At 43.7% G+C, this 115,343-nt stretch carries 102 protein-coding genes and 1 tRNA gene (2 of these 103 cut by a window edge); 56 read left to right on the top strand and 47 right to left on the bottom strand.

Annotation, left to right across the window (positions count from 1 at the left end):
* The 5 genes from hemL to lspA form a co-directional block, all read right to left on the bottom strand.
* Positions 1-1,107, bottom strand: the 5' portion of a protein-coding gene (gene hemL, locus B5X60_RS15935; RefSeq protein WP_170878478.1) for a glutamate-1-semialdehyde 2,1-aminomutase. Its footprint begins 276 nt before the window's first position; only the first 1,107 of its 1,383 coding nucleotides appear in the window; it begins with the start codon at positions 1,105-1,107; its stop codon lies beyond the left edge, outside the window.
* Between the two features lie 188 nt (positions 1,108-1,295).
* Positions 1,296-2,264 (bottom strand): porphobilinogen synthase, encoded by a 969-nt coding sequence (gene hemB / locus B5X60_RS15930; RefSeq protein WP_079703723.1) that lies wholly within the window; start codon positions 2,262-2,264, stop codon positions 1,296-1,298.
* A 1-nt stretch (position 2,265) separates the two neighbouring features.
* Complete coding sequence (gene hemC, locus B5X60_RS15925) at positions 2,266-3,918, bottom strand: hydroxymethylbilane synthase (protein ID WP_245803547.1); 1,653 nt, start codon at positions 3,916-3,918, stop codon at positions 2,266-2,268.
* Positions 3,919-3,983: 65 nt separating this feature from the next.
* Positions 3,984-5,210 carry a glutamyl-tRNA reductase gene (gene hemA, locus B5X60_RS15920; protein WP_079703722.1) on the bottom strand — a complete coding sequence of 409 codons (1,227 nt, stop codon included), beginning with the start codon at positions 5,208-5,210 and terminating at the stop codon, positions 3,984-3,986.
* A gap of 347 nt (positions 5,211-5,557) precedes the next feature.
* Complete coding sequence (gene lspA, locus B5X60_RS15915; RefSeq protein ID WP_079703721.1) at positions 5,558-6,058, bottom strand: signal peptidase II; 501 nt, start codon at positions 6,056-6,058, stop codon at positions 5,558-5,560.
* A 264-nt stretch (positions 6,059-6,322) separates the two neighbouring features.
* Between lspA and B5X60_RS15910 the strand changes: the two genes are divergently transcribed.
* Positions 6,323-7,165 carry an alpha/beta hydrolase family protein gene (locus B5X60_RS15910; RefSeq protein ID WP_079703720.1) on the top strand — a complete coding sequence of 281 codons (843 nt, stop codon included), beginning with the start codon at positions 6,323-6,325 and terminating at the stop codon, positions 7,163-7,165.
* 266 nt (positions 7,166-7,431) lie between these two features.
* Here the strand turns inward: B5X60_RS15910 and ispG are convergent, their stop codons facing one another.
* Positions 7,432-9,576 carry a (E)-4-hydroxy-3-methylbut-2-enyl-diphosphate synthase gene (gene ispG, locus B5X60_RS15905; protein ID WP_079703719.1) on the bottom strand — a complete coding sequence of 715 codons (2,145 nt, stop codon included), beginning with the start codon at positions 9,574-9,576 and terminating at the stop codon, positions 7,432-7,434.
* Between the two features lie 305 nt (positions 9,577-9,881).
* Positions 9,882-10,502, bottom strand: coding sequence for a DUF4159 domain-containing protein (locus tag B5X60_RS15900; RefSeq protein ID WP_079703718.1), 621 nt, complete (start codon positions 10,500-10,502; stop codon positions 9,882-9,884).
* A gap of 189 nt (positions 10,503-10,691) precedes the next feature.
* On the opposite strand from B5X60_RS15900, the gene B5X60_RS15895 reads away from it, so the two are divergent.
* The 5 genes from B5X60_RS15895 to B5X60_RS15875 are packed head-to-tail and all read left to right on the top strand — an operon-like array spanning position 10,692 to position 17,991.
* The gene (locus tag B5X60_RS15895; protein WP_079703717.1) at positions 10,692-11,690 is read left to right on the top strand and encodes an AAA family ATPase; all 999 of its coding nucleotides are present in this window, start codon (positions 10,692-10,694) and stop codon (positions 11,688-11,690) included.
* 53 nt (positions 11,691-11,743) lie between these two features.
* Positions 11,744-12,628 (top strand): DUF58 domain-containing protein, encoded by an 885-nt coding sequence (locus B5X60_RS15890; protein ID WP_245803546.1) that lies wholly within the window; start codon positions 11,744-11,746, stop codon positions 12,626-12,628.
* Between the two features lies 1 nt (position 12,629).
* Positions 12,630-14,102, top strand: a complete 1,473-nt coding sequence (locus B5X60_RS15885; RefSeq protein ID WP_079703716.1) for a BatA domain-containing protein — start codon at positions 12,630-12,632, stop codon at positions 14,100-14,102.
* Complete coding sequence (locus B5X60_RS15880; RefSeq protein WP_079703715.1) at positions 14,102-16,219, top strand: DUF4175 family protein; 2,118 nt, start codon at positions 14,102-14,104, stop codon at positions 16,217-16,219. The genes B5X60_RS15885 and B5X60_RS15880 overlap by 1 nt, the downstream gene beginning before the upstream one ends.
* Positions 16,219-17,991, top strand: coding sequence for a hypothetical protein (locus tag B5X60_RS15875; RefSeq protein WP_079703714.1), 1,773 nt, complete (start codon positions 16,219-16,221; stop codon positions 17,989-17,991). Before B5X60_RS15880 ends, B5X60_RS15875 begins: the two co-directional genes overlap by 1 nt.
* A 209-nt stretch (positions 17,992-18,200) precedes the next feature.
* Here the strand turns inward: B5X60_RS15875 and B5X60_RS15870 are convergent, their stop codons facing one another.
* The gene (locus B5X60_RS15870) at positions 18,201-18,563 is read right to left on the bottom strand and encodes an endonuclease domain-containing protein (RefSeq protein WP_079703713.1); all 363 of its coding nucleotides are present in this window, start codon (positions 18,561-18,563) and stop codon (positions 18,201-18,203) included.
* A 298-nt stretch (positions 18,564-18,861) separates the two neighbouring features.
* Between B5X60_RS15870 and B5X60_RS15865 the strand changes: the two genes are divergently transcribed.
* The 9 genes from B5X60_RS15865 (at position 18,862) to B5X60_RS15825 (ending at position 31,925) form a co-directional block, all read left to right on the top strand.
* Positions 18,862-20,496, top strand: a complete 1,635-nt coding sequence (locus B5X60_RS15865) for a TldD/PmbA family protein (RefSeq protein WP_079703712.1) — start codon at positions 18,862-18,864, stop codon at positions 20,494-20,496.
* Between the two features lie 2 nt (positions 20,497-20,498).
* Complete coding sequence (locus tag B5X60_RS15860) at positions 20,499-21,815, top strand: TldD/PmbA family protein (protein WP_079703711.1); 1,317 nt, start codon at positions 20,499-20,501, stop codon at positions 21,813-21,815.
* A gap of 475 nt (positions 21,816-22,290) precedes the next feature.
* Positions 22,291-23,925, top strand: a complete 1,635-nt coding sequence (locus tag B5X60_RS15855; protein ID WP_079703710.1) for a TldD/PmbA family protein — start codon at positions 22,291-22,293, stop codon at positions 23,923-23,925.
* 493 nt (positions 23,926-24,418) lie between these two features.
* Entirely contained in the window at positions 24,419-26,050 is a 1,632-nt protein-coding gene (locus tag B5X60_RS15850) for a TldD/PmbA family protein (RefSeq protein WP_079703709.1), read from the top strand.
* Positions 26,051-26,061: 11 nt separating this feature from the next.
* Entirely contained in the window at positions 26,062-27,396 is a 1,335-nt protein-coding gene (locus tag B5X60_RS15845) for a TldD/PmbA family protein (protein WP_079703708.1), read from the top strand.
* Positions 27,397-27,889: 493 nt separating this feature from the next.
* A complete protein-coding gene (locus B5X60_RS15840) occupies positions 27,890-28,501 on the top strand; it encodes a DUF6266 family protein (protein WP_079703707.1) in 612 nt (203 codons plus the stop codon).
* Positions 28,502-28,732: 231 nt separating this feature from the next.
* Positions 28,733-29,209 (top strand): YdeI/OmpD-associated family protein, encoded by a 477-nt coding sequence (locus tag B5X60_RS15835; protein ID WP_079703706.1) that lies wholly within the window; start codon positions 28,733-28,735, stop codon positions 29,207-29,209.
* Positions 29,210-29,579: 370 nt separating this feature from the next.
* A complete protein-coding gene (locus B5X60_RS15830) occupies positions 29,580-29,978 on the top strand; it encodes an SRPBCC domain-containing protein (protein ID WP_170878477.1) in 399 nt (132 codons plus the stop codon).
* 285 nt (positions 29,979-30,263) lie between these two features.
* Positions 30,264-31,925 carry an FMN-binding glutamate synthase family protein gene (locus tag B5X60_RS15825; RefSeq protein WP_079703704.1) on the top strand — a complete coding sequence of 554 codons (1,662 nt, stop codon included), beginning with the start codon at positions 30,264-30,266 and terminating at the stop codon, positions 31,923-31,925.
* A 51-nt stretch (positions 31,926-31,976) separates the two neighbouring features.
* On the opposite strand, the gene B5X60_RS15820 is transcribed toward B5X60_RS15825, so the two are convergent.
* From B5X60_RS15820 to B5X60_RS15810, 3 genes are read right to left on the bottom strand one after another with little or no spacing between them, the layout of a single operon-like run.
* Positions 31,977-33,086, bottom strand: coding sequence for an ankyrin repeat domain-containing protein (locus B5X60_RS15820; protein WP_079703703.1), 1,110 nt, complete (start codon positions 33,084-33,086; stop codon positions 31,977-31,979).
* A 19-nt stretch (positions 33,087-33,105) separates the two neighbouring features.
* Positions 33,106-34,269: a hypothetical protein gene (locus B5X60_RS15815; RefSeq protein WP_079703702.1), complete on the bottom strand. Its 1,164-nt coding sequence runs from the start codon at positions 34,267-34,269 to the stop codon at positions 33,106-33,108.
* A 33-nt stretch (positions 34,270-34,302) separates the two neighbouring features.
* Positions 34,303-34,491 (bottom strand): hypothetical protein, encoded by a 189-nt coding sequence (locus B5X60_RS15810; protein WP_079703701.1) that lies wholly within the window; start codon positions 34,489-34,491, stop codon positions 34,303-34,305.
* A 12-nt stretch (positions 34,492-34,503) separates the two neighbouring features.
* Here B5X60_RS15810 and B5X60_RS15805 point away from each other — a divergent pair, with 12 nt between their 5' ends.
* The 9 genes from B5X60_RS15805 (at position 34,504) to B5X60_RS15760 (ending at position 43,801) form a co-directional block, all read left to right on the top strand.
* Positions 34,504-35,400, top strand: a complete 897-nt coding sequence (locus B5X60_RS15805) for a DUF6624 domain-containing protein (protein ID WP_079703700.1) — start codon at positions 34,504-34,506, stop codon at positions 35,398-35,400.
* Positions 35,401-35,754: 354 nt separating this feature from the next.
* Complete coding sequence (locus B5X60_RS15800; RefSeq protein WP_079703699.1) at positions 35,755-36,093, top strand: potassium transporter KefB; 339 nt, start codon at positions 35,755-35,757, stop codon at positions 36,091-36,093.
* Between the two features lie 46 nt (positions 36,094-36,139).
* On the top strand, positions 36,140-37,381 hold the full coding sequence (locus B5X60_RS15795) for a hypothetical protein (RefSeq protein ID WP_079703698.1): 1,242 nt from the start codon (positions 36,140-36,142) through the stop codon (positions 37,379-37,381).
* Between the two features lie 256 nt (positions 37,382-37,637).
* Positions 37,638-38,225: a class I SAM-dependent methyltransferase gene (locus tag B5X60_RS15790; RefSeq protein WP_079703697.1), complete on the top strand. Its 588-nt coding sequence runs from the start codon at positions 37,638-37,640 to the stop codon at positions 38,223-38,225.
* Complete coding sequence (locus tag B5X60_RS15785) at positions 38,222-38,725, top strand: hypothetical protein (protein WP_079703696.1); 504 nt, start codon at positions 38,222-38,224, stop codon at positions 38,723-38,725. Before B5X60_RS15790 ends, B5X60_RS15785 begins: the two co-directional genes overlap by 4 nt.
* A gap of 81 nt (positions 38,726-38,806) precedes the next feature.
* A complete protein-coding gene (locus B5X60_RS15780) occupies positions 38,807-40,240 on the top strand; it encodes an SDR family oxidoreductase (RefSeq protein WP_079703695.1) in 1,434 nt (477 codons plus the stop codon).
* A 160-nt stretch (positions 40,241-40,400) separates the two neighbouring features.
* Positions 40,401-41,045, top strand: coding sequence for a YdcF family protein (locus B5X60_RS15775; protein WP_079703694.1), 645 nt, complete (start codon positions 40,401-40,403; stop codon positions 41,043-41,045).
* A gap of 338 nt (positions 41,046-41,383) precedes the next feature.
* Positions 41,384-43,120, top strand: a complete 1,737-nt coding sequence (locus B5X60_RS15765) for a DUF885 domain-containing protein (protein WP_079703692.1) — start codon at positions 41,384-41,386, stop codon at positions 43,118-43,120.
* A gap of 126 nt (positions 43,121-43,246) precedes the next feature.
* The gene (locus B5X60_RS15760; RefSeq protein ID WP_079703691.1) at positions 43,247-43,801 is read left to right on the top strand and encodes a hypothetical protein; all 555 of its coding nucleotides are present in this window, start codon (positions 43,247-43,249) and stop codon (positions 43,799-43,801) included.
* A 196-nt stretch (positions 43,802-43,997) separates the two neighbouring features.
* Here the strand turns inward: B5X60_RS15760 and B5X60_RS15755 are convergent, their stop codons facing one another.
* The 4 genes from B5X60_RS15755 to B5X60_RS15740 form a co-directional block, all read right to left on the bottom strand.
* A complete protein-coding gene (locus B5X60_RS15755) occupies positions 43,998-45,593 on the bottom strand; it encodes a SusD/RagB family nutrient-binding outer membrane lipoprotein (RefSeq protein ID WP_079703690.1) in 1,596 nt (531 codons plus the stop codon).
* A 27-nt stretch (positions 45,594-45,620) separates the two neighbouring features.
* A complete protein-coding gene (locus B5X60_RS15750; protein WP_079703689.1) occupies positions 45,621-48,995 on the bottom strand; it encodes a SusC/RagA family TonB-linked outer membrane protein in 3,375 nt (1,124 codons plus the stop codon).
* A 111-nt stretch (positions 48,996-49,106) separates the two neighbouring features.
* On the bottom strand, positions 49,107-50,294 hold the full coding sequence (locus B5X60_RS15745) for a FecR family protein (protein WP_079703688.1): 1,188 nt from the start codon (positions 50,292-50,294) through the stop codon (positions 49,107-49,109).
* Positions 50,295-50,494: 200 nt separating this feature from the next.
* Positions 50,495-51,070, bottom strand: a complete 576-nt coding sequence (locus B5X60_RS15740) for an RNA polymerase sigma factor (RefSeq protein WP_079703687.1) — start codon at positions 51,068-51,070, stop codon at positions 50,495-50,497.
* 373 nt (positions 51,071-51,443) lie between these two features.
* Between B5X60_RS15740 and B5X60_RS15735 the strand changes: the two genes are divergently transcribed.
* The 3 genes from B5X60_RS15735 (at position 51,444) to B5X60_RS15725 (ending at position 54,284) form a co-directional block, all read left to right on the top strand.
* Positions 51,444-51,815, top strand: coding sequence for a BlaI/MecI/CopY family transcriptional regulator (locus tag B5X60_RS15735; protein WP_079703686.1), 372 nt, complete (start codon positions 51,444-51,446; stop codon positions 51,813-51,815).
* Positions 51,816-51,817: 2 nt separating this feature from the next.
* Positions 51,818-53,590 carry a M56 family metallopeptidase gene (locus tag B5X60_RS15730; RefSeq protein WP_079703685.1) on the top strand — a complete coding sequence of 591 codons (1,773 nt, stop codon included), beginning with the start codon at positions 51,818-51,820 and terminating at the stop codon, positions 53,588-53,590.
* A 253-nt stretch (positions 53,591-53,843) separates the two neighbouring features.
* Entirely contained in the window at positions 53,844-54,284 is a 441-nt protein-coding gene (locus B5X60_RS15725; protein ID WP_079703684.1) for an energy transducer TonB, read from the top strand.
* 29 nt (positions 54,285-54,313) lie between these two features.
* Here B5X60_RS15725 and B5X60_RS15720 read toward each other — a convergent pair whose 3' ends face one another.
* The 5 genes from B5X60_RS15720 to B5X60_RS15700 all read right to left on the bottom strand — a co-directional run bounded on the left by B5X60_RS15720 (position 54,314) and on the right by B5X60_RS15700 (position 58,084).
* Positions 54,314-54,709 carry a hypothetical protein gene (locus B5X60_RS15720; protein WP_079703683.1) on the bottom strand — a complete coding sequence of 132 codons (396 nt, stop codon included), beginning with the start codon at positions 54,707-54,709 and terminating at the stop codon, positions 54,314-54,316.
* A gap of 155 nt (positions 54,710-54,864) precedes the next feature.
* Positions 54,865-55,470, bottom strand: a complete 606-nt coding sequence (locus B5X60_RS15715; protein ID WP_079703682.1) for an RDD family protein — start codon at positions 55,468-55,470, stop codon at positions 54,865-54,867.
* 70 nt (positions 55,471-55,540) lie between these two features.
* On the bottom strand, positions 55,541-56,482 hold the full coding sequence (locus B5X60_RS15710) for a LiaF transmembrane domain-containing protein (RefSeq protein WP_079703681.1): 942 nt from the start codon (positions 56,480-56,482) through the stop codon (positions 55,541-55,543).
* 55 nt (positions 56,483-56,537) lie between these two features.
* Positions 56,538-57,137 carry a PspC domain-containing protein gene (locus tag B5X60_RS15705; protein ID WP_079703680.1) on the bottom strand — a complete coding sequence of 200 codons (600 nt, stop codon included), beginning with the start codon at positions 57,135-57,137 and terminating at the stop codon, positions 56,538-56,540.
* A gap of 245 nt (positions 57,138-57,382) precedes the next feature.
* Positions 57,383-58,084 (bottom strand): SDR family NAD(P)-dependent oxidoreductase, encoded by a 702-nt coding sequence (locus B5X60_RS15700; protein ID WP_079703679.1) that lies wholly within the window; start codon positions 58,082-58,084, stop codon positions 57,383-57,385.
* 188 nt (positions 58,085-58,272) lie between these two features.
* Between B5X60_RS15700 and B5X60_RS15695 the strand changes: the two genes are divergently transcribed.
* The 5 genes from B5X60_RS15695 to msrA all read left to right on the top strand — a co-directional run bounded on the left by B5X60_RS15695 (position 58,273) and on the right by msrA (position 62,734).
* The gene (locus tag B5X60_RS15695) at positions 58,273-59,007 is read left to right on the top strand and encodes an MlaE family ABC transporter permease (RefSeq protein WP_079703678.1); all 735 of its coding nucleotides are present in this window, start codon (positions 58,273-58,275) and stop codon (positions 59,005-59,007) included.
* Positions 59,004-59,759, top strand: a complete 756-nt coding sequence (locus tag B5X60_RS15690; protein WP_079703677.1) for an ABC transporter ATP-binding protein — start codon at positions 59,004-59,006, stop codon at positions 59,757-59,759. The genes B5X60_RS15695 and B5X60_RS15690 overlap by 4 nt, the downstream gene beginning before the upstream one ends.
* A gap of 49 nt (positions 59,760-59,808) precedes the next feature.
* Complete coding sequence (locus B5X60_RS15685) at positions 59,809-60,693, top strand: class I SAM-dependent methyltransferase (RefSeq protein ID WP_079703676.1); 885 nt, start codon at positions 59,809-59,811, stop codon at positions 60,691-60,693.
* A 193-nt stretch (positions 60,694-60,886) separates the two neighbouring features.
* On the top strand, positions 60,887-61,939 hold the full coding sequence (locus B5X60_RS15680) for a hypothetical protein (RefSeq protein WP_079703740.1): 1,053 nt from the start codon (positions 60,887-60,889) through the stop codon (positions 61,937-61,939).
* Positions 61,940-62,206: 267 nt separating this feature from the next.
* Positions 62,207-62,734, top strand: a complete 528-nt coding sequence (gene msrA / locus B5X60_RS15675) for a peptide-methionine (S)-S-oxide reductase MsrA (RefSeq protein ID WP_079703675.1) — start codon at positions 62,207-62,209, stop codon at positions 62,732-62,734.
* A gap of 75 nt (positions 62,735-62,809) precedes the next feature.
* On the opposite strand, the gene B5X60_RS15670 is transcribed toward msrA, so the two are convergent.
* Positions 62,810-65,689 carry a DNA gyrase/topoisomerase IV subunit A gene (locus tag B5X60_RS15670; protein WP_079703674.1) on the bottom strand — a complete coding sequence of 960 codons (2,880 nt, stop codon included), beginning with the start codon at positions 65,687-65,689 and terminating at the stop codon, positions 62,810-62,812.
* 260 nt (positions 65,690-65,949) lie between these two features.
* Between B5X60_RS15670 and B5X60_RS15665 the strand changes: the two genes are divergently transcribed.
* Together B5X60_RS15665 and B5X60_RS15660 are read left to right on the top strand one after the other, a co-directional pair.
* Complete coding sequence (locus B5X60_RS15665; protein WP_079703673.1) at positions 65,950-66,585, top strand: RNA polymerase sigma factor; 636 nt, start codon at positions 65,950-65,952, stop codon at positions 66,583-66,585.
* Entirely contained in the window at positions 66,533-67,792 is a 1,260-nt protein-coding gene (locus B5X60_RS15660; RefSeq protein ID WP_079703672.1) for a hypothetical protein, read from the top strand. Before B5X60_RS15665 ends, B5X60_RS15660 begins: the two co-directional genes overlap by 53 nt.
* A gap of 92 nt (positions 67,793-67,884) precedes the next feature.
* On the opposite strand, the gene B5X60_RS15655 is transcribed toward B5X60_RS15660, so the two are convergent.
* From B5X60_RS15655 to B5X60_RS15645, 3 genes are all read right to left on the bottom strand, one after another.
* Positions 67,885-69,408: a choice-of-anchor L domain-containing protein gene (locus tag B5X60_RS15655; RefSeq protein ID WP_079703671.1), complete on the bottom strand. Its 1,524-nt coding sequence runs from the start codon at positions 69,406-69,408 to the stop codon at positions 67,885-67,887.
* A gap of 48 nt (positions 69,409-69,456) precedes the next feature.
* A complete protein-coding gene (locus B5X60_RS15650) occupies positions 69,457-69,945 on the bottom strand; it encodes a cytidine deaminase (protein WP_079703670.1) in 489 nt (162 codons plus the stop codon).
* Between the two features lie 67 nt (positions 69,946-70,012).
* Positions 70,013-71,902, bottom strand: coding sequence for a DNA topoisomerase IV subunit B (locus B5X60_RS15645; RefSeq protein ID WP_079703669.1), 1,890 nt, complete (start codon positions 71,900-71,902; stop codon positions 70,013-70,015).
* A gap of 430 nt (positions 71,903-72,332) precedes the next feature.
* Between B5X60_RS15645 and B5X60_RS15640 the strand changes: the two genes are divergently transcribed.
* The 3 genes from B5X60_RS15640 to B5X60_RS15635 all read left to right on the top strand — a co-directional run bounded on the left by B5X60_RS15640 (position 72,333) and on the right by B5X60_RS15635 (position 73,444).
* A complete protein-coding gene (locus B5X60_RS15640) occupies positions 72,333-72,689 on the top strand; it encodes a hypothetical protein (protein WP_139377509.1) in 357 nt (118 codons plus the stop codon).
* A 42-nt stretch (positions 72,690-72,731) separates the two neighbouring features.
* A complete protein-coding gene (locus B5X60_RS18335) occupies positions 72,732-72,899 on the top strand; it encodes a hypothetical protein (protein WP_170878476.1) in 168 nt (55 codons plus the stop codon).
* Between the two features lie 188 nt (positions 72,900-73,087).
* Positions 73,088-73,444, top strand: coding sequence for a four helix bundle protein (locus B5X60_RS15635; protein WP_079703667.1), 357 nt, complete (start codon positions 73,088-73,090; stop codon positions 73,442-73,444).
* A gap of 88 nt (positions 73,445-73,532) precedes the next feature.
* Here the strand turns inward: B5X60_RS15635 and B5X60_RS15630 are convergent, their stop codons facing one another.
* The 8 genes from B5X60_RS15630 to B5X60_RS15595 all read right to left on the bottom strand — a co-directional run bounded on the left by B5X60_RS15630 (position 73,533) and on the right by B5X60_RS15595 (position 78,548).
* Entirely contained in the window at positions 73,533-74,261 is a 729-nt protein-coding gene (locus B5X60_RS15630) for an acyl-CoA desaturase (protein WP_079703666.1), read from the bottom strand.
* 83 nt (positions 74,262-74,344) lie between these two features.
* Positions 74,345-74,848, bottom strand: coding sequence for a cupin domain-containing protein (locus tag B5X60_RS15625; protein WP_079703665.1), 504 nt, complete (start codon positions 74,846-74,848; stop codon positions 74,345-74,347).
* A 67-nt stretch (positions 74,849-74,915) separates the two neighbouring features.
* Positions 74,916-75,377: a hypothetical protein gene (locus B5X60_RS15620; RefSeq protein WP_139377508.1), complete on the bottom strand. Its 462-nt coding sequence runs from the start codon at positions 75,375-75,377 to the stop codon at positions 74,916-74,918.
* Positions 75,378-75,399: 22 nt separating this feature from the next.
* On the bottom strand, positions 75,400-75,885 hold the full coding sequence (locus B5X60_RS15615; RefSeq protein ID WP_139377507.1) for a hypothetical protein: 486 nt from the start codon (positions 75,883-75,885) through the stop codon (positions 75,400-75,402).
* Positions 75,886-75,980: 95 nt separating this feature from the next.
* The gene (locus B5X60_RS15610; protein ID WP_079703662.1) at positions 75,981-76,406 is read right to left on the bottom strand and encodes a hypothetical protein; all 426 of its coding nucleotides are present in this window, start codon (positions 76,404-76,406) and stop codon (positions 75,981-75,983) included.
* A 162-nt stretch (positions 76,407-76,568) separates the two neighbouring features.
* The gene (locus B5X60_RS15605; RefSeq protein WP_079703661.1) at positions 76,569-77,129 is read right to left on the bottom strand and encodes a hypothetical protein; all 561 of its coding nucleotides are present in this window, start codon (positions 77,127-77,129) and stop codon (positions 76,569-76,571) included.
* A gap of 515 nt (positions 77,130-77,644) precedes the next feature.
* Complete coding sequence (locus B5X60_RS18165; RefSeq protein ID WP_139377506.1) at positions 77,645-77,851, bottom strand: hypothetical protein; 207 nt, start codon at positions 77,849-77,851, stop codon at positions 77,645-77,647.
* A gap of 623 nt (positions 77,852-78,474) precedes the next feature.
* Positions 78,475-78,548 (bottom strand) — tRNA-Ala (locus B5X60_RS15595).
* A 103-nt stretch (positions 78,549-78,651) separates the two neighbouring features.
* Between B5X60_RS15595 and B5X60_RS15590 the strand changes: the two genes are divergently transcribed.
* Positions 78,652-79,992 carry a thioredoxin family protein gene (locus B5X60_RS15590; RefSeq protein WP_079703659.1) on the top strand — a complete coding sequence of 447 codons (1,341 nt, stop codon included), beginning with the start codon at positions 78,652-78,654 and terminating at the stop codon, positions 79,990-79,992.
* 63 nt (positions 79,993-80,055) lie between these two features.
* On the top strand, positions 80,056-80,553 hold the full coding sequence (locus tag B5X60_RS15585; RefSeq protein ID WP_079703658.1) for a DUF2911 domain-containing protein: 498 nt from the start codon (positions 80,056-80,058) through the stop codon (positions 80,551-80,553).
* 102 nt (positions 80,554-80,655) lie between these two features.
* On the opposite strand, the gene B5X60_RS15580 is transcribed toward B5X60_RS15585, so the two are convergent.
* On the bottom strand, positions 80,656-81,228 hold the full coding sequence (locus B5X60_RS15580; protein WP_139377505.1) for a hypothetical protein: 573 nt from the start codon (positions 81,226-81,228) through the stop codon (positions 80,656-80,658).
* A gap of 102 nt (positions 81,229-81,330) precedes the next feature.
* Entirely contained in the window at positions 81,331-83,064 is a 1,734-nt protein-coding gene (locus tag B5X60_RS15575; RefSeq protein ID WP_079703656.1) for a gliding motility-associated C-terminal domain-containing protein, read from the bottom strand.
* A 48-nt stretch (positions 83,065-83,112) separates the two neighbouring features.
* Between B5X60_RS15575 and B5X60_RS15570 the strand changes: the two genes are divergently transcribed.
* Positions 83,113-83,418 (top strand): hypothetical protein, encoded by a 306-nt coding sequence (locus tag B5X60_RS15570; protein WP_079703655.1) that lies wholly within the window; start codon positions 83,113-83,115, stop codon positions 83,416-83,418.
* Here the strand turns inward: B5X60_RS15570 and lpxB are convergent, their stop codons facing one another.
* The 4 genes from lpxB to acs form a co-directional block, all read right to left on the bottom strand.
* On the bottom strand, positions 83,419-84,549 hold the full coding sequence (gene lpxB / locus B5X60_RS15565) for a lipid-A-disaccharide synthase (protein WP_079703654.1): 1,131 nt from the start codon (positions 84,547-84,549) through the stop codon (positions 83,419-83,421).
* Between the two features lie 114 nt (positions 84,550-84,663).
* On the bottom strand, positions 84,664-85,443 hold the full coding sequence (gene surE, locus B5X60_RS15560) for a 5'/3'-nucleotidase SurE (RefSeq protein ID WP_079703653.1): 780 nt from the start codon (positions 85,441-85,443) through the stop codon (positions 84,664-84,666).
* A gap of 268 nt (positions 85,444-85,711) precedes the next feature.
* The gene (locus B5X60_RS15555; protein ID WP_079703652.1) at positions 85,712-85,897 is read right to left on the bottom strand and encodes a CsbD family protein; all 186 of its coding nucleotides are present in this window, start codon (positions 85,895-85,897) and stop codon (positions 85,712-85,714) included.
* Between the two features lie 76 nt (positions 85,898-85,973).
* Positions 85,974-87,881, bottom strand: coding sequence for an acetate--CoA ligase (gene acs, locus B5X60_RS15550; RefSeq protein ID WP_079703651.1), 1,908 nt, complete (start codon positions 87,879-87,881; stop codon positions 85,974-85,976).
* A 760-nt stretch (positions 87,882-88,641) separates the two neighbouring features.
* Here acs and rpmB point away from each other — a divergent pair.
* The 8 genes from rpmB (at position 88,642) to B5X60_RS15510 (ending at position 97,500) form a co-directional block, all read left to right on the top strand.
* Positions 88,642-88,875: a 50S ribosomal protein L28 gene (gene rpmB / locus B5X60_RS15545; protein ID WP_079703650.1), complete on the top strand. Its 234-nt coding sequence runs from the start codon at positions 88,642-88,644 to the stop codon at positions 88,873-88,875.
* Between the two features lie 85 nt (positions 88,876-88,960).
* Entirely contained in the window at positions 88,961-89,143 is a 183-nt protein-coding gene (gene rpmG / locus B5X60_RS15540) for a 50S ribosomal protein L33 (RefSeq protein WP_079703649.1), read from the top strand.
* 83 nt (positions 89,144-89,226) lie between these two features.
* Positions 89,227-89,391 (top strand): DUF4295 domain-containing protein, encoded by a 165-nt coding sequence (locus B5X60_RS15535; protein ID WP_079703648.1) that lies wholly within the window; start codon positions 89,227-89,229, stop codon positions 89,389-89,391.
* A gap of 212 nt (positions 89,392-89,603) precedes the next feature.
* Positions 89,604-90,566 (top strand): signal recognition particle-docking protein FtsY, encoded by a 963-nt coding sequence (ftsY, locus tag B5X60_RS15530; RefSeq protein WP_079703647.1) that lies wholly within the window; start codon positions 89,604-89,606, stop codon positions 90,564-90,566.
* Between the two features lie 14 nt (positions 90,567-90,580).
* On the top strand, positions 90,581-91,909 hold the full coding sequence (rimO, locus tag B5X60_RS15525; protein WP_079703646.1) for a 30S ribosomal protein S12 methylthiotransferase RimO: 1,329 nt from the start codon (positions 90,581-90,583) through the stop codon (positions 91,907-91,909).
* A gap of 48 nt (positions 91,910-91,957) precedes the next feature.
* Positions 91,958-93,550, top strand: coding sequence for a bacillithiol biosynthesis cysteine-adding enzyme BshC (bshC, locus tag B5X60_RS15520; protein WP_079703645.1), 1,593 nt, complete (start codon positions 91,958-91,960; stop codon positions 93,548-93,550).
* Positions 93,551-93,555: 5 nt separating this feature from the next.
* Positions 93,556-94,650 (top strand): Ldh family oxidoreductase, encoded by a 1,095-nt coding sequence (locus tag B5X60_RS15515; RefSeq protein ID WP_079703644.1) that lies wholly within the window; start codon positions 93,556-93,558, stop codon positions 94,648-94,650.
* A gap of 135 nt (positions 94,651-94,785) precedes the next feature.
* Positions 94,786-97,500, top strand: a complete 2,715-nt coding sequence (locus B5X60_RS15510; RefSeq protein ID WP_079703643.1) for a hypothetical protein — start codon at positions 94,786-94,788, stop codon at positions 97,498-97,500.
* Between the two features lie 100 nt (positions 97,501-97,600).
* Here B5X60_RS15510 and lepB read toward each other — a convergent pair whose 3' ends face one another.
* The 5 genes from lepB to B5X60_RS15485 all read right to left on the bottom strand — a co-directional run bounded on the left by lepB (position 97,601) and on the right by B5X60_RS15485 (position 101,917).
* Positions 97,601-98,704, bottom strand: a complete 1,104-nt coding sequence (lepB, locus tag B5X60_RS15505) for a signal peptidase I (protein WP_079703642.1) — start codon at positions 98,702-98,704, stop codon at positions 97,601-97,603.
* A 21-nt stretch (positions 98,705-98,725) separates the two neighbouring features.
* The gene (dapB, locus tag B5X60_RS15500) at positions 98,726-99,469 is read right to left on the bottom strand and encodes a 4-hydroxy-tetrahydrodipicolinate reductase (protein WP_079703641.1); all 744 of its coding nucleotides are present in this window, start codon (positions 99,467-99,469) and stop codon (positions 98,726-98,728) included.
* Positions 99,470-99,583: 114 nt separating this feature from the next.
* Positions 99,584-100,204, bottom strand: coding sequence for a DUF5683 domain-containing protein (locus B5X60_RS15495; RefSeq protein WP_079703640.1), 621 nt, complete (start codon positions 100,202-100,204; stop codon positions 99,584-99,586).
* Positions 100,204-101,106 (bottom strand): ParB/RepB/Spo0J family partition protein, encoded by a 903-nt coding sequence (locus B5X60_RS15490; RefSeq protein WP_079703639.1) that lies wholly within the window; start codon positions 101,104-101,106, stop codon positions 100,204-100,206. The genes B5X60_RS15495 and B5X60_RS15490 overlap by 1 nt, the downstream gene beginning before the upstream one ends.
* 7 nt (positions 101,107-101,113) lie before the next feature.
* Positions 101,114-101,917: a ParA family protein gene (locus B5X60_RS15485; protein ID WP_079703638.1), complete on the bottom strand. Its 804-nt coding sequence runs from the start codon at positions 101,915-101,917 to the stop codon at positions 101,114-101,116.
* Positions 101,918-102,093: 176 nt separating this feature from the next.
* Between B5X60_RS15485 and B5X60_RS15480 the strand changes: the two genes are divergently transcribed.
* Positions 102,094-102,615, top strand: a complete 522-nt coding sequence (locus B5X60_RS15480; protein ID WP_079703637.1) for an NADPH-dependent FMN reductase — start codon at positions 102,094-102,096, stop codon at positions 102,613-102,615.
* A gap of 18 nt (positions 102,616-102,633) precedes the next feature.
* On the opposite strand, the gene B5X60_RS15475 is transcribed toward B5X60_RS15480, so the two are convergent.
* The 3 genes from B5X60_RS15475 to leuS all read right to left on the bottom strand — a co-directional run bounded on the left by B5X60_RS15475 (position 102,634) and on the right by leuS (position 109,176).
* Entirely contained in the window at positions 102,634-103,551 is a 918-nt protein-coding gene (locus tag B5X60_RS15475; RefSeq protein ID WP_079703636.1) for a cobalamin-binding protein, read from the bottom strand.
* A gap of 110 nt (positions 103,552-103,661) precedes the next feature.
* Positions 103,662-106,148, bottom strand: a complete 2,487-nt coding sequence (locus tag B5X60_RS15470) for a TonB-dependent receptor domain-containing protein (protein ID WP_079703635.1) — start codon at positions 106,146-106,148, stop codon at positions 103,662-103,664.
* Between the two features lie 241 nt (positions 106,149-106,389).
* Complete coding sequence (leuS, locus tag B5X60_RS15465; protein ID WP_079703634.1) at positions 106,390-109,176, bottom strand: leucine--tRNA ligase; 2,787 nt, start codon at positions 109,174-109,176, stop codon at positions 106,390-106,392.
* Positions 109,177-109,415: 239 nt separating this feature from the next.
* Here leuS and B5X60_RS15460 point away from each other — a divergent pair, with 239 nt between their 5' ends.
* The 7 genes from B5X60_RS15460 (at position 109,416) to B5X60_RS15430 (ending at position 115,019) form a co-directional block, all read left to right on the top strand.
* On the top strand, positions 109,416-110,294 hold the full coding sequence (locus tag B5X60_RS15460; RefSeq protein WP_079703739.1) for a cell division protein FtsX: 879 nt from the start codon (positions 109,416-109,418) through the stop codon (positions 110,292-110,294).
* Entirely contained in the window at positions 110,294-110,530 is a 237-nt protein-coding gene (locus B5X60_RS15455) for a DUF3098 domain-containing protein (RefSeq protein ID WP_079703633.1), read from the top strand. Before B5X60_RS15460 ends, B5X60_RS15455 begins: the two co-directional genes overlap by 1 nt.
* Positions 110,530-111,324, top strand: coding sequence for an undecaprenyl-diphosphate phosphatase (locus tag B5X60_RS15450; RefSeq protein ID WP_079703632.1), 795 nt, complete (start codon positions 110,530-110,532; stop codon positions 111,322-111,324). Before B5X60_RS15455 ends, B5X60_RS15450 begins: the two co-directional genes overlap by 1 nt.
* Complete coding sequence (truB, locus tag B5X60_RS15445; protein ID WP_079703631.1) at positions 111,324-112,049, top strand: tRNA pseudouridine(55) synthase TruB; 726 nt, start codon at positions 111,324-111,326, stop codon at positions 112,047-112,049. The genes B5X60_RS15450 and truB overlap by 1 nt, the downstream gene beginning before the upstream one ends.
* A 35-nt stretch (positions 112,050-112,084) precedes the next feature.
* Complete coding sequence (locus B5X60_RS15440; protein WP_079703630.1) at positions 112,085-113,026, top strand: bifunctional riboflavin kinase/FAD synthetase; 942 nt, start codon at positions 112,085-112,087, stop codon at positions 113,024-113,026.
* 35 nt (positions 113,027-113,061) lie between these two features.
* Entirely contained in the window at positions 113,062-114,105 is a 1,044-nt protein-coding gene (locus B5X60_RS15435; RefSeq protein ID WP_079703629.1) for a DUF2157 domain-containing protein, read from the top strand.
* 74 nt (positions 114,106-114,179) lie between these two features.
* Positions 114,180-115,019: a sugar phosphate isomerase/epimerase family protein gene (locus B5X60_RS15430; protein ID WP_079703738.1), complete on the top strand. Its 840-nt coding sequence runs from the start codon at positions 114,180-114,182 to the stop codon at positions 115,017-115,019.
* A 98-nt stretch (positions 115,020-115,117) separates the two neighbouring features.
* Here B5X60_RS15430 and B5X60_RS15425 read toward each other — a convergent pair whose 3' ends face one another.
* On the bottom strand, positions 115,118-115,343 hold the 3' end of the coding sequence (locus B5X60_RS15425) for a LysE family transporter (RefSeq protein WP_079703628.1). 386 nt of this gene lie beyond the right edge of the window; only the last 226 of its 612 coding nucleotides appear in the window; its start codon lies beyond the right edge, outside the window — the gene reads right to left on this strand; the stop codon is at positions 115,118-115,120.

Genomic DNA, 115,343 nt, shown 5'->3' with positions numbered 1-115,343 from the left:
CCGTGCAGTAGCAAAACGCTGTATAGATTCTGTAAATTCCTGAGCTTTATTATTCAGGTCTTTGTAGAAACTCGATTTTGATAATTCAGTAAGCTGGGCAATACCAGCAGCCATAGCAACCGGGTTTCCCGATAAGGTACCGGCCTGGTATACCGGTCCGTCAGGGGAAATCATTTCCATGATCTCGACAGAAGATCCGTACATACCCACAGGCAGACCGCCGCCGATAATTTTACCGTATGTAATGATATCTGGTTTTATCTGGTAGAACCCGGCAGCGCCTTCGAAACCAACCCTGAAGCCTGAGATGACTTCATCAAAGATTAGCAGGGTATTATTTTTTGTACAAATAGCACGCAGAAACTCCAGGAATTCTTTTGTTTGAAGCAGTAAGCCATTGTTTGCCGGAACCGGCTCAATAATCACGGCAGCGATCTGATCACTGAATTGTTCAAATGCAGCTTTAACTGCTTCATCGCTATTTAACGGAACAACTATAGTTTCATCTGCGAAAGCTTTTGGAATACCGGCAGAGGAAGTTTCGCCAAAGGTGACCAGACCAGAACCAGCCTTCACCAGTAATGAATCCGAATGACCATGATAACATCCTTCAAATTTAATGATCTTATCGCGCTTCGTATAACCGCGTGCAAGGCGGATCGCAGACATGACAGCCTCTGTCCCGGAACTGGTAAAGCGTAGTTTCTGTATGTATTTATTATTCTTTAAGATCAGTTCTGCTAGCTGGTTTTCAAGCGCTGTCGGTGCCCCAAAGCTCATTCCATTCTGCATAACTTCAACAACCTTCTCCCGAACCCCTGCGTGATTGTGACCCAGGATCAACGGACCCCACGACGCACAGAAATCAATGAATTTGTTCCCATCAGCATCCCACACAAAACAGCCATCTCCTTTTTGGATAAATAAAGGTGTGCCGTGTACAGACTTAAAAGCCCTAACCGGAGAATTTACCCCACCCGGGAAATAACCTTTAGATTTATCATACAATTCGGCAGATTTCTCTCTCGAAATATCAGGCTTCCCAGTATAATTCACCGGCACTTCAGCTTCTGATCCTGAAAATATTTTTTTAAGCGACTCTAACATAACTTGAGTTATACGTTATACGTAATACGTAATACGTTATACGTTTTAAACTTTTCTAACTGATAAAAAACCGGCCTCCAAACTCATTTCTAATTTGGGGAGTTCACTCTTTGCTCTTTATTCCTTGCTCTCCGACATACTTCTCCGCCCAGCCACTGTCAACTCTCAACTGTCAACTGTCAACCAATTTACATCCAACCCTTCTCCAGAATCTCCCTCGCATGATACGTAATAATAATATTCGCGCCCGCTCTGCTAAAAGCATACATATTTTCCATCACCACTTTCTGTTCATCGATCCAACCTTTTTCTGCAGCAGCCTTGACCATAGAGTATTCACCGGATACATTATAACAAGCAACCGGAAGATCGGTATTTTCTTTCAAACGATGAATTATATCTAAATAAGCTAATGCTGGTTTTACCATGAGGATATCTGCTCCCTCCTGCTCGTCCAGAACAGCCTCACGCATGGTTTCATTTGGATTTCGGAAATCCATCTGGTACGCCTTACGGTCGCCTTTATTGGGCGCCGAATCTGCTGCTTCACGAAAGGGCCCATAATATGCCGAAGCAAACTTAATGCTATAACTCATGATGGAGGTATTCTCCAGATTGTTCTGATCTAAAACTTTCCTTATGCCTAATACGCGGCCATCCATCATATCTGAGGGGGCAATCATATCAGCGCCCGCCTGAGCATGGGTCAGAGCCATCTTTGCAAGGACATCCACAGTCTGATCGTTATGAACTGTATCATCATGCATAATGCCACAATGCCCATGGGTAGTATAAGCGCAGGTGCAAACATCAGTAACCACGAACAGATCATTTCCAAAGGCCGACTTAAGCTCCCTCACCGCATTCGCTACTACAGAATTACGATCGTATGCCGAACTCGCATCATCTGTTTTTTGTTCGCCTACCCCAAAAAGGAGCACTTTGTTAAGGCCAAGTTTTAATGATTTTTCTACGTCCCTGACCAGCATGTCGGAACTAAAATGGCTAACACCCGGCATGGCATCAATGCCGTTTTCTGCACCTTTGCCGGGAATAACAAAATAAGGATAAATGAACATATCCTTGGATAGTCTGGTTTCAGCAACCATTTCCCGCACAATAGGCGATTTCCTTAATCTTCTCGGACGTATCAGCATATTAATATGAACTATCTCTTCTACCCTTGTAATCCAGTGCGAACACTGCTTCTGACAATCCAACTTCATCCGGAGAATAGGGCAAGGTGTATTTCACGCCCATCTCATCGAACTTTTTACCAGTTGACTTGCCAATGCAGATAACCTGCTGATCTGGCTCCAGTAAGTTATTTACGAAGTATGATTCAACGTTTGACGGACTGGTGAATATTAACACATCGGCAAACGACTGAGCTACATCTTCTTCCGGAACTGTTTCATACACAGTAAGCTCAACGATCTTTGTTTGTGGTGATAAGGCTTTCTGGATCGTTCTCAGGGAACCTTTCGCGCTAGGGAACAACACATTTGACCCATTTGCTATTTTGGCAAATTCTCTGGCGATATCTTTTGTATCAATACCCTCTTCTTCACCGTTAAAGTCGGCAGTTTTGCCAAGATAGCGCAGCGCATCTTCAGATCCGCGACCCAATACACCAAACTTGGCTTTTTTAGGAAGCTGCGGATCCAGACGGAAGAAATATTCAATTGCATTCCGGCTGCTAAAAAATACCCAGTCTATATTTCTCAGGATATAGGAATCAAGTTTATTTATAGATGGGAAGGTTTTTATCAGAGAACGACCTTCAAGCTCAATGCCGTGCTTATCCAACGCGGTTCTCAAATAACTTGACTCCGGCAATTCCCGTGTAATAAAAACATTCTTTGGGAACTTGCGCTCCGGATCGAATTTAGCTACGATCTTCTCGGCAAGCCCGTTAAGTGTCTTTGATTGTGTAAAAAGCCGGTCAGGAAAATCTTCACCTTCATCAGCTTTTGAAGTCCATACCTGGTATTGTGTTCCGTCTTTCCTGCAATAACATCCGAGTGGCATATGGCAACCGCCGTCAAAAAGGTTTAGCACCTTACGTTCCAGGCCAATCTGTTCAGCAACATCCTTATGGTTCAGGGGCTGCAGCTTTTGAAAAAGCTCCTTATCATTTTCACGGATCTGGATTGCCAGAACTCCCTGAGCAGGTGCAGGAATAAATTCGATAGGATCCAGCTCTTCCACATAAAACTCGCTGAGGTCGATGCCGAGACGATGAACACCAGCTTTTGCAATCATGATCGCATCATAGTCTTCATCGCGAAGTTTCTGAATCCTAGTTGGCACATTGCCCCTCAACTCTTCTACTTCAAGATCTGGCCGAATTGCTAATAGCTGAGCCTTGCGGCGATTTGATGAAGTACCGACCATTCCACTGAACTTTACGGACATCTTTTGCTGAATGTCCACACAATCTTTCAGAATAATCAATAATTCAGAGGGATCTTCCCGCTCGGATACTGCGGCAATAATTAATCCTGCAGGATGATTTGTTGGCAGATCTTTGTGAGAATGTACCGCAAGATCAATTGACCCGGCTAATAATTCGTCTTCAAGCTCCTTTGTAAAAAACCCTTTGCCTTCCAGCTTGTCGAAACTCAGGTTGATTATTTTGTCGCCCTGGGTCTTGATGATCTTTAATTCAGAATCGAGTCCAAGTTTAGCAAGTTCATCTTTAACAAAATTAGCCTGCCATAATGCAAGCTCGCTACCTCGTGTTCCAATTACTATCCGATCGCTATCGGACTTAGAATTTCCGGTTATTCCGGGCATATTATCAGACATGGCAATTTATTGTCGGCTTTTAACGAAGGGTAAAATTAACCAAAATGATTGGCATCAGATTGGTGTCAGCTATTATTTATCAGGATATCCTTCGCCATGATCATGGGTACACTAATGTACTTTTTCTCCATATAGTTCATCACTTTGGCCAAAACCTCGCGTGAGTTCTCGTCCATGCTCTCTATATCCTGTGCAAAAATGCGATTGATGGCTGTTTCCTTAATTTCCTTGATCTTTTCAGGAACATCCCGCATAGCAATCTCAATCCTTCGTTGTTTTAGAACAGGTTTGAACTCCTGAATGTTTTGATCAATAATGCGTTCTGCAAAAATCAGCTCTTCATACCTTTCCTGAAGATTACTGTTTGCAATTTCCTGTAAGCTATGTACTTCGATGAACGTAAGCGGGTTTTTCTCGATAACGGTGCAGCATGTATCGTTTGGTACAGCCAGATCGACAATTACTTTTTTGGAAGTATCTCCGTTCAAAAGCGATTGATAAATTTCGTTAGTGATGACAGGCTCAGTTGCACTGGTGCACGTGATGATAACGTCAAAGCCTTCTTTATAATTTTTAAGCTCTTCCAGATTGAATGCTCTTCCACCAAGCTCTTCAGCTAAAACTTCAGCTTTGGATAAGGTGCGGTTAAAAATAGCAAAATTGGAATATTTATGTTTCTGAAGATACTTGGATAAGTTTTTATTTGTCTCTCCGGCGCCGATAATCAGCACACGTGCATTTGTACACATTTTCAGTTCGCGCAGCTTACGATAAGCTAACGAAACCACAGAAATAGGTTTACGAGCGATCCCGGTATGGGTATAAACTTCTTTTGCAGTTTTAACAACGCGATTCATTATAAGCCTCAGATAGTCGCCGGTGAATCCTGCTACCCTGCATGTTTCGTATGCTTTGCGTATCTGTGCAAGGATCTCCTTCTCACCTACCACCAGGCTTTCGAGTGAACATGAGATGCGAAGCAGGTGATTAAGTGCTTCAATATCTTCGTAAACCGAGACCTGGCTCACGAAATTATCGATCTGCTCCTGAGGGATACACAAATTGAGGGTTTGAATAAATTCTCTCACAAACTCGCTGTCAAGGCTCTGCTCTGCTGTAAAAACAAATTCAACCCGATTGCAAGTACCCACATAGAATATCTCAGGAATATCGAAATGCTGTTTTACACGGTCGAGACTGCTTTCCAGCGTCTCGTTACAAATCACAAATTTCCCCAAATCCTTAAGGTCTATGTGCTTGTGTGTAAAGGCAATAACTTTTAAAAACTTCAATTCCCGTTATCCTAATTAAAAAACCGCCACAAATGTAATGAATAAGCGATTTCGTCTGTGTCACCTGTTTGTCAACACCTGTGTTTAGATTGATTTTAAATAGAAAGGAAGTTGTACGTTGTACGTGATACGTTCTACGTCTCTTGAGCTACGTACCTAACGCATCTAAACGTGAAATCAAAGTCTAACACAACGTTTGGTCAAAACGTACAACGCCTGCCTGACGGTAGGCAGGTAAACCGTATGACTTATCGTCTCTTTCGCCCACAAGAAATCGTGTATAATGTTAACTTATCCGATGTACAAACGTATAACGTACGACGTATAACGTAAAACTCTTTCGCGTCTCAGAAAGCTATGATCAACTTTTTAAGATAGATATCAATAAAAATCAGTCCCATCCCCACCATAATCGAAACATCCGCCATATTAAATATCCCGGTTTCAAATATCCCGAAATTCAAGTGGAGGAAATCTGTTACCGATCCATACCGCATCCGGTCGTATAGGTTACCAGTACCACCTCCGATCACAAAGCATAGGCCTACCACCAGCAGCCTCGACATATTGGTTTTCTCGACGACCAGATAAAGCCCCCAAAGCATAACCATTATAGGTAAGACATTCAAAACCAATACCTTTATAAAATCGGGCAAATTGCTCCCCAGACTGAGAAATGCGCCGCTGTTTTCAACTTTCGTGAGGGTCAGGAAGTTATCTATAACCGGAATGATTTCATGGTATTCAATCTGATTTCTTGCGATATTTTTAGTCACCTGATCACAGCCGATGTTGAGAAATATCGCTGTTATGATAAGGGTATTACGGAGAACGGGTTTAATTTTCATTTTGCTATTTTTGGGTATCGGGGATCGGGTATCAGGTATCGGGTATCAGGTATCAAGTATCAAGTATCAGGTATCAAGACTGGGTGCATAGACGCGATTGTAAATGTGGACTAGGCTTTTCCAATAGTGCAAACTGTCAACTGCCACTTGTCACCTATTATCAAACTTACAACCTATAACTTATAACTTACAACTTAACCGAGCGTCTAGTCCACGTAAAACGTACAACGTAAAACGTATTACATCTTAAAACGTTATAAGTTCATGATCATCAACCAAACTTTCACAATCCCCGGCGCGGAAGGCAAGCCGATTTTAATCGATCTTACTTATAAGACAGGCAATGAACGTGCTCCGCTGGTACTTTTCGTACATGGATTTAAAGGGTTCAAAGATTGGGGGACGCATAATATGGTGGCAGAATATTTTGCAGACCACGGCTTGCGTTACCTGAAATTTAACTTTTCACATAACGGTACAACGCCTGAAAGCCCGCAAGACTTTGTGGACCTGGGTGCCTTTGGCGACAATACATTCACCAAAGAATTTGAAGATCTGGACCATGTGATCACTTTCGTAAAGAGTGGTCGGGAATTCCCGGCTCCCATGGCCTTGACCCTTATCGGACATAGCCGCGGCGGGGGAACATCCATTATCCAGACTGCCAAAGATGATCGGGTAGACAAGCTTATCACATGGGCGTCTATCGCCCGATTTAACAGTCTCTGGAAAGCAGAAGACGAAGATGAATGGCGTCAAAAAGGTGTGATTTACAACTTCAATACACGGACAAAGCAATATACACCCTTAAAAATCGACTTACTCCACGACCTGGAAAAACATGCTAAATCCTATGATATTCTCGCTGCTGCAGGTCGTATAAGTAAACCCTGGCTTATTATCCATGGCGACGAAGATATCAACGTAGATCTCGCCCAGGCAAAAGAATTGGAAGAGCGCTCAAATAAGGCCGAATTATTTGTCGTTACACACGCGAATCATGTTTTCGGATCTGAGCACCCTTACACAAAAGATGATTTACCGCTTGAACTGCAGCTGGTATGTGAAAAGAGTATTGAGTTTATTAATGGCGGCGGTGCGGTGTAATTGTTCCCCGACTAGATCGGGGATCTCCTGCAGACGCGGCGTAGCTCGCGTTCTCTAGGAATTTCAAACTACCCCGGTTCTAAACCTCCAGCGTAGCTGTATTTAGTTTGCAGGATTTGTAGCAGAGACGAAGGTCGATCGACACTTGCGGCTTTGACCGCGTGTCATTGACGAGATCCCCGATCTAGTCGGGGAAGAGCCACTCCCCACCTAGCACCTTGCTACTTGATACTTGATACTTGATACTTGATACTTGATACTGAAAACTAAGCAACCACTTCCGGTTCAACCCAATTCCCATCCTCCCTGATAATTCCGATCAACTCATCCAGCGCATTTTCGGTGTTCACATTTTTCTTGACCACTTCTTTACCGCGGTATAGGGTAATCTTCCCCGGACCGGTACCAACATATCCATAATCGGCATCTGCCATTTCCCCGGGGCCGTTCACAATACAACCCATGATGCCAATCTTCAGACCTTTTAAGTGATCAGTTCTGCTGCGAATCATTTGTGTGGTGATCTGCAGATCAAATAGGGTTCTTCCGCAGCTCGGACAGGAGATATACTCTGTTTTCGAGATTCTTGAACGCGTTGCCTGCAGGATACCAAACGAGGTGGTCAAAATAGTTTTCGGCCAGATCTCCGGCGCATCCAGCCAAACCCCATCACCAAAACCGTCCAGCATCAAACCACCAATATCTGTCGCAGAATAAAGTTGAAATTTGTCAGCTTCTGAAACTGTGCTTTGCCGAGTTCCAACTGTCAACTGTCCACTGTCAACCGTCAACTCATAGCTCCTCTTAATAATCACCGGCACTTCAATGCCCATACTAAGAAAAGTCATAAACGCTTCCCGCTGATCCTGTAATCCGCAGATTTCATTCGTTTCTAGTACGAAAACCAGCGTATTGTCAAGCGGGATCCGGTCAAAAAGCTCCGTTCCAATATCAGCACGAGTAATCGATACCAGGTTTAATGACAGGTCCTTCTCTCCAGCTTCAACGTACTCCTGCACATTATACAGCGGGTGGCAATTCGTTTTATCCTGAAGCTTTTTCCAGGTAGCGTAGTTATATAGCTGCTTTAAATTTCCCGGGAAACTAAAGGATGGCAGCTCATCAGCCAGGTAAACAAAATCTGTCGACTGCTCGCCCATATTGTATTTATCGAGGATAGGGGAATAGATATAACCCACATCGCCGAGTATCGCAGGGTCTTTCAGGTTTTTAGTCGAGAGATCAATAACAACTCTTGGAACCTGGTGCCCGCCGATGAAGGTGTTTAGTTCGGTAGTTTTGCGTTTTTCGTAAGAGTAGGGACTGTGATCAGTTGAAAGTGGAAAGTTGAAAGTTGAAAGTTGACCAGACGCCGAATCTGTCGGTTGATCAATTACTCCCTTGCCTTTGGATACGTCCGCTCCTGAAACCTGATACCTGACACCTGATACCTCATCCGTATATCCGTCTCCCCTTAATTCGTAATTCTTAATTCGTAATTCCCTCTCCCCATACCGGCTACCGAGGGCTATCGCCACCGGTGCTTCCGCCTCCGGCTCTTCGGTTAACGATACTCTGATTGTATCTCCCAGCCCGTCTTCAAGTAAGGCCCCGATTCCGACAGCTGATTTAATTCTGCCGTCTTCTCCATCCCCCGCTTCGGTAACGCCAAGATGTAAAGGATAATTCATACCCTCCTTGACCATCGTTGCAACAAGTAATCTATACGCCTGCACCATAACCTGCGGATTGCTCGATTTCATTGAGATCACCAGGTTGTAGTAGTTCAAGTCCTCACACATCCGCATAAACTCCATGGCCGACTCAACCATTCCCTGCGGAGTATCACCGTAGTGACTCATGATCCTGTCGGATAAAGAACCGTGGTTGGTTCCGATCCGCATTGCCGTTCCGTACTCCTTACAAACCTTAACTAACGGGGTAAACTTCTGGTAAATCCTGTCGAGCTCAGCTTTGTATTCCAGATCGGTGTACTCGAAATTCTCAAACTTCTTTTTGTCGGCGTAATTACCGGGATTAATTCTCACCTTTTCCACTATCCGCGCTGCTTCTTCGGCCGCATTGGGAGTGAAATGTATATCGGCAATAAGAGGAACATTATATCCCCGGTGCTGTAATTCCTTTTTTATAACCGCCAGATTCTTTGCCTCCTTAATGCTTGGCGCTGTGATGCGCACGTATTCACATCCCGCTTCCACCATCCTGATCGATTGCTCCACCGTTCCGATCGTATCCATCGTATCGGTAGTTGTCATACTCTGGATCCGGATTGGATTTGTTCCGCCCATGGCTATTTCACCAATCTTGACTTCTCTCGTTGAAAAACGGGAATATGAGGTTTGAGAGTTACAGTAAACGCCAGGCAGGGGTGTTATAATTGGGTTCGTCATCGAAGAATATGATTCTGGCAAAAATACGGAGAAAAGTTGGAATAGGATTCATAGGATGATAGGATTCATAAGATCTGGGCGGAAAATTGTCTTGAATAAGATTAGTAGGATGATAGGATTGTAGGATTACGGCCTATTCCCATGCAACAGAAAAGCAGTGGATAGGATTTCGCGAAGCGTCGCTGTGCATGTCCCCCGCTGGCGGGGGTTAGGGGGTGGATTTATAGTTGACAATTAACCGGGTGGAATAGACGCTGTGCCGCTGTCAACCGTCCACTGTCAACTGTCAACTGTCAACTGTCAACTCAAGAAAGAGCGTACATCACAATATTAACCCCAAACTTCGTGTTGTCCTCTGCTAAAAACCTTTTGTTCCTGAAATCATAATCCCACTCACAACCGTAGTCTTTATTGCTGTAGAGGACAGCTATCCTTCCATTAATCTCTATTGCTTTCAGATAATCATGCACCAGGTCGTCACCCCAACCGTTAAGTTCAAAAGATGTTGTAGGCGGACCTTTTTCGAACTTGAAGAAGGAACTATAAATCTCATGGTTGTTAGGGATCTTTTTCAAGGCTGATGGGCCGAACAATGCGCTCATCTGCGCTTCAAAGGATTTCGCAAAAAGGCCGTCGATGTCATGATTGCAGTCGTCAACAAACACAAAGCCCCCGTTTTGAATATATTTTTTAAAATTCGCTTTCTCCTGATTGTCGAACTGTACGAGCTTGTGGCCACTGAGGTAAGTGAAGGGGTAGAGAAAAAGCTCGTTGCCGCCAAGGTCAACCACCTTCTCATCCAGATTCACGGGGACCGTAGTATATTCAACCAGCGAGTTCAGGATATTCGACGGCATGCGCTGATCGGTATCCCAATCGCCGGAACGGTATCTTAATCTCGCAAAAGTGAACCGGGAAGCAAACATTCGCCTAAATTATTGCTATAATTATTCCGCAAAGAGTTTTTCAGGAGATTTATTTTTAATTTTCATCCGTCTATCTTTGTTTTTAACGGAGATGAAGTGATCATGGTTTGATAATTATACCCCTTGCGGGTGTAGGCAAAACCATGATGATTCAACTTTCAACATTACCAAACCAATTAAAATAACATCTTGGAAATTTCAGAAAGCAAGCTAACAGCTATTATAGCTAAGCTTCCTCATTTAAAAAATGAGATACAAAAAGTGATCGTGGGGCAGGATGAAGTCCTGGATGAACTGGTAATAGCTCTTATGGCAGGTGGTCACTGTCTGCTGGAAGGCGTTCCAGGATTGGCAAAAACACTGATGGTGCGCACCTTGTCGCAGGCTCTCGACCTGTCATTCCGCAGAATTCAATTTACTCCAGATTTGATGCCAACCGATATTGTCGGAACGGAAATATTGGAAGAAGACCACACCACGGGGAAACGATTTTTCAAATTCAATAAAGGGCCTCTTTTCGCCAATATCATACTGGCAGACGAAATTAACCGCACGCCGCCTAAAACCCAGTCCGCCTTGCTTGAAGCGATGCAGGAGTTCGAAGTTACTTATGGCGGGCAAACCTACCCGCTTGATCGGCCCTTCTTCATCCTGGCAACACAGAACCCAATCGAGCAGGCAGGAACCTATCCCCTGCCTGAAGCACAACTCGACCGTTTCCTGCTTTTTGTTAAGATCGGCTACCCTTCAGAACAGGAAGAATTTGGCATTCTGAGCAGTACCACCGGATCAGCTAAACCTAAGATCGATCCTATCCTAACCGCGAAAGAGATCATCCAGATCCAGTCGCTGGTACGTGATGTATCGATAAGCGACGATCTTATAAATTACACCGGCAAACTTATCCGCGCCACCAGACCTGATACTACTCAAACCGACTACGTAAAAGAGTGGGTGCGATGGGGAGCAGGACCCCGCGCCGGACAAGCTCTCATTTTAACCGCGAAAGCCCGGGCTCTGCTCAAAGGGCGGTACGCCGTCATCATGGAAGACCTTCATGCCATGGCCTACCCTGTCCTGCGTCACCGCATCCTCGTAAACTTCAAAGCCGAAGCTGAAAACGTAACATCCGATAACGTAACAACCGAACTATTGAAGAGCATCGAACGCCCTAAAGTCAAAATCTAGAGGTTTTCCGCTATGCCCACTTTCAACTTTCCACTTTCAACTATCAACTTATTGTGAATCTCTCCGATCCCAAAACCTTCCTCGCCATCAAAGACCTCTCCCTTGCGGCCAGGACGATCGTCGACGGTTTTATGACGGGGTTAAATAAAAGTTCTATCAAAGGCCCGGGCCTCGAATTCAGCCAGTACCGAAGTTACCAGCCCGGCGATGATCTGCGCTGGCTTGATTGGAAGATGTACGGCCGGTCTGATCGCTACTATATCCGCGAATCGGAAGTGGAAACGAATATCTCGGTACGGCTTCTAATTGATGCAAGCGGTTCCATGGCCCACCAGGACGGGGAATATAAAAAGATTGATTATGCTCGCTATCTCGCGGCAGCTCTTGCATACCTGGCAAACTCACAGGGCGATGCGACCGGGTTATATGTATTCCAGGAAGGCGGCTTATTTAATCTGGCTTCCCGGCAGGACTTTCAGCACCTTAACCGGCTGTTCTTTCATCTTGAAAGCATAAAGGTAAAAGGTGAATTTACTAAGCCTGTTAACTACAAAGATATTTACACCGGTTCCCGAAAGAAAGAACTTCTCATATTCATCACCGACCTCTATCAAAAAAAATCGGAGATCATCGACCTGCTTGACACACTGACAGCCTTGAAGAATGAGGTCATTGTTTTTCATCTGATGGGCCGGAATGAACTTGAGCTGGACTTTAAAGGGTATTCCGTTCTTGAGGATCTTGAAACAGGCGAAACCGTGAAGATAGATGCTGCATCATCGCGCAAGCAATACCAGGAAGCTCTTTCGGCTCATCTCAGCTCGCTCCGCACCGAAATGCTGGACAGGCATGTCCATTACCGAATGATCTCCATGGATGAATCCCCGGACCAGGCTTTGCGCGATTTCCTGAATCAGCGGAATAAACTAAGGGCGTAAAATGCTGCAGCTTTTAAATCCCATATGGCTTTTCGGAATCGCTGGAATTTTAGTCCCGCTGATCATCCATCTATGGAATGTAAAAACGGGGAAAACCCTGAAGGTTGGTAGCATTATGCTGATGGGAGAAAGTTCACGGCAGAATTCCAGGAGCCTGAAACTGATGGACCTGCTGCTGCTTTTTCTGAGATGTCTGCTGATAATTGTCTTGTCGCTTATACTCGCTGAGCCTGTATGGAGAAGCCTTTCAAAACAGCAAGAAAGCAAGGCCTGGATACTCCTCGAAAAGGATGCTTTCCCGGAGACTTACAATACTTTTAAAAATCAGATAGATTCCCTGATAAAGGCCGGGAATGAGTTGCGCCTTTTTGAACCCGGGTTTGTGAGAGCAGATGTCGAAGAACTCAAAAGCGATACTGGTTCCGTGAAAAGTCCCGGGAAGCTCCCCTACTGGTCTCTGCTAAAGCTTATGCAGCAACAAATACCAAACGGTGTAAATGCTTACATTTTTACCGGAGACAAGCTGAGTCGTTTCCAGGGTGAGCGCCCCGCAATTAATACCGCTGTCACTTGGAAAACATACACCTCATCAGACTCATCTGCAAAATGGATTGAACATGCCTACTTCACTCCGACTGGTGATGTACAGGCGATCGTGTCAGAAAGCAGTCCGCGCGGTACGCTGACTAAAACTGTTTCCCTCTCCCCCGGAACAAGCATTGGCGATATCAAGAGTACGATAGCCGGAGGACAGGCGCAGGTGCAGCTGAACGATCAAACTATTCCCGCGGATACCAGCACCCTTAAAATCGCTATTAATTCCGATGGCTTTGCACACGATGGTGAATATCTTGTGGCAGCTTTGCAGGCCATCCAGAAGTATACCTCACGGAAAATTCGTTTTGTTAAGCCTTCCTCAAAGCCCGATATTCTATTCTGGCTGACAGCCAAAGATCTCCCTGCGGATATCGAAGGAACAGTATTTCGATACGTGGCAGGAAAGACCAATGTTATCGATACATGGATAACTTCCACCGAATCCGGCGCTCTTCAAAAAGAAAATATCGCCCTCCACAAACGGATAGTGTATCCTGAGGACAAAGCAGCATTTTCGATATGGAAGGACGGTTTCGGCAAACCGGTGCTTGATCTCACACAAAAAAACAATGCCGCTCTATACAGCTTCTACTCCCGCCTTGATCCTGAATGGACCGACCTGGTATGGAGTCCGCAATTCGTGAAATTGCTGTTACCCATAATAATCCCCGGAGCCGATCCCCTCCAAAATAATAGCCTCGACAAAAGATCTATAGCAAGATCTCAGATAACACCCCTCTCAGACCTCCTTGCCCGCCGTAGCTTCAGCGAAGGAGGGCCCGTAAATAACACAGACCTCACATTATATTTCTGGTCGTTTTTAATAGCTCTCCTCCTCCTCGAACGCTTCCTCTCATTCCGTAATAACCCCAACTGATGAAAGAGCGCGACGGACATATTGAACTGAAGAGATTTCATAAACAATGGCGGGCCTATGCGCTAATCTCCCACCTTTTCATCGCATTAGCGATATCGGTCCTTTGTGTTGCGATATTTAGAAGATTTGAACAGGTTTCTTTTCTGTGGACCATTCCGGTATGCCTGGTCATTCTGGGGATAATGGCCTGGTGGACGGGACTCATGAAGACCAGCACCCGCGATATTGGCCGCTTTCTTAACCAATCATTTCCTGAACTGGAAGAGAGCGCCGACTTGCTTGTAAAGCCGGCAGAGTCTCTCAATGTTCTCGAGAAGCTGCAGGTAATAAAAATTGAAGATAAATTATCGAATATCTCTGCATCCCGATTATTTTCGAAGCGGTTGAGGTCATCTGCATTGGTACTGCTGGCGGGGCTTGTACTAGCGTTTGGGATAAGTACCCTGACATTTAGCAGGAATACTGTCAATGCTAACTCTGCTAATAAAACAATTATCCCGACCGTCCCCGATAAGATACTTCCTGGGATAAGCTCCGTTAAGCTAAGAATCACACCCCCAGCCTACACGCGACGCTCGCCGAAAACTCAATCTCAGTTTTCTGTATCGGCAGAAGAGGGGTCGTCGCTTAACTGGCAGATCCGAACCACGCAGCGGGCAAAGAACATTAAGCTGATTTTTAACGATAAAGAAGCTATTCCTTTAGTTTCGGCAAATGAGCTCGGAACCCTGTGGTCTTTGCATAAAACCGTCACGAAGTCGGGTTTTTACCAGGTAGACCTGGGCGGCACTTTATCCGATCTATACAAACTGGAAGTCATTAAAGATCAACCTGCATCAGTCCGTATCATCAGGCCTGCTCAATATTCAAGTATTGATTTTGGTGAGCCGCAGCGTACCAGTCTGCAGGTGCAGATCGACGACGACTATGGGATAAACGACGCATTTATAGCAGCCATAATTAGCAGCGGCAAGGGCGAAGGTGTAAAATTCAGGGAACAGAAGCTGTCTTTCCAGCAGAATTTTTCCGGGGCCGCATCCTATAAACTGAACAAAACCATCGACCTCAAAGGACTCGGAATGGTGCCTGGAGATGAGCTCTATTTTTATGTTCAAGCGCGCGACAGCCGCCTGCAGGAAAGCCGGTCTGACATATATAAAGTTACTATTCAGGATACAGCCCAGCTGATGAACATGGATGGGATGCTTGGAGGAGTAAACCTGGTACCAGAATATTTCAGGAGCCAGCGGCAGATAATTATTGATACAGAAAAACTCCTGAAAGAAAGGACCTCCATAAGTACAGAGGCATTTAACAGCCGAAGCAACGAGATCGGCGTAGACCAGAAACTGTTGCGCCTGCGTTACGGGAAATTCCTGGGTGAAGAAGACGAGTCGGAAATCGGCGGGCACCAGGAAGAAACCAGCGACCCCGCGGATTTTGGGAACCCAGAAGCTATATTAGATGCGGTCTCACATAAACACGACCAGGCCGAGGATGCTACCTTCTTTGAACCTGAGCTGAAAGCACAGCTTAAGGCTACTCTTTCGGAAATGTGGAAATCTGAACTGCAACTGCGCCTTTACAAACCTGCGGAGGCGCTTCCATTTGAGTACAAGGCACTGCGACTGCTTAAAGATCTGCAGCAAAAGTCGCGTGTGTACGTTGCTAAAACCTCTTTCAAGCCGCCGGTAATTAAGGCGGATAAGCGGCTGAGCGGTGAGCTGGATAAAATAGTTCAGCCCCAGAACAACCGCATCATTGACCCGAAAGACAATTCTCAAAATTCACTTAAGCTCACCGCAGGAATACTTGCCGCGAAAAAACCTGGGCGAACCCTGACAGCTTCTGAGATTGTCACCCTGAATGATGCAAGCCGGCTCATCGCATCCCGTGCAGCATCACAACCTGCAAGCTTCCTCGGATCTTTGGGTATTTTGAGAGGCATTATCCGATCAGGCAGTGCTGCAAAAGTACCGCAAAGAGACGTGGCAGAACTCGAAGCCGTCCTGCAGAAGATTATTAAGCAGGAAAGCCGGTCGCCCCAGGCGCAGTCTGGCACACCAGCGAACGACCTTGCAAAAGAGTATTTCAACAACTTAAAAAGGAACCGTTGATGGAGAATTGGGTAATCATCATATTGTGTTTCCTAGTCCTCGCATTTATTTGCTGGAAGGAGCTCCTGCGAAAGAATAAAGCCAATCTTGCATTTCGACTGATTGCATCTTTAGTTACGGTTTTAGCTCTCTACTTTATCGCGCGTCCTCTTAGCTTCCAGCGAAAACTGGATCCCTCGAAAGAAAATACCGCAGTTTTACTAACGGAAGGGTATGACAAAGACAGTCTCGCGGGATTAAAAAACATTCCGATATACAGCGCTGAGCATTCTATCGCAAGCGCCAGCAAAAACGTAAAATTCATCCCTGACTTACAATATTTCAGTCGATCTCAGGCAGACATAAACAAGATCCATATCCTTGGCCAGGGGCTGGAGCGGCATGAAATGGAGAGCTTAAAAAACCGGCAGCTGATCTTTCATCCTGGCCGGGTCGCTGGGTTTCACTCTGTGAGTTGGAATACAACTGTGCGTTCGGGGGAAAGACTCATCGTGCAGGGCAGTTTTAAAAGCGAGTCAAAAAGAGCGGTGAGAATCCTGCTGCGCGGACTGAGCACCACGCTCGACTCAACTGAGGTCACCGGCAACCAAACTTTTGAGCTGAGGACAAACCCGAAAATGCTTGACCAAGCTGTTTATTCCTTGCTGGCCCTTTCGGGAAAAGATACCCTTGCCAACGAAAAAATTCCGGTAGTGATAGAAGCAAAAACACCACTCCGCATCTTAATGCTTTCTTCATCCCCGGATTTTGAAAACAAGTTCCTTAAAAACTGGCTCGCATCTGAACAGTATGCATTGGCTGTTCGCAGCGCCATCAGCAAAGACAAATTCAGCACTGAGTTTCTAAACATGGAAAGGACGGGCATAAGCCGCCTTAGCCCAGCGCTGCTTAAAAACTTCGATATCCTGATCGGGGATCTCGCAGAATTGTCCCGGCTAAGCCCGTCGGAAAATGCTGTTCTTCAGACTGAGGTAAGCAATGGGTTGGGTTTAGTGATTCGAGCTGATAGTGCTGGTGGAGGAGGCTTCTACCGCCGGGCCTTTAATCTCCGTCAGACCCGGGCGATAGATCAGAAAAATCACTCCCTTATCTGGCCCGGCCAAATGGCAAAAAAGACTTCCGCACCTACACCATGGGCAATGGAAATCCTCCCACTTCCCGGGGATCAGCCTCTTGTCCGTGACAATAAAAACCACATACTGGTCAGCAGTAAGCTAAACGGTTCCGGGCGAATGATTGCGACAACCGTAAATGATACGTATAGCTGGATGCTGAACAATAACAGCGCTGATTACACAGCCTATTGGTCTCATATCCTCGGAAAGGCTGCACGAAGAACTCAGGCAGCAGAAAACTGGGAGGTACTCAGCCAATTCCCTGTCGTGAATTCTGCTTCTGAACTCCGTCTGGAAAGTCCGGCAGGCACCCTCCCATTGGCAACTGCAAATAACATCCCTCTGCACTTTGCACAGGATCCTATTCAATCCTACCGCTGGACAGCAAAGTACTGGCCAACAGAACCTGGCTGGCAGTCCATCAGGTCTGGGAAAAATGAATACAGCTGGTATGTATTTGGTGAAGACGATTGGCAGGAGGCAAGGGCGGCAGAGAAGATCGAACATACCAGGAAATTTATTGATGAGCATAAAACGCTTGTTCAGAACCCGGAAGGTATTGCAAAAACCTATATGTATGTTATTCCGGCGGTCTGGTTTTATATTTTGTTTTTGGTGGGGATGGGATATTTGTGGTGGGAAGGGAAGATGAATTAGAGGCAGGGATAAAGAATCAGGAATTAGGAACCAGGAATCAAGAACCAGGAATCAGGAACCAAGAATCAAGACTTTCCACAGGGCGACGATTTAGTGCTCATGTTAGTGTCGTTGTGCATGATCCGTGGGTTATGTACGCTATGTGCGTTGTGTACGTATCCCGCTCCCCAGCCAAGGGGAGCTGTCAGCCCCTTCGGCTGACTGAGGGGTCAATCAAACCTCTCCACAATCAATCGAACAACCTCGGGCAGATTTAAATACACCAACTCATTCTTAACTCTTAATATTTTGAACCCCAATTTTTTCAAAAACTCATCCCGACAAATATCATATGTCATTTGTTCTGGCTGGCTATGAACGTCCCCATCAAGTTCTATGACTAGTCTTTCTGAAGCGCAATAGAAATCAACAATGTAATTTCCAATGCTTTGCTGCCTTCTAAATTTTCTCCCAAGAAGTTGCTTCCCTTTAAGGTAGTTCCAGAGATATTTTTCAGTGGGTGTAGGATTATTTCTTAAAGTGCTGCGACGATTTCTGAGGTAAGGGACACTATGTATTTTTGGAGGTGCCATTTTGTTGTTAATTCAAATGTGACAATGGTTGATTAAAATTTTCCAGATCCTTAACAACGGGTGTATATTAATCAACAAATGGTTTGAACCATGACCCCTCAGTCCGCCTTGGGCGGACAGCTCCCCTTGCAAAAAGGGGAGCTGGATACGCACCCACCGCACCACTCACATCGCTACCATCTCCACCAACTATTTAAACTTTTCTTGTTCACTTTTTCCCCTTCCCCAAAAAATATCATATCTTCAAAAAACCAATTACCTTTCCCGCCTTTGCGGGAGAACCTAAACCAATCTATAAATGAAAAGAAGTGAATTTCTCTACCTGAGCGGGATGGGTGCCGGGGCGCTTATGCTACCCAATCTGGATGCCTTCGCCCGACACATCGATCCGCTGGAAGCGTTAGATGGGATGGACGTAAAACTTAAAAAAGCTCTCGCCGATGTTGCCCTCAATACGGCAAAATCGAAAGGTGCCTCTTATGCAGACGTTCGCATTGGCCGTTACCTCAACCAATTCGTTGCAACCCGCGAAACCCGGGTGCAGGGCGTTGCCAATACAGAATCCTTTGGCGTTGGGATCCGCGTAATCGCTAACGGCTGCTGGGGATTTGCATCCTCAAACCTGGTAACGAAAGAAGACATAGCTAAAACTGCCGAGCGTGCTGTTGCTGTTGCAAAGGCAAATGCTAAAATTCAGGGATCACCGGTTCAACTGGCTCCCCAGAAAGGGCTCGGCGAGGTTAGCTGGAAATCACCCATTGAGCGCAATGCATTTGAAGTTCCCGTAAAGGAGAAAGTAGAATTATTACTTCAAACCAATGGCATCGCCATGGCCGGGGGAGCGAGCTTTATTAATTCGGCAATTTTCGCAGTTAATGAGCAGAAATACTTTGCCTCAACAGATGGCTCATATATCGATCAGGATATCCACCGCATCTATCCGCAATTCAACATCACTAAAATAGACCGCGCAACAGGGAAGTTCGATACGATAAAATCGTCGAGCACACCGATGGGAATGAGCTACGACTATCTTGAACCAAAAGCTGAAAGTAAAGTTGGCGGTATAGTAACCCGGTATAAAGACCGCTACGATATCCTTGCGGATGTTAAGGAAGTCACAGCCAAAGTTGACGAGAAGATGAAAGCTAAGTCGGTTGAACCGGGTAAATGGGATGTAGTGTTAGACCCATCACATTTATGGTTAACCATCCACGAATCTGTAGGCCACCCTACTGAGCTTGACCGGGTGCTGGGATACGAAGCGAACTATGCCGGTACCAGCTTCCTGACCCTCGACCGGATGAACTCTAAAAAGTTCAATTTCGGAAATAAGCATGTGAACATTGTAGCAGATAAACTTCAAAAGAATTCACTCGGTGCTGTCGGATATGATGATGAAGGTGTACCATGTAAAAAATGGGACCTTGTCAAAGAAGGAATATTGGTGAACTTCCAGGCTACCCGCGACCAGGCACACATGATCGGCCTGAACGAATCACAAGGCTGCTCCTATGCACAAAGCTGGGCAGATGTGCAGTTCCAGCGTATGCCGAATGTTTCGCTTCAACCGGGCAAGGAAAAGATGAGTGTAGACGATATGATCAAAAATGTCGAGAAAGGCATATATATCATTGGGGATGGTTCATTCTCTATTGATCAGCAGCGGTATAACTTCCAGTTCGGCGGACAAATGTTCTATGAGATCAAAGAAGGTAAGATCGTTGGCATGCTCCGCGATGTTGCGTACCAATCGAATACCCAGGAATTCTGGAATGCCTGCGGCGGTGTATGCGACGAAAGCGACTATCGTTTAGGTGGGGCTTTCAATGATGGCAAGGGTCAGCCTAGCCAGTCAAACGCTGTTTCGCACGGAAGTTCAACAGCACGATTTAATGGAGTTAATGTTATAAACACAGCAAGAAAAATATAGATATGGCCATATTAACAAAAGAACAAGCACAGGCGATACTGAAAAAAGCGCTTAGCTATTCAAAGGCAGAAGAGTGTGAGGTTAGTTTACAAGGGTCTGAAGGCGGAAATATCCGTTATGCAAGGAATGCAGTTTCTACTGCCGGCGATATCAGCACCATGAGCCTGGGTGTCAGCTCGACCTTTGCCAAGAAAACCGGCACTGCAACGATCAACGAATTTGATGATGCTTCACTTGAAAAAGTTATCCGCCGCTCAGAAGAACTTGCTCAGCTCGCACCAGCCAACCCTGAGTATGTTTCTCTTGAAGGACCAAAAACATTTCAGGAAGCAAAAACCTACAACGCCACAACAGCAGCTGTTAATCCTGACATCCGCGCAGACGCGGTGTTAAAGAGCTTAAACGTTGCAAAAGAAGCAAAACTTGAGGCTGCCGGATTCCTGGAAAACACGACTGGTTTCCGGGCGATCATGAACTCTAAAGGATTGTTTGCTTACAATACCAATACGGATGTCTCTTTTTCAGTAACAACCCGTAACCAGGCCGGAACAGGTTCAGGCTACGTGGAGCAAAGTTATAATGATGTCAGCAAGCTCGATACTTTAGCGCTGACCAAGATCGCTGCAGGAAAGGCCAACGGTTCCGCGGGTGCAAGAGCTATTGAGCCCGGAAAATATACTGTGATCCTTGAACCTCTCGCTGTCAGCGGCATGCTTTCGTACATGTTCAATGGCTTCGATGCACGGAGTGCGGAAGAAGGCAGGAACTTCATGAGCAAGAAAGGCGGGGGCACACGCCTGAATGAACAACTATTTGGAGAGAACATTAATATTTATTCCGATCCTTTCAATCCTGACCTGCCGGGCAATACCTGGAGCGGTGATGGACTGCCGCTGGAAAGAACTCAATGGGTTGAAAAAGGAGTGGTCAAAAATCTTGCTTATTCCAGGTACTGGGCAGGTCAAAAAGGCGTCAAGCCACTACCGGGAACCAACAGGCCAATTTTTACGGGTGGTACAGCATCATTAGAAGACCTTATAAAGAGTACTGAAAAAGGAATTCTTGTTACCCGTTTCTGGTATATACGGATGGTCGACCCTCAAACTGTATTACTAACAGGCCTTACCCGGGACGGTACTTTCTATATCGAGAATGGCAAGATCGCCTTCCCTGTGAAAAATTTCCGTTTCAACGAAAGCCCGATTATCATGCTCAATAACGTGGAAGCAATGGGCAAACCGCAGCGCAGCGAGAACATGATGGTGCCGCCAATGAAAATAAGAGACTTTACGTTTTCTTCACTTTCGGATGCCGTATAGGATTAAGATGCTGGGCCGAGATTTTGTCTGGACTAGGATTAGTAGGATGATTGGATTGTAGGATTACTTTTTATGATGCATAGGATAATAGGATTTATAGGATCTGGTCGGAGAATTGAGGTTCCAGCTTTCGCTGGAATGACAAGCATATGCGTTATAAAAGGGAGATTTCGGCTTCCGCCGGAATCTGAGGAAACAACTACACACTTAAGTAGAAATAGTTAGAAAGGTGCGATTTAGCTACTCCGATCCCAGCGAAGGCTGGGATCTCCCAATTCCCACCAGATAATTTGTCATCCCGGCGAAGGCCGGGACCTCAAAAAACTATAATATGAACGATGCGGGAGATGCGGTGTGTACGTATACCCAGGCGGATCCGATAAATATCGGATGAGGGGTCCTTAGCACCAACCACACAAAATTACCAGGAACCAAGTCTTGATACTTGATACCTGATACTTGATACTATTTTAACATGAGAAGAAGAGACTTTTTATACCTCACAGGAATCGGCACTGGTGCCACTTTCCTGCAATCGGTGCCTGTGATAGGCCGCAATATTCATATTGAGGATGCCTTAATGCCCGTTGATACGGCGCTCAAAAAGAGGATGGCGGACATTGCCCTAAACGCTGCGAAATCACGAGGCGCTACCTATGCGGATGTGCGTATCGGCAGGTATTTAAACCAGTTTATCACCACACGTGAAAAACGAGTGGATAATATCGCGAACACGGAATCGTATGGTATGGGTATCCGGGTAATCGCCAACGGAAGCTGGGGATTTGCCGCCATAGATAATCTTACGGACGATAACATCGCGAAAGCGGCAGCAACAGCGGTGCAAATCGCAAAGGTGAATTCCAAATTGCTGTTGGAACCTGTGAGGCTCGCTCCGCAGAGAGGTTACGGCGAGGTAAGCTGGAAAACCCCAATGGAGAAGAATGGCTTTGAAATCCCGATCAAGGAAAAAACAGACCTGCTGCTATCGGTAAATGATGCTGCCCTGAAAGGCGGTGCCAACTACGTAAACTCTGCGCTCTACCTGGTAAACGAACAAAAGTATTTTGCTTCTACTGAAGGTTCATATATTGACCAGGATATCCACCGTTTATGGCCAACCTTTACGGTGACCAAGATCGATTCTAAGTCGGGTAAATTTGAAACCCGCAACTCCCTGAGTTCTCCGATGGGTATGGGCTACGAGTACCTGAATCCTAAGAAAGATGAGGAGATCAACGGCTTGTTCACGATCTATAAGAACCGCTACAACATGCTGGAGGATGCTGAGACAGCTACCCGCCACGTAACTGAAAAGCTAAGCTCTAAACCTGTGGAACCGGGTAAATACGATCTGATCATCGATCCGACCAACCTGTTCCTGACTATCCATGAATCTGTGGGTCACCCTTCAGAACTCGACCGCGTTTTAGGATACGAAGCTAATTATGCCGGCACCAGCTTCCTGACCCTAGACAAGTGGGAAAGCAAGAAATTCAATTTCGGCAGTAAGGTGGTGAATTTCGAAGCAGACAAGACTGCCCCTGGATCGCTGGCTGCAGTAGGGTATGACGACGAAGGTGTAAAGTGCAAGAACTGGGATATTATCAAGGACGGTATATTAGTAAATTATCAGACTATCCGCGATCAGGCTCATATTCTGGGATTACCTGAATCACAAGGCTGCTGCTATGCTGACAGCTGGAGCAGCGTTCAATTCCAGCGCATGCCGAACGTTTCCCTCAAACCTGGGAAAGCGGCACTAACCCCTGCTGACATGATCAAGAATACCGAGAAAGGAATCTACATCTTCGGCCGTAACTCCTACTCGATCGACCAGCAGCGTTATAACTTTCAGTTTAGCGGCCAGCTCTGCTTCGAGGTAAAAGACGGTAAGATCGGCGGACTGTTAAAAGACGTTGCCTATCAATCCAACACTCAGGAATTCTGGAATTCAACATCAGCTATCTGTGATGAAAAAGACTATCGTACCGGCGGATCATTCTTTGATGGAAAGGGACAGCCAAGCCAGGTAAGTGCGGTGTCGCATGGGTGCTCGACGACTTTGTTTAAAGGAGTCAACGTTATAAATACGGGGAGACGTATTTAATTTAGTGGAGAGTTGAGAATGGAGAGTTGAGAATTGGCAGACGTACCCATTTATTGCTGGTGCTATAATTTACCGCAGAGGGCGCAGAGTACGCGCAAAGAACGCAGAGTTGCACAAGCGGGTGAATGAATTAGCCTCTGCGCTCTCTGCGAAAAACTCTGCGTCCTCTGCGGTTAAAACCTTTTAGCGCTATGCCGCATGCGGCTAATGACTTTTCGCTAGTGCAGAAACTCTGCGTCCTCTGCGAAAAACTCAGCGTCCTCTGCGGTTAAAACCTTGCAGCGAAAGCTGCTATCTCCCGCAGGCAGCTCTCTCTTTTTTTCGCACACTAAATCCCAATCATTTTTTTTAATTTACTCCTTCTAACCAACGAACTCAATTAGGAATCGATAGCTATCGTTTTACGTTTCCGCTGTGCATCTCCGCCCAGACATACAACGTAAAACGTACAACGTAAAACCAACTTATAACCTATTACTTAAAACTTACAACTTTGAAAAGACGTGACTTTATCCACCTAACCGGCCTCGGCGCAGCGGCCACCATGATCCCCGGCGTGGTCTGGGGGCATGATATTCCGCTGGAGGCATCGCTGGAAACTATCGATCCGGCATTAAAGAAAAGGATGTCGGATGTGGCGCTGAATGCCGCCCGCTCCAAAGGCGCAACCTATACTGATGTCCGCATCGGGCGATACCTCAACCAATTTGTGGTAACGCGTGAAGACAAAGTGCAGAACATCGTTAACACTGAATCGTATGGAATGGGTGTGCGTGTTATTGCCAACGGTAGCTGGGGCTTTGCCGCTACCGATAAAATGGACAACGACAGCATCGCGAAAGCGGCAGAGCTTGCCGTCGCTATCGCTAAAGAAAATTCAAGATTGTTAACAGAACCGGTGCAGCTGGCTCCTCAAAAAGGCTACGGCGAAGTAAGCTGGAAAGCCCCGATTGAGAAAAATGCTTTTGAGGTCCCGATGAAGGAAAAAGTTGACCTGCTCCTTTCGGTGAACGATGCCGGAATTAAGGGCGGCGCCAATTATGCAAACTCTGTACTCTTCCTGGTGAACGAGCAGAAGTATTTCGCTTCAACGGATGGATCATATATCGAACAGGATATTCACCGCATCTGGCCGACATTCAATCTCACCAAAATAGATGCAAAGAGCGGTAAGTTTGAAACCCGCAATTCTCTCAGTGCACCAATGGGTATGGGATATGAATACCTCGAAGCTCGTCCGCAGGACAAGATAAAAGGTGTAACCACCCTCTATAAAGGGCGCTATGATATGCTGGAAGATGCACGAAACGGTGCGGTTCAGGTGGGACAAAAATTAACCGCTAAATCTGTTGAACCTGGCAAGTATGATCTTGTGCTGGATCCGTCACACTTATGGCTGACCATCCACGAATCGTCAGGCCACCCAACTGAGCTAGATCGTGTTTTGGGATATGAAGCCAACTTTGCAGGTACCAGCTTCCTGACCTTAGACAAATGGCAGGCTAAGAACTTTAAATACGGTTCCGACCTGGTAAATATTCAGGGCGACAGAACGCAGCCGGGATCTTTGGGAGCGGTGGGTTATGATGATGAGGGTGTAGGTACCAAGAAATGGGATATCATAAAAGACGGTGTTCTTGTAAATTACCAGACCATCCGGGATCAAGCGCATATTCTGGGACTAAAAGAGTCTCAGGGTTGTTGCTATGCAGATAACTGGAGCAGCGTACAGTTCCAGCGCATGCCGAATATATCACTCATGCCAGGCAAGCAAAAGAAAAGTATTGATGAGCTGATCAAAGGTGTGAAGAAAGGTATCTACATAATAGGCGACGGATCATTTTCCATCGACCAGCAGCGCTATAACTTCCAGTTCGGCGGTCAGCTGTACTACGAGATCATCGACGGCAAGATCGCCGGTATGCTTAAAGACGTAGCGTATCAGGCCAACACCCAGGAATTTTGGAATGCCTGCGCAGATATGTGCGATGAAAGCGATTACCGCTTAGGTGGTTCCTTCTTCGACGGCAAGGGCCAGCCAATGCAGGTGAGCTCCGTTTCACACGGATGCCCGACCACCCGCTTCAATGGAGTTAACGTAATTAATACAGCTAGAAAAATCTGAGGATAAAGATCATGTCAATATTAAGCAAAGACGAAGCTCAGGCTTTATTAAAGAAAGTCCTCAGCTATTCAAAAGCAGACGAATGCGAAGTAAATCTCGACGGCGGCGACCGTGGAAATATCCGCTATGCACGGAATTCGGTATCTACCAGCGGCGGCATCAGCCAGGCAACACTTGTTGTCTCATCGGCCTTCGGTAAAAAAGCAGGAGTAGCCACCATCAACGAGTTTGATGACGAATCCCTGAAAAAAGTAGTACAGCGTGCAGAAGAGCTGGCCAGGCTCGCACCTGAGAACCCGGAATACATGCCGATGCTAGGTCCTAACGACTTCCCGGACTCGCCGACATTTGTTCCGGCAACAGCAGCCATGGGACCAAAAGAACGTGCGGATGCAGTTGCAGCTAGTCTGCAGATCTCTAAAGACAATAAACTTACCGCAGCCGGCTTCCTGGAGAACAATACTGCCTATTCGGCAATGATGAACTCCAAAGGCTTGTTTGCCTACAATACCTCCACCAACGTCAGCTTCAACGTAACGCTGCGCACTGAGGATGGCAAAGGCTCAGGTTATGCCACTAAATCATTTAACGATTACCGCAAGCTTGATGTAAAAGCTTCGACTGCAACCGCAGCAAAGAAAGCTACAGCTTCAGCCGCAGCCCGCGCCATTGAGCCCGGAAAATACACCGTTATTTTAGAGCCTGCCGCTGCACTTGTTCTGTTAGAGAACATGTTCTTCGGCATGGACGGGCGCCAGGCAGACGAAGGCCGTTCATTTATGAGCAAACCCGGCGGACTAACTAAACTTGGCGAAAAGATGGTCGACGAGCGAGTTACAATATATTCTGATCCTTATAACGTCGATCTCCCTTCAGCCACCTGGGCCGGAGATGGCCGTTTGCAGGAAAAGATCAACTGGATTGAAAAGGGTGTAATGAAGAATCTATTTTACAGTCGCTATTGGGCGCAAAAGAAAGGTGTTAAAGCCGTACCTCAGCCCAACACCGTAATCATGGAAGGAACTAACCAATCCCTCGAAGACCTGATCAAAAGCACCGAAAAAGGTATTCTCGTCACCCGTCTCTGGTACATCCGCAACGTCGACCCACAAACGGTCCTCCTCACCGGTCTTACACGGGATGGTACCTTCTACATCGAAAACGGTGAAATTAAATTCCCGGTTAAGAACTTCCGGTTCAACGAGAGCCCGATCATTATGCTGAATAATTTGGAGGCATTAGGAAAACCGGAAAGAACTGTGAGTGGGGAGTCGCAGATTAATGCGATGATTCCTCCGATGAAGATTAGGGATTTTACGTTTACGAGTTTGTCGGACGCGGTCTAGGAATAGGATTTTTGTCTGGTCTAGGATGCATAGGATTGTAGGATGCATAAGATCTGGGCGGAAAAACAATCGTGTCATCCGATAGTTATCGGATGCGACTGTAGCGAAGCAATCTCAACAACTCAAGTGGACTATTATTCATAAAATGCCGGGCAATAGAAATTGTACCGGCATTTTTGATTGGACCAATACGACAAATTATTCGATTTACACCTCCCATTTGTCCCAAAATTCACTACATTCATTCAACCACCTCCCCTCCTCCTAAACCCACCATTTAATATCCTCCCCAAACTTAAAAATCACCATTACCAAACCTGTACCTCATCTATATATTCTTCGGACTTCCTTCGGACTTTCTTCGGAGCTTACAGGGAGTTTTACGGAGATTCTTTGAAGAACCTGTGACTAATCTCTATCTAAATTCAGTAGAATTAGGTAACTCTTTAATCACTCTGTTCGTACACAGGCTATTCACCTTAAAACATTGATTATGGGAAGATTAATAAATGGAATTCTAGGGCCCTTCCGCGGAAAGGTCGGGCCTGTTGTGGGTTACACCTGGAAAGGTCAGGGAGTTATCAGAAGTTTACCAAAAAAGATCTCGAAAGCACCGAGTCAGAAGCAGCTTGATAACCGTGAGAAATTGGCAGCTTGCCAGGAATGGCTCAAATTAATAACCCCTTTTGTGCGACTCGGATTCAAAAACTATTCAGCTAAGCAGCACGGTTTTGGGAGCGCTTTGTCCTACCTTAAATTGAATGCAATGACGGCAGACTTCAAAGTTGATCCGGCGAAAGCCTTAATCTCCTGGGGTGATCTGCCGCAGCCTATTTCACCAGCTGTCACCAATACTCAACCGGGTATACTCGAAATAACCTGGGAAGCGATACCTGGCGATACCGACCGGGCGATGGTACTGGCCTATCATGAAAAGGTTGATTTTATCGGAGAGATCTGCGGTGCCCGGCGGAAGGAAGGAAGGGAAATCTTAGACTGCAGCGATTTGAAATCGCGTGAATTGCATGTTTACCTGGCTTTCGTGAGCGAGGAAAGGGACAGGTGTTCGACGAGTGTATATTTGGGGTCGGTTGTGGTGGAGTGAGGTCGGAGGTCGGAAGTCTGATGCATTTCCGACGGCTGGGCTGAGGTTAAACCCTGCCGGCAGGCACGCCAGTGCGCAGAGTTTTTCGCCGAGGACGCAGAGTTAGGCGTCCAGCCTCTGCGCTCTCTGCGTTTTACTCTGCGGCCTCTGCGGTTAAATAAACGGTGTGTGCGCTTCCCCACATTATCCTAAAACTTTGCGAACTTTGCGTTGAAATTACACAGCGTTTAGATGGACACCCCCATAGTCAACCAACCCCTCCTCCTCAAGAAAATGCCTATGAAAGGCGGGTGGACCTATGCCGAAGTGCCGGAAATTGAAGGGATAAGCAGGGCACATTTTGGGTGGCTACGGGTGAAAGGCACTATCGACCATATTGAAATCTCTGATCACAGTCTGGCGCCGATGAAGGGTGGCGGACTATTCCTTCCGGTTAAAGCTGAACTAAGGAAAAAGCTTAAAAAACAGGCGGGAGATTATGTCCATGTAATATTGTATCAGGATCATTCAACTTTCATAGTTCCGGAGGAATTAATTGATTGCCTGCTGTTGGATGAGAGGGCGCATGCAGCATTTAACAAATTAAGCAAGAGCGATCAAAGGATGCATGTGAAGTGGATCTATTCGGCGAAGAGGGAGGAGACGAAGGCGGCAAGAATTGAGGGACTTATGGGGAAGCTTTTGTCTGGGGGAGGAAGTTTGAGGTAGGAGGCTTGAGGTATGAGGTATGATGGATTTCCGACGGCTGGGCTGAGATCTAACCGCAGAGTGCGCAGAGTTTTTTCGCAAAGTAAGCCGAGAGGATGACTAGATTCACGCGAGAGCGGCAACTTCACAGACCTGGCATGTCGTCATTTCAGCATTGGCGGCGACCTCTTCACTCTAAAAGCACCGAAATCTGATTGCTATCTGGTCCAGCGAAACTGTAACCTCTGAGCACCGCCCAGCCTCTGCGCTCTCTGCGTTTTACTCTGCGGACTCAGCGGTTAAAAAGCCGATGAGTACGCTTCCTCGCTTTATCCTAAAACTTTACGAACTTACACCTGCCTTATACCTACAAACACAATCAGGTCCAACAATGAGACTTTCATTCCGCTTAAAAAAAGATATCGACTTTGTTTTTGATCATTTAACTGACATGCAAAAATTTGTGTCAGTCCACCCCGTCATTTCCCGAATTGACCGTACAGGAGACGAAAGTTATTTAGTTCATGAGACCTTGAAATTTGGATTAATTCCATTTTCATTTACTTATCCGGTGACAGTTGAAAAAAATGAATCAGACAAAAGAGTTGTTATTCGGGCGACTGTTTTCAAATTGACTAAGATTGAAATGAAGTTTGTGTTAACGGCTGATGATGATTCTACTGTGATTGACGAAGAGATCAAGTTCAAATCGCCATTGCCAGTTAAGTTCTTTATGGAACGAATTTTTAGAAAACAACATGGTCAGCTTTTTGAAAATATTGAAGAGTAACGAGTTAAACGGCGTTCGAAGCTGGATATGATGGATTTCCGACAAGGGTTAACCGCAGAGCGCGCGGAGTACACGCAAAGTACGCAAAGGCTGGTCGGAGATTTAAAAGATGCGGAATTACATAACACAATAAAAAAAACTCTGCGTTCTCTGCGGTAAAATTTCTACCCCAGGGCTGAGGTCCGAAGTTCTTTACAATCCCCTTACCATCAAAGTTTCCCCCTCCATACTAAATTGGCTACCTTTAAAATTTGCAGTGAGGTGCTGCGATTTAATACGAATACCATGAGAAAACTCTTTATTAACGTTTCGGTAGTCCTGGTTGTCGGGATACTTTTGATTAGTTTAGTTTGGACTCCAATACTGTGGCTTTTTATTCTGGTTGGCCCTTTGGTGATAATTGGGGTTATCGATATTTTCCAGGAGAAGCACAGTATTTCACGGAACTTTCCGGTCCTGGGAAGAATGCGGTTTATGATGGAGACCTTGCGTCCGGGAATTCAGCAGTACTTTGTAGAAAGCAACACAGATGGCCGGCCATTCAGTCGCATAAACCGTTCACTGATCTATCAACGCGCGAAAGCAGTCGACGACACTGTGCCTTTTGGTACACAACTGAATGTATATGACAGTGGTTACTCCTGGCTGAATCACAGCATAGCAGCCATTCATCCCGAAGACCTGAACCAGGATCCAAGGGTGATTGTAGGAGGTCCCGATTGTAAGCAGCCTTATTCTGCCAGTATCTTTAACATTTCAGCGATGAGCTTCGGATCGCTTAGCGAGAATGCTATCCTGGCTTTGAATGGTGGTGCTAAGCTGGGAAACTTTGCTCACAATACCGGCGAGGGTGGTCTGAGCGACTACCACCTGCAACCCGGCGGTGACATCATCTGGCAGATTGGAACCGGGTATTTCGGCTGCCGTAATACCGATGGAACATTTAACGATGAGGCCTTTAAAGAACGTGCGCATCTCCCCCAGGTTAAGATGATTGAGATTAAGCTTTCGCAGGGCGCTAAACCCGGTCACGGAGGTATTTTGCCGGCACGAAAGGTTACTCCCGAGATTGCCCGCATCCGTCTGGTCGAGCCGGGTATAGATGTGATCTCCCCTCCCGCGCATACTGAGTTTTCGACACCTCTTGAAATGGTGCACTTCATTAAAAAGCTACGCGATCTTTCGGAAGGCAAGCCGATTGGTTTCAAACTATGTGTGGGGAATAAAAGCGAGTTCTTTGCGATCTGTAAAGCGATGCATGAAACGGGTATATATGCAGATTTCATTACTGTAGACGGTGCCGAAGGCGGTACGGGTGCTGCTCCGCTGGAGTTTTCGAATTCTGTTGGGATGCCTTTGCGCGACGGGCTGGCATTTGTTTATGATGCACTCAATGGCTTTGGGCTGAAAAAGCATATCCGAATAATCTCTTCCGGCAAAGTTGCTACAGGGTTTGACCTGGTAAAGAACTTCGCATTGGGTGCCGACATGTGTAATTCCGCCCGCGGGATGATGTTTGCGCTCGGTTGTATACAGGCACTTGAATGTAACACAAACACGTGCCCAACGGGTGTGGCAACGCAGGATCCGGAGCTAAGCAAAGGGCTTGTGGTATCCGATAAGAAAGTACGCGTTTTCAACTACCATAAGTCGTCCGTATTTAGCGCCATACAACTTATGGGGGCTGCCGGTATTTGTCACCCCGAACAGATCCAGCGTACATTTGTCTACCGGCGTGTAGGACCTAACAAGATAGAAACCCTTGCCCAGACTTATCCGGAGATCCCGGAAGGAAGCCTGGTTCACACTCCATACCCTTCACAATATGAACTCGATATGGCGCTCAGCAGTTCGGCTACTTTTATGCCTCAGTTTGGTAATGTGTCGAAGGTCCATCCGCAGGATGCGAGTGCGGTGATTGATGGGGAGGTGATGAAAAAGGAATAATTTTGTCGGAAATCCATCAGACTTCCGACCTCAGACTTCCGACCTCCAATACTATTGAATGGGCCTTTGTGCTTTAATGCTCATTTTTCCGTCTGCGGTCAGCCGGGATGTTTGAAGTCCCCGGATATTTTCTTCTGTTGAATTGGTTTCGTTCCTTAATGTCCAGTTGATTCCCTGGTATGCATTTATCAAAATGATCCCTGCCCCATCTTCCGCCGGGCGCCAGGTGCCGTTTATCACTTTGCCTCCGATAGTTTTCCAGCTGTAAGAATTGTCTGATTTCACCTGTAAGGCTTCGGACGCTTTATGAAAAGTATATTCATCGCGCTGGTACCCTCCTTCGACACGAGTATTTGCAGCCATGGTTTCACCAAGACGCCATTCTCCGTTGAAGAAACTAGTCCAGAATGGTTCACGAGTTAAACCGGTTACATTCCCCCAGTCGGTCCAGTCATTCCAGTTAGCAGCACCCTCCCGTCCGATTAGGTAACGTCGCTCCTTGGGTGCCGCCAATTTCCCCGTATTATCTCCAGGAACGCCAACTTCGACGATTGTACCCGACTTCCAGCTTCCTGCGAAGAACTTGACACGGTCACCAACCTTATACGTGCCAAATACTGGCCACTTCCCAGCAGGGATTACTGCAACCGCAGGTGGTGTAGCTGTACCATTATTCGCGACCGGTGGAGGTGTTGCTGGCATTTCAGCTGGCGCTGGCGCAGTTGCAGGCTGGATCACGACAGTCTGATTATCAGTCTTTTGCGCCGAAACTGGCTGCGTAGCCAGTGATCGCAGATAGCGCACTACATCATTAGCACCTGCCAGCTGAGCTCTATCCAAAGCTGTGCGGCCATTTGAATCCTTCAGGTTCGGATCTGCACCTTTCTCAATTAGGAACTTTACAATCTCCAGGTGTCCTCCGCCTGCAGCTGCCATTAGCGGACTGAAGCCTGACTCTAATTGCCAGTTTACATCGCCACCACCTTCAACAATGCTCTGTACTTCCTTTAAATAACCTCCATCAGAATCCCTGACTAAGGCTTCACCTTTCATCTTACCGTTGTATCTAGCCCAGGGACCAGATTGTGCTTTGAGGGACTGTAGTGATACTGCCAGCAGGATAATGGCCACCGCAATGGCGGCTTTGATATTTAAATTCATTTGAAACAAAAACTCTAATTTACAATTTCGGTGTAATCTTTACCAATTTATCAAGCGTTAAAATATACACCGGCCCATCGCCTGAGCCGTTGATCACTCCAATTGGAAATCCTGCTGAACAAATCGTCTTGAGGTCATCATACTTTTTCATATCTGCAGGGCTGAGGCTGACACCAGTGCCGATGTATGATTTCCATAAGCCCGTCGAGAAGCTGTAATAATTGCCGTCGGAGGCAACAATGGTACTGCCATTTGTAGCAATACTGGAAGTCGCCCCGGCTGGAGTTTTCAAAGTTCCAAGCGACTTAAAGCTTGTACCCTCCTGGCGATAAATTCGGTTTCCATATTGAATAACTATGGTCTTATCTACACTTATGATAGCATTTATAGTTCCTGCACCCAGGCTGCTGAAATCCCAGTTATTTTGAATTCCTCCTTTTGATCCTGGTGTAGAACCGACAGTACTTACCCGATACAGCCTGTTTTCAGTTGCGCACCATAAGTCGGTTTCATTTTCGGGATCAGCGAAGAATTTCGTAACGAAACTTCCAAGCGGAAGCTGGATCTCGGCAATCTTATCAAACTTTTTGGGTGAGACAACTGCGGACTCAGACCAAATTTCATTACCGATGATACCCCATAGTCGCTGAAAACCTTTTTTTGCCGGTATGACATTTGAAAAGCCACCTGGTCCATTAGGAGGCATCGGAACAGTATAATTGAAAGACGGACTGCCATTATTCATATTAAACATCCCGTACTTCCCTGAATCGTTTCCATTCCAGTAAAAACTCAGTTCCATATCTTTTTCATTAGCGAAACTAGAAGGAATAAAGGAGGTGAGCGGGAAATCAGGTGAATAATTAGACCATGGTATGGCTCCTCCGTTGTGATATTTGTAAACACTCCAAAGCTGTTTCTTTGTGTTCTGGACATGCACATATGCTCCCCTATTGGTTACATAGAATGCACCCAAATTAGGAATGATCAAATTGGGAATATCGATGGTAGGGATAGGAATTTCAGTGTAAGTAGCTACGGTCCCGGTATAGGTCACGCCGCCACCACCTCCAGTGCCGCTGCCGCCGGTATCAGGAGTTGCGGGTGTGTCTTTACCACAACCAGCCAGCATTATACCAAGAAAAACAATTAAAGCCAGGGAGGAATTTCTTATTGAGGTCATAGGGTGGGTATTAAAGTAATAAGCTTCCCAAAGCTAGGGGCAGTCGGTTTTGCGTGCAATACCTATAAATAGTGATTTTTCGGAAAAAGGCGGCTGCTTAAAACGGCCAGGTGCCGAATTGTTGTGATAAAGCAGGAAGTATTGTTGCGAGCCTTCAGAATTAGCTATCCGTTTCCACGCTAATGATTTTGTTGGTGATGCTGATTCTGCTATATTGTACATCTATCTTCTTTTATGAAATTCGTCCTTTTACTATTGCTCTGCCTTGGGGCAACCCTTGCTCCTGCACAAGAATTATCTGCCACAGATGCCTGGAAGCTCAGCTGGCGGATGTATATGTCTAAAATTGAAAAAAATTATGAATTGGGGGAGCGTCAGTTCGATTCTTTACGAGCAACAAAATCCAGGATTGACAAAAAACTTATGCTCACCGGACTGGAGATTGTGAATCAGCGAAATGATATCGCGAAGGTTAGTGAAATCCTTAAGGAGCTTGATGTAGAGACACTCGAATATTTGTGCGGAAAAAACTTTATACACAAGGACTCTCCTGATTATGTGCACTGCAGAAGTTTTAATACTGAAGTAAGCCATCCTGAATTGGAGCTGGATATAATCAAAATGTTTGTTAATGATCAGATGGTCAGGGGTGCAAATATGGAGAGTATCCTTAATAGATATAATCTGAAAAAGGAGGCAGTAGTAAAGGGATTAGATATGCCAGCAACCGATCTTGAAAACCGTACAAGGCTCAAAGAAATTTTGTCTAAACATGGATTTCCCACCAAAAAGATGGTTGGAGCAGAGGCGATGAATGCTATATTCCTTATTATCCAGCATTCTGACCGCGATAAATCCTGGCAACGCTCTCAACTGCCGAACATCGAGCTGGCGGTTAAAAATGGCGACATGGACGGACAGAGCTATGCATACCTTTATGATCGCATTAAGCTTGGAGCTGGCGAAAAACAGCTCTATGGTACGCAATTTACTAGCCTGGACCCGAAAACTAATCAAATAGAGCTAGGTCCGACTGAAGATCCGGGAAACCTCGATAAAAGAAGAATGGAAGTGGGTATGATGCCTATTGATGCCTATAAGAGGCTGGCATTAATTTCAAGCAGGAAATAGGATTGGCCCCTTTTACGATTCTGCTTCAATGGCGTGGAAATCGACGACAAGTGTCAGATCATTCGCATAACGGAAAAATAATTTATCCGATGAATATTATCCTGGCAGTACTTTAGAAGCCCTTTTTCACTCTCCACTTTCAACTCTCAACTCTCAACTTAAAAAATTTATTTGCACATCTCATTCTTTCTTCTTTACTTTGAGTCGCAAAGTACTTTTGGGTATATGAAAATGGAACGCAGTCAATTTATTTTTAGAAACAGTAAGACTAGCTATTTTTTTATACTTATACTTTGCAACTCAAAGTACTTTAAATAAAACTTGAACATTATTTATTAAATTAAAATTTAGAACATGGTACACACTCAAAATTCACAAACACCGGCAACTGAGCAAGGTTCTCTGGCTGCTCCTATGATGATCGGCGCAGGGATCGCACTTGCTGTTATCTCATTTTTTATATTCGGGGCTGACAACGTAAATCCTCTTTGGGGGAAGTTCTGGATGATCAGGCCCCTGATTGTAACTCCACTAGCTGGTGCTACCGGTGGGGCATTCTACTTTTTCATGGATCGAATGCGGGCTAAGGGGCAGATAAACGGAGTTCTTGCAATTATACTAAGCGTTCTGATCTATATCATTGGCCTCTGGCTTGGTATCGTATTGGGTTTGGATGGAACGATGTGGGATTAATTGTCAAATCTGTATAAACGAACACTGAATTCTATATTATAAGACCATGAGAGAAGAAATAATTGCCAATCAGAACGATCCACGGGTACTTGAGCAAATGTACCGGATTAATAAAGCTGGTTTCAAAAAGGAGTTTACGTCACTATATCCAGAGCTCAAGGGTAATTCTCTAGCAGATTTTTGGAACGAGCGACTGAACTACGAGAAAGAGGAGATCAGTTGGGGTACCAGCAAAGAATTGTTATTTGTAGTGATCGCATCGCTGATCGCAGGTTTTATCGCAAAGTTCCCTGCAATTTTTGCAATTGACGAAGAGTTTTTTTATCCCCGGAATATCGGGTTTATTGTCTTCCCGGCACTGGCCCTTTATTTTGCGTGGAGAAATAAGCTTTCTACGGGAAAGGTCGCAGCTATTATCGGACTTATGCTTATTGGCCTGATCTACATCAATTCGCTTCCCGGGAAAGAAACTGATACGCTAATACTTTCTTGTATTCACCTTGCCCTGTGCCTTTGGTCGGTGCTAGGATTCGCGTATGTGGGAGAAACCAGCAATAATGAAGCGCGCCGACTGGGCTTCTTGAAATACAATGGCGATCTGGTCGTTATCTGTGCACTGATCGGGATATCGGGATTACTTATGTCGGGTATTACGGTTGGGCTCTTTTCTCTGATCGGATTCAATATTGAGAAATTCTATTTCCAGAACATCGCCGTATTCGGACTGGCAGCAATTCCTATTGTAGGTACTTTCCTCACCCAGACGAATCCGCAGCTTGTGGGCAAGGTGTCACCTGTAATTGCGAAAATATTCAGTCCCCTGGTTTTGGTGATGCTGGTGATCTACCTCGTGGCTATGATCTACTCAGGCAAGGATCCGTATAACGACCGGGAGTTTTTGATGATCTTTAATGCTCTCCTGATTGGCGTGATGGCAATTATATTCTTTTCTGTAGCTGAGACGTCCAAGTCAGGGAAAAGCCAGGCCGAAGTATGGATCCTGCTTTTACTTTCGATCGTTACCATTATTGTTAACGGTGTCGCCTTATCTGCGATTGTGTTCCGGATCTCTGAAATGGGATTTACACCCAACAGAACTGCGGTTTTAGGTGCCAACGTCCTTATTCTCATCAACCTGCTGCTAGTCAGCACCCAGCTTTTTGCCGTGATTTCAAAGAAAAAAGACATTAACGGTGTGGGCAAAGTTATCGCGAGTTATCTACCGGTGTATCTGGTATGGTCGGTTATTGTGACATTTGTGTTTCCATTGATTTTTGGGTTTAGATGAGTTGAGAGTGGAAAGTGGAAAGTGGAGAGTTGAGAGTTGAAAGTGGAGAACTGAAAACTGAAAATTAAAGCTGGGTGGTTATGATTTCCGACGTAGGAAGTCTGACCTCCGACTTCAGACCTCTGACCTCCGACTTCTGACCTCCGACTTCAGACATCTGACTTCAGACATCCGACTTCAGACCTCCGACCTCCGACCTCTGATCCATTTATATAGAATCAAACCTATAACCAATATTCCGAGCCATATCAGGGGAATGACCAGGACCGCCGACTTCTACAACTGTTTTTCATTCTTTTATCCTGTGGTCGACGTATTCCTGAAGCCGCAGAAGCGAAGATTGTACAGCGAGATTAATGAATTGCCTTCGGGAAGACTACTGGAAATAGGCCTTGGAAACGGTCTTCACCTTCCTCTCTACAAAACTCATCAGATCACAGGAATTGATACATCTTCAGCAATGCTTTGCATAGCAGCAAAACGAAAGCCTGAAAATGTCGAACTATTGCAAATGAATGGGGAATCACTTTTATTCAGAGATGGAACATTTGACTACGTCGTTTTATCGCATGTGATCGCCGTTGTCGACAAGCCGGATAAATTATTGATCGAGATTCATAGGGTATTAAAACCCGATGGAAGGGTTTTTATCCTCAATCATTTTACACCCGAAAATTGGCTTCGCTTTGTCGACAAAATGTTCCAGCCAATTTCCCGGCTCTTCCATTTCAATTCTGTTTTTCATATCCAAAGTTTACCCTCGATCGTGAATTTTAATCTGATAGATGAAATCAGCTTTGGCAGCCTCTCCTATTTCAAACTCAAGATTTACGGTAAAGCGTGAGAAAGAACTATTTGCTGATTGGAACAGCGCTATTGCTGAGTTTACTTATCTATGTTCTTTATCGAACAGAAAGGACTGTAGTTAATGAGATTCTTCTCACCATTATCTCATCAGGAGAATTCCATGCATTACGAAATCATATCACCTCTGCCCTTCCGTTAAATGACCACATCATTTATTCACTCCCGGAAGGCTTATGGGTATTTTCGATAACCATCACATCCAGGTTATTATTTATCAAGGTCAAGGGAACTGAGTTCAATCTAATTTTTATACCGCTCTTATTTTCAATCGGACTCGAAATTTTTCAGCTCCTCCAATTTACCAATGGCCGTTTTGATTTTTGGGACATCGGTGCTTCAGTTTTCTTCTGGATTATTGCCAGGTATGCGGTTTTAGATAATCAGGAACGGCAAAACATATTCGATCCGGTAAATTTTAGAAGTGTTCTTTGTATTCTATCCTACATCATTGTTTACCTTGCCCATGTATGGGAATAGCATACCCCCTGATTGAGGATCTTGTCAAACCAAACGGTGTCGTTAATCGTATGTATGAGTGCCCAGATTCAATAAACTTTTATGAAAATCCTACTCACCGGTGTCACCGGATATATAGCACAGCGATTACTACCTGTATTACTGGAAGAAGGGCATCAGGTGGTTTGTTGCGTCCGGGATAAGAGCAGATTTAATCAGGAGAAATACAATTCGACGGAACTTACAATAATAGAAGCAGACTTTCTTAAACCGGAAACTCTGCGGGAAATACCGGACGACATACAAGCTGCTTACTATCTAATCCATTCCATGTCGACCGAAACCGGCGAATTTGGAGAAATGGAGCAAACCTGTGCGAAGAATTTCTCACAGCGCATTAATCAAACCACCGCTAATCAGGTTGTTTACCTCAGCGGTATTGTGAATTCAGATGATCTGTCCAAACACCTTGAATCAAGGAAAAATGTTGAAGACATTTTATCCGGAAATAAATTTGCACTAACTACTCTTCGCGCGGGAATAATTGTCGGGTCCGGCAGTGCGTCCTTTGAAATCATCCGGGATCTTGTGGAGAAACTGCCGGTGATGATAACACCCCGATGGCTCAAAACGAGGTGCCAGCCCATCGCAATCCGTAATGTTATTGAATTTCTAAGCCGCGTACTAGGTAAGAAAGAAACTTACAACCAGAGTTATGATATAGGCGGACCAGACATCTTAAGCTATAAAGAGATGCTGCTTCACTTTGCAAAGATTCGCGGTTTAAAAAGGCATATTATCGTCGTTCCGCTGATGACGCCGAAGCTTTCCTCTTACTGGCTTTATTTTGTCACCTCGACATCCTATGCCCTAGCGAAAAACCTTGTGAACAGCATGAAGGTTGAAGTGATTTGCCGCCCCAATAAGCTGGCGCAATTACTAAATATCAATCTTATCGACTATGATACAGCAATAAAAATGGCCTTCGGCAAGATCGAGCAAAATCAGGTTGTATCAAGCTGGAAGGACGCGCAAACCAGCGGCATAATCAGTAAAGGGCTTTCTCAGTATATAGAAGTTCCCGTTAACGGATGTTTTAAAGATATACGTACCATGCAGCTTAAAAACAGCGGTCACTCGCTTGAAAAAGTCTGGGCTATTGGAGGAAAAACGGGCTGGTATTATGGGAACCACCTGTGGAAGATCCGCGGCTTTCTCGATCAGCTTGTAGGAGGTGTAGGTATGCGGCGAGGCAGAAGAAGCAATTCAGACATATTCCCAGGTGATGCGCTTGATTTCTGGCGGGTACTGCTTGCCGATAAGAAAGAAAAACGTCTCCTGCTATATGCTGAAATGAAACTCCCGGGCGAGGCCTGGCTTGAGTTTAAGATTGATGAAAAAGATTTACTAACCCAAACAGCAACCTTTCGTCCGCTTGGGATTCTGGGCCGGCTGTATTGGTATGCGGTCCTTCCTTTTCATGGGTTGATTTTTAAAGGAATGATAAAGAAGATATCGGAGGAAAACGCGGCTTAAGGTCGGTACCTGTCGAAGCCCCTCAATTTTTACTTTAGGTTGCTCACTTCGTTCGATATCACGGATAGGTGCCTTCGCTTGATAGGGCAAGCGAAGTGAGAAACTATAATTAAACATTTTCACGCTTGTCATGGGTGATCGATTTCTTAGATTTACAGGGATGATAACCGAACAAGATAAGCTGTTGGCCAGAAAACTATGGGACTACCATCATGTCAACCATATACTGGAAAAATCTGACTGCATTTTAGTGTTAGGCAGCCATGATACCCGGGTTGCCGATCGTGGTGCCGAACTTTACCTGCAGGGCTTTGCACCTTTATTAATATTCTCCGGCGGCTTAGGAAATTTTACAGAGGGGCTGTGGGATGAGCCGGAAGCGGACAAGTTTGCCAAAATTGCAATTGAGCATGGTGTACCTGAAAGTGCGATTTTAATCGAGAATAAATCCACGAATACAGGCGAAAATATTACTTTCACACAAAAGCTTTTAAAGGAAAAAGGATTAGACCCGGAAAGCTTTATCGTAGTGCAGAAGCCTTATATGGAGCGGAGAAGTTTCGCTACCTTCAAACAACATTGGCCGGCCAAAACACTGCGTGTAACCTCTCCGCAGATCACTTTTGAAGATTATCCTAACGTTGAGATTCCGCTCGAAAAAGTGATCCATATTTTAGTTGGCGACCTTCAGCGACTAAAGGAATACCCCAGCAAAGGATTCATGATCTATCAGGAGATACCCGATGACGTCTTGGAGGCTTATGAGTGTTTGGTTGAGAGAGGATATAGGGGGCATTTGATGTAAGATTATTTCGACGGGCGAGAGAATGATAAATTGCCGTTCACGTGATGCACGGAGAAATCTTTACTCTACATAATGTGACCGTCATTCCGAGTGTCCGTCTTGAGTATGCAGACGCGGCCAGGAATCTCAGCAAATAAGTTTCCTCGCTTCACTCGGAATGACGAACGACATTTTGAGACGGCCTGAGATTTTTCCTCGCGTTCATGGTTTGTCTCGACATTTAAAATTTTTCTCGCTCGTCGAAATACGTCACCATTAAAGTGCTCGTACATTTGAGTGGTGGGCTCCTGCTTTGCAGATAAAACCCTATTTTGCATTTGGTTCAAAAACTAACCATAATGAGACCTACTATCCTTGCAACTGTTTCCCTCCTATTTGCAACAATCTATACATTCGGCCAGACAACTATTTCAACATCTATCCCGGCTCTTTTCCAAAAGATAAAAGATTTTGAAAAACAGGAGTGGCAAAGGGATAGTGCTGACAAGCATCCGCTGCGCCTGCACAATGAAGAAAAATACCAGCGGGAATTTGCCTTTTATAATAGGCTTAACGAACAGTTATTAGGGATCAGCAAGAATTCGCTCCCAGTCAAGGAGCAGATCAATTACGAACTTCTGCAGCACGACATACTCGATAATTTAGCCACCTATAAATATAAGTCATATCTAAATCCAATCATTTCTTACGAAGGATTCCATACTTCGCTGGCAGGTCAGGGCAACAGAACTCTTAACAACAAGAAAGATACTGAGCAATACATGAGCATACTGCAGGATATCCCGCGATATGTAGAAGAAAACCTGAAACTGATGAGAACTGGTTTATCGCTTGGGATCAGCCAGCCTAAGGTGATCATCCGCGAAATGCAAAGCACTTACCAGCAGCACATTGTAGATTCAGTGGAAAAATCAGCCTTCTGGAAACCGCTTACTAAAAAGCCATTTTCTGTTAGTGATAAAGATTGGGGTGATTATCAGGCGAAAGCAAGGGAGGTAATCGCCAAGGATGTAATCAGCAGCTACCGTCAAATTAAACAGTTCTTTGAGAATGAATATCTGCCCAAGACGAGGGCGGAAGTTGGTGCATCGGCTTTGCCGGAGGGTGCAGCATATTATGAAGACCGGGTGCGGCACTATACTACCACATCGTTAACTTCTGAAGACATTTACAATATCGGACTGGCTGAAGTCGCCCGCATCCAGTCTGAAATGAACAAGGTGATGCAGCAGGTTGGATTCAAAGGAACGTTTAAGGAATTCATTAAATACCTGAGATCTGATCCAAAGTTCTATCCTAAAACATCAGATGAACTGCTTAAGGAAGCGTCGTATATCGCTAAGCAAATAGATGGCAAACTGCCATCACTTTTTGGCAGGCTTCCACGCCAGCCTTACACCGTAACCCCAATGCTACAGCCTGCAGCGCCCCCGGGCTTATATTCCAGGGGCGGGGGAAACACGCCAGGAACCTATCTGGTAAATATCACTAATCTCTCAAGCCGAACCCTTTATACGCTCGAAGCACTGACACTTCATGAATCGGTTCCGGGTCATCATTTGCAAATTTCCCTCGCGCGCGAACTGGATAGCCTTCCGGACTTTAGGAAAAGTTTGTACATCAATGCTTTCGGTGAAGGCTGGGGACTTTATGGCGAGTATTTAGGCCACGAGATGGGTTTTTACAAAGATCCATACAGCCTGTTTGGCAGGCTAACCTACGATATGTGGCGCGCCTGCCGACTGGTGATTGATGTAGGGCTCCATAAAAAAGGCTGGACAAAAGAACAGGCAAGCAGCTACCTGGCTGACCGTACCGCGCTTTCGCTGGTAGAAGTCAACACTGAAATAAACAGGTATATTTCCTGGCCAGGGCAAGCTCTGGCTTACAAGATCGGTGAGCTGAAGATCCTCGAAATGCGCAGGAAGACAGAGGCCGCCTTAAAGGAAAATTTTGACGTACGAGCTTTTCACGATATGATCCTGGGCAATGGGTCGGTTACCTTATCGGTGCTGGAGAAGATCACGGACAGGTTTATTGCGGAGAGGTTAAAGAAACTGAAAACTATAAACTGAAATCGGAAGGGATGCGCCAGCAAATTCAGTGTTCCACTTTCAAATTCTAAATGAAATTTACCAGTTGCCATTCATAGAACTGTACCCTAATCCATATCCTGTGTATTTGGTTTTGTATATTTAGTTATGAAAAACCTCAGTAACCTTCGATCAACCCTGGTCATGTTATTCCTTGGTGTTCTAGGTTGCTCAAAAACACCTGAAAAGCAAGAAGCAGCCCTTGCCAGGGAAGTAACTCATGATACAGTTTACTTATACAAATCTGATGCAGCAGCAGCCCCCTATATCAATGACTTCGAGCGAATACATGTCGATTCTCTCGATGCTGTAAGACGAGTAATTAAACTTAAACACAGTTCAGAAACCAGGTTATTAGGAGATATCGATACCTGTATCACAGTGAGAGCTGAGCGCTTGGCTATACGATTATACACTCGAACAGCTGGCCCCCTAGAAATTGAGGAAACACATGGAGTATACTGGAATGTCATGGTATCTGTAAGCGAATATGGAGAATATGAAACGAGTCAGGCATTTACAATTGGCCCTTTCCTTAGCCCCAAAATTAAAAGCAGTGGCCAGGATTTCGGCGACCATTATGAAATCGAAGTTTATCACGGTTTTAATAGTGCAAAGAAAACCAGGCTCGCTATATATCTTGACAAAGTGCTCATATTATAATAATAAATTAGGTAACAGCTAACTGCTGGGATGGAAGATAAACTCCATCTTCAGAAATTATTCTTCCCCGGTTCAGCCACCGCTACCAAAAAAAATAAACCCGACTCGCAAACGGAGCCGGGTTCATAACACTTAACACAAAAGATAATCCAGACTCGACCAGCCCGCCCGGGGCGGACCGATCTCGTCATCTGGATTAATTCGTTGGTACGGGGTAGCTGGCAAGAGGCTTTTTGTCCCACCAAACCCTTGTTTTCATATCGTCAGGCCCACCTAAGAGGTTCAGTGCCCCATCATAAGCCACTTTATTTGTTGTCACCTCAGACGGAGCATAAATCACTCTTCTGGCAAGCTCGGTACGTGCAAGTCCAACGTTATCCGAACCGAGCAGCGCATAGCCGCGCGGATAACCGGTCCGGCGTCGTTCCGCCCAGGCCTCATAGCCATCAGGATATAAAGCGATCCATTTTTGAGTAATGATCTGTTCCAATTGTCTTTCAAAACTGCCAGCTGAATTATACAATACCGGCACATCATTCATCGCTGGCGAATTCCATTTATCGGGTAAAGCCATCGGTGTGGAAGTGCTTGTTTGATATGCGGTGATCTGTGCACCAGTAGCTGTAGGTACGTTCTGCGTAATCGAAAGCGCAATTCCAGAGTTATAAAAGCTCTCCGCTGTACCGCCCATATTCCATCCTCTAAGAGCACCTTCTGCACGCAGAAATGCCACTTCTGAAGCTGTAAGTATTACAGTCGGGTTAGTAGTGCCCGGGCGCGGCGGGTTACCAAGCCATTGCGGCCCGACAAAAGAATTGGCCGGAGCTAACGTAGAACCTCTGTCTGAAGCCGGCAGCCCGTTGCGTAAAGCCGCATATTGACCGGAACTTACCGCCGGACTATAATACACTGGCAGGCGCGGATCACTATAACCACGCAATGCACTCATTAAGCTGCTGCTTGCACGAAAATCGCCCAGGTAGGTAATGCGTGATAAAATGTTCGTGTTATTGAGTGTTGAAGTCAGGGCAGCATTGTCAGCATTTGTAAGAATTAATCCATCAGCGACGGCTTTCTCGGCTTCTGTTTTAGCCTTTGCTGCATCCACATAAGCCAGGCGCATAGCAAGCCGTAAACGCAGGGAATTAGCAAATTTTAACCACCTGGCTGAATTCCCCTGGTAAACCTGGTCATTGGTGCCAAATGCATAACCAGTTGTACCAGATTTCAAAACGGCAACCGCTTCATCCAATGTCTTAAAGAAATCGGTGTAAATATCCTTTTGATCATCAAAAGGAACGCTGGTTTCCTGGTTTCCAAATTTAGAGTAGATAATAGGGCCGAAATAATCGGTCATGCGATGATAGATCTGCACCCGCCAAACCTTTGCGATGGCATTCGCTAGTGTCATCTTATTTTCAGCCGTGACTTTTTCTGTAGTCAGCTGCATTAATGCAGGATTACTGTAAAAATCTCTCCAGAACAGGTCTACCCAGGTACCATTAGGAGTGTACCTCTCCGTACTGAAATTTGCCACGGTACTGGTAAAGTATTGTGCATAAAGATCGGCATGGAGATTTTGTTCTACCTGAACATAGGTCGCGCCCAATCCATAATATTGAGCATAGCCAAAGGCCTGACCTACAGTCGCACCGTCAATCTTATCATCCGACAATAAGTTGCCAGGAGTATTAATTTCGTCGAACTTATCAGTACATCCCGTAAACAGCATAACCAGTATGAGTACCTTAGTAACGAGCGGGAGTCGGTAACTATTTAAAATCTTTTTCATCGTCTTATATTTTAAGATAGTAATGAGTTAAAAGTTAAATCTCAGGCTTGCCCCGTACGAACGTGTAGTTGGGGGAGCAAAAGACTGGAAACCTTCCGAGATCGTTGAAACACCTTCGGTGAAATCAGGATCAATATTGGAATCCTTTCTATACAGGAAAAACAGGTTACGTCCTACCAGTGACAAATCAACCGATGATACGGGAAGGCTTTTAAATATGGTTTTCGGTAAAGTATAGGTAATACTCATTTCGCGCATCCGGGTATTGGTAGCGCTCCGTGTGAATACTTCTCCTACCGGGGCTGTTCTAGCGCCCATTCCCCGCCACAACGCTTCGGCAGTTACTGGTGTGCTGTTAGGAGTACCGTCGGCTTTTATCGCAGTGTAATCTGAAAAAATGTTTTGTCCAAAGATCAGGCCTCCTGTACGCCCGGGAACTGTTTCCTCTACCAGGCCGGCACCGTATAGAATTGCATCTGTAAATGATGCAACAGCTCCGCCCTGCTTATGAGTGATAACAAAGTTAGCGCTCAGATTTTTAAATCGCAGCGAACTGGACAAACCTCCGACCCATTTTGGATTGATATTCCCTAGTAAAACCGTGCGGCCTGCAGTAAAAGTTGGCAAACCGTTGGCTGCGACAATTACTCGTCCCTGTGCATCGCGCGCGAAACCTTTTCCGTAGATCAGACCAAATGGCTTACCCTCTTCCAATACGAACTCACGCATATACGAATCACTTCCCAAAACCAGTCGTGGCAGACTCGATGAAAGCTTCTTAACCGTGTTGCGATTGACAGCGTAGTTGAAATTAAGATCCCAGTTGAAATTCGTTGTTTTAACTGGCGTAGTTGTCAATATCGCCTCAATACCTGTGTTCTCCACATCTCCGCCGTTTGAGAAGAAAAAAGCTGCACCTGAACCCACTGGCAGCGCCTGGCGGAAAAGCTGGTCATTCGTGTTTGTTTTATAAAGCGTCAAATCAAGTCCGATTCGGCTGTCCAGCATTCCCAGTTCCACCCCTAACTCAGTTGAGGTTGTTCTTTCAGGCTTGAGTTCGGTATTAGGAAGTGTAGAGTCTAGTAATATATATCCAAGTGATCCACCCGCAATGCTTCTGGCTGTCCGCTGAAGCAGGTAGGGCTGTGCACCGTTACCCACCTGTGTCCAGGATGCCCTAAGTTTCAGGTAGTTCAGAGTTTCCGGTAATTTAAAAAGTTCAGAAAGAACGGCACTAACTCCAGCTGCCGGATAAAAATATGAACGATTAGCTGAAGGTAGCGTCGAATTCCAGTCGTTTCGCGCACTTATATCTAAAAACAAAGCATCTTTCCAACCAAAAACTCCGTTTCCGTAAACTGATTGCGTTTCGAACTCACTGAGGCCATTTGCACCAGTTGGCAGACTGGTATTACTTATCGCAAACAAATTAGGCACGTTCAGGGCGGAACCGGTTGAAGAACTTACTGAGGTACTGCTGTTATTACGAATCTCTGCTCCAAGATTTGCCTGGATCGAGAAGTTGGGGTTCATTTGCTTGTTAAATCCTAAAAGCAAATCACCTATTGCCTGCTGAGATTCGCCCGCTCCTAATGCATACCTTCCGGATGGATCGCGGAACGTACCATTGTAAGATTTCTCCTCATTTCCGGTCGATTCGCCGTCGTATGACCCGCGCACCATTAATTTAAGATAGTCGGTAAAGCGATAGGTCAAAGCCGTCATAGCGATCAGACGGTTGGATTTGGTATATTTTAGATTCCTATACATGGCCCAATACGGGTTAGCCGCTGTTACTGCCCCATCTGACCAGTAATTTTGCCGGGCTACACCGGTAGCAGGGTTGATGAACTCATAATCTGCAAGGTCCTGCTGGCGGATGTTCGGCGGCATGGTATAGATGTGGCGAACCGGGTTAAAGCTTGACTCGCCTTCAGCGATCTGGTTATCAATGTTCTGCCTGGCATAGTCGAGCTTGCCGTCAATACTGAACTTCTTCGATATCTGGTTAGTGATCCGGAGTGCAATATTGTGCCGCTGAAGTGCGTTGTTAGGCACTATCCCATCGGCGTTCGTATAAGTATAATTGAAGGCCGTCTGCGTTTTTTCGTTTCCTGCACTTACGGTAAGGTTAGTAGCAGAATTATGACCCCGCTGAAATAAACCTTCCCGAACGCCTGGTTGCCCTGAAAAGGCGTAAGTCTGACCCGCTGCCGCCGGATTCAGTGACCATGTTGCCACCTGCGCACCGTCGAGTGCCGGACCCCAGGCATCTTCTGAAGCTCTGTTGTATATTCCTCCCGCACCTTGACCATAAGAATACTGGAATGGAATGGATTGGACAGCGTCCATAGCCATATATGTCGTATTCAGTCCTACATTTACCCCTTGTTTTCCTTTCTTGGTTTCGATAACAATTACACCATTCTGGCCGGAACTGCCGTAGAGGGCCGATGCATTTGCACCTTTTAACACGTTAATAGAAGCAATATTATCCGGATTGATATCGGCTGGGTTACCGCGCACCGGTACGCCATCAATCACATACAAGGGCTGACTATTCCCATTGATCGAGCGGTTACCGCGCAGGATAACCCGTGAAGGAGATCCAACGCCGCTGGAACCTGATCCAATATTCAGACCTGCTACTTTTCCCTGCAATGCGTTAACCACATTCAGGTCGCGCGATTGCGTAAGTTCTTCCACACTCACCGATTGAGTACTGTACGTCAGGGTTTTTTTCTGACGCTCAAGGCCAAGGGCTGTGACAACAACCACTTCGTTTATTGCCATCGCAGCTTCCTTTAGGGTAATATCAATCACCGTGCGGTTATTAACCGGAACTTCCTGAGTTGCAAACCCGATATAGGTAAATATGAGTGTACTTGTCTCAGGCACCGTAATCGAATATGAGCCTGAAGCGTCTGTAGAGATCCCCGCACTGCCATCTTTCACCTTCACACTCACGCCAGGCAGCGGGGTGCCAGTATTATCTGTAACCTTTCCACTTACGCGGATATCTGCCGCCTGAACCTCAGGCCTTTCCAGGTCTTTAATAACCACGGTCTTAAGAAGAATTTCATAAGTTAGGGGCTGCCCATCGAAACAGATTTTTAAAGCATCTTCGATATCAACGTTTTTGATATTGATACTTACCGTTTTTGCGTTCTTAAGGCTTTTGAGATTGTATACGAAATTATAGTCGCTTTGCTGTCTGATGAGTTTCAGAACTGAGACGAGTGTAGCGTCGTTCTTTGCGAGTGTGATTTTCTGGGCATAACCTGCAGCATTTACCTGCATCAGTCCGGCTATGAGTAAAATCATGGTAAGTTTCATCACTAAAAGAAATTTATAATACAGGCGACAACGCTCGCCTGAAAAGCCAGTTGGATTAAATTTCATACTTTTGTTATTTGAGTTAATTAATACTTATCCTGAGTTTTAATGAGATGCTCAATTTGCCAGGGGCGCTCCAACGCTCCTGGTTTTTTCTCATTATGAATGTGGTAGTGTTTATTTCATAACGATTATTCTCCTTCCTTTGCCAGAGTCATCACCCTGTACAATTTTAAAATGAATAGTTCCGGTTACTTCCAATATTTTTAGGACCTGCGAGACGTTTTCAAACCTTGACACAGTACCTCCAAATTTTTCTTCAATATCACGGTCCTGGTAAACTACTTCGACTCCATACCATCGGGAGATTTTCCGCATTATGCTGTGAATCTCTTCGTTATCAAACATGAAAAGCCCGTTTTTCCAGGAAATTGCTTCCTCGAGATCTACTTCGGCAATGTGCATATTTCCTTTTGTACGTGACAAGCGGTTCTGTTGTCCAGGTTTTATGGTATTATTTTCAGTCCCGGAAGATATTTTTACTGAACCTTCTACAACTGTGGTTTTAACTAATGATTCATCGCGATAAGCGTTGACATTAAAATGGGTCCCAAGAACTTCAATCAGCTGATTATCACTTTTTACACGAAATGGGCGTTTTCTGTCTTTTGCCACTTCGAAATAAGCTTCGCCTTCTATTTCTACCAGGCGTTCATTCGCGGTGAAGGCTGTAGGGAATTTAATGGAGGAACCTGCGTTAAGCCAAACCTTGGTCTCATCCGAGAGAACGACCTGGTATTGACCACTGGCGGGCGTTCTAATCGTATTAAACTCAAGCACTTTGGCTGATTCGGAAGCTCCGTTATTAACTTTATAAATCAGCTGCCCGTCTTTATTCTTGTTTACTGAAATGTTGCCCTGTGTGGTGAGCGTGCCATCAGCTGCGTTATCCAGAATGATTTGCGTGCCATCGGCTAGCGTCAGAATCGCTTTGTTTCCACCGGGTAGTATATCATTCAAGACCGGCTTTTCTTTTTTGGCTGCCAGAACAGGTACTGGATCTGCCTGCAAAGAATAAAAATAAACTGCAACTGAAACAATCATTATGACCGCTGCTGCCAGGCTCCATTTCATCAGGTATTTTGTTCTCCGCATCCCGGAACGCTCAACTTCCGAAATTTTGTTGAGTGCCCGGGTGTAGAGTTTGCTTTTTACCTCTTCCCGTATCCCCATTTTGTCTTCATCCCATGAGATCTCATTCTCCTGGAAAGAATCATAATAGTTTAACAGATATTCTTCCTCCTCCGGACTAGCCGTGCCTGAAAGATATTTGTCAACTAAAATTTTAAACTCCTTATTATCCATGTTCTGATGTATGTGTTGTCGAAGGGTGATTACCCCCAAATACAGCTGAAGTTTTTTAGCGTTCTTTAGACTTTTTATTCAGAAAAATTGGGCTCTTAAAACTGATCGGGTTGGCAGTTCTTGTAGGTAAAACTGCACAAGGAATTTTCAGACAAATAGAGAAACTTCACAAAAGCATTATGGAATTCCGGGGTAGATTATCAGCTGCCCAAAAAGTTTAATAACAGCAACCACACCATCACTTCATGCATTGCAGATCTAAGTCTACGCAAAGCAATCGTTAATTGATTTTCCACTGTTTTCGGGGAAAGTCCCAGGCGGTAAGCAATTTCTTTTGTACTAAGATGATCCTTACGGCTGAGGGTGAAAATTTCCCGGCATTTTGCGGGTAATTCTGCAACTCCTGCTTCAAGAAGTTTTTGAATATCTTTTTCAAGTATCAGATTATCTGCATCACTTATTGTTTCGCTATCATCAGTTTCCAGCGATTCAACCCTCATGGCAGAACGAACCGATTTAAAGATCTGGTATCTTACACATGCATACAGGTAAGCCTTAAGGCTAGCGATATTATTCGCGGCCCGTTTAGTCCATAATTGAACGATAATTTCCTGGACAATATCCTCGCATTGATATCTGTCGCGAAGGACCTTATAGGCCTGCAGATATAATTTCGACCAGTATCTGTCATATATAGCAGCAAGAGCATTCTCATCTCCTGCCTGAAGAAGTTCAAGCAGCATTTGATCATCCAGTTTGCTGTATGTGCTGATCATAGTTAACGAAAGCCCCTCGGGCAATTTTAATATTATTTTAAGCTAAACCAACCTGCCATCTCCGTAATACCAAGAAAACGGTTACGTACCCGAATATGTGAATAAAAAGTTGTTTTTCCAAAAAATCTAAGCATTAGATGATTATATTTACTTAAAGACCAGCCGAATAGCTTAATATCCCAATTGGATAAAAAAAGTATTGTCCCATATTTCACCTTGATAAGGCGCAAACCGCAAATCGCTTCGATATACCATTATAATCATAAAAAAAATAAAATAAACTAACGAAATAGTTGTATAACTAAAAAATTAGTTTTACCTTGGTGTTATCATTTCAGATCAGTTATATATTAAGCTTAGAAACAGAATTAACATGGAGATCAAAGAACTAACAAAAGCAGAAGAACAGATCATGCAGGTATTGTGGGATCTGGAAAAAGGATTTGTGAAAGATGTTGTCGATCAGCTTCCGGAACCGAAGCCTGCTTACAATACCGTATCAACAATCATCCGCATACTGGAAACAAAGGGTTTTATCGATCATGAGGCATTTGGGAAGAGCCACCGCTATTTCCCTCTTGTCAGTATCGAGGAATACCGAAGCTTTGCGACGGAAAAACTGCTCAATGGGTATTTCGACAATTCGGTAGAGAACATGTTTTCCTTCTTCGTGAAAGAGAAAAAGCTCGACCTCAAGGAAGCAGATGAGATCCTAAAACTGATTGAGAAACTCAAAAAACCCTGACCATGAACGGCCTGAACTACCTACTCCAGACCAACCTGTACTTGCTGCTCTTCATGGGCTTCTACGTACTGGTATTAAGGAATGAAACCTTCTTCAGACAGAACCGCTTCTTCCTGAACACGAGCATTTTTTTATCGTTCCTCATTCCCTTCATCAATTCGGATTGGTTTCGGGATCTCTTCATCACACAGAAAGTGCGGGAAGCGGCGATTATGCCTTCGCGGATGATCTATGAGACCGTAATTGTTGGTATAGATGAAGAGGCTTCTGCACCTACCGCTGCTGACCTAATCTTCTGGACATATGTGGTCGGAGCAAGCCTGTTGACCATCCGATTTTTAATCCGGCTTGCAATGCTAAAATCCAGCCTGAAAACAGAAAAAGGCTCAGCTTTTTCATTCTTCAAAACTCTTGTGGTCGACCGCAGTATGCCCAAAGCTGATACTATTATTGATCATGAGAAAGTGCATATGCGCCAGTGGCATTCTGCCGATATAATCTTCATTGAGCTTGCCGCGATCATTAACTGGTTTAACCCGGTGATGTATCTCTATAAAAAGGAAATCAGGCATATCCATGAATTTATAGCGGATGAAGAAGCGGCAACATTAATGCAGAGCAAATCGGATTACGCCTTGCTGCTGCTCAGCAATACCCTGGGAGTAGACCCAGTTCATCTCAGTAATAACTTTTTCAATAAGTCACTTTTAAAAAGACGAATCATGATGCTACATAAAAACAGATCACGCAGCACCGGGCTTTGGAAGTACGGTTTTTCTGCACCCTTATTTATGCTGATGCTGATCGTGTCGGCGGCAACGGTACAATCTGAAGAGGTACGGCCAGTTGCTGAGAGGATTTTGAGTCCCCTGACTCCGGAAACCAGCGAAAAAATTATTTCGGCGCTCGAACTCAATAAACCTTCTCGCCCTGATGACATAAAACCAAATGACCTTGTTAGAGTTTCCGAGACAGCTTCGGCCACGACACCGCCCGATTTTGCATCCCTAAAAAAGCATTTTATGCGCACGGTAAAGTATCCTGCAACAGCTAGGGAAAGTAGAACTCAAGGTTTTGTAGTCGCGACTTTTACAGTGCAAAATAAAGAAATAACCGGAGCAAATATTGTTAGAGGCTTACAAACAGACGCAAATGGCGAGGTATTAAAAACTATAACATCATTCCGTAGCTCGTTGGAGGTACCTGATGACACCTACACTTTGGCCGTTAAATACTATTTCGCTGGAAGCAACACACCCGCTGAGTTTGTCCCTGATAATAAAATCAAGAATTACATCGGTCAAATTGCCGTCCAGGCCTACCATCCAGATTCGACAAAGAAGGTTTCCGGAGCAAACCCAACAAATGCAGTCGGATTGAATGAGGTTGTTGTAAACGATGATAATTCGATAAAAGACTTTGCAAGTGTTGAAGTACTTCCGGAGTTTGAAGGAGGGATGAACGGTTGGGCGAGATATCTGCAGGCAAACTTAAAGTACCCGCAACAAGCACGAGATAAAAAAACTACTGGCCGGGTTATTTTGGCGTTCGTCGCAGAAAAGGATGGCACCCTGTCCGATATTAAAGTACTGAGAGGTTTAGGCGATGGGCTTGATGAAGAGGCGGTTAGGGTGGTAAAAAACAGCCCGAAATGGAAACCGGGATTATCAAACGGCAGACCAGCCCGAGTAGCCTACACCATGCCAATTTTCTTCCAGCTGGCTGAAAAAACTGACGAGAAGAAACCTTCGGAGCCTGTACAACCTAAACCATGACGATGAACGGGCTGAACTATCTTCCCAAGGAAAGTTTGAAATGTGCCTCAGTGTAAACCTAGAATGATAAATAGTAGCCTGTCATTATAGGTAATAAACTATCAATATGTTTCAACCCACAAAAATCACCATCGTTTTTAACTATTTAACCAGCGGGGAGATCTGCAAAGATTTTCGCTCTGGTTTTTTACTGACTTAGTTTGTGGAATTATCTGCCTGAAAGCATCCAATCAAGTAAAACGTCCTACAAACAATGAGGGCATTCTCCAACTTTATCATATTTGCATGGATTCTGTTATTTCCTTTGAGTTCAGGGGCACAGGTCGCTAAGACGGCAACCGATAAAGGCACTTCATTTTTGCCCAGATCGGGTACTAGTTTGTTTGAGTGTCCAATCGAAGTTCCGCCTGAGTATCCAAATGGAATGCGCGGCTGGCAGGCATATCTTAAGGCTAATCTTAGGTACCCTCCAGAAGCAAGCAAAAACCAGATCCAAGGCAGGGTTATCATCAGCTTTTTTGTGAACAGACTTGGTGAAATAAAGGATATTCGTGTACTCAGGGGTCTTGGATATGGTACTGATGAAGAAGCTATCCGGCTGTTTAAAGAGAGTCCTAACTGGAAGCCAGCTATTAGACAGGGAAAGCCCATTGACACGACGTATACCATGCCAGTATTCTTCCGGTTTAACTAAAAGCTCCCAGGTGCGAAGTGGTGTTGAATTTAGGAAGGATCAACTGGTTCTGAATATTTTGCTTTGTGGTGAGCAATACCTTTTCTCGACTTTCTAAAGGCCACGAAATACTGCAGCATCGCCACTCCCAGGTATGCAAAAGGCAAGGCTTTTTTGCCCATATGAAAATAGTCGTACGCAACTGCCAGCGACAATGTTCCTTCGATGACAAAAAATACCCCATCAATCCAGGGATACTTTTTTTCTAAAACAGGATGTAAAATCGCAAGTGTAATAAATATTAAGCCTGCAATCAGAAAAAACACAAATGGGCCATGACCTGTTTCATATTTCTCCCATGCATGGATCAGAATGATAAAGCCAAAGACAATATGTATGACCCGGTTCCGTTTTTCAGAGTTTTTTACAAATCGATTAAGTATCATTCGGCTAAAACCTTAAAAGTTTTATATGCTAGGTTGGGTGGATAATTGTAGCTAGTAAGATATGAACTTTCCCCAATAAATATCAATAAAGGTGTATCATTTGAAACGTCCGTCAGAAAGTTTATTCCATTGATATACTGCTTGTCAAGTTAAACCTAAATGAGTCGATCCTTAATCACCAGTGTCCCTCCTATTTTGTCATGAATGCACTGCTGACGTTTGTCAAAGAAGCCAAAAGCGTATCCAAGTCCCAGAGTTGCTACGCAGATAAGTTTTGATAAGTTTCTTACGGCCGACTGGCCAAGGGATATCGGAAGCCCCGATTCATCAGTTACTTTCAACCCCATAAGGAATTTGCCGTATGTTCCCTGCCGAAATGAGGCCTCGCTAAATATACTGTATATCATTTTGGCAATGGGAATGATCGCGAGTCCGGAAAGTGCGACGATGATCCTCTGATCTCTTTCGCCGATAAAAAGCACAACAATGGTAGCCATTACGCAGTATATAGCAAAAATGATAAAGTAATCAATAATGATTGCCAGCAGTCGAACGTCGAGGGAAGCGAAATACTGCGGCTTTCTGACCTGAGCCTTAATTCCAAGCAGTTCGCAGAGTTCGGGAATCTCATGGGCTTCTTTGTAGTCGTCCATTTCTTCTGTTTTCACAAACGTCCCAGGCCTGATTTTCAGCTCCTTCAATTGCTCAAGCGAATACGGTCCTTCAGGCTTTCCTTTTACTACGACAATATATCCTTTCATTTCTCCTTATACGCAAAACGGAAGCTCCCGTTGATCCGGGAAGCTTCCGCCTCAGCTGTAACAAATATATTTAATACTTTCTTACTTCGAATGAAGATAATCCACCTTTCAGGTTAATGTTTACTTTATTCGCTGCAGAGTCGTAGTTGCTCGATTTATACGTACCATCAGCTTGTTTGGAAAATCCACTAAAGTCTTTAGATGATAATCCGCTGTCTACAACGATGCGCGTTCCTGACTCTTTTGGCACTTCAATCTCCACACTCGCCACGCCGGTTTCTACGGTAATCTCTGTAAGTGGTAATTTAGTTCCCACCTTTGCCTGGAAAGATGCAGCACCGCCTTCAAAACGCAGGTTGCGAACCTTGAAGTTCTCCAAATTGAAGTTAGTTTCGCCAGCACCCATCTCAACCGTGATGTCCCATATTGGATTTGAATTTAACCGAAGGCGAGTATCGTTAGTCTCGATATCATCCATCTTTAAACCACGTCCGTTCTTATCTCTCTTCCGGAAGTTCAGAACGTCTACTGAATCAAGAACTGTTTTCTCCAGCGAGTAGCCCCCTGTCGATTCGTTTACGTCCGCCTGAAAGAGCATCGAAGTAGTGTCCTTAAGCTCGTACCCTGTAGCGCTACCCTGAATATTTAAGGTTGCGGATTTTGAACCGGTATAAGGTTCTGTAAAAACACTGGCGTTGCTCCAGTTTACATTTTTATCCCTGCGGCTCTCATTAAATTTAAAGTGCAGCCAGCCACGGTCTTCTCGTGGAATTGAGCCCTGGTACCCTATGAAAACAAGCACCAGAACTGTGATTGTCGCCGCAGCTATTGGACCCGTTGTGTTATTTGCAAATCTGCTTAGCAGCATGTTGGCACCTATCAGGATGAAGATAATTGGCCAAAAGCGCCACACTGATCCCCAATAAAAATTAATCACATTAAAGTTATCGAGCATGAACACTGTACCTACGAAGATGAAGATCAGGCCCCAAATTATTTTTTCGGTTTTCATAATTTTATATTTCTAGTTTGCTTATAAAATGAGAGCAGCAAGCTGCTCCCGATTTTTATGCTTCTTTTTTTGAATTTTCGTCAGCAATGATAGTAACTTCTTCAGTATTCGAAGCATTTGATTGCTGCGCCGCATCATTAGCTGCCTGATTTGCTGCCTGCTGCTCTTTCCATTCTTCCTTCCAGGTTTTTTTATTGGCGTTAGTGATCATAACGATTCCTGGGATTATGAATACAAGGGGCCATAACTTGTGGAACTCAAACCAGTATGGCACAAAGTGGAACTCATCCATAAGGAAGAATGCGCCGAAGATTACGAATATGATCCCCATTACTACGCCGCCATTTCCGGATTTCTTCTTTTTAGGGTAAGGAATCCCCGCAAACGCCGGATCATTTATTGGACCAATTGGGCCGGCCGCATTGTCATAAACTTTATAATCAGCCGTGTATTGTCCGTAGTTTGGAACGTAAGGCTTAACCGGTACAGCTATCCAAAGCACGATGTAGGCCAATACTCCTGATAATCCAGCCAAGACAGCCAGTACAAAAGCGATACGGATCCAGGTTACATCCACATCAAAGTATTCTGCAAGTCCGGCGCAAACTCCTGCTACCGATTTTTCCTGCTCGTTCCGTTGTAGTTTCTTTTCCATGTTCAAAGCGTTTTTTGTTAGTGATTTGTTGTTTAGTGTTTAGTTGTTCGTTTAAGTTGTACTTCTGGGGATTACCTTCCCTTTGACAAATCAAAACTACTTCAAGAATTTCTTCTCCAAAACATCAAATAGGCAGGGTATGGTAAGTTCTCGGTAAAAGAAGGTAAAATGTCGGTGAAACTGTGAGCCAGGAATCAAGAACCAGGAATCAAGACTTTCTGCATAGCGAAACAAAAATATTCTGATTAGATTTCGCCCTGTAATGGCCTAATAACAATCTCATCCACATTGGCGCCTGCACTCATCGAAAGGCAGTTTAAAACAGCATTTGCGACGTCTCGAGGCAGCACGAAGCGTTCAGGCGGCAGCGTTGTGCCAGACCATGAATCAGTTAGCGTTGCACCTGGCAGTACCGCGGTTACCTTTATCCCTGAATGTATCAATTCTTCTCTCAGAAGCTTTGTCAGAGTAAGTAATGCGGACTTCGTGATGCTGTAGGACGCACAAGCGGTAAGTGGTGTCAGCGATGCAATGGAGCAAATATTGAAGATGTGGCCGCCTTTTTTCGGAACCAGATTCTTAACAAAAAATTTCGAGAGATAATGAGGAGTATAGACATTCACTTTCATTTGTCTTGATAGTGTTTTGTCGTCTTCCTGCATCAAACCTGATGGGATAAATAAGCCGGCATTATTAATAAGTACATCCGCGTTCTTCAAGTTTGCTTGTACAAATGCAGCGAAACCGGCTACATCTACCTCTACTTCCAGGTCTGCTGCCTGCCCAAAAAATTTAAGAGCAGGATGCTTTTCGCGAAGCTCCTTAACAAAAGTTTCTATCTCAGCACTATTTCTCGCACACAAAGCGACATTAAAATTGTTAGCAGCTAGGAGTTCGACTAATGCCTTGCCGATTCCTTTTGTTGCACCGGTTACGATTGCGTTCATTGGCTAAAAATAGTAAAGAATAAAGAATAAACCTGCGAACCCGCAGGCAGCGAATACAGGCAGTCCGATTCACATCGGCGTTATTCTCTGAGTAGCCTCCGATTCGCGTCCTTAATCCTTGCTCTTTGTTCTTTGCTCCAGCATTTTTGTATTATTATTGTATATTCTTTTAAATTAATCCGATCCAAATGATATTTCACCCTCTAGGTAAATATATATTATTATTAAAAGCTGTATTCCGAAGACCTGAGAAATGGAATATTTACAGAAGAGAGATCTTCCACGAAATGAACTCCATCGGTGTGGGGTCCTTAGGGATTATAGCCATTATATCGGTCTTTCTAGGGGCGGTAACTACCGTTCAAACCGCATTCCAACTTGTCAGTGATTTGATTCCGAAGTCCGTAATTGGAAGTATTGTTCGCGACTCGTCCATCCTTGAATTAAGTCCTACAATCTCTGCTATTGTACTAGCAGGTAAAGTTGGATCAAGCGTTGCTTCGCAAATCGGGACGATGAGGGTTACTGAACAAATTGACGCATTGGAAATTATGGGTATTAACTCCCCTGGTTATCTCATTCTGCCAAAGATCATTGGCGGCATAGTTACCATACCCATGCTGGTGATAATTTCAATTGGGCTAAGTATTTTTGGGGGTTATCTTGCAGGTACTGCTTCAGGAGCTGTAACAGCCCAGGATTTTATTACAGGAATAACAACTGATTTCAACCCGTTCACGTTTACTGTATCTATGGTGAAAGCTGTAATTTTTGCTTTTATTATTACATCCGTATCTGCATACCAGGGGTTTTATACCGATGGGGGTGCGCTTGAAGTGGGACAATCAAGCACCAAAGCAGTTGTGATCAGCTGTATTGCTATTCTTTTTGCTGATTATGTTATTGCCCAGTTGCTGTTATGATAGAGGTAAAAAATATCCATAAAACCTTTGGAGAAAATCACGTCTTAAAGGGAATATCTGCTGACTTTAAAGAAGGTATGTGTAACCTGATCATCGGAGGATCAGGTTCGGGAAAAACTACACTTTTAAAATGCATGGTCGGACTTCACGAACCCGAAGAAGGCTCCGTGATCTATGATGGTCGTGATTTTACCAGGATGAATTTTGAAACGCGCATCGAGATCAGGACGGAAATTGGTATGCTTTTCCAGGGTTCCGCACTATTTGATTCGATGAATGTTGAAGAGAACATTATGTTTCCCTTAAATATGTTCACCGATCAACATCGCAAAGAAAAACTCGAGCGCGTAAACTTCTGCCTGGAGCGTGTAAATCTGGCCGGCAAGAACAAATTATTTCCTGCAGAGTTGTCGGGAGGTATGAAAAAGCGTGTGGGTATCGCGCGTGCCATCGCCATGAACCCGAAATACCTTTTCGTGGATGAGCCGAATTCCGGCCTTGATCCGAAGACGTCCATTGTAATTGACGATCTGATCCAGGAATTAACAGAAGAATATAAAACAACGACGATCGTGGTAACGCACGACATGAACTCTGTGATGGGTATTGGAGAAAATATAATATTCCTCCACCAGGGCGAGAAATGGTGGGAAGGATCTAATAAAGAGATCTCGGATACCGATAATGAAGAATTAAACGAGTTCGTTTTCGCCAGCAAATTCATGCGGGCACTGCAAAAGAATAAAAAATAAAAATCAACTCAGTAGAGACCTGATCGGCCTTGCGGGTAATTTATCATCAATGATCCAATTATTAACTCCTTCAAATTTCAAAGATTACGAGCTCATCGACTGTGGTGATTTTGAAAAATTAGAGCGCTTCGGCAATGTCATACTGATCCGGCCTGAGCCCCAGGCTGTATGGGCAAAGGGTCTCAAGGAAAGTGAATGGACCAAACAGCATCACATCCGTTTTAAGGGCCGCTCTGCAACATCCGGTGAATGGATCAAAAAAGATTTAAAGACCCCAGACAGATGGCACATTAAATACCAGAATGGTGACATTACTCTCCAATTCCGGTTGGCTATGACCTCATTCAAGCATCTGGGAATTTTCCCTGAGCAAGCAGTTAATTGGGATTATATAATCAAAAGTATCAAATCATTTAAAACCCCTCAGCCCAAGGTTCTTAATTTGTTTGCCTATACCGGGGGCGCTTCTCTTGCGGCCCGGGCTGCTGGTGCAGAAACTACCCATGTGGATTCTATCAAGCAGGTGGTGAGCTGGGCAAACGAAAACCAGACCTTATCCGGACTTGATAACATACGCTGGACCGTAGAAGATGCTTTGAAATTTGTTAAAAGGGAGGTAAAGCGCGGCAAAAAATATAACGGAATCATTTTGGATCCACCGGCATACGGACACGGTCCGAATGGTGAAAAATGGAAGCTTGAGGATAATATACAGGAGATGATGCAGGATGTGGTGGCGCTATTAGATGAAAACGAGCACTTTTTAATCCTGAACACATATTCTCTTGGCTTTTCATCCGTTATAGTTGATAACCTTATCCGTTCTTCCTTTCCGGGCGTAAAAAATCTCGAATCGGGTGAACTTTATTTGCAGGCTACATCGGGATGCAAATTACCTTTGGGGGTATTCGGCAAATTTTTTAAAGGGGCCTAAAGAATTTAAAATTAACTTGTTATTCAATTTTATCTAAGCTATTTTGCTGCAATAATTCCCCTAACCATCCAATCCGCTTCTTTTGAACTCCAAAATGGGGTAATACTAGAATTTTGTGAGGATGAACAGATCAGTTAAAACAAACACCTAATGATATGGTTCTGTATGGGGCCGTGATAAGTAAAACCACATGATGAATTTAAAACAGATTACATTAATTATTGGCGTTGCAGTTAGCGCAAGCTTTGCAGGATGTTCAGAAACAGGCACAAAAGCTTCAGAAAAAGCTGTTGCCAAAGATTCAACAAAAACAGAAGAAGCAGAAAGTGAGTTAAAAGCCACGTCCAGTGAATATCCGCCAATTGACACGGCAGCATATAATAAAAAACTCAAGCAACTGGCAAACGGTGATACAACAGGTAAATGGCCTGTAAAAAATCAGCCCTACCCCCTGCCGGGAGCAATTCTTCCATTTAAACGGGTAGTTACTTATTATGGAAACCTATACTCCAAAAAAATGGGAGCTCTGGGTGAATATGCTCCAAAAGAAATGCTGCGTATGCTATATGCTGAAGTTGCTAAATGGGAAAAAATAGACCCTTCGACTCCTGTTCAGCCGGCTTTACATTATATAGCCGTTGTGGCAGCCGGCGACCCTGGAAAAGATGGAAAATATCGGAACAGGATGCCTGATAAGCAAATTGACTCGGTTTTCAAAATTGCTTCGATGAAGAAAGACATGATCGTATTCCTGGACATCCAGGTTGCTTTAAGCACGATCAGAGAAGAACTACCCCGTCTGGAAAAATACCTGAAAAGACCAAATGTCCATTTAGGTATCGACCCGGAATTCTCGATGAAGGGTGGCGTTTTACCAGGCAGAAAAATCGGTACATACGATGCCTCTGAGATCAATTATGTTTCGGATTATCTGGCAAAATTAGTTCGGGATAATAATCTGCCACCAAAAATATTTGTGGTTCACCGCTTCACAGGAAAGATGGTTACGAATTACAAAAGCATCAAGTTAAGACCTGAGGTGCAGGTTGTAATGCATATGGATGGATGGGGCGAGCCTGAACTAAAATTGGGCACGCATCGCTATTTCATTTATAACGAGCCGGTGCAATTTACAGGGTTTAAACTTTTCTACAAAAATGACCTTAAAAAAGCTCCGAACCGTTTAATGACGCCAGCCGAATTAATGAAATTGAAACCGCAGCCGAGTTATATTCAGTACCAGTAAACGGTTGACAGTTGACGGTTGACGGTTGAGAGTTGAGAGTGGAGAGTGGAGAGTGGAGAGTGGAGAGTAGGGGCTAGGTAATCAGTATCGAGTACTACCTTACTATAACACGGTGTCTAGATAACCGATTTGCCCTGATCACTGATTACTGATAACCGATTACTGACCACTGATTACCGATTACTGGTTACTAGCTACTGATAACAGACCATTCGTCCTCAAAAGGATCACTCTTAATCATTAATCCCAACTAACAAGAAAGAAACAATGGAGCAAGCAATATTTGGCGGAGGCTGTTTCTGGTGTACAGAAGCAGTTTTCCAAAACCTTAAGGGGGTAACAAAGGTAGTTTCGGGTTATATGGGCGGGCACACCAAAAATCCGACTTATAAAGATATCTGTAATGGCGATACCGGGCACGCGGAAATTATCCAGATCGAGTATGATGAAAACGAGATTAGCTTCGAGGAATTAATGCTTGTTTTCTTTAAAACGCACGATCCGACGACCTTAAATCGGCAGGGTAATGATGCTGGAACCCAGTATCGATCTGTTATATTCTATGATACCCAGGAGCAAAAGGCTGCAGCAGAGAGCATGATCGATAAACTTGAGAAAGATATGGTGTTCGATCGTCCAATCGTAACAGAGATCACTCCAATATCTGAATTCTACGCTGCAGAAGACTACCATCAGAATTACTACAATAACAACCCGGATCAGGGATATTGCGCCTATGTTATCCAGCCCAAACTGGCGAAGTTCACGAAGGAGTTTGGGAGTAAAATAAAATAGGTGAAAGAGGAAAGTTGAGAGGGGAAACCCACTTGATGCAGAGTGCACTTTCACTTTTCAACTTTCAACTCTCACCTAAAAAAGTCCCAACTGCCCCTTATCATCGATATCGAGGTCGTCAGGATTGGTGATCTCAAAATCAATCTTTTTGGCAGGTTTTTGTTCTTCCTGAGTTTTAACAGGCTCTTCTGGCTTAGGTTCTTCCGGGGGCGAAACCGACTCTTCGACTTCAGAAGTTTCTCCAGGTTGCGCTACTTGAGCTGAGGAAGTATCCTCAGCCTGAATTGTATCAGTCCCGACCGTTTGATCAAAACCTTCTACCAGATCGATCCCCATTGAAGAGACAGGTGTTGCGGTATGTACACCGGGCAGTTCATCCTCTTCATCCTCGGTACCTTTAGAAATTGGATCAGATATAATCACTTCCTCTACTTCCAACTCTGATGGAGCGATGAGCTCAACCGACTTCACTTCATGTGGTGAAAGACGGTTGCCCTGAGCTTTCATCCCCTTTACCTCAATTGCCTCCGAAAGATCCATTTCGAGGGTTTCTGTGATTTTTGTTTTACCTTTTAAAAGTTCTACAAGCACTTTCGGTTTTTGCAGCCCGGTGAGTAAAATTAATTTGGAGCCGCTTTCCTCACTTATTACACTCAGCTTCTTACCTATAGATGCATTTTCAAAAACAAATCGTTTCAAATAATGGCTTCCGGATTTTCCTTCAAGGTACACGACGGTAAAAACCTTGTCCGGATTATACTTTTCAATCAGGATAAGGTGGTCGTCAAAATGATTGCTAAGTTCAAAGCTGCTTAGCTCATAAACCCCATTTTTGTCGACCGTTAATACTCTATCGTCGCCATCAAACTCACCCAGATATTTTCCGCGTGAATCAACATTCAACCGTTTTAAGATCTCATCGTACCAGATCTTACGCCCGGAAAGGGTGGAAACCCCCTTACTCTTCAGTACAACTTTTTTAACCGGATATTTCGTTACGATGTTACCCATCGAGCTCCGACCTTTGATCACATGCTCTGCAAAATCAATATCGAATTGTAATTTTTTAAGCTTGGAATGGGGCTTCAACTGCACGTTTACAATTTCTGCCTCGCCATTGGGATTTGGGGTGAAATAAAGAATTTTTGAGCCTTTGGTTCCTTTGGTAAGGTCATATTCTTTTTCGCGCGTAACACCAAGCACAGAAAACCGTTTGATATAGGAAGTGCCGCTTTCACCATCCCGGTAGATCATATTATAGACCGTACGCTCGTCGTTCTTTTTAAATACCTGTGCATGTAAAATACCTTTGCCAACAAAAGTCTTCTCGGCAACTTTCGATACATTGAACTTACCGTCCTCCCTAAATACAATGATCTCATCCAGGTCAGAGCAATCACACACAAATTCGTCCTTGCGCAAGCCGGTCCCTACAAATCCATCTTCGCGGTTCATGTAGAGCTTAACGTTCGCTAACGCAACTTTTGATGCTTCAACCCTATCAAACTGTCTGATCTCTGTTTTGCGTTCTCTGCCGGGTCCGTATTTCTGCTTAAGCTTCTCAAACCATGCAATCGCATAGTCTGTCAAATGCTTCAGGTGTTTATTTACTTCTTTAATATCATTTTCGAGCGACTTGAGCTGCTCATCCGATTTTTTGAGATCGAAACGTGTAATGCTGCTCATTGGCTTATCAATAAGTTTCTTATAATCTTCGGGAAGAATAGCCCGGTAAAACTGCGGGAAGAACGGCTCAAACAATTTATCGAGGACTTCGACAACCGTCTCGAAATTTCCTGAGCTTTCATATTCAGGATTCTTGTACATACCTTCCTGAATAAATATCTTCAGCAGGGAACTGAAGAATATCTTTTCCTTCAGGTCGGCAAGTTTGATTTCAAGTTCCTGCTTGAGCAGGTTTTTTGTATGATGAGTACTTTCGATCAGGATATCGTTCACACTCATAAAGTAGGGTTTGTCACCCTTTATAATACATGTGTTTGGTGATATCGAAACTTCACAATCCGTGAAAGCATATAAGGCATCGATTGTTACATCAGGAGAAATACCCGGAGCAAGGTGAATGATGATCTCAACACTTTTAGCCGTATTGTCTTCGATCTTTTTGATCTTGATCTTCCCCTTATCATTCGCGGAAATAACACTATCAATCAGGCCTCCTGTTGTAGTTGTATAGGGAATTTCAGTTATTGCTAAAGTTTTCTTGTCCCGCTCAACAATCTTCGCACGAACGCGTACCTTACCGCCCCGCATTCCTTCATTGTAATTGCTGAAATCGGCCATACCGCCCATTTGAAAATCAGGCAGGAGGTCTGGCCGATTTCCTTTTAGAACTTCGATAGAACTATCAATAAGCTCCACGAAATTGTGAGGCATAATCTTCGTTGCCAAGCCCACAGCGATACCATCGGCACCCTGGGCTAAGAGCAAAGGAAATTTAACAGGGAGAGTAACAGGCTCCTTGTTTCGCCCGTCATAACTTGATTGCCACTCGGTTGTATCTGGGTTAAAAACAACCTCGAGGGCAAATTTAGAAAGGCGTGCTTCAATGTATCGGGGTGCTGCTGCTGAATCACCGGTAATAGGATCTCCCCAGTTACCCTGAGTATCGATCAGGAGGTTTTTTTGACCGATCTGCACCATTGCATCTCCTATTGATGCATCACCATGGGGATGATACTTCATGGTGTTCCCAATGACATTTGCCGCTTTATTAAAGCGTCCATCATCCATTTCCTTGAGAGAGTGAAGAATACGGCGCTGCACAGGCTTTAAACCATCGTGAATATGAGGAACAGCACGATCGAGGATTACGTAGGATGCGTAATCTAAGAACCAGTTTTCATATAAACCTGAAAGGGAGATTGCATTATGAACAGCTTCATCACCGGCAGGCGTGTTTTCTGCACCTGTATTTTCTATTTCTTCGCTCATATTTCTATAGGATGGTAAATATAAGTGATACTTGGAAATTGTTAGTATGAAGTTTTACACAGGTCCAAAGTAGGATGCATAGGATGATAGGATGTGTAGGATTTTTGACTGAAAACCCTTGAGCCAGACAACTGAGACGCGTAGTTAGTAATTCTCCGCTTTGCATCTTATGAATCCTATCATCCTATGAATCCTAATTATTTTCTTACAAAAGCAACCAATCTCATTACTTTTTCGTGTATACATCAAAGCTTTGAAATTTGAAGAACTCGCTGGACCACCTGCCCGAAAATCTTCGAGAGGGCTGCATCCGTGGTGATACGGTTAGTCAAAAGAAATTATACTACGATTTCTATGGCTTTGCTTTGGCTATTTGCCTGAGGTACGCCCGCGACCGGGATGAAGCTAATGAAATTCTAAATGAAGGCTTTTTCAAAGCCCTGACAAACCTTACACGCTACGACGGGAACAAGCCCTTTTTGCCATGGCTTGGGCGGATCATGACTAATACAGCAATTGACCATTACCGCAGCCAGCTAAGGCACCAAGGTACTGATGATATCGACGAACTCGAATTATATGGAGAAAACCCTGTTATTGACAGCAAGCTGAATTATGACGACCTGATCAAACTAGTGCAGGCATTGCCGCCAGGTTACCGGGCGGTATTTAACCTTTATGCAATCGATGGTTTTACACATGATGAAATAGCGGAGCAGCTTGGAATCTCGCCGGGAACGTCGAAGTCAAATCTGTTTAAAGCCCGGCAGAAGTTGGTCAGCATGCTGGAAAACCAGGAACAAAAAACTGAACAGGTCGTAAGATCTATTCATAATAACAATAATGAACAATACGAATCAAAACCATACCGACAATTTCTTCAGGCAGGCACTTAATTCTCCTCCGGAGTTTAAGGCTTCGGAGAAGAATTGGAACGAAATGGAACGTCTGTTGAGGAAGGGATCGAAAAGAAAGACTGCCGCCTGGATCTATCCCCTTTCGGGTATTGCCGCAGCTTTGCTTATTTTTCTTTCATTATGGCTCGCACCGACAATGAATGATAAAGAAATTTCTGAGCCGCAATCAGTTAAGAATGTGGGGAAGAATGCTGGAAAAATCACGAACTCAACTGTCAATTCAGCGGATCCCACAAATACTGAAGCTTCATCCAAGCCCATTACTGACATTACCGACCCTTCGAAAGAAACTCTCGCTGAATTTAAAAACACTAAAACTCAGAACTCAGCAAACTCCCTGGATCTGGGTACATCTCAGAAGCTAGGTATTGCAAAATTCACGTTAAGAAACAATCTTCCCCCTGCTTCGCGACTCTTGCATCCACATGAAATCGCTGCAGAATTTGCGGGAATCAATCCCAGTATTACAAGCACAGTTTCAAGTCAGTCTGCTACAGAAATATCAAAACCTTCAGATGGCCTTACTAATGGACCGGAAAACTCCGAAAAGCCTGTATTCAGACCTACTTCCTTTCCCACCGGGAGGTGGGCTTTAAGCCTCGCATTATCCCCTGACGTAAATTCCGTTAAAGGAATAGAGAAGGGTGATCTCGGATTGAGTATGGGAATAGGCGTCAGTTACAGGCTGGGAAAGCGTATGAGTGCAGGCACGGGGATTTATTATTCGAAGAAGCTCTACTCTGCGGATAAGATGTCATATAAGACTATAGAAAAGCCATTTGCCACCTGGACCAGTTATTCCAGACAAATAGACGCTGACTGTCGTGTATTAGACATACCCCTAAACATAAACTTGATGGTGAGTAGTAAAGCCGTGAATAAGATTTATGCAACGGCTGGTATGTCGTCTTATATTATGCTTTCTGAAAAATACGATTTCATTTACAATGCACCCTCGCCTGCTTTCCCAACCGGGCGCCGGGAGTATACAATCCGTAATGAGAATAAACATCTCCTGAGTGTAGTTAATCTTGGCCTTGCATTAGAACATCCCTTATCCAATCAGGTGAGCCTTGTCATCCAGCCATATGCCAAGTTGCCTTTAACGGGTATCGGCCAGGGTGAGACGGATCTGAAATCATTCGGAGTTGGGTTTAAGTTGAATTATTCGATTAAGAAGCCTTGAGTTGTACGTTTTACGTCGTACGTTATACGTTCACGTGTTAACGCATAACACAGCGTTTAGAAACTTACAACGTAAAACGTATCACGTAAAACTTATTTTCTGGTAAAAATAATTTCCACCCTCCTGTTCGCTGCCCGGCCGCTGTCGGTACCATTATCGGCTGCAGGTTCAGTAAATGATTTAGGCTGTGCAGGAAGGTTTCGGATACCAAGTATATCGTTGACTGCTGCAGTTACAGATTGATTTCTTCTTTTGGAAAGTTCCACATTGTAAGCCATACTTCCGATGCTATCGGTATGCCCTGTGATCCGGAAAGTATAAAACTCGCTCAGCTTTTGAAATCTCGCCATGGCATCTTTCAATTTAGCCATTTCCTCAGCTTTAATATCTGATTTGTCGAAATCGAAATAGATAACGGCATTTTCCAGTACCGGAATGCTTACCGGAGCTTTAACCGGCGCAGGCTTTGGAGATTCTGTATTTGTTTGCACCGGAGTAGTTGGAACTGGCTGGGAAGTTGCCGGCGAAGGCGGAAGCGGCTGATTGTTCACAATAGCCGGTGTAACTTGATTTTTATAAGAATCAGGGATAATTTCTTCCAGCTTCTTACCCTGCAGGATCAAATTCGGATCAATAACCTTACTCAAATCAGGATAATCCTGGAAAGCAGGCTGGCTGGGATCTTTTTTAGCCGTAAGGCTTTTGTCTTCGATAAAAACTCCTGAGTCGTAGATATTGTCTGACACATCGGCCAGAACAATTTTTAGATGGCATTTCTTATAGGGCGTCACATACATTTGTGCTACCAGCTTCTTTGTGATCCCATCATAACGCAGGTTGCGGTATAGATTCTGATCCATTGTCTTCAAGAGTTCAGGATCTGGGGCGATCACTACACGATCTGCGCTACCAGCATAATTTGGCGACCCAAATACGGAGGCTATTCCCCGCAAAACGCGACCGGGAAATGTGCCCCGATAGGTTGATTTAACCGGATCCTGCCGCTTGATCACCACCTGCTTGTATAGATTATTATCAATAAAATGATCCTTATTCGTTTTAAAGTTTACCGTATTGATACTCACCGGGACATTGGTTGTTGGGATCAGGGCAATATTCTTAGAACCCGTTTCGTCTGAAACAATGAAAGCAAAAATATCATTGTATGGTGAATCCACATATTCTGGATACTCATCTGAACCGAACTGATAATTAAATTGAATACTGTTATCCATCGGCACAAAATCGAATTCGATACTGCAAACGTCAAATAGTTTCTCTTTGATCATAGCAGAAAGATCCTTGTCTACTTCCGGAACGCTTACGTCACTGAATGTTGAACTCTGGTTATGTGAATTGTTATATCCCGCGACATTATAAGAATTCCCAGATGAAAGGATTAAGCCTTTTGGTACCTGAAGTACATTTGGAGAACTGGTAAATGAAAGAATTGAAAGCGGGTAGCCTTTGTGCGTTATGTTGCCAACCACAACACCCTGCCCACTGAAGTTCTTCTTCACCCAGTCGTTCACGTTTATCGACGATAGTCTGATCTGGGCATTGCTTATGCTGCTATGTACTATCAGCATTGATATGAGGAGGAGAGCTTTCTTCATTTGTGTAGCAATTACAGGTATTAAACCATATTAATATACAATTTACGATTATTTCTTTAGTCTCGTTTCTGCAAACGCAAATGGAAGCAAACTTTCGATCCCGCTGGTTTTAATTATTGAACCATGCTGACAGTAAAATAAAACGTCGATTGAATGAGATTGTTTTTTCTCGTATTCCGCCATCACCTGCAAACAAGCACCACATGAGGTTACAGGATGCATGATCTTGAAATTATCCGTCTGGGCGGTAATGGCCATGGCCAGAATCTTATCATTAGGATAAGTAGATCCGATAGTGAATAATGCCACTCTTTCCGCACATAGGCCTGAAGGATAAGCTACATTTTCCTGGTTGCTGCCGTAAACAATTTTACCGCTCTCAAGCCTAACAGCTGCGCCAACCCTGAATTCCGAGTACGGGGAATGGGAATTAACCATAGCTGTAGTAGCTTCTTTACACAGATCTCTATCTTCGGGATTAAGGTCGTCGATAGATGAATATTCCTGGTATGATATCGTGATGTTCTTATTAGACATAGTAAGTTGTTAGCCCTTCAGCAATTTGCTGAAAGGGTTTACAATATACGTAAAATGCCCTTGGTTTTTATTCTTCCAATAGAACTTCTTCAACTACTGGCTCAGGAGCCGGCTCCTCACCGATGAAATCTACCTCAACCCGTAGATTCTGTATGATATGCTGCTGCCGATCGGGTGTATTCTTGCCCATGTAATATTCCAGCAGGTTTTTTATCGGTTGTTCTTTTGAGAGGATTACGGGATCAAGCCGGATATCTTTTCCTATGAAAAGCTCAAACTCTTCCGGCGAGATTTCTCCAAGTCCTTTAAAGCGGGTAATCTCTGGCTTATTGCCCAGTTTTTGTATTGCGCGCTGGCGCTCTTCATCGCTATAGCAGTAAATCGTTTCTTTTTTATTCCGTACCCTGAATAAAGGAGTTTGCAGGATAGAAACATGCCCTGCCTTAACAAGGTCAGGGAAGAACTGCAGAAAGAAAGTCATCAACAATAAACGAATGTGCATTCCATCGACATCCGCATCCGTAGCGATAACAATGTTATTGTAACGAAGATTATCTAAACCATCTTCAATATTTAAGGCATGCTGCAAGAGATTGAACTCTTCATTTTCGTACACAACTTTCTTTGTGAGTCCAAAGCAGTTCAGGGGCTTGCCTTTCAAACTAAATACAGCCTGGGTCTGCACATCGCGAGATTTGGTTATTGATCCACTGGCCGAGTCACCCTCTGTAATAAACAAGGTTGTATCCTGCTTGCGCTCATGCGTGTCTTCGAAATGGATCTTACAGTCACGAAGTTTCTTATTATGAAGTGAGGCCTTCTTGGCGCGCTCATTCGCTAGTTTTTTGATACCTGCGATATCCTTGCGTTCCCGTTCCGACTGCAAAATACGCTTTAAAAGCGCGTCAGCATCAGCAGGATGTTTATGCAGGTAGTCGTCAAGAGCTTTCTTGATGAAATCGTTTATGAAGGTTCTTACGCTCGGACCGTCAGCAGCAATATTCTGCGAGCCCAGCTTGGTTTTTGTTTGCGATTCGAAAACCGGTTCCTGGACACGGATAGAAATAGCCGCAACTATCGAAGCTCGTACATCCGATGCATCGAATTCCTTTTTGTAGAATTCACGGATAGTTTTCACCACTGCTTCACGAAATGCCGCCTGATGTGTACCACCTTGGGTGGTATGCTGGCCATTTACAAAAGAGTAATACTCCTCACCGTATTGCTGACCATGCGTCATTGCAACTTCGATGTCATCCCCCTTCAGGTGTATGATGGGGTAACGAATGGTCTCTACATCTGTATTCCTTGTTAAAAGGTCGTATAAACCCCGTTCCGAAAAGAATTTGGTGCCGTTAAAGTTTATAGTCAGTCCGGAATTCAGGAACACATAGTTCCAGATCATACTCTCAACAAACTCCGGAATGTAATGGTAATGACGGAAGATTGTGTCATCCGCATAAAAGACCACAGCTGTACCGTTGCGCTGGGTAGTTTCCATTTCCGGCTGATCGTTGATGAGCACACCCTGTTCAAACTCAGCTTTCTTGGTCCTGCCATCGCGATATGACTGAACGCTAAAGCTTGAAGACAAGGCGTTTACAGCTTTTGTACCTACTCCGTTCAGACCGACAGATTTCTGGAATGCCTTGGAATCATACTTTCCACCAGTATTTATTTTGGAAACACAATCAATTACTTTACCAAGAGGTATTCCGCGACCGTAATCACGTATAGAAACCTTTTTATCGGTTACAGTCACTTCGATAGTACGACCGGACCCCATAACAAACTCATCAATAGAGTTATCCAGTATTTCTTTTAATAATACATAGATTCCATCGTCATATGCGGAGCCATCACCGAGTTTTCCAATATACATCCCCGGCCGCAGGCGAATATGTTCTTTCCAGTCCAGCGACCGGATACTGTCATCACTATAATCTATTTCTGCCATTTCTTGAGTTGTACGATGTAAGTTATAAGCCTGCCGGCAGGCAGGTTGTAAGTTGTAAGTTTTTAAGTTTATAAACGCTGTGCTAACAGCGCGTAAAGTTGACTAACCCAATACAAATCTAAAATTTTGCATGATGTGGATGGGAACGAGATTTCAACATTTAAACATTGGAATGTTTGGGAACAAAGCGCTGTTTATGGATATCACCGGTTCTCCGACTTTACCGGGGATCTCTTTACGACACTCGCCCCAATTCGCTCGAGTCTGTCAGCGTCGACGTCTACAAACAAATCGCTAATAAATTATTACCCTCTGCTACACTTGGAACCCGGGTACATTCAAAATCATCGAGGACGCAAGGATTGCTGCTACGCGCGATCCCTAACTAAATCGGAGAAAGTTGTGTAAAGGAATCCCGAATGTCATAGAAATGTATACTAGACTATACACCAAATTTAGCTGTAAATACAGAAATACTAATAGACTATTTCAGTACAACAGTATAAAAACACCCCTGCAGGTTGTTTTAAGCAATTCTGCAATATTTTCAGCAATTCCAAATTCGCTTTGGAACAAAAATCGTAATACACATTACGGAAACACGATAATTATGACAGATCCGAAAAGACCAAAAGAGCAGAAAGAGGATTTCCCTGAAAAAGAAAAAGATTGGGACAATCCGAAGAATCCGGAAGCTACAGAAGATGCCAGAGATGAAGAGCAGATAGATAGACAAATGGAAGAAGCTAAACGGAGAAAAGAAAACTTAACCGACGATAACAACTAACCTTTATAACCTAACTAAACAATAACCTAAAAACTCTGAATCATGAAAAGAAATACTAAAAACCAGGCAATGAAACTAGTAGAGCAATTCGATCAGCAATTACACGAAATTCTGATGTCAGATCTTAAAGCTATCCGAAATGCACGCATCAATCTGATTAAACACATAACTTTTAACAACAACCGTCAGGACAGATTAATGACTGCCTGATTCAATATACACCAACTACCTAAAACTAAGAAAGTCGACCTGTATGGGGCGACTTTTTTTTTGCAGGAGACAGGAGGAATGAGGCAAGAAGCAGGATCCTGCCACCGGATAATACCGAAAACTAATTGAAACATTCGGTGATCACCATTATTCCACCAGGATGTCTACCTTTCAGCAGAATACTACTTATGATTAAGTCTTTTGCGGATCTCGATATATACCAACTATCCTATCAACTTTCGATCGACATTTTTAAGTTGACGAAGTCTTTTCCTGCTGAGGAAAAGTACTCGTTGACCAGCCAAGTTGTTCGATCCACCAGAGCTATATGCGCTAATATAGCAGAAGGTTTTGGCCGTCGGGTCTATAAAGCAGAACTCAAAAAATTCCTGGTTTATGCAATTGGGTCTCTGGAGGAGACGCGGGTATGGTTGAGTTTCGCCAAAGATTGTGATTATATCAACGAACAACAATATCGTGATTTCACCAATAAAACAAACGAAATTGGCGCTAAGATATTCAAGCTGTACTCTAACTGGAAATAAGTGTCGATCAGCCTACCCCGGCTTCAACATTCCTGTTTCCTACCTCGCGCTTCTTCCTTCTTATTTCCTACTTCATGGTTCCTGCCTCCTACACCTTCCTCAACCTAATGATCCTCAGAAGGTGCATCAACTTAATGATCGGATAAGACGGGTCAAACTCAAACCATCTGTTAGCGAAATTAACGTTGTTAGGGCTTTTGTGGTGATTGTTCTGGAATAGCTCACCCATCATCAGGAAATCCAAAGGAAGGCTGTTCTTACTATGATCGTCATTATCATGGTTTGAGTAACCATATTTATGGCCGCACCAGTTAACAATAGCGCCATGAATTGGTCCCATTAAAAAGTGGATAGGCAACAAGAGGAACATCCACCAGTATTCGGCGAAATAAATATAAAATGCAATATAAATTGCGATGAACACCGAACGTGTAATCCAAAGGTCGCCGATACGGTCGATCAAGGACCAGGTTGGGTACCTGTCGCGAAAAGCTGGTTCAGGCTCTACCTTAAACTTCACATATTCCAGGTAGATGTTCTTCGTCTTGATCATCAGTCCCCAAACATCTTTTATGAAGTGAGGTGAGTGCGGGTCCTTTTCAGTATCGCTGTATGCATGGTGCATCCTGTGCATTATCGCATAAGCGCGTGGATTCAGAAAAGATGAGCCTTGGGAAAGGAAGGTCATCAAATAAAATGTTTTCTCCCAGAAAGGTTCCATTTTGAACATTTTATGGGAAGCGTATCTATGAAGGAAAAATGTTTGAAAAAATAAGGAAAGGAACCAGTGACAAAGGAAAAAAACTAGAATAACCATGTGTGAGATAAGGTGTGCACTAATGAGGGGACAAAATTAGGAAAATTTAAACTCTTCCCATCATAAACGTGAGAAATCAGGGTTTAGCGCCCGAAGTCGTCTTGTACACGTACTATGTCAGATTCATCAGAAGGATTCGACGGATCAGTATGTTGCCAGATCTCTGCGACAATACCCCAATCCTTAAGTCCGATTAGTCGGTGTCGCTCTCCTTTTTGCAGGATAATACGATCGCCTTCAGCATAGGATTTGACTTCGCCTTCCTCGTCGGTATCACTGGTTTTTATCCCAACCGTACCTTTCATTACCTGCCAGATTTCTGCCCTGCGATGGTGATATTGCCAGGACAGTCTCATTTCAGGTGCAACGATCAATATCTTCGGACTCAGCTTACCTGAAATTTTGAGATCATCGACAGCAATGCCATTAAAATACTTATCGGCAAATTTTTGGGCCTGCTCTTCGGCAAGCACAAAAAAACCACCCCATGGACGGGACTGATCTTCTGAAACAATTTGGAAATTTTGAGCTTCGAGAGTTTTCCTTACATCGCTGAAAACATCGGATTTTTGCTGTTCTGTTGGCATATGACTGCAATTATAACCCTAAGAACAACAAATTGCAAAACTAGTTTGCAAATTTCTCTGGCTATATTTAATTAGCAAGAGCTATAGTAACCTTCCAGAAGCCAGGTTCGGTGATTTCCACATCAACCATCTGGTCTAGTATAGATACCCGTATCCTGCAGGGAAAAACAACGTCCAGCAGCTGCAAACTCATTCCACGTGCTGTTTTTGCCATATCTCTAGTCTGGTTATAACTACCGTTGACGATGTTCACATTCGTAATAACCGCCGGTGGTAAAACAGTCTGCGTTGCCATAATACCCGTACCTCCCGCAGAATTTGATGCATCAATCTGAATGACGTTTTTCGCGCCCTTCATATCCTTACGGACATCAACTCGGGTAACTTTAAACGACTTGTCGTGGACAATATAAGGCTTCACTGCCTTGATTTTTTCCTTCTTTTCAGCTTTCGTTGTAGTATCCTGTGCATAGGCACCATAAAACGAACAGCTTAGCACAAGAAGAATTGACAATCCAAATATTTTCATGGAGGTAGTATCTAATTTAATATTATTCGGAAACTGCAAGGCTTATTTTCCAAAATCCCGGATCCTTTATTTCAAACTCCAGTATCTGCCCAGAAACTGAAATACGGCCTCTGTAAGGAAAATTAACATCAACTAATTGCATAACAACCCCTCGGCCGGATTTGGACACATCCCGGGTGGAAAGATAATTACCGGTTATAGAAGTGATATCGGAAATTGTTGCGGGAGGCATAACAGCCTTTGCAAGCTGCCCACCGGAATTTCCCATAGAGACCGACCCACCGCTTGTATTAAGTGCTTCGATCTCTATCACGTTTCCACTAGCCTTCGTATCTTTTCTAAATGTAGCTTTGCTAAGTAATGCGCCTTTTTCGATCACCGAAAATGGCCTTTCAGCTTTAACAGGCTTTGCTTTTTCTTTTTCTGTCGAAGCAAGTTTCTCTTGGGCAACGGATGCAAATGAGATAAATGAAATGAATGTGAGTAGTATTAGTTTAGATCTTTTCATGTTTAGGTTTTTTGTAATATCTAATATATAAAAAATAGCTTTAGTTGTTAGTTTGTTTTGAGAATTGAATGGGCAGGTCATTCGCGAGCAATAATCTATTGAGACACTACAATATTGATCTTCCAGAACCCTGGCTGCTTAACCTCAAACTCGAAAATTTGCTCGGAAATAGTGAGACGTGCCCGGTAAGGATAGACCACATTCAGCAATTGTATTACAACCCCACGACCGGATCTCCGAACATCTCTGGTCATCACATAACTTCCATTCACTGAAATTATGCTGCTGATGTTTGCAGGGGGAAGCACCGGGTTGCTGCGCCCCATCGAAATAGAACCTCCGGAGACATTGAGCGCTTCAATTTGGATTATTCTATCGTTTGAGGTGTTGTCGTGTTTTATGTCTGCACGGCTGACTTTCGCGCCGCGTTCGTATACGACAAACGGTTGCTCTACTGCAGGGGAAACGGTAAATGCACCGGGAGAAATCAGAGCTACAAGGAAAATAATGGAGTGCTTCATGATCAGATAGTTAAAGCAATCTAATTTACTGAAATTAGATGGTAACTTTATACTATTTAAATCGGCAATCGTCAGTTCGAAGCTCAAGCACGCACTCATTAAGGAAAGAGGCCCGAAGGCCCCTTTCAAGACAACAAGTGTCCATCGCCGGAAAACAGCACTCTAAAGGGTCACTTCTTCTGTCGTGATATTTCCAGGAATATCGGCAGCACTGATAAAAAGAGTAGTGCCAGGGAGTGTGGGATTCACAACTGTAGCAGTATAAATCCAGTCCACGCCGTTTTCTGAAAGCACAGCGGCCCCTTCTTCAATGGTTTCGCCCAAGCTATCTTTTATCAACAGCATCACCCGTTCAACTTTAAAGTTGTCTATAGCACGAACGCTGATTTCATCCCCGATCTGGCCCGAATAGGCAGATGTGTCATACTTCCTGATTTCCGGCGCTTTACGAAAATCTGTAAGGGCAAGAAGGTAGGCAGAATAGTAAGGCGTGGCCTTTCCCTGATAAATCGCCTTCTTTGCTTCATTGGCAATAACAGCCTTTGCATAAAGAACCGCCTCAGAAAATTGCTCCCTCAGCTCTTGCTGAATCACGCTGGGCGGGGTATTTCGCTTAACAGGCCTCCGGGCAATAATTGTCTTCCCGTTGCGCTGTCTGTAAACTAACTGGTCGCCGAATCGGCCGCTCGAACCTTTTATAAGGTCATTGTTTTTAAGTTCCATAATGTTAAAAATTTAAATGAAAAATCTGTTTCACATTTCTCAATACCGGTATCAAATGCTTAATCAAATATACGGCGATAAAACATAAATGATTCACTGATAGACCTTTATGACCGATTTATGCCGCTAGTTTCTGGTTTTGGAACTTTATGTCCGTTTTGTCCGCTTTTGTCCGCAAGCAGGAATTAACGGCTAAATTTTATTACCAAATCGAGGAAAAACCTGAGCCCCTTTCGATGATTAGGAATGAAGGATTTATGTGCCGGTCAGTGGGAGATTTTGCATGTCAGGCTAGCGAAATTACACAGGCCTTAGCTTCGATCAAGTTTCGATCAAGCTTCGATTAAGAATCGATGCCACCAAATCTTGAAATATTGATCGGGAGGTTGGGACGCTACAAAAACAGTGTATACTAAAACAGTGAACAACAGGAAGGAAGGAATGAAAAATTTACAGCCCTGGTGGATACCAGGGCTGTTCAAAAAGATTCGCAGACGGATATAAAAACTGACGGTTTATAATACTAACATCCGGATATATGGAATAATCTGTTCCACCGGGATGCGAAGAAATTCGCATACTTGAAAATAGGTCAGTTCATGCTCCTTTTCTAATCCAAAATGCGCTTTAATTTTTCGTAAAAGCCGCCGGCAAGTTTTCTCGCCTTTGCCGCTGAGCCTCATTAGATCAGCGGGATAAATGAAGAGTCTTGGTGTTCTCATAGCTTTAGTTTTTAATACTATAAGATACGAAGAATCAAGCCATTCAATGCCTTAAAGACACTTTTGCCAAATTTTCAATACCCGTAAAAGCCCAATTACGAAACTCGCAAAGGTAGCAAAACGACGATTATGAAATTCGAAAAGCCAGTGCAAGCTGTATTGCGAAAATCGTAATTGGAAATTTGGGATTTTCAGGAATAAAAAAAGGAAAGTGTTGAATTTTCTGCGTGAAATTGGGGTTATGACGAAAGATCGATACAATCCATTTACTGGAAAATAAATTTACTGGGGGCAGCTAGCCTATCAAAATAAGTAACCTGAATATTAAGTATATATCTGATACTGGAACAGCCCGATCCAAAATTAGCCTTTGGTTACGGGATGAAATGACAAATGAAAGGCTTAGATACGAGATCAAGACTTTTGATGTTTCGGCAGACTCTGCCGATGTTACGATCTACTATTATAATTTCGTCATGGACTGCCACTATAAATTAAAGAGGCAGAGTAAAGTATGGGTTATAACATTTGCAGCATGCGGTTCGGAGTAAGGTATGATGAGATATTATCCTAATTACACCCTAGGAATCAAAAAGGGGCTTGTCAGCCCCTAAATAATTCTGTGGAGAATATCGGATTCGAACCGATCACCTCTTCACTGCCAGCGAAGCGCTCTAGCCAAATGAGCTAATCCCCCTCTTGTAGAATGCAATTTTCGGCATTTTTCAGGCAAATAGCAAATGAAATATATTGTTTCAGCAAACTATTGTGATTAAAATTATTTAAGTAATTTTCAGTCTATGAAAAAATCAATCATCGTCCTATGCGCACTCCTTCTGTGTTCCGGGATTGCCAGGTCACAAACTATAAAGTACGAAAGCTCGCTTGCAAAGGCGGAAAAGGAGTCCATTGCTCAAAATAAGCCTCTTAGTATTTTAGTCACAATTCAGCCTCCAGCGTTTGTAAACAATTTCCTGAGTGGCTTACAGGATGAGCAGGTTGTGAAAAAATTCAATGAGAACTTTGTAAACTTCAAGATTGACAGGTCTGACTCAGCTTCTAAGGAAATCATAACGAAATATAAGCTCCAGGGCTTTCCTGTATTCGTGTTTGTTGATAGTAAGGGGGGACTGCTCTACCAGCGAGTCGGCAATTTACCACCCCCGATGTTTTCGGCGATGCTGGACGAAGCAATGGAGCGCAGCAAAGGTAAGTCGCTTGTGGAATACGACAGGCAGTATGCTTCCGGCAACGATAGTGTAGCATTCCTTAAAGAATATATCAATAAGAGAATAAATGCAGGTATTACAAGTAACGCTGACATTATTGAAAAATATGTCAATAATCTGGCCGTGCGTGACCTAAACAATTATAACGAAGTATTATTCATTTTAAAATCAGGGCCACTTGCTGATGGACGCGCGTATACGTTGGTGAATACTAACCGAAAGATGGTGGATAGCGTTTTCAAACGCGAAATGTACGATGTTCGGGTAGCCATCAACAACCGTATAATAGAAAATACCATGGCCAGTGCAATCGCAACTAAAAACATGGCCCGTGCTTTTGCCGCATCAGCTTTTACTCAGCGAACCTGGAATTCCGACTTTTTGCAGGGACAAAAAAGCAGTAGTGCCCGGATGTTGCAATATTTTTCAGCCATCAAAGATACTACCGCGTATTTCAGACAGGCGATTCAGCATTACGACCGATTCTACATGAATATCGGGGTAGATTCAATTAGAAAGCTTGATCGTAAGATAGAGGATCAAGCCAGGAGCAATGCCAACGAGCAGGCAGCGCTATCAAGACCACCGGGGGCAGGTATCCGTTCTGTCTCCTATGCAGTACCCTCAAGCACAACTGCGGCAGACCTGAATAATGGTGCCTACAACATCTATATGACCGGCACAAGGAATCAAAATACTTTAAGTAAGGCCATGTTATGGAGCAAACGATCCATAGAACTGATCCCCAACGCTGCCAGCTACGACACCCTTGCTCATATTCTGTACCGTTTGGGATTTCATGCGGAGGCACTGACCACCCAGGAAAAAGCCATAGCTCTGGCAAAAGAGGAAAAAAGCGATGTAAAGCAGTTGCAGGATGAACTCCTCAAAATAAAGAACAAAACATTATAACATTACTATAGATCTAGCCTTGAGCCGGCATGAGATTTAATATATTTGAAAAAATCAGAAGATATGAAACAACTTATTTTAGCATTACTAATCACGGGACTAGCCAGTGCCACAGCCTGCGCCCAAAGACCAAGCCCTGCGGCGAAAGTATCTGAAACAATCAGCTCAGGAACCAAAGTTACTATCGATTACAGCCAGCCTGGAATTAAAGGAAGAACTATTGGAAAGGAAATCGCGCCATGGGGAAAGGTGTGGCGTACAGGAGCGAATGAAGCGACGGTTTTCGAGGTAAACAAAAACGTTACTATTAATGGAAAATCATTGCCAAAAGGGAAATACAGCCTGTATTCAATTCCAGGACAAAAAGAATGGGTAATAATTCTGAACAAAACCTGGAACCAGTCCGGAACAGAATATGATCAAAAAGCTGATATAATGAGGTTTACTGTGAAGACGCTTAAAGCAGCTGCATTTTCCGAAAGAATGACGTTTAAGATTGCAAAGTCTGGAGTGGTTTCTCTTGTATGGGGTAATTATCTGGTTAATTTTACGGTTAAATAGCAACCTGTTTCCTGCTTATTGAATCGGGAATGCCGGAAAAATCTGGCATCCCGATTAACTGAGCTGACAATTTCCAGATTTCCTACACTTCGCGAGATGGCATCATAATAACCAAAAAATTATGAGTCCAACTGTTACTCCAATTAGCGCACCTGCCATAACTTCACAATTCGTATGTCTTTGTAATACCAGCCGCGATTGCGCAACTACCGCAGTAAATACTAGAAATACCAGTCCGGCTGCCAAATTCACAGACATCATTAAAAATCCGAGAAAAACATTAACTGATACATGTAAAGAACTTTTGATGTAAAAATTAATGAGTTGTGAAATTATCAGGAGAATCAGCGATCCAGCAACTGAGTAGCGGAGGTTGTGGGGTTGATTAGTTGTGAATAAATAAACCGTAAAAACGGCAAGTAACATGGTAGCAAAGATATACCAGGACTGCCTTTGGCGCTGATCAGATACGTCAAAATTGGTATACACCCCATCTTTTGTAAACATATACATTCGTAACGTAAGGGGCAAAAATATTCCCAAAATCAGTATTATGGAATGTCTGAAAGCCACTACTACTTCTTCCAGATGGAAAAACATACATACAGCGAAAACTGCTGCAGTTAACAAGGGGTGACCGATTATTGACAGGACAGTAGCGACGCGTTTATTCATGTTTTAAAACAGCTCAATTTTGGTCCGTGCCAGCCTTGCATACCGTACCATGTTTATTGTGTCCAAAATATGAACTTTTTAGCGTTGAAAAGATTGTCTAGCTCACCGTACCAGCGTGACATACCCCGACCTTGAATACTTTTTTGACTCCAGAACGCCGTCAATCACCCAATAATATACTCCCACCGGTACTTGTGTTGTTTCCTTGAAACCAGTCCAGTACTTATCGATATTACTTGTGGTATACACCACATCTCCCCAGCGATTAAATATTTTAAAGTATTTAACCTCCACGTTACTATTTAATAGTACCGTCAATTCGTCGTTAACCCCGTCATTATTAGGTGTGAACATATTGGGTATGATCACATCCGGTATGATTATATCCACCAGAATAGGTGTAATAGAAATGCATCCGTCAGCCGTAACACTTTTTATATGATAGGTTCCTCTTCGACCTATTCTTGTCGGGTCAGGAATCGGAACTGTAGCTGCAGCATTCAGCCAGAACGAATAAGTGATCTCTTCATTTCTCTCAAATGCAGTGGTAATATCAACTGTGGCTGGATTTACGGCTTGCAATACCCTCGTCAATATGAGCGGTGGAACAAGACTTATCTGTGCCCGTACGGGCCTTACCAGCACACAGCCTGACGAACTTTTGCCTTTGATATAGTATGTACCCGTTATGTATACGTGCTTGGGGTCATTCAAGGGTATAGTTGCCAATGGGTCCATCCAATAAGTGTATGTTAGGTCAGAACTATTTCCTGCTTTCAGGGATATATCAGTCAGATCTACGCTAATGCAATTTGGAGGGGGATCAATTATGTTCATATACATCCCGCCGATGGTTGAATACAGCGTCAGCCTGCACCCCAGTCCCGCATATGGCACTAGTTCAACACCTATCCTGGTCCCTATAGGAGGAACCGGAGAAACTACAACACTATCTCCCGTTCCAAGCAATTCATTCGTATTTGCATTGAACCAGCGGTAGCCAAAAAATCCAGGTAAGGTTTTCAATGTGATACTTTCAATACCCGGACAGGTTATATTTCCGGTTATAGGAATGGAACAATTCTCATCAAAATCAATGTAGGCGTAACCAAAATGTCCGCCTAAACTGCAATCGTTTGTAGTAAACTCCAGGCGGATCGTTCTCCCGATATACGCATCGAGATTGACGAGAACCGGCGACCATTTTTTGTATAGTACTGGAACTGGCCCGGCTGCACCCCCACCACCGCCACCGCCTCCCCCGGTGGGATTTCGCCCGGGATGGGGCGATGTAATAAACCCGGGAAGGCCTCCAGACGCCACAAATTCAAACGACCCACAATCGGTGGAATTATTGTTTGCCACATCAAATACACGGGCAGTAAACTTGGGTTGTTCGTCAAAACTATGTGTAGGACTCTCAAAAACAACTGCATAATTGAAAATAATCGAATAGTTGTCGACATTCGCAGGCACATTAATCGTATAACTTATTCTTTCAGCACCCCGCCCGTTGAAATCATTTCCCAGCATCACGACGTAATCGCTTCCATTAGGAGCGTCAGTTGAAAACTCGCCGTAATAATCTTTCCCACCACGAGGGATAATAGTGTGCTGGTTGGGAATAGGACTGGATGACACGAGAGTGAGAAAAGCAGGGCGAACAGCATTAGGTGCCATATTTCCCGTTTGAGAGATATTTCCGATGGCACAGTCCCAATTTGACAGCGTACCATTTTCAAATCCGATGTTTTGAGGACACTGTGTTACGACCTGTCCGTAGCCTGAAAAACCAGTAATACATAAACAGACCAAAAACAGGATCCTTGTAAACATATGTTAAGTTAAGAAAAAAAGCTCTTTGTCAGATAGATACAATAACAAGTGGACAATCTTTTTGTTGATAACCTGTCTTGTGGTTTATATACGAAGAAAATCGATCCTTGGTTGGCGGGGCTTGGGATCTTGTCTGGTATGCCAGTACTTGGGGAGAATGTGACTGGTACAAATGACCTATTCCAGGTAATCCGTGAGCAATCAGATTATGAAGGCATTTTAAAGATAAATGGCGTAGTACCAACTACAGTCCATGGTAATCAGTATTCAATGGCATCGTCTAACCCGACGGTTACTGATTATCTAACACTTATTACTACCCGCCGTACTGATTTCCCGATTACTGATTACTGATTAATGACTACCGATTACCGGGTAGCGGCGGAGATACTCAACCATCAAGGCTGCCGCCCTCTGCGAAGCTCCGGGTCCACCCATTTTCTCAGCAAGCTCATCATAATTTATTAGCATGCCAGTCCGGTATAGCTGGTCATGTAATATAAGATCCAGCTCTTGCGCGATGGTTTTACTGTTACAATCTTCCTGGATTAGTTCTTTCACAACGCTATCGTTCATCACCAGATTTACAAGAGATATAAACTTGATATTAACAACAACGCGGGCTATAGCAATGGAAACAGGATTTCCTTTATATACAACGATCTGAGGAGTTTTCAGCAAAGCAGTTTCAAGTGTAGCTGTACCTGATGTTACTACCGCAGCCTTTGAATTCCGGACGAGATTGTAAGTAGCGTTAAATACTACAGGGATTTGCCGGCCATCCAGATAGGGCAGGTAATCCTCCGCTTTAAATGTTGGCGCGCCTGCAATTACAAACTGGTATTCAGGAAACAAGTCTGCCGTTTTAACCATCTCTGGCAGAACCCTGTCCAGTTCCTGTTTTCTGCTACCAGGCAAAAGCGCGATCAGGGGCCTCACGTCAAGATCGTGGGTGATCTTGAACTGATCGTCAGGCTCGTTCTCTGCGATAGCATCGAGAATTGGGTTTCCGACATAGTCGACATCCATCCCCCAGCTTTTATAAAATTCTATTTCAAAAGGCAGGATACAAAACATCCGGTCAACGTATTTTTTAATTTTTAAAACACGCCGTTGATTCCAGGCCCAAACCTTTGGTGAGATATAATAAAATACCTTAATATTTTCAACCTTCGCAAACTGTGCGATTTTCATATTAAAGCCCGGGAAGTCAATTAGTATGATCACATCGGGCTTAAATGCGAGAATATCAGCCTTCGCCTTCTTGATATTTTTAAAGATGGTATTAAGATTAGCAACAACCTCAACAAACCCCATAAAGGCCATTTCAGAGTAATGTTTGGCCAGAACCCCTCCTTCAGCATTCATCAAATCGCCCCCGAAGAAACGAAATTCCGCACCAGGATCTTCCACTTTGAGGGCTTTCATAAGATTGGAACCATGAAGGTCTCCGGACGCTTCTCCGGCAATGAGGTAGTATTTCATGTGAGTATCAAGTAGCAGGTATCAAGTAGCAGGTATCAAGTGTCAAGATTTGTGGCAGGTAACGGTTGATCGTGCAGGGCTTAATTACAAATACCCTGCAAAACAGAATTAGGCCTAACCTTTGTTCTCACCGAAATCCCAGGTATTTAAAATTGGGATCGCATGATGAGCAGTCATATCGAACTGAACGGGAACTACTGATGCATACCCATGTTCCAGCGCCCAAACGTCTGTATCCTCACCATGGTCGTTATTCTGGAAAACTCCCGTCAGCCAGTAGTACTTCCTTTTGTGCGGATCAAGGCGTTCATCAAATTCCTCTGCCCATTTTGCGTTAGCCTGGCGGCAGATCTTAATCCCTTTGATCGCATTTCCTTTAGGGAAATTCACATTTAATAAGGTGCCCAGGCCCAGTCCATGCTTCAAAACCTGTTTCGTTATAATTTCGATATATGTTTTGCAATGGCTAAAGTCTGCATCAAGTTCAAAGTCATCCAGCGAAAAGCCGATCGACGGTATGCTTTCAATCGCTCCTTCTACAGCGGCAGACATCGTTCCCGAGTACAGAACATTAATTGAATTATTTAAGCCATGATTAATGCCTGACACGCAAAGGTCGGGCTTCTTACCCTTGAATACTTTATTAACCGCCAACTTCACGCAATCAACTGGTGTACCGGAGCATTTATACATCTCCACACCTTCATACAGGTCTACCCCATCCAATCGAAGTGGTTTGGCAATAGTTATAGCATGACCTGTAGCCGACTGCGGGCCGTCAGGCGCCACTACGACTACATTCCCTAAAGTTTGCATAACCTCTATCAGGGCTTTAATGCCCGGAGCGGTAATACCGTCGTCATTAACAACAAGTATGGTTGGTTTATTCTTCATTGTGACGAAATTACAAAATAGTTGACAGTTGAAAGTTGAAAGTTGACTGGGTAATCGACTATGCAAACTATCAAAGGGATTGATCAGTGTCAGTTTGCTGGATACACTGCTCCTCGTAGATTTATACTATTAAAATACAATAATGAAAAAGCTCCCTCCTATTGGGGGAGCTTTCTGAATTATATGATTAGTGAAGTTTCAGGCGACGTATGCCAGCCACCCAGCCTGATTCCAGCAACTGATAACTGGTATCCGACACTCCAGCCCACTATAAACTTCTCAGCCAGTCGATTACACCTTCCCGTGTCTTACCTGTTTTCTGCTGCAAACGTCCGTACAGTTCATCGTCTTTACCTTCTTCGTACTTCAGGTCGTCATCTGTCATATCAGCATATGCTTGTTTTACTTTTCCTTTGAGCTCATTCCAGCTGCCTTTTAATTCTAACTTATCCATGGTGAATATCTTTTGGTTATAGTATAGATAACCATAGGGGATAGGAAATGTTTGGAGCTTGGATCCCTAAACCTTTCTAAAACGCCCCATTCTTTATCTCCTCCACCACATTCGGATCGAGCAAAGTAGATGTATCGCCAAGGCGCGAGGTTTCTCCTTCTGCTATTTTACGTAGGATGCGTCGCATGATCTTACCAGACCTGGTTTTAGGCAGTCCGGAAACAAACTGTATTTTATCAGGCTTAGCAATAGCACCGATTATTCGTGCAACGGTTTGTAAAATATCTTTTCTTGTGAGCTCATGATCATGCCCCGAAGTACCCAGGATAACATAGGCATAAATACCCTGGCCTTTGATATCATGAGGATACCCTACTACCGCACTTTCAATCACGTCGGCGTGCATGTTGATAGCATTCTCAACTTCCGCTGTCCCTATCCTGTGACCAGAGACATTTATTACATCATCCACACGTCCCGTTATACGATAATAACCATCCTCATCTCTCAGGCAACCATCTCCGGTGAAATACATGTTAGGATAAGTTGCGAAATAAGTTGTGCGGCAACGTTCATGATCACCATAGGTTGTACGGATAACTCCCGGCCATGGAAACTTGATACACAAGTTTCCACTAACATCATTTCCGCTAAGCTCATTGCCCTGTTCGTCAACCAGGCAAGGTTGAATTCCAGGTAAAGGCAGCGTCGCATATCCAGGTTTTGTAGGAGTTACTCCAGCGATTGGTGAGATCATAATGCCGCTGTTTTCGGTCTGCCACCAGGTATCGACGATCGGGCATTTACCTTTTCCAATGTTTTCATCGTACCAGTGCCATGCCTCTTCATTGATTGGCTCACCAACCGACCCAAGTTTTTTAAGAGAACTTAGATCTTTCCCTTTCAAGGGCTCTTCCCCAAAACTCATCAATGACCGGATGGCTGTTGGAGCAGTATACAAAATATTGACTTTGAACTTATCAACTATATCCCAAAAACGCCCTGCATCCGGATAAGTTGGGACCCCTTCAAACATTAAAGATGTTGCTCCCTGCGATAAAGGTCCGTACACAATATAGGAATGGCCGGTGATCCAGCCAATGTCAGCTGTACAGAAATGAACTTCGCCCGGCTCATAGTTGAATACTGTTCTGAAAGTATAGCCTGTATATACCATATAACCACCACACGTATGTACTACACCTTTCGGCTTGCCTGTTGAACCGGAGGTGTATAGTATAAATAATGGATCTTCGGAATCCATCGGTTCAGCTTCACACAGTGGGTTACCCTGGGTTTCAACCTTTCTGATTTCATCCTCCCACCACACATCGCGGCCTTTGATCATGGAAACCGGAGTACGGGTACGTGTAAGAACGATGATTTTCTGTACGGATTTACACTGGACAATTGCATCGTCAATGATGCTTTTCAATGGAATATCTTTTGGTCCTCTGAAGCCTCCATCAGCGGTAATAACAAGGCTGCACTCTGCGTCATTTATTCTATCGGCGATAGATTGGGCGGAGAATCCACCGAAGACAACAGAATGAATAGCTCCGATACGTGCACAAGCCAGAACAGCAATCGCCAGTTCAGGCACCATCGGCATATATATGCAAATGCGGTCACCTTTTTTTGCGCCGTTATTCTTTAAAACATTGGCAAACTGGCAAACTTTAAAATGAAGCTCTTTATAAGTGAATTTACGGTAGTGCTCTTCGACGTCATTAGGCTCCCAGATCAGGGCTGTTTTATCACCATCCTTTTCCAGGTGGCGATCAAGGCAGTTTTCCGTGATATTTAATTTGGCACCTTTAAACCATTGTACATTTGGTTCAACAAAGTTCCATTCCAAAACCTTATCCCATTTTTTCTTCCAGGTAAAAGTATCAGCAACGCCGGCCCAAAAATTTTCAGGCTCAGCAACACTGTATTCATAAACACGTTTGTAATCGTCAAAAGAATTAATACGAAGATCCATTTTATTAGTATAAAAAATATTCTTTCACACTGCTTATGCAGCACGAATTTGTCGTTTGTGGGGTAAAAATAGTTTTCTCATGTATAGGAAGCAAGTGGATGGAGCATTATCGTGTATAAGATTTGTGACGGGGGAGAAAGAAGTCAATAAGCGCAACGTGTACGTACACTTCATCGGTTAGCTTTATGTCAATAGAATAAAGATTTTAGCTATTGAAATGTGATAGGGTAAGACTGGAAAAAAAGCGGACAGGACAATTATGACGGCTATACAGCATTATTTTTTGAATGATATTTTGAAAAGCAGGTCCAGTAATCCTTAGGGAACGATGGTCCTGCTCTTCGCAGTAGTTTGGCAAAGACGCCCTGACTTTATTACTCAAACAGGTATTAGCCAAAGCTGCTTGCGTCGATCAGTTTTAATTGGTGGTGGCATTGCCACTATTCATCGTCGTCTCGGTTAGCAATTGTCCAAACTGACCTAGCAGCAATTCAATTGCGCGCTAAACCGGGGCGCAACGGCTGCTTTCTGCCAGGGCAGTTATTCGGCTAAAATGATCTTCATGTCAAAAACTGCAGCGATGAGAGAGTACACCCATCTCAGATTTCCCTTTCAACTTTCCCTTTCCCACTTTCAACTTTCACGATCCAGTCTTTTTCTTGGTTAATTTTCTCCCAAACTCTTGCGTATCTGATTTTTTCTCCCGATATTTGCAAACTCTTTAAAGAGTTGGATTAATAATAAAGATACACATAGAGTCATGTCGAGAATTTGTGATTTAACCGGGAAAATGGCGATGAACGGTTTTAACGTTTCTAATTCGAACGTAAAAACTAAACGTAAGTTTTACCCTAACCTGCATGTAAAAAAGTTTTACATTCCAGAAGAAGATAGATGGATCACGTTGAAAGTTTCAACTTCAGCGATCAAAACCATCAGCAAAAATGGCATTACAGCCGTAATTAATAAGTTCCTTAAAAAAGGGTATATATAAGTTATACGTATTACGTTATACGTTGTACGTGCAAGCGCACCCAGACGTAGAACGTAGGACGTAGAACGTAAAACATCAAAGTACAATGGCTAAGAAAGGTAATAGAGTTCAGGTTATTTTAGAATGTACCGAGCACAAAGAAAGTGGCATGGCTGGAATGTCTCGTTACGTTACAACAAAAAATAAAAAGAACACCACGGAGCGTTTGGAGTTAAAGAAATTTAACCCTGTTCTAAGAAAGGTGACTGTTCACAAAGAAATTAAATAGAAGTTATAAGTACTAAGCTATAAGTACTAAGTTCTAAGCATCTACTTATAACTTACAATCTATAACTTACAACTCAAAAAGAAATGGCAAAGAAAGTAGTTGCAACCCTAAAAACCGGAGCTGGTAAAGAATACTCTAAGGTTATAACAATGACTAAGTCTCCAAAAACTGGTGCTTACTCATTTAAAGAAATTATCGTTCATAACGATCACGTGAAGGACGCTATTGCCGGTAAAAGCGGTCAATAATTAGTAAATTGAACTTAAGAAAAGCCGCCCGCGTATTGACGTTGGGGGGCTTTTTTTAGTTATACGTTGTACGTTGTAAGTTGTACGTCAAATCGCCTATTGCATGACCTATACACAACGTACACGTATCACATAGAACTTATTAACTCATCGCGTAGAACGTGTTACGTATAACTCAACGTAAAACGTACAACGTAAAACGTATAACGTCCATGGGATTATTCGATTTTTTCAAAAAGAAAGAAAACAACGTTGAGGAACAGGAAGCTCTCGATAAGAGTTTAGAAAAATCCAGAGAGGGTCTGTTTTCAAAAATCACTAAGGCTGTTGTCGGTAAATCAACAGTTGACGAGGATGTTTTGGATGAGCTGGAGGAAATTTTGGTAACGTCTGACGTTGGGGTTCAGACAACACTGAAAATCATTTCACGCATTGAGGCTCGTGTCGCGGAGGACAAATACGTAAATACATCTGAGCTTAACGGCATCCTGCGTGGAGAGATACAAAAGCTTCTATCAGAAAATAACAGCAACGATTTCCGGAACTTTGAATATGGGAGTCATAAGCCGTATGTAATTATGGTTGTTGGTGTTAACGGAGTTGGTAAGACGACTACCATCGGCAAATTGGCTCACAAACTTAAACTTGCAGGCAATAAGGTTGTACTTGGTGCGGCTGATACCTTTCGCGCAGCTGCAGTAGACCAAATAAAATTATGGGGCGAGCGTGTTGGTGTTCGGGTAGTCGCGCAGCCAATGGGTTCTGACCCGGCTTCGGTTGCGTTCGACACCCTGCAGTCGGCTGTCGCAAACGGAGACGATGTGGCAATTATCGATACCGCTGGACGTTTACATAATAAGGTTGCCCTAATGAACGAGCTTACCAAAATTAAACAGGTAATGCAAAAGGTGGTACCGGGTGCACCGCACGAGATATTGCTCGTTCTGGATGCATCGACGGGTCAAAATGCAATCGAGCAATGCAAGCAATTTACTCAGGCGACCGAGGTAAACGCACTTGCACTTACAAAACTTGACGGCACGGCCAAAGGCGGTGTGGTTATCGGAATCTCTGATCAGTTTAAGATCCCTGTAAAATATATTGGTGTGGGTGAAGGCATAGACCACCTTCAGTTATTTAACAAGCAGGAGTTTGTAGACTCGCTTTTTAAATAAGAGAATTAGATTAAATGAAGACTAAGATCAGTACCAGCGTAGCAGTAAAGCCCAGGGTGAATGTCATCACCCTCGGATGTTCTAAAAACATTCATGATTCAGAAGTCCTTATGGGGCAGCTGAGGGGAAACCAGATGGATGTAATTCATGAGGCTGAAAAACTGAACAATAACGATATCATAGTTATTAATACCTGCGGTTTCATTGATAATGCAAAGCAGGAATCCATTGATACTATTCTGGAATACAGCCAGTTAAAAGATGAAGGAAAAGTTGGGAAAGTTATTGTTACCGGATGCCTTTCTGAAAGATACAAACCTGAACTGGAAGCTGAAATAACGAACGTTGACTCATTTTTTGGCACCAACGACCTGCAGAATCTTTTGTCTTCTATCGGAGCTGATTATAAACATGAACTCGTAGGCGAACGGCTTTTAACAACCCCCTCACACTTTTCTTATTTTAAAATAGCGGAAGGCTGTAACAGGCCGTGCTCATTCTGTGCAATCCCTCTGATGCGGGGTAAGCATGTGTCAAAGTCGATCGATGAACTGGTCAGAGAAGCAAAGTATCTTGCAAAAAACGGAACAAAAGAATTAATCCTTATTGCCCAGGACCTCACCTATTACGGATTGGATCTCTACGGTAAACGAAATCTGGCTGACTTGCTCAGAAACCTTTCTGATGTGAACGGAATTGAGTGGATCCGGCTTCAATACGCTTACCCCTCGGGCTTTCCGATGGATATTCTAGATGTTATGAATGAGCGGGATAACATTTGTAAGTATCTTGACATGCCGCTTCAGCACATAACCGATAATATGCTGAGTTCAATGCGCCGGGGGATTACACGACAAAAAACCGTAGACCTTGTAAACTCTATACGCGATAAGGTGCCGGGTATAGCTTTGCGTACAACCCTAATCTGCGGCTATCCGGGTGAAACAGACCAGGATTTCCAGGAGATGAAAGATTGGGTCGAGGAAACACGTTTTGAACGATTAGGATGTTTCACCTATTCCCATGAGGAGAAAACGCATGCGCATCAACTGATCGACGACGTTCCTGAAGAAGTAAAGCAGGAACGTGTGGATGAAATTATGGGCGTGCAGCAGCATATCTCGTACGAAAAAAACCAGCTAAAGATCGGCCAGAAATTTAAAGTTTTGATTGACAAAAAAGAGGGTGATTTCTTTATTGGCCGGACTGAATTCGATTCTCCGGAAGTGGATAACGAGGTTCTGTTAAACGCCAGCGTTGATTATGCCACACCGGGAACTTTCGTAAATGTTAAAATTGACCGGGCGGAAGATTTCGATCTGTATGGACAAATTGTCAAATAATCGATACCCCTGAGAGAATTCCACAAATTCCTCTAATTTCGTTTCTAAATGAAGGCAAATTATATTGATTACAGCGAAACGAAAAGTTTCTCACCTGCAATAATTCGCTATTTGGAAAACGACCCTCAATTGAAGTCATTTGTTAACTTCAGTGCGGATATCGATGGCTTCAGAAAATTCATTGAAACAAAAAACAACAAGTCCGACAGGGAAGTTCTGGTGGAAGTGCTGAAAGAACAGTACGAGAACCTAGGCCACCCCACTCCTGAACCCGTTCGCACCAACATAGATCTTCTTTTAAAAAAAAGCACCTTCACCGTAACCACCGGTCACCAGCTTAATCTTTTTACAGGTCCTCTCTATTTTATTTATAAAATAGTTACTGCAATAAATCTAGCGAAAGAATTAAAGGCAAATTTCCCTGATAAAGATTTCATTCCAATTTATTGGATGGCTGCAGAAGATCATGATTTTGCAGAGATTAACCATACTTACATTGCTGATAAAAAGATAAAGTGGGATTTAGAATCCCAGGGTGCAACGGGTCGCATTTCTACTAAAGACATTTCAAAGGTACTCAGAGAATACATCGGTACTTTAGGAGTTTCAAATCATGCATCCGCCCTGGCGGAATTAATGCAAAAGGCTTATACTGAACAGTCAAATTTGGCAGACGCAACTCGTGCAATTGTCAATTCTCTTTTCAAAGAATACGGTCTTGTCATATTAAACGCTGACGACCGAAGACTAAAAAGCCAGTTTTCAGAAATTATTTACCGTGATATTACCGAACAACACAGCTTTAAAAACATCTCAAAATCGAGTCAGCAGCTTCAGGATCTGGGACTAGACACCCAGGTAAATCCCCGAGAAATAAACTTTTTCTATTTGAAGGATAATCTGCGTGAACGAATCATTTTCAGTGATAGCAGGTACATGGTTCTTAATACCGAAGTCAGTTTTTCCCAAGAAGAACTTCGAAAAGAAATTGAAGATTTCCCTGAACGCTTTAGTCCTAATGTAGTTATGCGGCCGCTATATCAGGAAGTTATATTGCCTAATCTGGCATATATCGGAGGAGCAGCAGAAATTGTCTATTGGCTTCAGTTAAAGGAAAACTTTGATTTTTACAAGATAGATTTTCCAGTCCTGCTTCTTAGAAATTCGGCTTTGATTACGTCAAACAGCCTTACGTCTAAACTTAACAGGATGGATTTGGGCTTTCACGACATCTTTAAAGAAACTGAAAAACTTAGAAAAGAATGGGTTACAAAACACAGCAGCCATAACCTAAACTTAGATGACGAGCTGACGGAGTTGACTCATATCTTCGAAAGGATAGGTGCGAGAGCATATAAGATCGATCCTACCCTGGCTCCAAGTTCGGAGGCCGTTAGTGCCCGACTGCAGAAGTCCATAAAAAATCTCGAAAAGAAAATGATGAAAGCTGAGAAGCGAAATTTCTCTGATGCTCTCATTCAAATCGACTCAATCAAGGACAAGCTTTTCCCGCGTGGGGGTCTGCAAGAACGGACGGAGAACTTTGGTCTCTTTTATGTGAAGTATGGCCAGGAATTTATTAATGCACTGGTTTCTAATTTCCGGCCTCTGGAACCAAAGTTTACCATTTTAGAAGAATAGTTTTCATGGCATTTTATACGTTCACTGAGGATACCCTTAGAAATTTTACTATTTCCACTTTTTTAAAGATGGGGTGTTCGTCAGAGCACGCGAAACTTGCAGCTGATGTATTGATAAAATCCGACCTGCGCGGTATCGATTCACATGGAGTGGCAAGACTAAGCGGATATGTCCGTCTTTGGGAAAAGAAGCGAATCAACCCAAAGCCTAATATCAGAATCGTTCATGAAACACCGACAACTGCAACCGTAGACGGCGATGCAGGTTTGGGTTTGGTGGTAGCGCCATTTGCTATGAAAGTGGCAATCGAAAAGGCTGAAAAATTTGGATCTGGCTGGGTATCTGTAAAGAATTCCAACCACTTTGGCATTGCTGGTTACCATACGATGTTAGCCCTTGAAAAGGATATGATCGGCTTTGCCATGACTAATGCGAGCCCGCTGGTGGCGCCGACTTTTGCTAATGAAAGAATGCTTGGGACTAATCCAATGTGTTATGCATTTCCTGCGGGTAAATTTCCGCCCGTAATTATTGATATGGCCACCTCATCGGCTGCGAATGGAAAACTTGAGATTGCACAACGTTCGGGCAAACCGGTTCCTGATGGGTGGATTCAGGATAAAAACGGAAATCCATCAACTGATCCCCATGAACTTAAGAAAGGCGGCTCCTTACTTCCTCTTGGAAGTGACCGCGACCATGGCAGCCATAAGGGGTTCGGCCTCAGCGCAACCGTAGATATCCTGTCAGCGGTTCTTTCAGGGGCAAATTATGGTCCATGGGTCCCTCCTTTTGTCGCATTCCTTGAACCATCTGACAATCCCGTTGGCGAAGGAATAGGCCATTTTTTAGGCGCTATGCGGGTAGATGGATTTAGGCCGGTTGATGAATTTAAATCTCATCTGGATAATTGGATTGAGCGCTTTAAATCTGCTACACCAATTTCCCCTGACCAGGGTGTAGTAATTCCTGGCGAGCCCGAACTTCTTGCTGAAAAGGAGAGAAAAATTTCAGGAATACCGATAATAGATGCAGTGTATGATGATTTGAATGAGATGGCGGCAAAGTTAGGCGTTAAAGGTCTGCAGTCAAAGGTCTGAGGTAGGAAACAGGAAAAAAATCCATTCTGCTTCATGCCTCCTTCCTCCCAGTTAAAATATGTTAAACGCATCTTCGTTTCCTTTTATAGATAGCCATTTCTTTATATTAGCGATATATCATACCATATTTATTGCATGAGAATTCTACGTTTACTTTTCGTTTCCTGCATCGTCCTGCAGACAAGCCTAGCCTATTCTCAGGATACCCTGAATCTCAATAGCTTAATCGAAAAAAATCAGAAGTTAATCGACGAATTTCCAACAGAGAAAGTCTATCTGCACTTTGATAAACCCTATTATGCTGTTGGGGATACGATTTGGTTTAAAGCCTACATCGCTGGAGGTCAGGATCAGCCATCCGACCTAAGTAAAATAGTTTATGTTGATCTAATTTCCGATAAGGATACAGTTACCAGGGCGATGCGATTACCAGTGGTAAATACGTCGGCCTATGGTAGTCTAACCTTAGACCCGCTAGTATATCGATCAGGAAATTATCGGGTTCGCGCTTATACTTACTGGATGCTGAACGGTGACGAATCGTATTTCTTCAATAAAAATATTCAGATCGGAAATGCAATTAGCCGAAAAGTCATCACCTCTATTTCGATGAAGGGAGAGGAAATTGGCGGCTCACCAAGGACAAATGTGCAGATTTCATACAAAGATCCGGAGGGTAAGCCGCTTGCAAATGCGCGGGTCGGATGGCGGTTAATTTCCAACTTTGAAGATCTTTCCAAGGGTCGGGGCACAACAGATGCTAACGGGGTATTGACTCTTGCTCTCACTGCGAATCAGAAAGCTGCCCTGGATGCAGGTGTTTTAGAAACTGTCCTCGAAACCTCCGATGATAAGCAGTTAACTTCAATATTTCCGCTGAAGAATTCCTTTGCGGATGCTGATATCCAATTCTTTCCTGAGGGTGGTGAATCTGTAGAAGGAGTACGATCGAAGATTGGTTTTAAAGCCGTCGGTGAAAAAGGACTTGGCATAGGCGTTAGCGGGGAAATTGTTGACAACGCCGGAAAAATTGTTTCAACACTAGAATCACAGCATCTTGGAATGGGTGTTTTTGCGCTCGCCCCGGAAGCAGGACAGTCTTACAAAGCAAACCTTATATTTTCCAACGGTATAAAAAAGACCGTAACACTTCCGACAGCTAAATCGGCAGGAATTGTTCTGTCAGTAATCAATACCGATCCCACCAACCTATTGTTACGGATTACAAGTAATAACAGCTATTTCACTTCAAACCAAAATAAGAGTTTTTATATTGTTGCCAGAAGCAAAGGAGTTATATGCTACGCCGCCAAAGCATCCCTAACGGCTTCTTCATTTTCCGCCTCAATTCCAAAAGATAAATTTCCTACAGGCATCACCCAGGTCACCCTGTTTACCTCATCCGGTGAGCCGGTAACTGAGCGATTGGTGTTCATAAAACATCAGGAGGTCGTCACTTTAACAGTAAATAGCGATAAAAAGACTTATGGAGTCAGGCAGCCTGTTAAGATGACCGTAACGGCTAAGGCCAATAATGTGCCGGTGGAAGGAAATTTTTCCATCTCAGTAGTAAATGAGACTAAAGTTCCTCATGATGAAAATAAGGAGACTACTATACTGAGTTCCTTTCTTTTGTCCTCTGAATTGAAAGGTTTTATCGAGGATCCGAATTATTATTTTAACCAGGTTAATGAGAAAAAACGTGCTGATCTGGATCTTCTTATGCTGACCCAGGGTTACCGTAAATTTGCTTACAAGGATATTCTGGCTAACAAAACGCCAAACATCAGTTTTCTACCTGAGCAAGGTATGGAGTTTTCAGGAACGTTAAGATCTGCCAATGGAATGCCCGTTTCAAAAGGTTCATTAAAATTGGTAGTTCCCAAAAGTAGATTTTATGCCGAAGCTTTAACGGATGCTAATGGGATATTCAGGTTTAAAAACGTGGTTCTTCCCGATTCTGCTGAAGCCTCCATTACCGCGAGGACAGCAACAGGAGCAAGAAACATGATGATTATGCTTGACGGCTCTGCATTCCCGGGTGTAACAAAAAATGTCAACGCGCCATCGGAAGCACTCAACATCGATAGTATTCTAAGTCCTTACCTCCAAAATAGTCAGCGCCAATACCGATTAACGGCTCAAATGCTGCAGGAGGTTGTAGTTAAAGCTGCACCTATAAAAAAAGCCAGCCATAATGATTATCCTGCACTCTCGGGCCTAAGTATGCTTGCCGATCATACACTCGAGAATGAAAGATTTAAGGGTTGTAATGTAATGATAAGCTGTTTGCAGGGAGCTGCTATGGGGCTGACATATGCTGATAATAATTTTTACGTCACACGGGTTTACAATAGCGGATTAAGGGTTCCTGTGGCCATTTTCTTAGACGGTATGCAAATTGAAGCGACCTTTGTAAATAATATCGTTCCTTCAGATGTTGAGAGCGTGGAGATTTTCCTCAAAGACGACCTCGGCCTGGTAAACCGGACCTACGGTACTAATGGGGTACTTTCAATTTACTCTAAAAAGGATGCTAAAAAGCCGGTTACAGCTGCTGATCTTAAGAAGTTATTCCCGCCAAATAACGTATTAACGTTTAATCCGCAAGGATTTATCAAAAGCCGCGAATTCTATTCTCCTAAGTACCTTACGCCGGAAAGCCGTAGCTCGGGATCAGATCTACGAACTACAGTTTATTGGAACCCCAGAATATTCACCGATAAGAATGGAAATATGTCTTTCGAATTTTATAACGGCGACAATAAAGGGAATTACAAAGCCACTGTTGAGGGTACCGATATAAATGGAAATCTATCGAGGTTTATTTACAGGTATAATGTTGAATGAGGTCGGAACCCTGAAGTCGCAGGACTGAAGCAGGGCGGAATTACATCTGATCGTTAAAGGTCAGACTTCGGAAATTAATCAGATATCCGACTTCAGGCCTCTAATTTATCCCGTCCAAAATCCTGCTCCAACGAATCTTATTGAAGAATGAACCGTTGGTGTCCCAGCTCATCCAAACGAACAAGGCCTTACCCACAATGTGATCTTCAGGTACAAAGCCCCAGTATCGTGAATCGAGGGAGTTATCGCGATTATCACCCATCATCCAATAATAATTCATTTTGAATGTGTAGGTCGAAGCTTGCTTACCATTGATCAAGAAATTGTTCCCGGAGCGCTCAACTTTATTTCCTTCGTATAAACCAATTGCTCGCTCATATAATGGGAATGTTGTACTATCAAGTTTGACGGTCCATCCTTCCTCAGGGATAATTAGCGGTCCAAAGTTGTCGGCCGACCACTTGTGGCTTGGGCTATGAGGAAAAATTTGTAGATCAGTTGGCGCGATATACCTTGTGACAGATTTGACGTTGCTCCATTTTTTCACCACTGCGGCATCAGCACCAGTCATATTGAAGAAATATTCATCTTCTCCGGAGCGCTGAGCTTCAATGTGCATGTCCTGTAAAGTCTGTGGATTGAACTCGGTTCCGTCGGACTGTACCTTATAATATTTTTCGCCAAACTCTGGCACTTCGGCTGCCTTGCCGTTTACATATACCTGGGCATTTATAATGCTAACAGTGTCTCCGCCTATAGCCAGACACCTTTTGATGTAATTTTCACGTTTATCAACTGGCCGTGATAAGGGAGCATCAGCATCCATCGGGTAGTTAAATACTACTACATCATTTCGCTTTACCTTACTCAAACCGGGAAGACGTCTGTATTTCCATTGAATTCCATCCCAGTACGCTTTTGTTCCCGTAACTGGCATTGTATGATGCGCGAAGGGAAACGAAACCGGTGTAATTGGCATCCTTGCTCCATAGTTAACTTTACTCACGAAAAGAAAGTCACCTACAAGTAATGTCTTTTCCATTGAACCAGTTGGAATCGTATAGGCTTCAATGAAAAGTCCACGTATAAGAGTAGCGGCAATTACAGCAAATAGTATTGCATCAAACCACTCCCTTCCGGCACTCTTCTTAACCTTTTTTGTTTTTTCCTTCGACTTATCTTTATTCCAAAATTTCCAGTTCATGTTGTTTTATATAACAAAAAATTAAACGCTAAAATCAAACATATCCGTGACATTAAAAAATCCCTTTTTCCCGTGCACCCATTCTGCCGCCAAGATCGCCCCAAGCGCAAATCCTGCCCGGCTGTGGGCCTTATGCTTAAACTCAATGTCGTCTACTTCCGAGCTGTAGATTACCGTATGAGTACCGGGAACATCCTCTATCCGATGTGATTCAATTAACAGCTGATCGGGCTTGGTAATCAGTTCTGTATTTCCTCCGACTAGCTCATTAACCCATTCACTTTTTCGGCTGAGCCCCCCGATAATTCCTTCGGCAATACTCATAGCGGTGCCGCTCGGAGCGTCAAGTTTCTCGGTGTGATGAATTTCTTCCACCTGTACCTCGTACTGAGGATACCGGTCCATGATCTTCGCCAGGATCTTGTTAACAAAAAAGAAAATATTTACCCCAACGCTGAAATTAGACCCATACAATAAGGTATTGTTACCTTCAAGGCATTTGTTTTTCACTTCCTGTAATCGTCCATACCAGCCAGTCGTCCCGACTACAAGCGGTACTCCTGAAGAGAAACACGCTTCAATATTTTGCAATACAGAATCAGGAGTACTGAAATCTATAGCTACATCAGCATTTTTAAGATTAGCTGTGGTCAGATCCTGCAAATTATCTGCATTTACTTTTAAGACAATGTCATGTCCTCGTTCAATTGCCAACTGCTCAATTATCTGCCCCATCTTTCCATAACCCAGAATAGCTATTTTCATTTGATTAGAATTTGATTTTTGATTGCAATAGTGCTACCATGATTCCATTAAATCCTTTAACTGGCGGGTTTGCTCTGATTGCTGGTTTGTAATTTAGCTTAAAAAATAAAGTAATTATAAAGATAGCCTGACTTTAAAACCGACTCCAGGGCTCACAGGTGTTACTGCATTATAAATTGAGGAGGGTTGGGTCACTGGTGTAAGTCTGATAGACAGGTCGTTTGAAACGTCAAAACGGTAGAATTTTGCGTCGATATATGCATCTATAATTTGCACCGCATAAAAAGCCACGCCAGCTAATATGGAAAGGTCACGGGTTCGCCTGTAGTTATCTTTCACTCGAATTATTCCCTCATCTGTGACTCCCTTCCACGCAGGATTGGCCTTCGAAGGGTCTTCCTGGCGGTATTGGGCCTCCCTGAGGAAAATTTTATACTGTTGTTGATTAAACTCGTAAACTAGCCCTATTCCCACAAAACCGCCATAAACGAGTGGTACTTTCCACCAGCGCTTGTTATAAATTTGTCCAAGTCCGGGCAGCATGGCCGATCTGCGTGCAGCAATTCGGGGCATTGCTTCAATGGCAAGGCGAGCCGAATCTTTAACGACACCGTTTGGAGCAAGCTCCGGTTTCGCCTGTTTCCTTTGCGGGATGGTATCGGTATTTTGGGAATAAGCGTTAATCTGCGTCAGAAGACACACACAAAAGATTAAGCTTAAAAGTTTACGAATCATTACCAGTCTAACATTTCCAAAATTCGGTTCAGATCATCATCAGACATGAACGTAATTTCTATAGAACCAGTTCCTTTGTCTTTTAGTTTTAACTTGACATTGGTAGCAAATTTCGATGCTAAATCATCCTGGATCTTCATGTATTGAAAAGATATCCCGTCTTTCTTAGTTGGCGAGCTTTTAGGTTTACCCGATTTCTCTATCTGTCGGACCAACTCCTCAACTTTTCTGACTGATAGCCCGTGGTTGATTATCTCCTGAAAAATGTACAGCTGCTGGTCCGGGTTTTCTACTGAAATTAAAGCCCTGGCATGGCCCATGGAGATTTCCTTATCACGGATTGCGGCTTGTATGGCAGGAGGAAGTTTTAGAAGGCGCAAATAATTTGTAACGGTCGAACGGTTCTTGCTGACCCTGCTTCCCAGTTCCTCTTGCTTCAGGTTACACTCATCGATCATTCGCTGGAAGCTTAACGCGACTTCAATGGCATTCAGGTTTTCACGCTGAATATTTTCGATGAGGGCCATTTCCAGCATTTGCTGGTCGTTTGCCGTGCGAACATAAGCAGGTATTTCCGTGAGCCCGGCAAGCTTAGATGCTCTTAGTCGGCGCTCACCAGATATCAGCTGATAGGAGTTCTGGCCAGCTTTTCTTACCGTTATCGGCTGGATCAGTCCCTGGAGCTTAATCGATTCTGATAGCTCCTGAAGAGCTTCGATATCAAAATCGGTACGGGGCTGAAAAGGGTTGACTTCAACCTGATTTATTTTAACAAAACTTATAGATCCTAATGAGGTACTTTCACTGCTAATTTGCTGTTTTCTGTCATTTTCCGGCAGATCTGAATCGTCCAATAATGCTCTTAATCCTTTCCCCAGGCCTGTTTTCTTCTGATGGATCATAAAATAACTAAACTAATGCTTGCTTTTCGGCTTCTTCATTCGACACGAGTCCGTTCTTACGGATGATTTCGCGGGCCAGGTTAAGATAATTGATTGCTCCTTTACAATTTGCATCGTGCATAATTACGGAGATACCATAACTAGGGGCTTCGCTTAATCGGGTATTTCTCTGGATGATCGTATCAAATACAAGATCCTGAAAATGTGTCTTCACCTCTTCCACTACTTGGTTAGATAGGCGGAGACGAACATCATACATCGTCAATAATATGCCTTCGATCTGAAGTTCAGTATTTAAACGGTTTTGAACGATCTTGATGGTATTTAACAGTTTACCCAGGCCTTCTAAAGCGAAATACTCGCATTGAACAGGGATTATTACTGAATCCGATGCAGTTAAGGCATTAATAGTGATCAATCCTAAGGACGGGGAGCAATCGATGATAATAAAGTCGTAGTTATCACGGATTTTTTCCAGTACCGCCTTCATTTTAAATTCCCGATCAGCCAAATTGATCATCTCAATTTCGGCTCCAACCAGGTCAATGTGAGCAGGCAACAAATCAAGATTCGGCGTATCGGTGCTTTGGATAGCGTCTGCCGGGTCTATCTCATTTATTATACATTCGTAAATGCTGGCTTTTATTGTGCGCGGATCATAACCGATGCCTGAAGTTGAGTTAGCCTGCGGATCAGCATCAACCAATAATGTACGATATTCAAGCACAGCTAAACTGGCTGCCAGATTTATCGACGAGGTTGTTTTCCCAACGCCACCTTTCTGGTTGGCTAACGCGATGATTTTACCCATTTCTAGAAAATATTTACAAATAACTGATATTAAGTATATCTCTTTATAGCGGTATCGCAGTAAAAAACAATACTTTTGATATGTCTGGATGGCATTTTACCAAGGACTAAAGATAACAAACTTAAAACTATTTAACCGGCGGGGCGATTTTCGTTTTGCACATCTTATCAACAAAAATGATCACTATTGTCTCAGGCACAAACCGGGAAGGAAGTTATACGCTGAAGCTGGCTGCATATTATCAGAGACAAATTTTGTCGAAAGGATACGAAGCAGACCTGCTTTCGCTTACCGATTTGCCGCATCATTTAATCGGCACAGATCTGTACGGACAGCGGAGCGAAGCCTTCCAGCCAATCCAGGATAAAGTGACATTCACCAGCAAATTTCTGTTTATATTTCCTGAATACAACGGTGGCTTCCCCGGCATTCTTAAAACATTCATTGATGCCTGCAAATTCCCGGAAAGCTTTTATGGTAAGAAGGCTGCCCTTGTAGGATTATCCTCAGGTAAGTATGGCAACATTCGCGGTGTTGATCATTTTACGGGTATTTGCCACTATATCAATATGCATGTCCTCCCGCTGCGGATCCACATTCCTGCTATTCATAAAGAATTGGATGACCATGGAAATTTGTTTAAAGAGGATACCATCAGGTTCACAAATCAGCAAATTGATCAGTTTATCTCCTTTTAGCTGAGGTCTTACAATCACTTATATCCCAAATTTAACCCAGCCAGTGCCTTCATAACCGAAAACAAACTGTTTTGGGTTAATTATCTCAGCTAGAATTTCAATACTGTCTGTTAACCTGGGACCTGAGCGATTAAAATATTGGTTGCCATCTGCGATATATATCCGGTTATTCTTAACAGCTTTAAGTTCTTCCCACCCGGGGAGCTGCAACAATAGATTAATCTCTTGCAGTGTTCTCTGTATAGAAAATCCGCAGGGCATAACAACTATAATATCCGGATCTTCCTGAACGATCTCCTGAAAATCAACAAAGGGAGAATGGTGGCCATTTAAGGCCAATATTGCGTTACCCCCGGCAATATCAACGAGCTCGGGAGTCCAATTGCCTGCCACCATCAAAGGAGCAAGCCATTCAATGCAGGCAACTTTTGGCTTTTCTGTAATAAATTTTAGCTTGTGCCGGATTATATCCAGTCGCTCATTCGATCTTTCTAGTAGATGATCAGCCTCGCTCCGAACTCCAAGAATATCAGCGATAAGACTAATATCAGTGTAAACATCTGCCAGGCCCTTAGGCTCCAAAGAAACTATTCTGCATTCCTTATCCAACAAGCCTTCAAGTGCAGATTCAACATCTTTTATGCTAACCGCACAAACCTCGCATTGGGCCTGTGTAATGATAACATCCGGATTTAGTGTCCGGATCAACTCCTTGTCGATGGTATAAATAGACAAGGCGTCGGTAAGTATTTCTTTGACCTGTCGGTCAATTTCGAGGCTATCAGACCCTGATGTAAATTTTGCAGATGAACAGATAGGGAGTTCTTTCACGCTTTCGGGGAAATCACATTCGTGCGAGCGTCCGACCAACTGATCTTGAAGACCAAGGGCACATACGATTTCTGTGGCTGCTGGCAAGAGTGATATAATTTTCATAAACTGAATTTGAGCAAATGTACAAAATGGGTGTATTACAACCGGTCGGGCAGAAACAAAAAACACCGGACACTATACAGTGCCGGTGTTTAATATGAAGATTAATCTACTTATTGATTTCCTGTGGGTTGTTGCTCCTGTTTCAAGTCATCATTAGTAACACCGCGTTTTTTCCTTGGAGCCTGCATGGTCATCTTTCCAAAACGATAGCTGAAGCTCATACCAAAGGATCTGAATGGAAGCGAGAAATTGCTAGTCTGAGTGAAATCACTGCCAGTAATATTTTGACGGAAATTCTTGTTCTCATTGAATGGATCAATAACGGTAAGGCCTATACTTCCCTTTTTCGCCATAATCTCCTTCTTTAACCCAAGGTTCCACATATTGAATGAGGGATTACGACCCTGAGCCGTACGGCGCGGAGAGTTAGTGATCAGGAAAGTTTCAAAGGTTAAGCCTTTAGGGAAAGCATAAGTCCCCATTAAGAAACCATTGTAAAGCATTTGTACGCCCGAATTGGTATTTGCAACAACTACTGAACTATTGGTATTGATATCGTATGTAAATACGTTAAAATTACCCCGAAGTGTGAGTGGTTTTACCGGATTGATCTGACCAAAAAAGTTGAAACCTACGGAGTTATTGTTACCTACGTTACGGTAGGTTGTTTTCGATCCGGAAACGGTGTTCCCCGTAGTTGGGTCAACGACACTGGTTGGAAGAATAAAGCTCTCTATAATATCATTCGTTCTGCGATAGAACACGGATGCATTGACCACTGTAGTCTTAACAAACATTGAATAGTTGAATTCAATGTTATGAGAAAGCTCAGGTTTTAGTGACGGATTTCCTTGCGACTGGTTAAATATATCAGCACTGTTCAGGAAAGGATTCAGATAAAATAAGCTTGGCCTTTGCAAACGCTGGTTATAACTTAACTTAATAGATGAATAATCCTTAAAAGTTCTTGAAATTACAAAACTTGGCACCAGATTGTAATAGCTGCTGCTAAAAGGAGAAACGCCTGTTCCTGCACTTCTTGCATCACCTTCTATTTCGGTGGCTTCATATCTGGCACCGGCTCTGATTCCATATTTCTTGGCCAAGGTAAAACCCAGTGTCGCGTAGGCTGAATACACATCCTGATTGTAATCATAAATGTAGGTACGAGCAGCTATTGGGGTAAAGACACCTGTTGTTGAATTAAGATTACGAGTGCGGTTATCGCTAACTATATCTCGTAAGATACCTTTTACACCAGTCTCCAATGTTACCTTTTTGAACGGATGTGTGTAATCTACCTGGATTGTATTCTCAGTATTGTCTGCGTCGTTATCGCCATACTCATCAATCACCGTATTCGAGAAATCTGTCGTATAATCATTCAACTGCACACTGTGCGACAACTGATAGGCAAATGATATCTGCTGATCCTTCTTTTTGAATTTATGCAGGTAATCACTGCTCCAGTCGAAACCATTCATTTCGATTGAATTATCACTCAAGCGCGTAAACACCACAGGTGCTCCGCCAAACGTATTTTCATTTATATTACTTCCGTCAACCTTTGTATTGAAACCATTCAAACGCAAGTTTGAACTTATCGAATTGAAGCTATTGAAATCATAATCCGCACCAATTGATCCATTTGCCGCCAAACGGTCTGATTCACTTTTACCGGTTTGACTTAATACCTGGGTACCGTTATTTGAAGCTCTTTTAAACGAAATAGTACTGGTTTGCGGCCATGAATAAAAGCCACCTCCGTTCGCAGTAACTGCAAGACGACCAGTTTTAGCGTTCAGGTTTAAATTACCGCTGTTCTGCCTTGTACCAACCCCGGCGTTAACAGAGCCGCTTACGCCCGCAAGATTATTTTTCTTGGTGATGATATTTATAATACCTGAAGTTCCTTCCGCATCATATTTAGCTGAAGGTGAAGTGATCACTTCCACATTCTTGATCTGATCTGCAGGAATAGCCTTCAGAGCATCTGCCATATTGTTAGCCATGGAACCTGAAGGCTTTCCGTTGATCAGGACCTTTACATTCTGGCTTCCCCTAAGCGACACATTTCCTTCAAAGTCAACCGAAAGAAGGGGCACTTTACGCAATACATCGGTTGCATTTCCTCCAGCAATGGCAACATCTTGTTCAGCATTATAAACTAGCTTATCGATTTTGTTCTCTACAATTGGAGTAGTTCCGGTCACCACAACTTCACCTAATGCTTTTGAATTAGGTGCTAATAGAATTCGGCCCAGATTAAGGTCTGGCTTCGCAGCAGTAGTTTTTACTGAATCTATGATCTTGGTCTGGTATCCTAAAAAGGCTATTGTTACGCGATAAGATCCTGCAGCAATGTTTTCGATTTTAAACGCACCCTTTTCGTCAGTAAGCGCACCGTTTGTTGATCTGGTGGTACCGGCGCGTCCAAGTGCGATAGTAGCATAATCAATAGGTGTCTTCGTTATCGAATCCACGATAGTTCCGGTAATCCTTCCGGTAACACCTGCTGGTGCGGCTCCACCTATACCTTGTGCTGAAACCGTTCCGAAAGAGATTATAAAACTTAGTAATAGTAGTATTCTTTTCATGTAATTTTATTTTGTTGTTTTTGTTATGAGCTCTGGAAAGTCGTTTTTCCGTTGCTGATTCATATTAAATCAGCTGTGAAATCCCGATGCCCTTTCCATGTGATTGGTTTGCTATTAGTCTGCAGAAAATGGAGATTGTTACACTTTGCGATTTAAAAAAGGATAAAAGAAATTTATCGTCCAGGCCTGTTCATACTTGGAGAAAATGTTCATTTAAGAAATATTCTCGGGAGTATTGAAGTTAAACTACAACATTGATAATTTTCCCTTTTACGAATATTATTTTCTTCGCAGTTTTCCCTTCCATGTATTTTTTCACATCCACATTTTCAAGAACAATCGGCTCTATGTCTGCCTGCTCCAGGTTGAGGGGAATATTCAGATTCAATCTCGTCTTACCGTTAATAGAAACCGGGTAAGAAAATTCATTTTCAACCAAATATTCCGGGTTGAATACAGGATAGCTTGCTTTAGAAATAGAACCCGCCTCATTCCCCAGTAATGTCCATAATTCTTCTGTTATATGTGGCGCGTAAGGTTGCAGCACAATTACAAGGTCCTGAAGAATCTTACGCTTATTACATTTCAGATCTGTCAATTCGTTCACACAGATCATAAAACTTGAGACTGAAGTATTGAATGAAAACCGTTCGATATCCTCTTCAACTTTGCGGATGATCTTATGCAAGGCTTTGAATTCAGCTTTTGACGGCTCATCATCTGAAACATTGAAATTGAAGTCATCATCATGGAAAAGCTTCCAGAATTTACGCAGGAATTTGAAAACCCCCTCAATACCATTCGTGTTCCAGGGCTTACTTTGTTCCAATGGACCAAGGAACATTTCATACATGCGCAGCGTGTCGGCTCCATATCGTTCAGCAAGTTCATCCGGGTTAACCACGTTGAACTTAGACTTTGACATCTTTTCGATCTCTACCCCACAGATATATTTGCCATTCTCCAGAATGAATTCTGCGTTTTCAAACTCCGGGCGGAACGACTTGAATTTCGCGATATCGAGTATCTCATTGTCAACGATGTTGACGTCGACATGCATTGCTGAGGTTTTATACTGTGATCTCAACCCGGCGGAAACGAATGTATTAGTTCCTTTGCCTTCCCCATCGATAAGTCGGTACACAAAATTGGATCTGCCCTGAATCATACCCTGATTGATGAGTTTTTTGAATGGCTCTTCCTCAATCACAAATCCAAGATCTTTAAGGAACTTGTTCCAGAAACGGCTATATAGTAAGTGTCCGGTAGCGTGTTCAGATCCTCCAATATAAAGATCCACATCCTTCCAATAAGCAATCGCGTCTTTAGAAGCAAACTCACCTTCGTTCTTTGCATCCATATACCTGAACCAGTACCAGCTTGAGCCAGCCCAGCCGGGCATGGTGCTTAATTCATACTCAAGCTCGCCATGATATTTCCAGTTCTCCGCCCTGCCCAGCGGTGGTTCGCCGCTTTCTGTCGGAAGATATTTATCAACCTCCGGTAGCACCAAGGGTAATTCAGCAACGTCCATCAAATGAGGAAGCCCTGCTTTAAAATACACTGGAACTGGTTCTCCCCAGTAACGCTGGCGACCGAATATGGCGTCGCGCAAGCGGTAATTTACCTTTGCTTTACCTGCACCCAGCTCTTCAAGTTTTTTGATCAGAGTTGTGGTTGCCTCTTTATAATTCAGTCCGTTGATAAGACCCGAATTTATGTATTTCCCTTCCTTGGTCGGGTCCGCCTGCTGGTCAAGGTCAATCTGTGCATCGGAAATGGCCACTATCGGTAGTCCGAACTTAGTTGCAAATAACCAATCGCGTTGATCTCCCGAAGGTACTGCCATAACAGCCCCAGTTCCATAACCAGCGAGCACATAATCAGCAATCCAGACAGGGATTTTTTCACCGCTAACGGGATGGAGTGCGTAACTTCCGGTAAATGCTCCCGAGACAGTTTTTGTATCGGCCATCCGGTCGAGCTCACTTTTTTTCTTGGTTTGATCGATGTAATTAGCGATTTCCTCTTTTCTGTCAGACGTAGTCAATAGGTCTACAAGTTCGTGTTCAGGCGCAAGAACAAGGAATGAAGTGCCAAAAATAGTGTCGACCCTGGTAGTGAATACATCTATTGCACCTTCGTGGCCGTCAAGCTTAAAGCTGACCAATGCACCAACACTCTTGCCTATCCAGTTCCGCTGCATCTCCTTAAGCGGTTCCGGCCAGTCGATGGTATCGAGGCCCTGGAGGAGCCGATCAGCATAGGCAGTGATACGCATGCTCCATTGCATCATTTTTTTCTGTTCTACAGGATAACCCCCGCGTTCAGAAAATCCGTCTTTCACTTCATCATTCGCTAAAACTGTCCCAAGTGCCGCGCACCAGTTCACTGTACTTTCACGAAGATAAGTAAGGCGGTATTTCAATAATTCTAATTGCTTTTCTTCTTCAGATTTGCTTTTCCATTCAGTAGCCGTAAAAACGCTTATATCATCATCACAAACTGCTTTGATACCTTCGCTACCCGTACTCTCAAATTTATTTATAAGCTCGTCAATACTCTCTGCTTTATCTGAATCCAGATTATACCAGGAATTAAACAAAAGCATGAATATCCACTGCGTCCATTTATAGTAACCAGGATCACTCGTTCTGACCTCGCGGCTCCAGTCGAATGAAAAACCCAGGTTATCCAACTGTTCACGGTACCTGTTGATATTGGTTTCCGTTGTGATGGCCGGATGCTGCCCTGTTTGTATGGCATACTGTTCTGCCGGAAGACCAAATGAATCGTATCCCATCGGATGCAAAACATTAAAGCCCTTAAGTCTTTTATAACGTGAAAAAATATCAGATGCTATATAACCAAGCGGATGTCCGACATGCAGGCCTGCTCCGGAGGGATATGGAAACATATCCAGAACATAATACTTGGGTTTAGTTGAATTATTATCTACTTTAAACGTCTGGTTCTCTGCCCAAAATCCCTGCCACCTCTTCTCTATGTCTCTGAATTGATAATCCATTTTGTAAAACTAAGGTGCGAAATTACAAAAAACGTTTTACGTTGTACGTTATACGTTATAAGTTTCCTCCTGCGTACCAAATGCCCAGTAAAACGTCCTGGTTAAGAGTCCGTCTTTCCGTCTCGCAACGTACCACGTACAACGTATAACGTACAACTCACCCCCTTTAACAATTTTTAACTCATATAAGCGCTCATTCTAAAGTGAAATCTTTATTTTCGCGGATATAATATATGTTCATGGAAGAATTCGAAGCGAGTACCTCATCCAGAAAAACCAAAACCATTTATGTATCCACAGTAATCAGCATTGCACTGGTTTTGCTTATGACTGGTTTGTTGGGTCTTATTCTGGTTCATGCGAAAAACCTTTCCAACTACGTGAAAGAAAATATAGTATTGAACATCATTGTAAATGAAGGAGCAAAGGAAGTGGACATTACAGCTCTTCAAAAACAGCTCGATGCCAATAACTACGTTTTAAAAACGCAATATGTAAGCAAGGAACTCGCCGCGAGAAATCTGACAAAAGACCTTGGTGAGGATTTCGTAGATTTTTTGGGTTATAACCCCCTCCTGTCTTCAATAGACGTGTATATGAAAGCCGACTATGCGAATAACCAAAGTATTAAGGCATTCTCTGAACAACTAACCAAAAACCCTTTAGTGAAAGAAGTTATATACCAGAAATCACTGATCGATATGGTTAATCAGAACATCAGGGGAATCGGACTGGTTATTCTAGCCTTTGCGGGCATATTACTGATCATTGCTGTGGCTTTGATTAACAACACTATAAGACTTGCAATTTACTCTCAGCGGTTCCTGATAAAAAGTATGCAATTGGTTGGTGCGACAAGGAGTTTCATTAGGAAACCCTTTTTAGCATATGGAATTTTCCACGGACTGCTTGCCGGCTTGATTGCTATCATATTGCTCCTGCTCACATTATATTTCGCACAGCAACAGGTTCCGGAAATGGTAATTTTGCGGAACTGGTTCGAATTCCTTATCGTTTTCCTCGGGGTCATCGGTATTGGAATCCTTATTTCCGGCTTGAGCACCTACTTCGCAGTTAGCAAGTTTCTTCGATTAAAATCACATGACCTTTATAGATAATGGCACAGAAAAACACTCCGGTTAAGGAAACCAATCAGGAACCTTTTGTGTTCCAAAAAGCTAATTACAGGCTCATGATCGTCAGCATCGTTGTAGTCATTCTGGGATTTATAGTCATGGCTGGAGATACGGATATTTATAGCACAAGCAAAATTATCATTGCTCCTATCATCGTGCTGATCGGGTTTGCCATAGGATTTGTGGCTATTCTTAAAAAACCGGCAAATAATAATTAATGACGGTATTTCAGGCTATTGTTCTGGCAATCATTGAAGGCCTGACTGAATTTCTTCCAGTTTCTTCTACCGGGCACATGATTCTGGGCTCATCTTTGATGGGTATTCAATCTGATAAATTTGTAAAGCTATTTACTGTTGCCATTCAGCTCGGAGCTATTTTATCAGTTATCGTATTGTATTTCAAACGTTTTTTTCAAACACTTGACTTTTACTTCAAATTACTGGTGGCCTTCCTGCCAGCCGTATTTTTTGGAATGCTTCTGAGCGACAAGATTGATGAACTCCTTGAAAGTCCACTTACTGTAGCTATTGCACTACTTATTGGTGGGGTAATACTGCTCTTCGTCGACAAATGGTTCAAGAATGGCACGATTGACAACACCAGTGAGATTAGCTATGCAACAGCTTTTAAGATCGGATTATTCCAGTGCCTTTCAATGATCCCTGGAACTTCCCGGTCGGCAGCCACAATTGTAGGCGGGATGGCTCAAAAATTAAGCAGGAAAGCGGCGGCGGAGTTTTCCTTCTTCCTGGCTGTTCCTACAATGTTCGGAGCAACAGCTAAGAAACTATACGACTTCTACAAAGATGGATATGTGATCAGTTCACAAGAAATCAACCTCTTAATTATAGGCAATGTCGTAGCATTTCTAATTGCGATGCTTGCGATTAAGTACTTCATAACATTTCTGCAAAAGCATGGCTTTCGCCTTTTTGGATGGTACCGGATAATCGTTGGGGGCATCCTTTTAATATTACTCCTCTCCGGACATGATCTTCAAGTGATTTGATGGACGAAATTACCACGAAAGAGTTCCCTGAATTCAATTTTGCCGATGGTGAGATGCTCCTCATCAATAAGCCGTATAAATGGACAAGCTTTGATGTTGTCGGGAAGATTCGCAATTCATTCAAACCAATTAAGGTTAAAGTCGGACACGCGGGCACCCTTGATCCGCTGGCTACCGGCCTCCTGATCATTTGTACCGGGAAGCTTACCAAAAAGATTGACGAATTTCAGGCCCAGGAAAAAGAATACACCGGAACCATGACCTTAGGGGCAAGTACTCCCTCGTATGATATGGAGACCGAAGTCAACGAGACATTCGACATAAGCCAGATTACCACGGAACAACTTCATGAAAAAACGAGAATGTTTACTGGCGAACTGGATCAATATCCGCCAGCACATTCAGCCGTAAAAGTTGATGGCGAGCGTCTGTATATGAAAGCTCGGCGGGGCGAAGATGTAGAACTAAAAACCCGGAAGGTTAGTATAAGCGTATTTGAACTGACCCGTATCGAACTGCCGGAAATTGATTTTCGAGTGGTTTGCAGTAAGGGAACTTACATTCGATCGCTGGTGTATGACTTTGGCAAATCGCTTAACAATGGCGCTTATCTGAGCAGCCTCCGACGCACCAAAAGCGGGGATTACCATGTTGCGGATGCGTTCGGCGTGATGGAACTTGTAAATCATATTAAGGCTCTGAAAGAACAGGACAAGCTTAAATAATACGCGAAAAGTTTAATTTTGCCATTCCTTAAACCATGAAAATATATAATCACATCGATGAGTTTTCAAAGATCAGCAACGCTGTGGTTACTATTGGTACGTTTGATGGAGTGCATATCGGGCATCAAAAAATTATAAGCAGACTTCAGGAAATCGCCCGTCAAAAAAATGGAGAAACGGTTATCTTGACATTTTTCCCTCATCCGAGAATGATCCTCCACCCGGAAGACAAAGCGATTAAGCTTATCACGACAATGCAGGAAAAAGCAGAAAGGCTGGAAGCGCTTGGGATCGATCACCTTATCATCACACCTTTTACGAGAGATTTCTCAAATCTTTCCCCGCAGGAATACATTCGTAAGGTTTTACTCGACAAGATCGGGACTAAACATATTGTTATCGGTTACGATCACCGTTTCGGAAAGGATCGTGAAGGTGGGCTAGAGCATCTTCAAAAATTTTCTTCGGACTTTAAATTTGAGGTGGAAGAGATCCCTGAACAGGACATCAATGATGTTGCGGTCAGCTCCTCCAAGATCCGCCAGGCAATTTTTAGCGGTGACGTCAGAACCGCAAATGATTTCTTAGGATACCCATTTCACCTCACCGGAAAAGTCATTAAAGGCGATCAGATCGGTCGTACTCTGGGCTTCCCTACAGCTAACTTATTTGTCGAGGAAATTTATAAACTCATTCCATCCGACGGAATATATGCCGTTAATGTGGAGATAAACAGGGATAGCGGAGATGCTCAGTGTCTCAAAGGGATGGCGTACATTGGTCACCGGCCAACAATAAACGGAATGACGCATAATATAGAGGTGAATATCTTTGACTTCAGCCAGGATATTTACAACCAAACCATTCGGATTAACTTCCTTAATTTCATCCGCCCGGATGAGAAATTCGTCTCGCTTGAAGCGTTAAAAGTCCAACTGGCTAAAGATGAAGAAGCAGTTAGATCGATTTTGATCTAAAAAGCTTAAATTTATACTTTACCTATAATAAAGCATTGGCCAAATTAAACCTTGACAAGCAGGAAAGCGAGTTTCTGGATTCCGCTATCCGTAAATGGGAATCCGAAGGACTTATAGATTCTGCGACAGCCGAAAAGCTACATACGTCCTATGAAGTAAAAGGCTTTGACTGGAAGCGTTTAGCTCAGTATTCGTTTTGGGTTGCCCTGGCCTGTGGCATTATCGCCATAGCATCATTGATAATCGATGACGTAGTAATCACCTGGCTCGAAAAACTATACGATACTCCCGACATTATCATTAGCCTTATTTCCGGATTATTAGCCGCAGGACTTTTGTACGAAGGCAGCAAACGAAAGAACAGATACCCTGAACGTGTTTTCAGCAATGAGGCGATCGTTTTCTTCGGCATACTGCTCACCGCATGCTGCATTGCTTATCTTGGAAAAACATTCGACAATGGCAAAGGTCATTTTTCCATCCTATTCCTCCTTTCTGTAATCGTTTATGCCCTGCTGGCATTAAAGTTTCGTTCTGGTCTGATCTGGGCTTTCGCCCTTGTATCCCTTGGAAGCTGGTTTGGTACAGAGACCGGCTACCAGACTGACTGGAGTCATTATTTCCTGGGAATGAACTACCCGCTCCGTTTCGTAGCGTTTGGGGGGCTTCTGGTAGCTTTCAGCTTTGCCATGTTGAGGATCCAGAAAATAAATGAGTTCCGTAATCTTACCTACATCATAGGACTTCTTTATCTATTTATTTCATTGTGGCTCCTGTCGATCTTCGGCAATTTTGCAACGCTCGAAGACTGGATGAAAGTCAAACAAATTGATCTGCTTTATTGGGGCATAATCTCAGTTATAGTTTCAATTGCATTCACCGCATACGGGCTCCGCAACAAAGATCTTATCGCCCGCGAGTTTGGAATAACATTCCTCTTAATCAATTTGTACAGCCGGTATTTTGAGTACCTATGGGACATCACTGATAAAACAATTTTCTTCGCTGTTCTTGCGTTGTCATTCTGGCTGATCGGCAGGAAAGCAGAGAAGATTTGGAATTTAGAATTCCTGAAGTGAGCCGTAAATCTCATTATCATTTCAATTTCCTTTTCCCCCGCAAAAACCCTAATTTCATCTCCAAACTAGCACTTATGAAAACACGCCGTCATTTTATAAAGTCTGCCGGAGCACTGGCACTCGGTTCAATGATTCTTCCTGAGCTTACCTTCGCCATGGCAAGAATCAAAAACCCGGGCATTCAATTATATACTGTAAGAACTGAAATGCTTGCAGATGCCAAAGGCACATTAAAACAACTGGCAAATCTGGGTATCAAACAAATAGAATCTGCCAGAAGTGCAAAAGGCAATTACTACGGCTTAACAGGGAAAGAGATGAAGCAGGAGTGCAAGGATCTCGGTATGACCTTAAGAAGCGGGCATGTTGCGGTAGACGCCAAATGGCAACAAACCATGGAGGATGCAGCTGAAGCCGGGCAAGAGTATCTGATCTGCTCGAGCATGCCAAAGTCGGGACAGACCATTGATAATTATAAGCAGACTGCCGAAGTTTTCAACCGCAGCGGTGAGGAATGCAGAAAAATGGGATTAAAGTTTGGGTACCATAACCACGATTACGAATTCGAGAAGGTTGGCGGCCAGGTTCTTTATGACGTCCTGATGGATAACACCGATCCTAAACTAGTGCATATGGAACTGGATTTGGGATGGGTAGTTGCAAGCGGAAATGACCCTCTGGAATACTTCAAAAAATACAAAGGACGTTTCCCGCTGTGGCATCTTAAAGATATGGACCTCCAAAAAAAGCATAGCACTGAATTTGGGAAAGGCGGCCTCGACATTGTCAAAGTCCTTCAAAACCAAAACGAATCCGGATTAAAATACTTCTTTATCGAGCAAGAGGAGTACGCAAAGACTCCACTGGAAAGCATGAAATATAATATGGATTATCTTGAACGGACGAGAATTTAAACAGTGGAAAGTTGACAGTGTCCTTACAAGGACCGAATTTTGACATGCTCGCTTTGTAAATAATTTGAACACATCATTAATCTTTTGAAGTGCAACTGTCAACTCCCCACCGTCAACTTAATAACATGGTACCCCGCCAGTAAAAAGAAAACTACTGCAATACTTCTGTTGATTACTTTGCTGCTGAAAGCAAATCTTTTGTTCAGGTAGGAACTGAATTCGGCAAAGGCAAGCAGGCAAAAAAATGATCCTATAGCTGCACCAGCACTAAACACCGCCAATGCGCCATTGCCAGTTTCAACCCATCCATTGCTAATCAAATAG

This window comes from Daejeonella lutea (assembly GCF_900168015.1).
Taxonomy (GTDB): Bacteria; Bacteroidota; Bacteroidia; order Sphingobacteriales; family Sphingobacteriaceae; genus Daejeonella; species Daejeonella lutea.
Note: the sequence above shows the minus strand (reverse complement) of the source record. Positions and strands in the feature narration are given on the sequence as shown.

Bases quoted from the DNA above. Each gene is read 5' to 3' on its own strand.
- surE (WP_079703653.1), bottom strand. From the start codon at position 85,443: ATGAAGAATAAACCAACCATACTTGTTGTTAATGACGACGGTATTACC.
- B5X60_RS15835 (WP_079703706.1), top strand. From the start codon at position 28,733: ATGGACACCCCCATAGTCAACCAACCCCTCCTCCTCAAGAAAATGCCT.
- B5X60_RS15630 (WP_079703666.1), bottom strand. From the start codon at position 74,261: ATGGTTATTCTAGTTTTTTTCCTTTGTCACTGGTTCCTTTCCTTATTT.
- B5X60_RS15775 (WP_079703694.1), top strand. From the start codon at position 40,401: ATGATAACCGAACAAGATAAGCTGTTGGCCAGAAAACTATGGGACTAC.
- B5X60_RS15805 (WP_079703700.1), top strand. From the start codon at position 34,504: ATGAAATTCGTCCTTTTACTATTGCTCTGCCTTGGGGCAACCCTTGCT.
- dapB (WP_079703641.1), bottom strand. From the start codon at position 99,469: ATGAAAATAGCTATTCTGGGTTATGGAAAGATGGGGCAGATAATTGAG.
- bshC (WP_079703645.1), top strand. From the start codon at position 91,958: ATGAAGGCAAATTATATTGATTACAGCGAAACGAAAAGTTTCTCACCT.
- B5X60_RS15535 (WP_079703648.1), top strand. From the start codon at position 89,227: ATGGCAAAGAAAGTAGTTGCAACCCTAAAAACCGGAGCTGGTAAAGAA.
- B5X60_RS15825 (WP_079703704.1), top strand. From the start codon at position 30,264: ATGAGAAAACTCTTTATTAACGTTTCGGTAGTCCTGGTTGTCGGGATA.
- lepB (WP_079703642.1), bottom strand. From the start codon at position 98,704: ATGAACTGGAAATTTTGGAATAAAGATAAGTCGAAGGAAAAAACAAAA.
- B5X60_RS18165 (WP_139377506.1), bottom strand. From the start codon at position 77,851: ATGAGAACACCAAGACTCTTCATTTATCCCGCTGATCTAATGAGGCTC.
- B5X60_RS15655 (WP_079703671.1), bottom strand. From the start codon at position 69,408: ATGAAGAAAGCTCTCCTCCTCATATCAATGCTGATAGTACATAGCAGC.
- B5X60_RS15735 (WP_079703686.1), top strand. From the start codon at position 51,444: ATGGAGATCAAAGAACTAACAAAAGCAGAAGAACAGATCATGCAGGTA.
- B5X60_RS15725 (WP_079703684.1), top strand. From the start codon at position 53,844: ATGAGGGCATTCTCCAACTTTATCATATTTGCATGGATTCTGTTATTT.
- B5X60_RS15660 (WP_079703672.1), top strand. From the start codon at position 66,533: ATGAACAATACGAATCAAAACCATACCGACAATTTCTTCAGGCAGGCA.
- B5X60_RS15830 (WP_170878477.1), top strand. From the start codon at position 29,580: ATGAGACTTTCATTCCGCTTAAAAAAAGATATCGACTTTGTTTTTGAT.
- B5X60_RS15625 (WP_079703665.1), bottom strand. From the start codon at position 74,848: ATGCCAACAGAACAGCAAAAATCCGATGTTTTCAGCGATGTAAGGAAA.
- rimO (WP_079703646.1), top strand. From the start codon at position 90,581: ATGAAGACTAAGATCAGTACCAGCGTAGCAGTAAAGCCCAGGGTGAAT.
- B5X60_RS15615 (WP_139377507.1), bottom strand. From the start codon at position 75,885: ATGAAAAGATCTAAACTAATACTACTCACATTCATTTCATTTATCTCA.
- B5X60_RS15440 (WP_079703630.1), top strand. From the start codon at position 112,085: ATGAAAATATATAATCACATCGATGAGTTTTCAAAGATCAGCAACGCT.
- rpmB (WP_079703650.1), top strand. From the start codon at position 88,642: ATGTCGAGAATTTGTGATTTAACCGGGAAAATGGCGATGAACGGTTTT.
- B5X60_RS15585 (WP_079703658.1), top strand. From the start codon at position 80,056: ATGAAACAACTTATTTTAGCATTACTAATCACGGGACTAGCCAGTGCC.
- ispG (WP_079703719.1), bottom strand. From the start codon at position 9,576: ATGACGAACCCAATTATAACACCCCTGCCTGGCGTTTACTGTAACTCT.
- B5X60_RS15645 (WP_079703669.1), bottom strand. From the start codon at position 71,902: ATGGCAGAAATAGATTATAGTGATGACAGTATCCGGTCGCTGGACTGG.
- B5X60_RS15710 (WP_079703681.1), bottom strand. From the start codon at position 56,482: ATGAAAACCGAAAAAATAATTTGGGGCCTGATCTTCATCTTCGTAGGT.
- B5X60_RS15790 (WP_079703697.1), top strand. From the start codon at position 37,638: ATGACCAGGACCGCCGACTTCTACAACTGTTTTTCATTCTTTTATCCT.
- B5X60_RS15510 (WP_079703643.1), top strand. From the start codon at position 94,786: ATGAGAATTCTACGTTTACTTTTCGTTTCCTGCATCGTCCTGCAGACA.
- B5X60_RS15865 (WP_079703712.1), top strand. From the start codon at position 18,862: ATGAAAAGAAGTGAATTTCTCTACCTGAGCGGGATGGGTGCCGGGGCG.
- B5X60_RS15820 (WP_079703703.1), bottom strand. From the start codon at position 33,086: ATGAATTTAAATATCAAAGCCGCCATTGCGGTGGCCATTATCCTGCTG.
- B5X60_RS15875 (WP_079703714.1), top strand. From the start codon at position 16,219: ATGGAGAATTGGGTAATCATCATATTGTGTTTCCTAGTCCTCGCATTT.
- B5X60_RS15485 (WP_079703638.1), bottom strand. From the start codon at position 101,917: ATGGGTAAAATCATCGCGTTAGCCAACCAGAAAGGTGGCGTTGGGAAA.
- B5X60_RS15685 (WP_079703676.1), top strand. From the start codon at position 59,809: ATGATCCAATTATTAACTCCTTCAAATTTCAAAGATTACGAGCTCATC.
- B5X60_RS15855 (WP_079703710.1), top strand. From the start codon at position 22,291: ATGAGAAGAAGAGACTTTTTATACCTCACAGGAATCGGCACTGGTGCC.
- B5X60_RS15635 (WP_079703667.1), top strand. From the start codon at position 73,088: ATGATTAAGTCTTTTGCGGATCTCGATATATACCAACTATCCTATCAA.
- hemC (WP_245803547.1), bottom strand. From the start codon at position 3,918: ATGTCTGATAATATGCCCGGAATAACCGGAAATTCTAAGTCCGATAGC.
- msrA (WP_079703675.1), top strand. From the start codon at position 62,207: ATGGAGCAAGCAATATTTGGCGGAGGCTGTTTCTGGTGTACAGAAGCA.
- B5X60_RS15580 (WP_139377505.1), bottom strand. From the start codon at position 81,228: ATGAATAAACGCGTCGCTACTGTCCTGTCAATAATCGGTCACCCCTTG.
- B5X60_RS15450 (WP_079703632.1), top strand. From the start codon at position 110,530: ATGACGGTATTTCAGGCTATTGTTCTGGCAATCATTGAAGGCCTGACT.
- B5X60_RS15720 (WP_079703683.1), bottom strand. From the start codon at position 54,709: ATGATACTTAATCGATTTGTAAAAAACTCTGAAAAACGGAACCGGGTC.
- B5X60_RS15810 (WP_079703701.1), bottom strand. From the start codon at position 34,491: ATGTACAATATAGCAGAATCAGCATCACCAACAAAATCATTAGCGTGG.
- B5X60_RS15860 (WP_079703711.1), top strand. From the start codon at position 20,499: ATGGCCATATTAACAAAAGAACAAGCACAGGCGATACTGAAAAAAGCG.
- B5X60_RS15495 (WP_079703640.1), bottom strand. From the start codon at position 100,204: ATGATTCGTAAACTTTTAAGCTTAATCTTTTGTGTGTGTCTTCTGACG.
- B5X60_RS15910 (WP_079703720.1), top strand. From the start codon at position 6,323: ATGATCATCAACCAAACTTTCACAATCCCCGGCGCGGAAGGCAAGCCG.
- B5X60_RS15555 (WP_079703652.1), bottom strand. From the start codon at position 85,897: ATGGATAAGTTAGAATTAAAAGGCAGCTGGAATGAGCTCAAAGGAAAA.
- B5X60_RS15870 (WP_079703713.1), bottom strand. From the start codon at position 18,563: ATGGCACCTCCAAAAATACATAGTGTCCCTTACCTCAGAAATCGTCGC.
- B5X60_RS18335 (WP_170878476.1), top strand. From the start codon at position 72,732: ATGAAAAGAAATACTAAAAACCAGGCAATGAAACTAGTAGAGCAATTC.
- B5X60_RS15590 (WP_079703659.1), top strand. From the start codon at position 78,652: ATGAAAAAATCAATCATCGTCCTATGCGCACTCCTTCTGTGTTCCGGG.
- B5X60_RS15670 (WP_079703674.1), bottom strand. From the start codon at position 65,689: ATGAGCGAAGAAATAGAAAATACAGGTGCAGAAAACACGCCTGCCGGT.
- B5X60_RS15765 (WP_079703692.1), top strand. From the start codon at position 41,384: ATGAGACCTACTATCCTTGCAACTGTTTCCCTCCTATTTGCAACAATC.
- lspA (WP_079703721.1), bottom strand. From the start codon at position 6,058: ATGAAAATTAAACCCGTTCTCCGTAATACCCTTATCATAACAGCGATA.
- ftsY (WP_079703647.1), top strand. From the start codon at position 89,604: ATGGGATTATTCGATTTTTTCAAAAAGAAAGAAAACAACGTTGAGGAA.
- B5X60_RS15455 (WP_079703633.1), top strand. From the start codon at position 110,294: ATGGCACAGAAAAACACTCCGGTTAAGGAAACCAATCAGGAACCTTTT.
- hemB (WP_079703723.1), bottom strand. From the start codon at position 2,264: ATGCTGATACGTCCGAGAAGATTAAGGAAATCGCCTATTGTGCGGGAA.
- B5X60_RS15700 (WP_079703679.1), bottom strand. From the start codon at position 58,084: ATGAACGCAATCGTAACCGGTGCAACAAAAGGAATCGGCAAGGCATTA.
- B5X60_RS15515 (WP_079703644.1), top strand. From the start codon at position 93,556: ATGGCATTTTATACGTTCACTGAGGATACCCTTAGAAATTTTACTATT.
- B5X60_RS15795 (WP_079703698.1), top strand. From the start codon at position 36,140: ATGAGAGAAGAAATAATTGCCAATCAGAACGATCCACGGGTACTTGAG.
- B5X60_RS15490 (WP_079703639.1), bottom strand. From the start codon at position 101,106: ATGATCCATCAGAAGAAAACAGGCCTGGGGAAAGGATTAAGAGCATTA.
- B5X60_RS15475 (WP_079703636.1), bottom strand. From the start codon at position 103,551: ATGAAAATTATATCACTCTTGCCAGCAGCCACAGAAATCGTATGTGCC.
- B5X60_RS15760 (WP_079703691.1), top strand. From the start codon at position 43,247: ATGAAAAACCTCAGTAACCTTCGATCAACCCTGGTCATGTTATTCCTT.
- B5X60_RS15885 (WP_079703716.1), top strand. From the start codon at position 12,630: ATGCTGCAGCTTTTAAATCCCATATGGCTTTTCGGAATCGCTGGAATT.
- B5X60_RS15460 (WP_079703739.1), top strand. From the start codon at position 109,416: ATGGAAGAATTCGAAGCGAGTACCTCATCCAGAAAAACCAAAACCATT.
- acs (WP_079703651.1), bottom strand. From the start codon at position 87,881: ATGGATCTTCGTATTAATTCTTTTGACGATTACAAACGTGTTTATGAA.
- B5X60_RS15705 (WP_079703680.1), bottom strand. From the start codon at position 57,137: ATGGAAAAGAAACTACAACGGAACGAGCAGGAAAAATCGGTAGCAGGA.
- B5X60_RS15745 (WP_079703688.1), bottom strand. From the start codon at position 50,294: ATGGATAATAAGGAGTTTAAAATTTTAGTTGACAAATATCTTTCAGGC.
- truB (WP_079703631.1), top strand. From the start codon at position 111,324: ATGGACGAAATTACCACGAAAGAGTTCCCTGAATTCAATTTTGCCGAT.
- rpmG (WP_079703649.1), top strand. From the start codon at position 88,961: ATGGCTAAGAAAGGTAATAGAGTTCAGGTTATTTTAGAATGTACCGAG.
- leuS (WP_079703634.1), bottom strand. From the start codon at position 109,176: ATGGATTATCAATTCAGAGACATAGAGAAGAGGTGGCAGGGATTTTGG.
- B5X60_RS15695 (WP_079703678.1), top strand. From the start codon at position 58,273: ATGATATTTCACCCTCTAGGTAAATATATATTATTATTAAAAGCTGTA.
- B5X60_RS15780 (WP_079703695.1), top strand. From the start codon at position 38,807: ATGAAAATCCTACTCACCGGTGTCACCGGATATATAGCACAGCGATTA.
- B5X60_RS15680 (WP_079703740.1), top strand. From the start codon at position 60,887: ATGAATTTAAAACAGATTACATTAATTATTGGCGTTGCAGTTAGCGCA.
- B5X60_RS15575 (WP_079703656.1), bottom strand. From the start codon at position 83,064: ATGTTTACAAGGATCCTGTTTTTGGTCTGTTTATGTATTACTGGTTTT.
- B5X60_RS15740 (WP_079703687.1), bottom strand. From the start codon at position 51,070: ATGATCAGCACATACAGCAAACTGGATGATCAAATGCTGCTTGAACTT.
- B5X60_RS15845 (WP_079703708.1), top strand. From the start codon at position 26,062: ATGTCAATATTAAGCAAAGACGAAGCTCAGGCTTTATTAAAGAAAGTC.
- B5X60_RS15755 (WP_079703690.1), bottom strand. From the start codon at position 45,593: ATGAAAAAGATTTTAAATAGTTACCGACTCCCGCTCGTTACTAAGGTA.
- B5X60_RS15900 (WP_079703718.1), bottom strand. From the start codon at position 10,502: ATGTTTGCTTCCCGGTTCACTTTTGCGAGATTAAGATACCGTTCCGGC.
- B5X60_RS15800 (WP_079703699.1), top strand. From the start codon at position 35,755: ATGGTACACACTCAAAATTCACAAACACCGGCAACTGAGCAAGGTTCT.
- B5X60_RS15610 (WP_079703662.1), bottom strand. From the start codon at position 76,406: ATGAAGCACTCCATTATTTTCCTTGTAGCTCTGATTTCTCCCGGTGCA.
- B5X60_RS15430 (WP_079703738.1), top strand. From the start codon at position 114,180: ATGAAAACACGCCGTCATTTTATAAAGTCTGCCGGAGCACTGGCACTC.
- B5X60_RS15470 (WP_079703635.1), bottom strand. From the start codon at position 106,148: ATGAAAAGAATACTACTATTACTAAGTTTTATAATCTCTTTCGGAACG.
- B5X60_RS15605 (WP_079703661.1), bottom strand. From the start codon at position 77,129: ATGGAACTTAAAAACAATGACCTTATAAAAGGTTCGAGCGGCCGATTC.
- B5X60_RS15880 (WP_079703715.1), top strand. From the start codon at position 14,102: ATGAAAGAGCGCGACGGACATATTGAACTGAAGAGATTTCATAAACAA.
- B5X60_RS15715 (WP_079703682.1), bottom strand. From the start codon at position 55,470: ATGAAAGGATATATTGTCGTAGTAAAAGGAAAGCCTGAAGGACCGTAT.
- B5X60_RS15840 (WP_079703707.1), top strand. From the start codon at position 27,890: ATGGGAAGATTAATAAATGGAATTCTAGGGCCCTTCCGCGGAAAGGTC.
- B5X60_RS15480 (WP_079703637.1), top strand. From the start codon at position 102,094: ATGATCACTATTGTCTCAGGCACAAACCGGGAAGGAAGTTATACGCTG.
- B5X60_RS15815 (WP_079703702.1), bottom strand. From the start codon at position 34,269: ATGACCTCAATAAGAAATTCCTCCCTGGCTTTAATTGTTTTTCTTGGT.
- B5X60_RS15640 (WP_139377509.1), top strand. From the start codon at position 72,333: ATGTATACTAGACTATACACCAAATTTAGCTGTAAATACAGAAATACT.
- lpxB (WP_079703654.1), bottom strand. From the start codon at position 84,549: ATGAAATACTACCTCATTGCCGGAGAAGCGTCCGGAGACCTTCATGGT.
- B5X60_RS15690 (WP_079703677.1), top strand. From the start codon at position 59,004: ATGATAGAGGTAAAAAATATCCATAAAACCTTTGGAGAAAATCACGTC.
- B5X60_RS15650 (WP_079703670.1), bottom strand. From the start codon at position 69,945: ATGTCTAATAAGAACATCACGATATCATACCAGGAATATTCATCTATC.
- B5X60_RS15620 (WP_139377508.1), bottom strand. From the start codon at position 75,377: ATGAAAATATTTGGATTGTCAATTCTTCTTGTGCTAAGCTGTTCGTTT.
- B5X60_RS15750 (WP_079703689.1), bottom strand. From the start codon at position 48,995: ATGAAATTTAATCCAACTGGCTTTTCAGGCGAGCGTTGTCGCCTGTAT.
- B5X60_RS15730 (WP_079703685.1), top strand. From the start codon at position 51,818: ATGAACGGCCTGAACTACCTACTCCAGACCAACCTGTACTTGCTGCTC.